This is a genomic window from Actinacidiphila sp. bgisy145 (assembly GCF_057708125.1).
In genome coordinates this window covers 1-88,189 of sequence record NZ_JBYIRL010000036.1, presented here as the reverse complement: position 1 = coordinate 88,189, position 88,189 = coordinate 1, and the positions used below count along the sequence as shown (strand labels likewise).

The window sequence follows — 88,189 nt, the reverse complement described above, 5'->3', positions numbered from 1 at the left end:
CCCCCCCCCCCCCCCCCCCCCCCCCCCCCCCCCCCCCCCCCCCCCCCCCCACCGCCGTACCCAACGGCCCCTCCGGGCGGACGCGTTCGTCCGCCCGGAGGGGCCTTCGCCGTCGAGGGCGCCGGTCGGGCGGGATGCGGGGGCGGGTTCCGCGCAGGGGCCGTGCGGGGTGCCGTGCGGGGTGCTGTGCGTCACGAAAAGCCGGGATTTGAGCGCGGCTTGGCACAATGTGTGCTCTCGGCCGGAGCGGAGGCGCAGATGAGTGCAGCAAACAGTGCCGGTGGCGGCCCGGCGCGGCGGCCCGACCTCGCCGTCCCCCGCCTGGCCGGCCGCGCGCGCGACCTGTCGCTGTTCGGGCAGGCCCTGGACGGGCGGTCCGGGCTCGTCGCCGTCGCCGGCGAGGCCGGCATCGGGAAGACCCGGCTGCTGCACGAACTGCTGGCGCGGCGGCCGGAGTCCGCGCTCGTCGCGGTGTGCCCGCCGTTCCGGGAGCCGTACACCCTCGGGCCGGTCGTGGACGCGGTGCGCCGGCTGGCCGGGAGCGTGGCGGGCCTGCCGCTGACCGGTCTGGCCGGGGCGCTGCGCCCGCTCTTCCCGGAGTGGGCCGGCCAACTGCCGCCCGCACCCGAGCCGCTGGCCGACGACTCGGCCGCCCGGCACCGCCTGCTGCGCGCGCTCGCCGAACTCGTCGACGCCCTGGGCGTCGGGCTGTTCGTGGTGGAGGACGCGCACTGGGCCGACGAAACCACCCTCGAACTGCTGCTGTTCCTGCGCTCGCGCTGGGAGCACGGCCCGCGCCTCGTCCTCACCTACCGCCCCGAGGACGTCCCCGCGCGGTCGCTGCTGCGGCGGATGGTCGCGCAGGCCGGCACCACCCGGCTCGAACCCGCGCCGCTCGACCCCGCGGCCACCGCCGACCTCATCTCCTCGATGCTCGGCGGGGAGCCGGTCTCCGCGGAGTTCGCCGAGTTCCTGCACGCCCGCACCGACGGGCTGCCGCTCGCCGTCGAGGAGTGCGTCCGGCTGCTGTACGACCGCGCCGACCTCGTCCACGAGGACGGCACATGGCTGCGGCGCGAGGTCGCCGAACTCGACGTGCCGCCCGGCATCCGCGAAGCGGTACTGGAGCGGACCTCCCGGCTGCGGCCGGCCGCGGCCGGGGCGCTGGCCGCGCTCGCCGTACTGGAGGGGGAGCGGTCCCCGGGCCTCGTCGCCGAGGTCGCCGCCATGCCCGCGGCGGACGTCGAACAGGGCCTGGCCGAGGCGCTTTCGGGCGGGCTGCTGGCCGAGGACCGCGACGGGCGGGTCGGGTTCCGCCACGTGCTGGCCGCCCGCAGCGTCTACCACGCCCTCGGCGCCCTGGAACGCGGCCGCCTGCACCACCGCGCCGGGCTGGCGCTGGAACGCGAGCCGGTGCTGCGCTCGGCCGAGCTGGCACGGCACTTCAAGGAGGCGGCCGACCCCGGGCGGTGGGCGGTGCACGCCCGCCGCGCCGCGGACGACGCGATCGCCTCCGGCGACCCGCGCACGGCCTTCGGGCTGCTGCTGGACCTGCTGGTCGGCGGCGCCGTCCGCGGCGCGGCGGTCGCCCCCGTGGTGCAGCGCATGCCGCTGTACGCCGCGCCCGGCGACGGCCCGCTGCGCGAGCTGGTCGCGGTGCTGCGCGCGACCGCCGAGGGCGAACTCACCCGCGAGGAGCGGACCGCGGCGACCTGGCAGCTGGCCCGGCTGATGTTCCACGTCGGCGACAGCGAGGCCGCGGCCGCCGCGATGGAGCAGGCCGTGCCGGGGCTGGTCCAGGACCGCCCGGTCGCCGCCGTGCACGCCATGATGATGCTCGCCCGGCCGCTGGGCACCCCGCGCCCGGCCGCACAGCACCGTGCCTGGCTGGAGCGGGCCGGACGGCTCTTCGCGACCTGCTCGGGCGCGCCGCAGGAGCGGCTGTCCTTCCTCGCGGAGCGCGCCGCCACCCTGCTGGTGCTCGGCGACCCCGCCGGCTGGGACGCGGCCCGCGACCTGCCCGCCGGCGGGGACAGCCCAGGAGAGGTGTTCCAGCGTGCCCGGGGGTACGCCAACATCGGCGAGGCCGCGATGTTGTGGGGCCGCTACGACGACGCGCGGCACCTGCTCGACGCGGCCGCCGCGCTGGCCGAGGAGCACCGGCACCTGCGGCTGCGCGACCTCGTCGCGGGGACCCTCGCCCATCTGGACTGGCTCACCGGGCGCTGGGCGGGGCTGGAACCGTGGGCGGCCGCGGCCCTCGAATCCGACGAACCCGTGCTGCGCGCCGACGCGTTGCAGATCGGCGGTCTGCTCGCCGCCGCCCGCGGCGACCACGCCCGCATGCGCGAGCAGACCCGCGCCGCCGCCGCGACCGGGCGGCCGCGCGGACCCGCCGACGGGTTCCGCGACCCGTCCGCCGCGCTCGCCCGGCTGGCGCTGGCCGACGACCGGCCCGCGGACGCGCTGGCCGCGACCGATGCGGCGTGGCGGCTGATCGAGGCCAAGGGGCTGTGGCTGTGGGCCGCGGAGATCGCGCCGCTGCGGGTCGACGCGCTGCTCCGGGACGGCCGCGCGGCCGAAGCGGCGGCCGCGGCCGAGTCCTTCGGCGCGGGGACCCGCGGGCTCGATGCCCCGACCGCCACCGCGGCCGGGCTGCTCACCGCCGCGCTCCTCACCCGCGACCGCGGCGAACCCGCCCCCGCGGCAGCCCTCTTCGACGAGGCGGCCGCCGCCTGGCAGGCCCTGCCCCGCCCCTACGACGCCCTCCTCGCCCGGGAGGCCGCCGCCGACTGCCGCAACACCGACGGCTCCGCGCTCCGCGCCCTCCTCCCCGACCTCACCGCCCTCGGCGCCACCGGCGACGCCGACCGCATCCGCCGCCGCGCCGGCGGCCGCCCCGGCCGCCCCGGCTACGGCGACCGGCTCTCCCCCCGCGAACTCGACGTCGTCCGCCTCCTCGCCCAGGGCCGCACCAGCGCGCAGATCGCCCGCGTCCTCGGGCTCTCCCCCCGCACCGTCGACAAACACGTCCAGACCGCCATGCGCAAACGCGCCGCCCCCTCCCGCACCGCCCTCGCCATCGCCGCGGTGGCCTCCGGCGACATCCCCGCCCCCTGACGACCCCGCGTCCAGCCGCCGCCGCTTCGGCGGTCCCTCGGGAGGCGGCACCCGAGGCCGCGGGGCCGGGCGCGGGGTGGCCAACCGGCCCTGGTCTGCCGCACGTTGGTGGGCTGCGCGCCCGTGGTGCCTGCCCGTAGGTTGCGGCGCGCGCCGCACCGGGTTGCCCCGGGTGGTTTCGGCGAGTCCGCCGCCTTGCGGCGGATGACCGGGCCGGTCACAGCGGCTGCGCGCCGGCCCGGCCAACCCGCGCTCAGCCGCAGTGCGTTGGCGGCCCGCCGCCGTTGCGCGTGCCGTCGGTCAGGCCGTGGGTCGGTGGTGCCGGGACGTGCCGGGGCGGCGGTAGCGCGTTGTCGGGGGCCTGCGGTGGGGGCGGGTTGGGAGGTGTCGGTGCAGGTGGGGAGGGGGGCGGGGGATTTCCCGGGTAGTTCTGCGCATTGCCGCCTGCTCGCCGCGCAGCGTTCACTGCTGGGTCTGGGACAGAACGGAGCAGCCGCGATGACTACTGGCAACGGCGCCGAACCGTCAGGCGGGGAACCTGCGGCCGGGCCCGACGACGGCTCCAGCGAGGAGGAGTCCGTCGGGGAGGCCGTCGACCCGTCTGCTGAGGCGACCGCGGAGGCACCGCCTCCGCCCCGGCGCAAGGCCGGCGTGGAGTACCGGCCGGTCTGACCCGCACCCCACCCGCACCCACGCCCGTACGCACACCACCCGCACGCACCCCGACCCGCGCCGGCCCGCCCGGCCGGCGGAACCTCCCGAGGAGTCCGATGCACAGACCCATACGCATGGGTGCCGCCGCCGTGGCGGCCGCCTGCGCGGTGGCGTTCGGCCTGACGGCCGCCGCCCCGGCACAGGCGGCGGCCGCCGCGAGCGACGGCACCGCGCCGAGCACGGCGGCCTACCGGCCCGCGGCCTGCGCCGAACCGGTGCCCGCCAGTGAGCAGAAGGGCTCCGCGCCCTACGCCACCTGCGACCTGATGGACGTGACCGACAGCCACGGCCTGGCGGCCGCCGGCTCCCCGACGCCGCCCGCCGCGGCCCTGACCCCGAGCGACCTGCGGGCCGCGTACGACATGCCGGCCGGCGGCACCGGTGAGACCGTCGCCATCGTGGACGCGGGCGGCTACGCGACCGCCGAAGCGGACCTCGCGGTGTTCCGCAAGACCTACGGCCTTTCCGCGTGTACCACGGCGAACGGCTGCTTCACCAAGCTGGACCAGGACGGCGGGCACAGCTACCCGCCGGAGGACGCCAGTTGGTCCCTGGAGACCGCGCTCGACCTGGACGCGGTCTCCGCGGCGTGTCCGGACTGCCGCATCCTGCTGGTGGAAGCCGACTCCGCCGCCATCGACGACCTCGGCCGGGCCGTGGACACCGCCGCCGCACTGCACCCGGCGGCGATCTCCAACTCCTACGGCGTGCCGGGCGAGTTGGCGGACCCGTCGGCGTACGAGCAGCACTACGACCACCCCGGTATCGCGGTCACCGCGTCCACCGGTGACTACGGCAACATCGTCAACTGGCCCGCCTCGAACCCGAACGTGGTGGCCGTCGGCGGCACGACCCTGACCCGCGACGGGTCCACCGCGCGCGGCTGGACCGAGTCGGCGTGGTCCTCGGGCGGTTCGGGCTGCTCGGGCGTGGAGCCGAAGCCGGCGTACCAGCAGACCCTGGACACCGGCTGCGCCAACCGCGCCATCGGCGACATCTCCGCCGACGCCGACCCGGCCACGGGCCTGGGCATCTACAACTCCAGTGCGGTCGGCGGCTGGGAGCAGGTGGGCGGCACCTCGCTGTCCTCGCCGCTGGTCGCCGCGATGTACGCCCTGGCGGGTACCCCGACCCCCGGCACGTACCCGGTGACGTACCCGTACGACGACACGGACAAGGCGGACCTGACCGACGTCACGGCGGGCTCCGACGGCACCTGCGGCACCCAGTTGTGCACCGCCCGCGCCGGCTGGGACGGCCCCACCGGGCTCGGCAGCCCCGCCGGGGTCGGCGCACTGCGCCAGGGCCCGCACGGCACCGTGACCGGCACCGTACGCGGCACCGGGGCGGGTACGGCCGCCGGGCCGGTGAAGGGCGCGGCGGTCACCGCCACGACCGCGGACGGCCGCACCACCACCACGACCACCGACGCGTCGGGCGCCTTCACGCTCGCCCCCGCGGTCGGCTCCGCCACGCTCACGGTGACGGAGTTCGGCTACGCGAAGGCCACCGCGAAGGTGAAGATCACCCAGGGCCGCACGCTGAAGGAGCCGTTCACGCTGCACGCGCTGCCCAGCCACACGGTCTCCGGCACCGTCACCGACGCCTCGGGCCACGGCTGGCCGCTGGCCGCGTCGATCACGGTCGACGGCTACCCGGGCGGCGCGGTCGCCACCGACCCGGCCACCGGCCGGTACTCCGTACGGCTGCCGGACGGCGCGAGCTACGCGCTGCACGTCGCCTCGGCGCTGCCCGGTTACGTCGGCGCGGACACCACCGTCGCCGTCGGCACCCGCGACGTCAGCCGCGACGTGGCGCTCACGACGGACGCCTCCCTGTGCACCGCGCCGGGCTACCGCTTCGGCTACCAGGGCACCACCACCGACTTCGAGGGCTGGTCCGCCGGCACCCCGCAGGACGGCTGGACGGTCACCGACGACAGCGGCTCCGGCGTCACCTGGCGCTTCGACGACCCGTCCGGCAGCGGCAACGACACCGGCGGCAGCGGCGCGTTCGCCGAGGTCGACTCGCTCGACGCCGGCATCTCGACCCATGAGACGACGAGCCTGGTCTCGCCGGCCCTCGACCTGAGCGGCGACGCCACCCCGATCGTCTCCTTCGCCGACTCCTTCACCTCGCCGCTGTACAACTCCAACGCCTACGTGGACGTCAGCACCGACGGCGGCGCCACCTGGACGGCGGTCTGGCACCTGTCCAGGACGATCGCCCACGGCCCGGAGACCGTCGCGCTCCCGCAGGCCGCGGGCGAGAAGGACGTACGGGTCCGCTTCCGCTACGACGCCGTGCACTCCTGGTACTGGAAGGTCGACGACGTCTTCGTGGGCGACCGCTCCTGCGACGCGACCGCGGGCGGGCTGGTGGCCGGGACCGTCTCCGACGCGCAGACCGGCAAGGCGCTGTCCGGCGCCACCGTGAGCGTCGCGGGCACGGCGGCGGCCGCGACCGCGGCGGACGGCACGTACGAGCTGTTCGCGCCCGCGTCGGCCGCCGGCCGCGACGGCCGCACCGCGCTGGGCGTCACCGACGGCGCCTACACCGCCGCGACCGCGAAGGCGGCCGTGGCGCGCGACCGGGTCACCGGCAAGGACTGGAGCCTGGGCGCGGGCCGGATCACCGTCTCCGGCGGCACGTTGAGCGCCACCCAGGCCCAAGGCCGCTCGACGACCCGTACGGTGACGCTCCGCAACACCGGCACCGCGCCGGTCCATGTGGTCCTCAACTCCGAGGAAAGTTCCTACACTCCGGCCTCGCACGCCGGAACGTCGGACACGTCGGGCACCTCCGGCACCCCCGGTAAGGGCTCGGCCGTCCGGCACGCCACCGGTGACTTCACCACCGGCCCGCTGCCGGCAGGCAGCAACAGCACCAACGGCACGGCGGCGACCGGCAGTACGGCGACCGGCACCTCGGCGGGCGCCACCGCGTGGACGACCGCCGACGCCCTCCCGTCCGAACTCCAGGACAGCGGCGCGACGGCAGTCGACGGCAAGGTCTACGTCTTCGGCGGGACCGACGGCTCCGGCCCGCTGTCCAAGGCCCTCGTCCACGACCCGGCGGCCGGCGGCTGGCAGCGGCTGGCCCCGATGCCGGCGAACCTGGAGAAGCCCGGCGTGGAGGCGCTCGGCGGGCAGATCTACGTCCTCGGCGGCTGGACCGGCAGCGGCGCCGTCTCGGCGGCGGTCTACCGCTACGACCCGCGGGCGGACACCTGGTCCTCGGCCGCGCCGCTGCCCTCGGGCGTGGTCGCCGGCGGCACCGCGGTCCTCGGCGGCCGGCTCTACGTGGTCGCGGGCTGCGGCGGCAACTGCGCCCCGGCGTCGCAGGCGACGTACGCCTACGACCCCGGGACCGACACCTGGAGCCGCGTGGCGGACTACCCGGCCACCGACTCGTGGCTGTCCTGCGCGGGCGCCGGCGGCCAGGTCGTCTGCGCGGGCGGCACCGACCCGGTCACCGGCCAGGCCACGGCGGCGACGTACGCCTTCGACCCGGGCACCGGCGCCTGGACGGCGCGGGCCGCGCTGCCGTACACGCTCTGGGGCGCGGCGGTCGCCTCCTCCGGCGGGCGGCTGCAACTGGTCGGCGGCGTCGGCGACGGCGAACTGACCAACCAGGCCGAGGAGTACGACCCGGCCACCGACTCCTGGTCGGCGCTCCCGGCGGCGGGCGCGCTCGTCTACCGGGCGGCCGGGGCCTGCGGCCTGTATGTCGCCGGCGGCTCGGACGCGGCCGGCGAACCGACCGCGGGCGTCGAGCAGTTGCCCGGCTACGCCGACTGCGGCAGTTCCGGTGCCGCCGGCTGGCTGTCGGCGCCGCACACCGTCACCGTCGCGCCCGGGGCGGCCGTGCAGGTGCGGGTGACCCTCGACGCGGGCGCGGTGGACCGGGCCGGCACGTACACCAGCGGGCTGACCGTCGCCACCGACTCGCCGTACGCCGTCCCGTCGTTGGCGGTGGCGATGAAGGTGACTGCCGGGCACTGACGGCACCGACCGCGGAACACGTCCGGCCGGCCTCGGGGGAGGCCGGCCGGACGTGCGCGGTTCAGCGGCGGTTCGCGGTGGCGGGGACCGAGGGGCTCGGCGGGGACTCGGCGGAGGGGACCGAGGTGGCGGTGGCGGCGGTGGTGGCCGCGCGCCGGTCCTGGCTCGGTCGGGCCGGGGTGGCGGTGCGGCGTGCGGGGGCCTGCCGGGTGGGGTGGGCGCTCGGGGTGGGGCGGCCGGTGGTGGGCGTGGGGACGGGCGCCGGTCCGGTGGGTCCGGTGGGTCCGGTGGTGGCGCCGCTCGCGGGCGCAGGGACGGGCGGCCCCGCGGGGGAGGCGGGGCCGGCGGGCCCGCCGGACCCGGCCAGCCGCAGCGGCAGCACCGCGAGCGCGGCGGCCGCGCCGCACAGGCCGAGGCCGAGCACGGCCCGGCGCATCCGGCGGCGGGCGGCGCCGCGGCGGACCTTCTCGTACCGGCCCGGGGGCAGGCCGAGGTAGTCCGGCCCGGGCCGCAGGATCACGGTGAGCGGGTCGTCGGGGTCGAAGTCCTGACCGTCGTCAGACTGAGTGATCAAGGCTTCTCCTCAGATGGGCGCGCAGCAGTTCCCTGGCTTTGTGCAGGTCGGACATGATCGTGCCCTCCCGGCGGCCGGTGAGTCGGGAGATCTCCCGGATCGGGAGGTCGGCGTAGTAGTGCAGCAGGATCGGTACGCGCAGCCGCTCGGGCAGCGACTGCACGAGCAGGCGCAGCGACGGGTCGGCCGGTTCGGTCTGCGGCCGGATCGCGGCCTCCACGGTGGCCCGGCGCACCGCCCGCCGTTCGCGCTCCAGCTTGCGCCAGTGGTCGCGGACGAGGTTGGTGGCGGTGACGTAGAGGAACCCGCGCGGCTCCGCCACCGCTGTCCACCGCGCCCACAGCCGCATGAACGCCTCCGAGGCGATCTCGTGGGCCGTCTCGTCGTCGTCGACCAGGCGGCGGCACCAGCCGGCGAGGCGCGGGTAGAAGGCGGTGAACAGCTCGGACGCTGCCTTCTCGCGGGACCGTTTCAACGCTCTCCATGTCGTGGGGCCACGGGTCGGACGGGCGGGTGCGGGTGGGGGCTGGGGCTCCCCGGTGGCAGGGTCCCGGGCCGCACGGGGGTGCGGCGGCCCGGGGCCCTGCGGTCGGGCGGTCGGCGGCCGGGTGTCAGGTGCCCGCCGAGGCCAGCTCGGCGAAGACGATCACGTTGTCGAGGTAGCCGGTGCCGCTGCGCGGGCCGCCGCAGGTGATCAGCCGCAGTTCGGGGCGGTCCACGTCGCCGTAGACCGCGTCCGTCGGGAACTTCGACTTGGCGACCGTGCGCACGGAGGTGACCGTGAACCGCGGTGCCGTGCCGTCCGCCCGCCGCGCCACGACACCGTCGCCCGGGCGCAGTTGGGCGAGGTGGCGGAAGACCCCGTCGCCGTAGGCGCCGAGCGTGACATGGGCGAGGATCACCGACGGGCCGGTCTGGCCGGGCGTCGGGGAGTTCCGGTACCAGCCCGCGCGGTCGTGCGGCGCGATGGGCGGCACCTGGACGGTGCCGTCGGCGGCCAGCCCCAACTGCATCAGCGGGGTGTCGACCCCGATCGCGGGGACCTGGAGCCGGACCGGGACCGAACGCCGCAGCGCGCGTACGGACTTGGCGGTGGGCGGCGGCGCGGTCGCGGAGCCGCTGCTGCCCGCCGGGCGGACGGTGGCCGCCGCACGGCCGGCGCGGTGGCCACCGCAGCCCGCGACCAGCGCGGCCGTCGCCGCCGCGGTGAACGCGCGCCGGGAGAGCGGGGTCACGCCCCGGTCGCCCGCCTGCGGCGTACGAGGAAGGTCACGCCGCCGCCGAGGACGAGTGCCGCGGCGGCGCCGCCGCCGATCAGCCCGCCGCCGGGGCCGCTGTGCGAGGACGCCACGGGCGCCAGGCCGGTGTCGGGGGCACCCTTCGGCACGGCGGCGACCTGGCCCGGCCGGGCCGCGCGGGTCGGGGCGGGGGCAGCGGTGGCGGCGCGCGTCGAGGGCACGGCGGAGGGGGCCGCCGCGCTCGCCGACGGGGTGGCGGCCTGGCTCTGCGCGGGGGCCGGGGACGGGGCGGACCCGTCGGCGAACGCGGGGACGGTGCCCGCCAGCACCGCGGTGCAGGCAAGGGCCAGGGCGCTCAGGGCAGTTCGGCGCATGGGGCGCATGGATCGCTCTCTTTCGTCGGTCCGCCCGCGCGAGGACGCGCGGGGTTCGCTTGCGGATCGACTCCATTGACGAGGCGGCACCCGGGCCGATTGTAAAGTCCCGGCAAAGTCCTGTGAGTTGCCCCAGCGCCGGCCGCCGGGCCGGCGAACCGCGTCAGCCCTGCTCGGTCTTGACCCGGCCCGAGCGGGCGGCCTTCGCCAGGGCCGCGTGGTCCCGCTCGTTCTGGTCGGCGTACGCCTCCGCGAAGTCGGCCACCGCGCGGTCGAAGACGTCACCGCTGCCCAGGTAGGCGGCGATCGCGATCCGGTCCCCGGTCCTGGCGTGGGCGCGCGCGAGGGTGGCCCCGCACAGCTCCCCGAAGACGCGCAGGCCGCGCGGCACCATCCGTGAGGGGTCCACGACGCCCTTCCAGTCGCGCAACTGGCGGACGTAGAAGTCGCGTTGCACCCCGTCGAGGCCGAGCGTGCGCTCCCAGCCGAGGAAGATGTCGCCCGCCGCCTGCATGAGCCGCTGGCCGACCGCGACCCGACGGCCCTGCAAGGCGTAGCGGCTCGCGCCCGCGTACGGCGCCAGCACCGAGGTGTCCGCCTCCTTGGCCTGGAGGAACAGCGGGTCGCCGCTGTCCCGGCCGACCAGCAGCACGATCCAGCAGCGGGTGCCGACGCTGCCGACGCCGACCACCTTCCGCGCGATGTCCACCACCCCGAACTGCTCCAGCAGATGCTGCCGGTCCGGCGCCAGGGACCGCTGGTAGCCGGTGAGGAGGCCGCGCAGCAGCTCCTCCACCCGGGCCGCGTCCGCGCCGGGCAGCAGGTCCTCCAGGCGGCGCAGCGTCGGCGGGTCGGAGATGATGCGTGTCCTGCCGCCGACGGACTCGGTGAGCTTGCGGGCGGCCTGGAGGCTGTCCCGGCCGCGCGCCTTGGCGAGTTCCGCGGCGAGCCTGCGGCGCCCGCGGGCCTGCAACCGGCCCGCGGCCAGCTCCCTGAGCAGGTCGGCGTCGGCCCGCGCGTACCAGACGTCGAGGTCGCGCATCCCGGCGAACCGCCGCATCTGCTCGCGGTAGGACCGTACGGTGGCGCGCACGGTGCTGCGGCGCTGCGCGGTGCTGAAGCCGTTCTCCCGCGCGGCGATCACCATGCTGGCCGCCAGCCGTTTCAGGTCCCACTCCCAGGGGCCGGGCAGCGTCTCGTCGAAGTCGTTGAGGTCGAAGAGCAGGTTGCGCTCGGCGGAGGCCAGCAGCCGGAAGTTCATCAGGTGGGCGTCGCCGCACAGTTGGGCGCGCAGGCCCGACACGGGGGTGCGGGAGAGGTCCTCGGCCATGATGGCGGCCGCGCCCCGGTAGAAGCGGAACGGCGACTGGAGCATCCGGCCGTAGCGCAGCGGCACCAGCTCCGGCACCCGGGTGGCCGACTGCCGCTCCAGGGTGTCCACCGGGTCGGTGCGGTCCGGGGCGGGGGCGTACTCGGCGTGGGAGGAGCGCGGTGCCCGGGCCCGGGCCGCCCGGCCCTGCCGGGCCCGCTCCTCGGGGGTGCGCATGGCCGCGCCGCTGACGGTGACGATCCGCCGGGTGTCCTCGGGCGCGTCGCCGGACGCCCCGGTCCCGGTCGCCCCGCTTGCCCCGGTCTCCTTGGTCGCCTTCATCGCCGGACCTTCCTGACCTCTGCGCGCACGGAGCCGGTGTCGCGCGGGTTCGCCGAGTTTCGCCCGATTTCGTGCCCTCTTCTGTCCGGACTCTAGGGCAAAGGGCGGCGGCCCACCTCCCGGGCACGGGGCCAGGGAGGGGCCGCGAGGGGGCCGGGCGCCGAAAAGGGCTGCCGCGCCGCCGTCACCCGTACGCCGGGTCCGGGGCGCCGCCGGGGACGGGAACCCGGGGGGAGGGCTCCTCCTCGGCGTCCACGAGGGTGCGCTCGTCGAACGGCAGGTCGCCCGCCAGCACCCGGCTGACCCGCTCGCGGTCCACCTCGCGCACCCAGGTCCCCACCAGCAGCGTGGCGACCGCGTTCCCGGCGAAGTTGGTCAGGGCCCGCGCCTCGCTCATGAAGCGGTCGATCCCCACGATCAGGCCGACGCCGTCCACCAGCGCGGGCTGGTGCGACTGGAGGCCGCTGGCCAGCACCGCGATCCCGGAGCCCGACACCCCGGCCGCGCCCTTGGAGGCGATCATCATGAACAGCAGCAGGCCGATCTGCTGGCCCAGGCCCAGCGGCCGGTCCAGCGCGTCCGCGATGAACAGTGAGGCCATGGTCAGGTAGATCATGGTGCCGTCGAGGTTGAAGGAGTAGCCGGCCGGCACCGTGACGCCGACGACCGGGCGGCTGACGCCCAGGTGCTCCATCTTGGCGATGAGCCGGGGCAGCGCGGACTCCGAGGACGACGTGGAGAGGATCAGCAGGAACTCCCGGCCGAGGTAGCGCAGCAGCCGGAAGAGGTTCACGCCGGTGACCAGCCGCAGCACCGTGCCGAGCACCACGACGACGAACAGCAGGCAGGTCGTGTAGAAGCCGATCATGATGGTGGCCAGCGCTTTCAGCGCGTCGGTGCCGGTCTCGCCGACGACCGCGGCCATCGCCCCGAACGCGCCGACCGGGGCGGCCCACAGGATCATCGACAGCACCCGGAAGACCAGCTTCTGGAGGTGGCCGATGCCGCGCAGCACCGGCTCGCCGGAGCGGCCCATCGCCTGGAGGCCGAAGCCGACCAGCAGGGCGACCAGCAGTGTCTGGAGCACCTCGCCGTCGGTGAGGGCCGACACCATGCTGGTGGGGATGATGCCCAGCAGGAAGTCGACCGCTCCGACATGGGCGTTCGCCGCCGCGGTGTGGCCGAGGTGCCGGGTCGCCTCGGTCAGGTGCAGCCCGGAGCCCGGGTGCAGGATGTTGCCGACGACCAGGCCGATGGCCAGCGCCACCGCCGACATCACCATGAAGTAGACGAGCGCGAGGCCGCCGACCCGGCCGACCTTCGCCGCCTGCCGGACCGAGCCGACGCCCAGGGCGATGGTGCAGAAGATCACCGGCGAGATCATCATCTCGATCAGCGAGACGAAGCCGGTGCCGAGCGGCTTCAGCTCCCGGGCGAAGTGCGGCCACAGGAAACCGGTGGCGACGCCGAGCAGCACCGCGACGATCACGGCGAGGTACAGGTACCGGGTACGGTCCCGCCGGGCGGCGGGCGGGGTCTGGGCGAGCGGTTCGGGCATGGCTGGCCTCCTTGACGGCAGTGCGTGCGGCTCACGTCCGGCGGTCCCCGCGACTATCGCGGGACACGTGACGTGCGTCACGGTTGTGGTCGTTGAGTTCACGCCGAGTCGAGAGGCGGCCCGTTGCCATGGCGGCGCCACGTGTCCCGTATCCCCGCAGCCTGGCGGGGCAGTTGTTCGCGGTGCAGGCGGTCCTGGTCGCGCTCGCGGTGACCGCGTGCGCGATCTTCGGCTACCTCAGCGACCGGCGGCAGGCGGAGGCGTCCGCCCGGCGGCAGGCCACCGCGGTCGCCCGGTCGGTCGCGGACACCCCCGCGGTGCGGCAGGCGGCGCTGCGCGGCGGCGACCCCACCGCGGCCCTCCAGCCGTACGCGCGGTCCGTCCAGCGCGACACCGGGGTGGACTTCGTGACGATCATGGACCCGCACGGCATCCGCTGGACGCACCCCGACCCGGCCGAGATCGGCCGCCGCTACCTGGGCCACACCGCCCCGGCGCTGCACGGCCGCACCTTCGCCGAGACCTACACCGGCACCCTCGGGCCCTCGGTGCGGGTGATCACCCCGATCCGCTCCGGCACCCGGATCACCGGGCTGGTCAGCGCGGGCATCACCGTGCAGGCGATCAGCGCCCGCTCCCGCCGCCAACTGGCCGCCCTGATCGGCGTCGCGGCCGCGGCGCTGGCCCTCGGCGGGATCGGCACCTACCTGGTCAACGCCCGGCTGCGCCGCCACACCCACGGCATGAACGCCCGCGACCTGCACCGGATGCACGACTACCACCAGGCCGCGCTGCACGCCGTACGGGAGGGGCTGCTCCTGCTCGACGGCGAGCAGCGCATCGCGCTCATCAATGACGGCGGGCGCGAACTGCTGGGCCTGGCCGGGGAGGTGGTGGGCCGGCCGGTCGCCGGGCTCGGGCTGCCCGACGCGCTGACCGCGGCGCTGCTGGACCCCGCCGCCCGCGTCGACGAACTCCACCTGACCGCCGAGCGGGTGGTCGTGGTCAACACCGCCCCGGTCTCCGGCGGCGAGCAGCGCGGCACCATGGTCACCCTGCGCGACCACACCGAACTCCAGTGCATGATCGGCGAGTTGGACTCCGAGCGCGGCTTCAGCCGGGCGCTGCGCGCGCAGGCGCACGAGGCGGCCAACCGGCTGCACACGGTCGTCTCGCTGATCGAACTGGGCCGCGGCGCGCAGGCGGTGGACTTCGCCACCGCCGAACTGCGCGCGGCGCAGGCCCTCACCGACCAGGTGGTGGCGGCGGTCGACGAACCGGTGCTGGCCGCGCTGCTGCTGGGCAAGGCGGCGCAGGCGAACGAGCAGGGGGTCGAGCTGGTGATCACCGACGACAGCCGGCTGGAGGACGGGCTGCTGCCGGCCGGGCTCGCGCCGCGGGACCTCGTCACCATCCTGGGCAACCTCATCGACAACGCCGTGGACGCCACCCGGGGCCTGCCGGCCGCGCGGATCGAGGTCACCGTCGCCGCGCGGCAGGCCCCGGGCGGGCTGCTGCTGCGGGTGGCCGACACCGGCCCCGGGATACCCTCCGGCGACACCGACGCGGTGTTCGAGAGCGGCTGGTCCACGAAGCCCGCGCCGCCCGGGGGCCGCGGACTCGGGCTGGCGCTGGCGCGGCAGGCGGTGACCCGCAACGGCGGCACCCTGACGCTGGCCGCGGGGCCGGAGGGCGGCGCGGTCTTCACCGCGCGCCTGCCGTGGCGCCCGCAGCCGGAACCCGCGGCGGCGGGCCCGGCCGCATCCGGGGCTGGGGCCGCACCCGCACCCGGGGCCGTACCTGTGCCCGTACCCGCGGCCGTACCCGCGGCCGACGGCCGCCCGGCGCGAGGAGAACAGGCATGAGCGCGGCGGCCATCCGCGTGCTCGTCGTCGAGGACGACCCGGTCGCCGCCGACGCGCACGCCCTGTACGTCGGCCGGGTGCCCGGCTTCACCGTCGTCGGCACGGCGCACAGCGCCGCCCAGGCCCGCCTGCTGCTGCTGCGCGCCGAGGTCGACCTGCTCCTGCTCGACCTCTACCTGCCCGACGGCCACGGCCTGGAGCTGGCCCGTTCGCTGCGCGCGGCCGGGCACCGGACGGACGTCATCGCGGTGACCTCCGCCCGCGACCTGGCGGTGGTCCGCGAGGGCGTCTCGCTCGGGGTCGTGCAGTACGTCCTCAAGCCCTTCGCCTTCGCCACGCTCCGCGACCGGCTGCTCAGCTACGCCACGTTCCGCGCGGCGGCCGGCGAGGCGGGCAGCCAGGACGAGGTCGACCGCGCGCTCGCCGCCCTGCGCCCGTCCCGGCCCGCGGTCCTCCCCAAGGGGCTCAGCGCCCCCACCCTGGAGGCCGTCGTCCGCACCCTGCGGGCCGCCCCCGACGGCCTGACCGCCGCCGCCACCGCCGCCTCGGCCGGGATCTCCCGCATCACCGCCCGCCGCTATCTGGAGCACCTCGTCGACGAGGCCCGCGCCGCGCGCAGCCCCCGCTACGGCCAGGTCGGCCGCCCCGAGCTCCATTACCGCTGGATCGCTCCCGACTGACCGATCTGCCGGATGAGTTGGTACAGACAAATGCTGCTGGTGTCTTGTCGAACGGCAGGCCGATCGACATGCTGTGCACATGACATTCACATCGTGTCTGTCCTGTGGAGCCGGGCCCGGCGGCCCGGCCCCGCGCACCTCGTGACACCCGCCAGCGGCGGCGTAGCGGAACTCGAGAACCACGCCTTTCCCGGAGGACGGACGTATGCGCGCACATTCGGCAGGGCCGCGCCGCGGCAGGTGGCGGAGAGCGGTGATCCTCGGCCCCGTCATCGCGGTTCTGGCGGCGGCCTCCGCCGCCCTGACCCCGACCGCCCAGGCCACGGTGCCCTCGGCACCGTCGGGCTTCACGCTCACCTGGAGCGACGACTTCAACGGTGCGTCCGGCACCGGAATCGACCAGAGCCTGTGGAAGTACGACACCGGGCCGGGCAGCAGCTTCGGCACCGGTGAGATCGAGACCATGACCAACAGCACCTCGAACGTCTACTACGACGGCCAGGGCCACCTGGTGCTCCAGGCGCAGCACTCCGGCTCCGACCCGTCGAGCGGGTGGACGTCCGGCCGGGTGGAGACGCAGGCGGCGACGTTCGGCGCGCCGGCCGGCGGCGTCGTACGGATGGAGTCCGTCCTCCAGCAGCCCAACGTCACCACCGCCAACGGCGCGGGCTACTGGCCGGCGTTCTGGATGCTCGGCTCCACGCTGCGCACCGGCACCACCTGGCCGACCTCCGGCGAGGTCGACATCATGGAGGACATCAACGGCCGCAGCTCCGACTTCAGCACCATCCACTGCGGGGTGAACCCCGGCGGCCCGTGCAACGAGTCCACCGGCATCGGCTCGGGCGAACGCGCCTGCTCGGGCTGCCAGACCGGCTTCCACGACTACGCCGTGGAGATCGACCGCTCGGTCTCGCCCGAGCAGGTCCGCTTCTACCTCGACGGGAACAACTTCTACACCGTCAGCGCCAACCAGGTGGACGCGACGACCTGGGCCAACGCGATCGACCACCCGTTCTTCATCATCTACGACCTGGCGATGGGCGGCGGCTTCCCCAACGCCTTCGGCGGCGGCCCCAACTCGGCCACGGTCTCCGGCGGCAAGCTCGTCATCGACTCCGTCGCCGTCTACAACAAGGCGCCCGGCTCCGGCTCCGGCGGCTCGGTGAGCGGCCAGACCATCACCGGCCCGGGCGGCAAGTGCGTGGACGTGGCAGGTGACGACACCGGCGGCGACGGCACCGCGGTCCAGCTGTGGGACTGCCAGTCGGCGGCGAAGGACCAGCACTGGACCTGGAGCGGCCAGACCCTCCAGACCCTGGGCCGCTGCCTGGACATCGCGGGCGGCGCCAACGCCAACGGCACGCAGCTGCAACTGGCCACCTGCAACGGCGGCGGCTACCAGAACTGGGTGCGCCGGACCGACGGTTCGCTGCTGAACCCGACCACCGGCCGCTGCATCGACTCGCCCTCGGACGCCACCGCCAACGGCACCCGGCTCCAGATCTGGGACTGCAACAGCTCCGACGCCCAGAAGTACGCCATCGGCACCCCGATCTACGGCCCCGGCGGCAAGTGCGTCGACGTGGCGGGCGACGACGTCGGCACCGACGGCACCGCGGTCCAGCTGTGGGACTGCCAGCAGGCGACCTCGCTGGACCAGAAGTGGACCTGGAACGGCCAGACCCTGCGCACGCTCGGCCGCTGCCTGGACATCGCGGGCGGCGTCAACGCCAACGGCACGAAGCTGCAACTGGCCACCTGCAACGGCGGCGGCTACCAGAACTGGGTGATCGACTCCGACGGTTCGATGTCCAACCCGACCACGGGCCGCTGCATCGACTCCCCGTCCGGCGCCACCGCGAACGGCACCCGGCTCCAGATCTACGACTGCAACGGCTCGGCCGCGCAGAAGTTCGCCCTGGCCTGACCGGCGGACGCGCGGACGCAGCGAAGCACTGGGAGGGGCCCCGCCGGTCACGGCGGGGCCCCTCTCCCACCCCGGGTCGGCGGGGGAGTTCAGCCCAGCGAGAGCGGGTCCCTGGACGGTGCGTCGCGCTGGTCGGTGAACAGCCCCTCGGGCGGCGCGAGGACGGGCAGCGGCTCGGGCGGGTCCTGGTGGCCGTCGGCGCAGCGGCCGAACGGGCCGAGGTCCGGGTCCATCAACACCCGCAGGTGCGGGTCCACATGGTGCAGCCACCAGTGCGACAGCCCCATCGCCGGGTCGAAGCGCAGGTGCTCCCAGGCCCGCCAGATCGCGTCCAGCCGGGACAGCGCCTGGGCGTGCCGGTACCACTCCGGACACCACACCCGGCCCGACCCGGGCGCCGGGCGCGGGACGAGGTGGATGAAGCGGTCGGTGACGAACTCGTTGACGTTCCCGTAGAGCAGCTCCGCCGACCGGGCCGCCCGCACCTCGTCCTGCCGGATGTCGTCGGCTGTCTCCGCGGCCTCCGCTGTCTCCGCCGGCCCCGCTGTCTCCGCCGGCCCCGCGCCCGGCTCTCCGTCCTGCGGTGCGGTCATGGCCTCATCCACTCCTCTGCTCTGCGGCGTTGTACGTCAAGGGCGTCGTCATAGCGGCCGACGCGGTGCAGCACCTCGGTGAGCCGGCGCAGCGACCGGTTCAGGCCGGCCTGGGCGTCGGTGTCGTGCGGGTCCCGGTCCACCAGCAGCCGGTAGCCGCGGACCGCGAGCCGCGCCGGCGCCACCGCGCGGGCCGCCCGGCGCACATCGTGCGCCCCGCACCGGCTCAGCGCCCCCGCCAGGCTCCCCAGCAGCGCCGCGGTCCGCCGCGGTGTCAGCTCCCCGCGGCCGGCCAGCGTGTGGCAGGCTTCCTCCGCCTCAAGGGCGGTCGTCCAGGCCGCGGCGTCCCGGCCTGTCATGGCCTGCCCCTCCGCGAGGCGCAACAGGCCGTAGCAGAGCAGCAGTTCGTGGGCCGACCGGTCCGCGCCGGCCAACTTCCGCCGCAGGCCCACCTCATGGGCCGCGACCTGCACGGCCTCGCCGAAGCGGCTGGTGAGCATCAGGGCGCGGCCCAGTTCCGTACCGGCGTCCGCCAACTGCCGTTCCGCGCCCGGGTCGTCGGCCGCCAGCCGCGCCCACAGGCCGTACGCCTCCCGCAGCGCGGGGACCGCGCGGCTCTGCGTGGCCTGGGTCGTCAGGTAGCTGGAGCCGAGGTCGTACAGGCAGTACGCCAACTGCCGCCGCGCTTGGCGGTCGGTCCGGGCCAGCCGCCGGTAGGCCGGGAGCGCCTGGCGGAGCACGATGCGGACGGCGACCTGCCGGTCGTGCTTGCGGTAGAGGTCGGACAGGTCGTGCAGGGCGCTGGCGTACTCGTACGTGTAGAGGCTGGGCGCGTACCGGCTCAGGGTGCGGCGGATGGCGAGGGCCTGGTCGTGGGCGGCGAGCGCGTCCGCGGGGCGGCCCAACGCGTCGTAGGAGCGGGCGAGTTGGAGGGCCAGTACCGACTGGTTGTGCAGGTCGCTCGCGCTGAGCGGCAGCGCGGCCTGTGCGTAGCCGGCCGCGGCCTCCTCGCCGAGTTCCACCGCCGTCCAGTGGTCCCGCTCGTCCTCGTGGAGGAAGGCGAGCATCCTCAGGGAGTCGGCCAGGCGGAGCCCGGCCGATCCGTGCCCGTCGCGGGCGAGGGCCTGGCGGTGCCCGATGGCCGCCATGACGGACGCCCGCGCCGCGGCGCGGTCCCCCTCGTAGAACTGGTTCCAGGCGAGGTTGTGCAGCACCTGCGCCAGGGTGGAGCGGTGGGCGGGCACGTCCGCGGCGAGCGGCCCGAGCAGGGCGATCGCCTCCCGCTCCAGCGCCATGCTCCCCTCGGGGGGCCGGCCCGCGGCGGCGTAGTCGACGGCCAGGCCCATCAGCGCCTGGGCGAGGTCGCCGGAGTACGCGTCGGGATTCTCCCGCGCGGCTTCGCGGAAGGTCCGGACGGCCTCCTCGCTCAGGGCCAGCGCCGGGGCGTCGGTGTTCCGCTGGAGGCGCCAGAGGTTGGCGCTGCGCGCGACCAGCGCCATCGGGAGCAGATGCGGGTCCGGGTCGGGCAGGCGCCAGGCCAGCGCGCGGGCCCGCCGGACGGCCTCGGCGGTGTGGTCGTCGGACCGCGCGACCTGGTCGAAGTCCGTGGTGGTCGGGTCGAGTTGCCAGACCACGTACGACTGGTCGACCAGCGCCCGCACCAGGCCGCTCTCGCGCTCCGCCGTGTCCTCCTCGCCGCCGCCTTCCTCGGTGAGCGCGCGGAAGAGGGCGAGGGCCCGCGTGCCGGCGCGGTGGGCCCGGGGGAGGTCACCGGTCTGGCGCAGGGTCCGGGAGAGCAGGAGCAGGGAGTCGGCCCAGCCGGCGCGGTGGGCCGGTGCGCCGGTGGCGGCGGCGAGGCGTTCGCGCAGGGCCGCGGCGGCGTCGGCGGCCTCGCCGGCCGCGGCCAAGTCGCCGGTGGCGAGGTGGCGTTCGGCGAGCTGGTGCAGGTCGGAGGCGTGCTCGCCCAGGGTGCGCGGGTCGTCGGTGGCGGTGCGCTCCAGGTCGTCCAGGTCGGCCAGGTCGGCCAGGCTGTCCGGTCGGCTCAGCTCGCTCAGCTTCCGGGCGACGTCCAGCGCGTAGCCGCGCAGCACATGCGACTGCTCCGGCAGCGTATGGGCGTGCGCCCGAAGCATCGCCGCGGTCAGGGGCGCGTCGTCCGGAGTGGCGCGCAGGGTCTGCCGCAGCCGGTCGACGACGGTGCTCGCCGCGCCGGGGCGGCCCTCGTTGGCGTGGGCGACGGCGGCGCGGGCCAGCACCGTGAGGATCTGCGCGCGCTGGTGGTCCGGGGCCCGGGAGAACAGCCGGGTGAGCAGCCCGTCGTCGCGTACGACCTGCTCGGAGGCGTGGTACTCCGCCAGCCGGTCCGGCTCCAGCCGGCCCCAGTGGCTCCCCTCGGACGAGGGGTACAGGTCGCGCAGCCAGGCCGTGAGCGCCGCCACGGTGCCGTGCGGTGCGTGGGGCAGCAGCCGCCCGACGGTGGCGCGGGCCTCGTCGGCGTCCTGCGCCGGGCACAGCACGGCGGTGGCCGCGGCCTGCGCGAGCAGGTCCTTCTCACGGCGGCTCATGCCGCGCTCGTCGGCCACCTCCAGCCAGTACCGCCGTTCGTGGCCGATGAGTTCGGCCTCCAGGGTGCCCTGGTCCTCCTCCTCGGGCGGGGCCGCCGCCGGGTCCTGCGCGGGCCGGGCCTGGCGCAGCAGCGCGGCCAGGGCCGACATCTGGACCGTCAACGCCGTCTGCCGGCCCGGGTGTTCGGACGCGAGGCGCCCGGGCGGGGCGTCGGCCAGGGCCGCCGCGGCCGCGCGCCAGTCGGGGCCCGCCGGGTCGGCGGTCTCCGCCAGGCGCCGGGAGAAGTCCGCGACCGCCCGCTCGAACGCCTCTGCCCGGTCGGCGACTTCGGGGCTCAGCGCGTGCAGCCGCACCTCGCGGACGGCGCCGGGAACCCGGTCCTGCCAGGAGCCGAGCGAGCGGGCGAGCAGCAGCAGGCGCACCGGGTGCCAGACCTCCGCGGCCTGCTCCAGCAGCTTCCGCACCACGTCGGGCCGCGACTCGGCGTAGTCCACGACCAGCAGCAGCGGGTGCTGGACCGTACGCAGCAGCCTCAGGTCGGCGGGCTCGCCCCGCACCTGGCCGACCACCCAACCCCGCCCGCGCAGACGGGACATGAGCTGCCGCGCCAGCCGGGTCTTGCCCTGGCCGCCGGGCGCGGTGACCACCCGGAGCGACGGCACGGCGCCGTGGTCGGCCAGGCACCACCGCTCCAGGTCGGCCAGCGTGTCCTGCCGGCCGTGGAAGGACACCACCTCGGCGTCGGCGCGCAGCAGCGTCGTCGGGGACGTCAACTCGCGCTTGGGCGGCGCGGGTTCCAACAGGTCGGCCAGCTCGGCCGGTTCGAGCAGCGGCTCGGTGCCGGTGGCCGCGCGGACCGCCGTACGGAAGCCCTCGCACGCGATCAGGTCCGCACTGCGGGTGTACGTCAGCCGGGTGCCGTGGCGCGGCCGCCGGTCCGCCCGCACCACGCCGAGCAGCAGCGGCTGCCCGGCCGCGAAGACCGCCGCCCCCGACATCCCCGACCACGGCGTCGCCCGCGAACCCGCCGTACCGTCGCCGTCGATCCCCAGCACCCCGGCGTCGTCCAGGATCTCGAACGTCGCGCCGCCGTGCGGCCGGACCCGGCCCACCAGCTTCTCCCAGTCCCCGCCGCGTGCCCGCTGCTGCCGCGGGAACCCCGCCGCGGTGACCGGCACCTCGCCGCCGCCCGTCACGCACCACCCCCAGCGCTGCGGGCGCCGCCCGAAGTCGCCGCGCAGCGGCCCCGGCACCGTCCACCGCGGGCTGCCCGCCGGGATCTCCAGCAGGGCGGCGTCCACCGGGCCCGCCGCGTCGTACCGCCACCACCGCACCGCGGCAGGGCAGTCGGCGTCCGTACCCGGGAGCGAGACGGCCACCTGCCCCGGGGCCGCGCCGTCGCGCGCCAGCAGGTGGGCGGCGGTCAGCACCAGCCGCGGCGCGATCAGGTAGCCGCTGCCGAAGCCCGCGGCCTGCACCTGGACGACCCGCTGGAACTGCACGTCCCGCTACTCGAAGTCACCCACGGCGACGTCCGCGCCGCCGCGCTCCGGCTTCAGCCGCAGCGTCACCCGCTGCACCGACCGGCTCGACCGCTCCCGCCGCGCCTCGGCCTCCACCACCCCGAACCGCAGCCGCCCGCCGCCGTTGCCCGCGCGCACCAACTCGACCTCGAACTCCGCGGTGATCTCCCCCAGCACGAACCTCAGCTCCGACCCCCGGGCCCGCTGCTCCGCCTCCGCGACCTGCGTCCGCAGCACCTCGATCGCATCCGCGAGGTCCAACCACTCCCCGCCGCCCTGCCCCACCTCACCCATCCCCGCCACCCCTCCCCGTTCCCCGTCCCGGCATCGTATCGGCCCACGCCCCCGAAATCCCGTACCCCGCCGGGCGACCCCCCGCCCCCCGAGACGGCAGGACCGACGCCCACCCGTGCGTGCCGAGTCATGGCGTTCGGATCACCTCGCACACCGCGATCCACCACGTCCGCACGGCTTACCCCGCGCGCTTCACCCTCGATGCCACCCAGGACCGAACAGTTAGCAGCGTGTCTCTGTAACGGGCAAGTGGCTGGCGGCTTCGGTCGAAGGGATCGGCGACAGGTCAAGCGCCGGTGGCAGCAGCAGGACCTGGTGCGGGTCGAACGCCCGGAACGTCTTGTCCACCGCCGCCGGACGACCGTGCGGCTGCTTCTTCCCGACCGGCTCGATCTCGAACAGCCCATCCCGATCACGCATACCGAGATCATCCCGGACGAATGATCACCCCACCCAGCAGGGTTGTCGCATCTGACTTCCGCTCCTAACCTGACGGAATGTTGGGTATCGGGCACTTCTGGGCTTTCCTCGCCGTGGTCGCTGTGTTGATCGCTGTTCCAGGGCCGAGCGTGGTGTTCGTGGTCGGGCGCGGGGTGGCGCTTGGACGCCGGGCGGCGCTGGCCACGGCGGTGGGCAACAACGGCGGGGTGCTCGTCCAGGCCGTCTTGGTGGCCTTCGGGTTGGGAGCCGTGGTCGCGCGGTCGATCGTGGTGTTTTCGGTGCTGAAGTTCGCGGGCGCGCTGTATCTGGTCTACCTCGGTATCCAGACGTGGCGGCATCGCGGGGAACTGGCCGTTACGGACGCGCAGCAGCGGCCACCCGCCAACATGCGGCGCGTCGTCCGGCAGGGTTTCGTTGTCGGGGTGAGCAATCCGAAGGGCTTCCTGATCTTCTCGGCGGTGCTGCCCCAGTTCGTCAACCGCTCGGCGGGGCACGTGACACTGCAACTCCTGCTTCTCGGCATCGTCTGCGCCGTTGTTGCTCTGGTTTCCGACTCAGCCTGGGGGCTCCTCGCCGGGACGGCGCGTGGCTGGTTCCGCGGGTCGCCCCGCCGCCTGTCCGCGATCGGCGCAGCGTCCGGGGCGGTGATGGTCGGTCTCGGCGTCCGTCTGGCACTCACCGGGAATGACGTGTGACAACGCACCGGACTCTCGAAACGTTGCGCGGGCGCCGGTTACTGAGACACGCTCCTAGTGCTCTGACCGGGAAGGTTCGCCGGGGCCGGACAGGCGGAACTCCGTGCGGACGCCACTGCTGGCGGATAGCGTCTTGCTCACGGTGAGGGGGGTTTGTGATCAGGGCAGAACGTTCAGTTCCACCCCGCGTGGTAGCCGCGGAGGGTGTCGCTGTCGAGGCGGGATTCAAGAAGAGTTGCCTCTCGGAGGTTGGCAGGCTGCTCAGCCTGGCCGCTACCGTGAAGCCTCACGGGGTCATCGCGGAGAGCGGCACCGGTTCGGGAGTGGGCACTGCCTGGCTGCACAGCGGCCTCGGCGCCGGTGCCCGCCTGGTCACCGTGGAGCGTGACAGGGAGCTGGCCCGTCGAGCGGCCGGCGTCTTCGCGGACGATGAGCGTGTCACCGTTCTCACCGGGGACTGGCGGCTGCTTGAGCAGCATGCCCCCTTCGACGTCTTCTTCTGCGACGGCGGAGGCAAGCGTGACGACCCCGAGGGGGTCATCGAGCTGCTTGCTCCCGGTGGTCTTCTCATCCTGGATGACTTCACCCCCTCGCCCCATTGGCCGCCTCGTTTTGGCGGCGAAGTGGATGAACTCCGCCTGTTCTACCTCACTCATCCAGCCCTGGATGCCACGGAGGTACTCACAACGCCGGTCAGTTCAGCGGTTGTTGCGGCACGCCGCCTCTAACCAGGAGGGTGGCAGCGGCTCTTGATCAAGCCGCGAGGGCCGGTCTGCCCCCCAGCGGATGCCCTTCCGCTGCCCGGCCGCGCCCGGTGGCTTCCTCACGCCGCACCGCTTGCGTCGGCTGTGGGCGGCAGAGCGGCGCCTTCTTCCGTCCTCGGGGGAGAAGGTCGTACGCCATGTCCGTCTACCGGTCGGCTCTGGTCCAGGAGGCGGTGCATGACGACCGCGGGGATGGCCGGATTCCGGGCGGCCTGGCATGCGGTGGCCGTGCGGTGCAGGAGCGCGGTGACGACGTGGACGGGCAGCCGCGGGTCGGCGGCGGCTGTGTCCCTGATGCCGTGGTCGGGATCGTCGAGCAGCCGGACCACCGCGTCGCTGGACAGGCGCGGGTCGCGCAGGGCCTGTCGGCGGACATCGGGGCGGCTGTCCTTGCTGAAGAGTTCCACCAGCTCTGCCGAGGAGCTCGGGTCCATGAGAGCCAACCGACGGGTGCGGGGATCAGGGTCGTCCGCGTATCGCAGTGTGTGCCGGCGCGGGAAGTTGGGGTGGTTGACGATGCGTACGAGCGAGTACCCGTTCCACTTGCGCGCCATCTCCAGGAGCACCTCAGGCGGTGCCTCGGAGCAGCGCTCGGCGAGGAACAGCCGTACGACCCAGTCGTCGTCGTGTGCCAGCAGCGCGACCACGTCCGGCGGCAGGTGCTCCATCCATGCGACGCTGCGGCGCAACATCGGGTGGGCGGAGGCGGCGCAGCGGCGTACCGCTGCCTCGTCGGCCGCCAGTGCCAGGACCCACGGGAGCGGGTTGCATCGGGCGCTGGGGTCGAACTCCACTGCTATACGGGAGCGTTGCGCCTCGGTCAGGTCCGGCCGGACCGAAACCAGCAGGCGGACGGCGGGGTCGGGGTCCTTGCCGAGCCGCGCCACGAGGTCGGCGTGCAGACGCACGTTCTGTGCGGCCGCCCGGCGCAGCGTGGGTCCGACGCCATAAACCAGGCTCTCGGCCAGTCCCCGTGTGAGCATGCAGTCTGCGGCGGCCCGTTCGCGGTGGCGGTCATCCGGAAGCCCCGCAAAGCAGTCCACCGGCATCGGCACACAGTGGTGGTGCCGCAGGACAGCCGCGGTGCGTACCCCCGGGTCAGGGTCGGTGCGCAGAGCGGCTTGCGCCGAGGAGTCCAGGTGCGGCCAGGCACGCGGCGCGGCAGCGCGGCGGACCTCCGGTGCCGGATCGGAGGCCAAGGCAGTGAGATGCCGTACGGGCAGGTCCCGGTGGAGAGCCAACTCGGCGCGTACCCGCGGACTGGGGTCAGCGGCGAGCCGGGCGAAGGTCTCGTCGGTGAGTTCCGATCGGTCGTCCACGGCACAGGTGAGGAACACCCAGCGGTGGGCCGGGTCAGGGTCGCGGAAGAGCCGGGCCCGGTGCCGGGCGTCAAGCATCGAGCGCTCCGCCAGCCCTTTGCGCACGTTCCAGTCCGGATGCGCGATCCAGTCCTCGACCACCTCCTCGGGAAGTTCCCGAAAGACCAGCCCGGACGGGAGACGCTCCCCGGGGCCCACGTCGAGGAGTCGCCGCAGTACGGACGCGGGCGCCGCGCGGTTCCGGGCCAGCCCGTCGCGCCACGCGCGGCCCAACTGGCTTGAGGGGGAGCACCGTTGGAGGGCGCACTGCCAGGCGGCTGCCGCGTGCGGTTCGCTCGGTGCGCGTTCCCCACCCGTATTCGTCACGGCCACCATGTTCCTCCCTTTGCCTTGTGCGGACAGGCGTTGGCCAAGGCGCGGTCTTTCGCGGTGGGGCCCGGGCGGTCACACTCGCGGGCGGCTGCTGTAGGGGACGTGCGGGAGGTGAGGGGGAGGCATGGCGAGGAAGCGCAGGCGGCGGTCGGTCGCGCGGCGGAACGCCGTACTGGGGGGCGCGGCCGTGGCGGCGCTGCTGGTCGCGGAGGCGTGGGCGCGCGTGTGGCCGTACGTGGTGGGGGTCGCGGGCATGGGGGCCGTCGGAGTGGCGGCGTGGTGGATGTGGCGCACGGACCGGTCGGCGCGCGGGGCGGACCGGCGGTGGCGGGCGGAGGAGGCGCTACGGCTGGGGCGCCGTTCGCTGGCCGAGGTGGACGCCCTGAGCTGGCAGGACTTCGAGCGCTACGTCGCCGAGCTGTGCCGCCGCGACGGCTGTACGGACGTCACCGTCACCGGCCGGTCCGGCGACCTCGGCGCGGACGTGACGGCGACGCTGCCCGACGGCCGCCGCCTGGTCGTGCAGTGCAAGCACTACGCCCCGCACCGCACCGTGCCCAGCGGCGACGTGCAGAAGTTCATCGGCACGGCCTGGCTGCACCACCGCGCGGACGCCGCGGCCTTCGTCGCCACCTGCCGTTTCAGCAACGCGGCCCTCGCGCTGGCGGTCCGCCACCGCATCCTCGCCGTCCACCGCGACCTGCTCGGCCAGTGGAACACCGGCACCCCGCTCCTCGCGCTCTACCCCCTCAACGGCACCGCCCAGGGCCCCCGCCCCACGCGCTGAGCGCCCCACCCGGCGGCAGGCGTGCTTCTCGACGCGTTGCGCGACGCCAGCGAGCGCCGTCAAGTGATCGTCACCAGCCACAGTCCCGATCTTCTCGACCGCCACGACTTCGATCTCTCCGAATTGCGTGCCGTGCGCTCCATCGGCGGGGAGACCAAGATCGGTCAACTGGACGAGGCGGGCGTTCTCGCCCTTCGCGAGCAGCTCTACACTCCCGGTGAACTCCTCCGGAACGACCAGCTGCTTCCCGACGTGACCGCGGCCCCAGGTCCGGGGGCGCAGCGATGACGTCCACCCCCACGGTGGCCCCGATCGTGGAAGGCCACGGCGAGGTCCGAGCGGTGCGCGAGCTCATCAGCCGTATCGCCGCGGAGATCTGCGGGACCTGGACGGAGGTCGCCTCCGTCCGGCCTCGTCATCCGGGCGTGGTGCGGGAGGGCTTGGAGGCGTACGAGGGTCTGGGCGGCGGTGAGGGGCGGTGTCGCGGAGGTGGTCGACGTCCTCGGGGTCGTTGGCGGTGCGCGCCCCGAAGGCGCATGTCCTTCGGGGCGCGCGGCAGGGGTTTCGGGTTCAGGCGTTGTAGCCGCCGTGGGCGTCCAGCACCGCGCCCGTGACGTACGACGCGGCGGGGCTCGCCAGGAAGGCGATCGCCGCGGCGATTTCGTCGGGGTGCCCCATGCGTTGCAGGGACAGCGAGCTGAGCAGGGCCTTGAGGGTGTCGGGGTCCGGCGGTTGCATGCCGCTGTCCATCAGCCCGGCTTCCACGACGTTGGCCGTGATGTCGCGGGGCCCGAGGTCCCGTGCGACCCCCATGGTGTACCTCTCGATGCCTGACTTGGTCGCCGAGTAGTCGGCAACGCCCGGGACACCGACCCGGGAGCCAAGTCCGGAACTCACCGTGATGATGCGGCCGCCCGTGCGCAGCACCCGGGAGGCGGCCCGGATGACGGCGATCACGCCGAGGTAGTTGGTGGCGTGCATCCGGTCCAGTGCGGCGGTGTCGGCGTCCGGGTCGTCCACTGTGCGGCCCTGCTCCACCGAGATCGCCGCGTTGTTGACGAGGATGTCCAGACCGCCGAAGTGCGCGACCACGTCGTCGATCAGCGCCGGCGCCCGGCTCGTGTCCGCCTGGTCGGACTTGAAGGCGACGGCCTTCGCTCCCTTGCCCTGCACCTCGTCGACGACGGCCTGCGCCTGCTTCTCGGAGCTGACGTAGGTGAAGGCGACGTCGGCGCCCTGCTCGGCCAGCAGCCGTACGGTCGCGGCTCCCAGGCCGCGCGACCCCCCGGTGACCAGGGCGACCTTGCCCGTGAGTGGCTTGCTCATTCTTCTCACCTCGTTGATTGGTCCGACAGTCGCAACGGTAATTGTTACGACAGTCTGTTGCAACATTCGCTGTTACGACTGACGTATCATGGAGCGTTGCGGCCGAAAGGAGGAGTCCATGAGCGCCAACAGCAGGCTGACCATCGCCGCGCACGCGCTGGCCTGGATCGGCCTCTACCAGCGCCAGGGACATGAGGTCGCCACCTCCGAGCAGATCGCGAGCAGCGCGAACACCAACCCCGTGGTGATCAGACGGCTCCTCGGCGAGCTGCGCAGGGCCGGGCTCGTGGAGTCCCGGCGGGGCGTGGGCGCGGGCTGGTCGCTGGCCCGCGATCTGGAGTCGATGACCCTGCTCGACGTGTACGAGGCAGTGGAACCCGGGCCGCTGTTCGCCATGCACCGCACCACCCCGGACCAGGGATGCGTGGTGGGTCACGGCATCCAGCCGGCGATGCAGAGCATCTACGAGGGCATCGAGGAGACCGTGAGAGCCGAGCTGGCCCGCGTCACCCTCGCGAACGTCCTCCGGGACGTACTCGCGGCATGACGTGATCTTGTTCCCGTGCCGCGCTCCGGCGTGGACACCCGACAGGAAGCGGTTGGGGCGGGCAGTCGAGCGGAGTCAGGCGACGACCCGGGGGTCGGGCCGGAGGCGGGCGGTGAGTTCGGCGACGACGTTCCTGCCTGATCGTCGTCGTAGGAACGCCCGCCGAACTCCAGCCCTTCGAAGGGGCTGGACAGCAGGAATTCCTCGAAGCCGTCCGTGGCCAACCGGACCCACCGGTTGAGCATCTCCGGTAGCGCTTCGAGCTCGGTGTCAGCGAGCTCCGCGTCGAAGTGTCCGGCCTGGTCCTCAGGCAGGGAGCCCCGAATGTCGCGGACAATTCGCAACGGATGGCCCGGCGCCGCAGACCCGGGCGCACGCGCAACGTCGCCAGTCGCACCTGTCACGGTCACCCCCCAGGCGTCTGTCACCCGCCAGGCTAAGAACTCCTGACGAAATGATCTCCAAGGTGGTTGGATTACTCCGGGACTGATGACGTCACCTCAGTGAGACCGACGTTCTGATGTGGCCGTCGACCGAAGGAGGCGGCACATGGCTGTCGTCATGGATCTGATCTGCTACCCCATCAAGGGATGCGCGGGCACTTCGATGAGCGATGCGCTCCTTACGTCGGCGGGCCTCGCGCACGACCGCAACTTCATGGTCATCAGCGAGGACGGGGTCTACCGCACCCAGCGCCGCCACCCGCGCCTCGCCCTGATCCGGCCCGCCGTCAGCGCCGACGGCGCTCGACTCACGCTCGACTCGGCCGACAAGACGGGCCGTTACGGCACAGTACGCCTCGACGTGACCACGTCCGCGCCGCGCCGCGACGTCGATCTGTTCGGCGCCGCCTTCCAGGGGATTGACCAGGGTGACGACGCCGCCGCATGGCTCTCGGAGGTCCTCGGCACCCCCAGCCGTCTGGTCCGCGTGCCACCGGAGCACGACCGGGTCGCCGACGGCCTGACCCCTGGCCCCTCCGGCTATGCCGACAGCAGCGCCGTGCACCTGCTGTCCCGCGCCTCCCTCACCCTCCTCAACCGGCGGATGGCCGAGCGTGGCGCCCCGCCCCTGTCGATGAACCGCTTTCGCCCGAACATCGTCGTCGACAGCCGCGACGGTCTCGGTCATGACAGCGACGGCGGCGACTGGGCCGCCGTACCGCACGCCGAGGACCGCGCACGCCGCATCACCACCGGCGGGGCCGAGTTGGGCTATGCCAAACTCGCGGTGCGCTGTGCGGTCACTCTGGTTGAGCAGGAGGTTGGAGCGCGGCGGGGGCGGGAGCCCCTGCGTACGCTCGCGGGCTACCGGCGAGCGGCGAGCGGGGGCGTAGTGTTCGGCGCGAAGTTCTCCGTGATACGGCCGGGGAAGCTGTCAGTCGGCGACGAGGTGGTCGTCCAGGAGTGGGGCGACGCCGAACGGTAGGAACACCTAGTGCGATGACTTCAGGCGCCGCCAGCAGATCAGTGCGCACCCAAGGGTGAGGAAGGCTTCGTGGATGTCGTCGCGGATCTCCCAGCGGATCCGCAGGCGGCGGAACCAGTGCAGGTGGGCGAACGCGCGTTCCACGACCCAGCGTTGGGTGCCCAGGCCAGAGCCGTGCTCGGTGCCGCGGCAGGCGATCAGCGGCTTCACGCCGAGATCCCAGACCAGTCGGCGGTACTTGTCGTGGTCGTAGCCGCGGTCGCCCAGCACGACGTCCGGGCGGCGGCGGGGCCGGCCGCGTTTGCCCCGCACGGGCGGCACGGCCTGGAGCAGTGGGATCAGCTGGGTGACATCGTTGCGGTTGCCACCGGTCAGGGTGGCGGCGAGCGGGATGCCGGTGGCATCGGTGATCAGGTGGTGTTTGCTGCCCGTCCGGCCCCGATCGACGGGGCTTCGTCCGGTCTTGGGCCCCCTTTAGCGCCCGGATGTGGGGGCCGTCGACGGCCGCCCGGGTGAAGTCGAGGGCGTTCACAGCACGGAGCTTGGCGAGGAGGTCTTCGTGCAGCCGGGGCCACACACCGGCTTCTGTCCACTCGGCCAGGCGACGCCAGCAGGTCATGCCCGAGCCGAAGCCGAGTTCCTGCGGCAGGTGTTCCCAGGCGATCCCGGTGTGCAGCACGAACAGGATGCCCTGGAACACCAGCCGGTCAGGATGCCGCTTGCGCCCAGGATGTCGGGTCCGACGTTCGACTGTGGGCAGCAGCGGCTCGATCACCGCCCAAAACTCGTCGTCAACTTCCCACGGCTTCAGTCGAGCCACCCCACACCTCGGATCATCAGTCCCGGAGTGATCCGACCACCTCGTGGATCATTTCGTTAGGAGTTCTAAGGCCACCCGCTGTCTCCCCGAGCAGGGATCAGCGCCCGAGCCCGCCCGTCGAGGAGCCGCCGCCCGTCGAGGAGCCCCCGCACCGCAGGGGTGCCGTACAGCGGGGGCCGTTCAGAGGGCCGGGGCGGGGCGGACCGGGTAAGCCGGGAGGCGGGCGTCCTTGAGGGAGGACGGGGAGAGCGAGAGACCGAAGCGCTGCTCCACGACCCCGAGGGTGCGGCGGCGGACCTCGGTGTACGGCTCGTCCTCCGCGGCGAGCAGCGCGGCACCGTCCGGCCGCAGCACCTGCCCGCGTACGAGGTCGGGAACGAGCAGGTCCGGCTCCTGACCCCAGCGCCAGATCTCCTCGCCCAGCCCGAAACCGCACAGCGTCACCCCGTCCCGCGCGTAGAAGACGGTGGCCGGCGGGTGCTCCCGCATCGGCGCGTAGCGGACGGCCTCGGCGCCGAGGCGGGACACCTCCGCCAGCCGCGCCGCACCGCCGGTGTCCCCGTACTCCACGGCGAACGACCAGCCCTCCTGCTCGCCGACCCGGACGACGCCGTCGCCGTCCCCGTCCGCCTCGTACGCCTCGCCGAGGTCCCAGGCTTCGGCGTCCGTGATCGGCTCGGTCACCGCGCCCGGGTCGCCGCCCATGCGTACGGCCAGCTCGTGCGGCGATATCCCCCGCGCGAACACCACCCCGGACATCCAGTGCTCCAGACCGACCAGCCAGCGAATCCCGTCGCCCATGCAACCCGCTCCCTCACCCTGCGGCTGTGTCACCCGGCACGCACCCTACGCAGTGCCACCGACAACGCGGCTTCAGCGGTGCTCGGCGGAGGCCGCTCGCAGGGCGGCCGCCGCACCGTGCGGAACCGGTTCACCGTGCCCGAAGACCGCGGTGTCGACGTCCAGTTCGGCGAGGCGGTGGAGCGACGCGATCGCCCGGGCGCGGTCGGTGTTGAAGACGCCGAGGGCGGTCCGGCCGACGTTGGCGACGGCGTCCCCGGTGAACAGGGCCCGCGGCCCGGGCAGATGGAGAGCGATCGACCCGTCCGTGTGCCCGGGCACCGCCACCACGACGGCCCCGCCGCCGAACTCCAGTACGTCGCCGTCCGCCACCTCGCGGTCCACCGCGCACGGCGGGGCCGGGGGCAGCGCCGGAAGGGCCGCCATCAACGGCACCTCGAACTCCGCGAGGACCGGCGGCGCCCCGGCCGCCTCGCCCCGGATCACCGGTGCCTCCAGGCGGTGGGCCACCACCTCCGCGCCGTGCCGGGCGGCCAGTTCGGCGGCCGAGCCCGTGTGGTCCTCGTGCCAGTGCGTCAGGACGATCCGCCGCAGTACGCCGTCCAGCACCTCGTCGATCGGCGCGGCGCTGCCCACCGCTCCGGTGTCGATCAGGGTCAACTCGTCGCCGTCACGCCACAGATAGGCCGCGCCCACCTCGAAGCGGAGCATGCGCAGGCTCGGCAGTACCTCGATCACGTCCATGCCGTCAGTCTGCGCGGCTGCCCGGACGGGCGTACGGCCGTTCGCTGACGGCTCACCGTCCGCTGACGGCTCACCGCGGTTCGCTGACGGCTCACCGTTCGCGGTCAGCTCACCGTTCGCCGGCGGCTCGCCCTCCGCTGACGGCTCACCGCCGCCCGTCGGGCCCGGGCAGCACCGCCAGCGCGGTCTCCGCGACGTGCCGCACCGTCTCCGGGTCCAGCCCGGCCTTGCCGACCGCCTCGACACCGCGGACCACCGTCAGCAGCAGCGCCGCCAACCGCTCGGGGTCCGCGGCGCTGTCGATGTCGCCGTGGCGCTGGGCGGCGCTGATCTCGGTCCGCAGCAGGGCCAGCAGCGCCGTCATGGTCTCGGCCGAGCGCGCGGCGACCGTCGGATCGTGCTGGGCGAGTTCCGCCGCGCCCTTGGCGAGCAGGCACCCGCGGCGCTCGGCGTCGGAGGCGGTGTTCTCCGCCATGAGGTGCACGTATGCCGACAGCCGGGCCCAGGCTTCCGCGTCCGGGCCGCCGGCCAGCTGCCCTTCGGCCACTTCTACGACCGCGGCGCACCAGTCGCCGAACACCCGGTGGAACAGCTTGCCCTTGTCGCCGAACGCGCCGTACAGGCTGCCCTTGCCCAGGCCGGTCACCTGGGCGATGTCGTCCATCCGGGTCCCCGCGTAGCCGGTCGCCCAGAACTGCTCCCGGGCCCGCTCCAGGACGTGGCGTTCGTCGAACGCGCGTGGTCTCGCCATGGTCCCAGGCTAACCGTTCTTGACTCGATCGTCCATTACTGCCTACGTTGTGGACGATCCATTCCACAACCGAAGGGGTTCGACATGGCAGGCGCGTTGCGGGAGAAGGTGGCCGTGGTCACCGGGGGGAGCAGCGGGATCGGGCTGGCCATCGCCCACCGCTTCGTCCGGGAGGGCGCGCGGGTCTTCGTGACCGGCCGGGACGCCGACCGCCTCGAAGCGGCGGTCGGGGAGATGGGCCCCGCGGCCACCGGCATACGGTCCGACGTCTCGGTCCTGGCCGACCTGGACGCGCTCTACGCGCAGGTCCGCGAGCAGGCCGGACGTATCGACGTACTGGTGGCGAACGCCGGAATCGTCGCGGACGCCGCACTCGGCGCCCACACCGAGGCGAACGTCGACCTGACGCTCGCCGTCAACGTCAAGGGCACGCTGTTCACCGTGCAGAAGGCGCTGCCGCTGCTGGCGGAGAACGCCTCCGTCCTGGTCGTCGGTTCGAGCAACAGCGTGCGGCCCAACGAGCACCTCGAGGTCTACAGCGCCTCGAAGGCGGCGGTCGCCAACCTCGTGCACAACTGGGCCCGGCAGTCGCGGGAGCGCCGGTTCCGGGTCAACGTCCTCAGCCCCGGGCCGACACGGACCCCCGGCCTGCTGAACGCCGCGGGGCCGGACGCCGACCGGTTCGCCGAGGCCGTCGTGCCGCTGGGGCGGCTGGCCGACGCCGAGGAGATCGCGGAAGCCGCCCTCTTCCTGGCCTCGGACGCCTCGTCGTTCGTCACCGGCGCCGAACTCTTCGCCGACGGCGGCTACACCCGGGCCTGAACGACGGCCGGCGGTGCGCCCCCTTCCGGAGCGACGGGGCGCACCTCCGCCCGCGCGGGCGCGCCGTACGAGGGCCGGCGCGCCGCGGTCGCCCGCACCGCCCCAACTCCCGCCCGACACACGCGAATCCGCCCGCCGCCACCTGCGTCCGCCATGGACGCGACAACCGTTCCCCGCTACTCTCACTGCTGTTCCGCCGCCCCACGCACCCCACTGCCCCCACCCGACGTGTGACAACGTTGTCGGGTACATGGCGGCGGAACGGCCCGCGAGAACTCCCCTTACCCCCACAAGGACCAGGAGCCACCGCCATGAAACGTACTGCCGCCTACCTCGGCGCCCTCACCCTGGCCGCCACCGCGTGGACGGTGGGCACGGCCCACGCCGCCCCGTCCTCATCCGGCACGACCACCTCTTCCGGCTCCGTCGAGCGGACCACCTTCTCAACCGCCCAGCAGGACAAGGCGATCGGCTTCTGGACGCCCGAACGGCTGCGCGCCGCCAAGGACGTGTCCAGCCTGACGCCGGCGCAGGCGGCGGGCACGGCCGCGAACACCGGCAGCGCGAGGGCGGGTTCGGCCGCCGACCCGGCCGGACCGGAGGTGAGCGTGCCCCCGGCGGCCGCCCCCGCCTCGCCCACCCGGACCTCCTCCGGCGCGGTCTCCCCGCTGTCGTCGCCCACCGCCTGGACCGGGGGCGGCCTGATCGCCACCACCGCCGGGAAGGTCTTCTTCCAGAACGCGGCGGGCGGCACCTACGCCTGCTCGGCCACCGTCGCCAACAGCGACAACAAGTCCGTGGTCCTCACCGCCGGGCACTGCGTCGTCGACGCCTCGACCGGCGAGGTCTACCAGAACTGGGTGTTCATCCCGGGCTACGCCAACGGCAACCGCCCCTACGGCACGTTCGCCGCGCGCAGCCTCTTCCACGACGGCCAGTACGTGTCCACCGGCGGCAACGCCAACTGGGACTACGGCTTCGCCGCGGTCGGCACCGTCAACGGCAGCACCCTCGTGGACACCGTGGGCGCGCAGGGCATCGCGTTCAACTCGGCGACCGGCCAGCACGTCCACTCGTTCGGCTACGGCGGCTCGGACGCCGAGGGCAACGGCGAGCGGCTGAACCACTGCGAGGGCGACGAGTTCGCCGACGCGGGCCGCGCCGACTCCACGATGTGGGGCATCGACTGCGTGCAGACCGGCGGTTCGAGCGGCGGCGGGTTCCTGGCGTCCTTCGACAGCTCGGCCGGCAGCGGTTACCTGGTCGGCAACATCAGCGTCAGCTCCGGCAGCAATGAGTACCACCCGGTGCTGGGCAACAGCGCGCTCAGCGTCTACCAGCAGGCGGGCGCGGCCTGATGCGTGCGGGCGCGGTCTGAGCCGCCGCTGTGCCCGCGCGCGTTTGTGCGCCGCACCGTGTCCCCGCGGTGCGGCGCACGGCCGACTGCCCCCATGCTGCGGCTACTTGCCCGCGCCGACCGGGTCCACGGTGATCGAGGAGGTGGTGCTGTCGGTCACCGGGACGTTGATCGAGACCGGGACCGTGTGCGAGTGCGTCTCGTTGGGCGGGGTGACGACCATGGACGTGAAGGTGACGCCGCTGCCGCCGCTGGTGTTCTCCGGGTAGTGCAGGGTGAAGCGGGTCTCCTCGCCGGAGGCCAGCGTGACGTCCGGCGCGCTCACCGAGCTGCGGTCGACACTCTGCGTACCGTAGTTGCTCTTGAGGTCGACCCCGGGGAAGCCGTGCATGGTGCAGGTGCCGGCGCCGGTGTTCTTCATGTTGACCAGGATCTCGCCCTCGCCCATCCCGCCGGAGACGCTGAAGGAGAGGTTCGCGGTCTTGCACATGCCGCCGTCTGCGGTGCCCGAGCCGCCGGAGCTGCCGGAGCTGCCGGAGCCCGAAGTGGCCGACGTGCCGGTGCCGTTCGCGGTGCTGGAGGAGGTGCCGCCGGCGGTCGTGCCGGAGGAACCGGAGGAGGAGCCGGAGGAGCCGCCGTCGTCCAGGGTCGAGCCCACCGCGGTGGAGGGCGCCGTGCCGGACGCGCTGTCGGTGTCGTCGTTGCAGGCGGTGAGCGACAGCCCCGCGGCCACCGCGACGAGGGCGACGATCGAGAGCTTCCCAAGACGCATTGCTTCTCCTCCGACATGGTGCCCGCCCCTGCCGAGCGGACCCTTCTGATCTTCCAGGACACCGCCGCCACCAGCGGAGTTCCGCGCCGGACCGCATCAAGACCGCGCTGTGACACACGAGTGGGGTCCCTGTGACGTACGCGGCCGGCGGCTGGGGGAGCACGCCGCCGACTACGGCAGGGCGGCCGCGATCTCGGCCTCGGGCCGGCCGGTGTGCAGGGCGAGCAACTCCGTGATCAGGTCGTCGAGGGGCGGCCAGGGGATCGTGCCGTGGTCGTTGTAGAGGCTGATCAGGCCGTGCATCGCGGTCCAGAGCAGCAGCCCGGCCTGCCACCGCTGCTCCTGTGTGGCCCGGACCCGGTCCGGTGCGGCGGCCGCCGCCAGTGCGTCGATGACGGCCCCGAGCATCTCCGCGCCGGCGCCGTGCTCGGACCGCGGGACGAGGTCGGCCGGCATCCGCCCGCCGAAGAGCGTGCGGTAGGGGCCGGGTTGGCCGACGCCCCAGCGCACATAGGCCGCGCAGCGGGCGACCAGCTCGGCGAGCGGGTCGCGGGCTGGGCGGGCGGCCTCCTCCATCAGCCGGGCCAACTCGTCGTAGCGCAGCCGCAGGACATACTGGACCAGCGCGCCGAGGTCCGGGAAGTGGCCGTAGATGCTCGCCGGCGCCACGCCGACCTCGCGCGCGACCTGCCGGAGGGTGAGGGTCTCCGGCTGGTCGAGGGTCGCCAGCAGCTTCGCGGCCGCGTCCACCAGCTGGGCCCTGAGCACCTGCCCCTGGCCGCGCGGATTGCGGCGACGGGCCGCGGGCGCGGCCTTCTCCTCGGGCTCGGCTTTCTCCTCGGGTGCCACCTCGCCCCCTTCCGACCAGCGTGAACCGGTGAGCAACGACGGTCCAGCCTACCGCTCGGCCGCCTTGACAGCCGTAACCAACACTTGTTTACTCATGTAGCCAACAGTTGTTCAGTAAAGGCGGACGATCATGCGTATCGCAGTACTCGGAGCGACCGGCCGGACCGGTCGCCTGCTCGTCGAGCAGGCGGCGGAGCGGGGCCACGACGTGGTGGCCCTCGTCCGCGCGCCGGACCGCTACACCCCGCCCGCCCCGGCGGGGCGCAGCCGGGTGGAGGCCCGGCGCGCCGACGTCACCGACCCCGGCGCCTTCCCCGCGCTCGACGACATCGACGTGGTCCTCTCGGCGATCGGCATCGCCAAGGGCGACGGCCCCGGCGCGCTGGTGGCCGGTGCCCGGCGGCTCGCCGAGTCCGGGGTCCGCACGGTGTGGCTCGGCGCGCTCGGCGCGGGGCCGTCGAAGGGGGCCGGCGGGCTGCTCTACTCGGTCGTGATGCGGGTGTTCGTCGGCGGCGAGCTGGCCGAGAAGGCGGCGGCCGACCAGGTCGCGCTCGACGCGGGCGCCACCGTGTTCCACGCCCCCGACCTCGCCGACGGCCCGGTCGCTCCGGCCTGCCGCGTCCTTCCGCTGGCGGACTACCCGCGCCCGTTGCTGCCGCCGCGGATGTCGCGGGCGAGTGTGGCATCCCTCATGCTCGCCGAGGCGGAGAAGCCGACCCCGACTCCGGGGATCGTCGTCCCCCTCGTATGACCCGGGTCGCGCTGGGAACGGGGGAGCCACGCACGGTCGGAGCGCCCCGCCCCCTCTCCACGCGACGTCGACCGTACGTCGTCCCCGGCGGCCGCCCCTCCGCCGCCGGGCGCCGGCCCCCACGCGGCGGCCCTCGGCACGGCGACCTCCCACAAGGCCCGGTCCTCCGACAACCGCGCGCCCCGGCGACCTCGGGGCGCCCGAAGTCAGCGGGCGGCGTCGGCTGGGCGCTTCAGTCGGCGGGTCGAGCTTCTCGCTCAGAAGCCATGGCCGGGAGCGGCCGCCAACTGGCGGCGACATCGCGCATGATCAGAGCGCAGTCCAGGGTCGCGCTCCCCGACGGGAAGGAGGCCGGGTCGTCGAAGAAGGACGACGCGGCCGAGCGAACCCGGCCGGCCTCTACGTGCCATGTGCCGGCCCGCAGTTCCATGCCCTCCAGGTGAGGGCCAGAAGTGGTGGCCGAGAAGCCTTTTGTCCCGCCTCGGAAGAAACGGGAAGCCTCGGCCAGATCGGCGAAGAGCTCGCTGCCTCGGAGCTCGTCGGACGGCTCGACGGTGACGTCCACCCGGGTGTCGCCGTCCCATGTCGCCAGCGCGACGCGCAGCTGACCAGGTGTCTCGTGCACCTCGAAGTGCGCTCGGCCGTGTTCGCCGGGGAAGAGGCGGCCTCCGGCCCAGACGTTGAGCCGCGAGGCGGTGTCGCGTCGTGGGATGTAGACGCCTGACTCGACGCCGTCCTGACCGTCCCACTCGACGGCGATCCGATGTGCCGCGTTCTCGCTCCGCAGGCCGAACGCCTTTGGTGCCCATGCCGGGCGGACATGTCCCAGGCGCAGCAGGCAGATCCCCGCAACCGCGTAGCCGTGCACGAGTTGCGGGCGCAGGGGCCCAGGAAGGAGGCGTGCTGCGGCGTCCGGGGCGACTCGATAGTTCACCAGGAGCCGTCGTTCGATGACGCTGGACAATCGCGGCTGCCTCATGATCCCTCGCTCTGCGCCCCGGCGCGTCATTTGGTGTGGCGACACACGATCTGCTCGGGGCAGACGGTGCTGAGGAACCGGTCGGCACCGGCGACCGCGTCAGAGGTGAGCCGCCTGCCGGAAGTCGCGCGGAGTGATGCCGTAGGCGGCGCGGAAGGAGCGGGTGAAGGTGGCATGGTCCTTGAAGCCGCAGCGGGCGGCGATGGCGTGGATCGGCTCGGCGGGCGTGGAGGCGTCGGCCAGGGCGCGGCGGGCGGCGGCCAGCCGCTGGGCGCGGATGTAGGCGGATACGGTCGCGCCTTCGGTTTGGAAGAGGCGGTGCAGATGGCTTCGGGATATGTGGTGCTGGGCGGCGACGGCACCCGGCGTCAGGTGAATGTCCCCCAAGTTGCGCCGGATGAAGGCTTGCATTTCCAGAATCTTGGTACGTGTGCGGGTTTCCGGAGAGAGGCGGTCGTCGGCGTCGAGGGCGCGCGCGAACAGTCCGGTGACGAGGTCGGTGAGCACCTGGCCGAGTCGGGGGGCCTCGGCGGGAGCGTAGTTGTCGGTGTCGTGCGACACCTGGATGAGGAACTGCGCCAGCAGTAGGCCGATGCCGTCGCGGGCCGACAGGCCCTGTCCAATCACCTGCTGCACCCGGCTCCAGGGGAGGCCGAGCGACGTCCTGGGCAGTTCGACGCCGATGATCTCGTGCTGCCCGGGGTGGCAGTGGATGACGTAGGGCACGGAGGTGTGGTTGGTGTGGAAGTCGTACGGGCCGAGGGCCCTCTCGGAGCGGTCCCACTGGGCCACGCCGCCACCGCGCAGGACGAGGGTGAGATGGCAGCTCTCCGGGTCGGACTGCCGCACGAGCCTGACGGGCCGGTGCCAGGTCAGATGCGGGTAGGCCGCGGGCCACAGCATGGCAGCGCCCAGCGAGAACTGGCGCAGCGTCGCACGGTAGTCGTCGGCGGATTCGCTGGTCAGGTGTACCGGCGCGTGCGTCTGGCCCAAGAGCTGCTGCCATGCGTCGAACCGGTCGGCCGCCGGTAAATCGATGCTGTTGAAGATTTTTACGTCGAGCATCCGGCCCCCCGATGCCTTATGTCTGGAGATACGCCCACCTCGCGAGGTGGAAGGTTCTCTCCCCCCGACCACTACACACCGCGACTCGACGCCCGACAAGAAGCGGTTTCAGCCTGCCTCGCCACTCTGGTGAAGAGGGAACGACGGGCAAGGTCCATGCGCCACCACCGCGGGGCTGCGATCGTGATCGCTGCGTGAAGATCCGAGCCTTGCCGGGATGGTGCGCGGAGGGCCTGCTGGGGACGCAGAGACAAGAAGAAGGCCACTGTGTGCCAAGGCGCAAACCGTTCTGACGGCGATATTTTCATGCGGCGGGAACATATACCGCGAGGAATGCGAATGCGCCGCCGGGAGGGATCTCGGGGGCGCAGATGGGGGAAATGATGAAATTCGCTCGTAGGGCGGCCATCGCCCTGACCGGTGTCGTGATGGCCGGCGGCCTCGCCACGGCGACGGCCGGGTCGGCTTCCGCCACGACCCAGCAGACGGCCATGGCCGGGCGGGTGGCACCGGCCGACTGCGTCATCAACTACGTTCCGGTCTACAACGGCTCCACCTTCGCCGGTGATGCCTTGTGGAACGCCAACCCCGACGATTGCGCGAACGGGGACAACCTCGGGGCCTTCGACGACCTCACCGACGGGTACAGCGTCGTCGCCCACCTGAGCACGGGCCGTCGGGTGGCCACTTCCGGATACACCGCCCCGTCGCCGATCATCTGGAAGGGCGGTGATCTGCCCGAGGGCCACCTGTACCACATGTGGGGGTGCCTGTCGAAGAACGGCGTCGAATCGCAGTGCACTCGGGAATACGACGTGTATTCCTGACAGTTCGCGGATTCTTCTGCTCCCGGGTGACGTCACAGGCGTGAGCTCCGATCCCGAACGACCAGTGCCGATCCCCTCACTCACTAGGCATGAGGGGATCGGCACTGTCGTGGTCGAGCTGTTGTTGCCGTTCAGATGACGCCGAAGTCCACGTCTCCCGAACGGACCAGGTCCAGGAGCGCTCCCCAGCCCTCGTGCGTCACGTGCAAGGCCGGACCGCTCTTGTCCTTCGAGTCGCGGATGAGGATGTCCGCGTGCACCGAGAGCCGGTTGGCCACCTCGACGCAGCTGTTGCCGGTGCCGTCGCTGTACGACGACTTGAACCAGGCGTCCTCAGCGGCCAATTGGCTTGCAGGAACGTACGTGCTCATGGCTCTACTACCTTCGGGCTAGTTCTTGCAGGAACTTGATGGTGTCTTCGAGGCCGAGGGCCAGACCCACCATGGCGTTGAACCGGCGGGTGAACCGGTCCACTTCACGGGGTTTGTCACTGGTCGACACGGCTCCCCAGGCGTTGTCGGTCTGCACACGGGCGGGCAGCCCTCCCAGACCGAGGATGGCGAAGTCGTTCGTGGCGCGGTACCCCCGCTTGAAGGGAAGCACCTGGACCGAGATGTGCTCCTCCTTCGCCAACTCGATAATCTCTTCGTACTGCTCACGCATCACGTCCTCGTCGCCCACCGGGGTTCTCAGCGCTGCCTCGCCGAGGACGATGCGGATGCGGACAGAACCTGCCCGCTCCAGGACCCGCCGCTTCCGCTCAATACGCAACTCCACATTGCGGTGGATGAACTCGCTGGTGTTGTCCTCGATGGGACGCTGTACCTCGAAGAGTGCTCGCGCGTAAGCCTCGGTCTGGAGCAGCCCGTGGATCACCGTGGGGTGGTAGGCACTGATCACCGAGGCCTCGGCTTCAAGGCCCACGTAGTGCGGCATCCCCGCTGGCATGAAGGTCCGGTACTGAGTGATCCACTCATCGCCCGTACCCTCCCGGTTCAGCTCGACCAGCTGCTCGATCAGTGTCTCATCCGTGACGCCGTAGCGCTTCAGGAGTGCGCGTAGATCCCCGGGGTTCCGGCGGAAGTTGAGCTCGCCGTGCTCGATCCTGGCGAGCGACGGTTCCGAGAGGGCCTTGAGGCCCTTGACCGCCGACCTGCGCGTCATGCCGCGCACCCGGCCCTCTTCGACGGGCGGGCAGTTCTCACGCAACTGCCTCAACTGGATGCCCAGCTCCAGCCGTTGCCCGGTCGCCCCACGTTTCGCTGCCATCTGCGCACTGCCCCCATGTCCTGTGTGTGCCGTTCGCCAACCCGTGCACAGTGGCACAGTCACTGCGCACCGTCCACTCGTCCGTGGGCAGGCCTCCGCATAGTCCGTTTCGCTGCTCTCAGAAATTTCTGGAGCGATCCGCTTGCACCATGGAGAGCCTACGCGGCACGGTAGACGAGCCACCGAGAACCGCGGGCTTCAGGCTTCTGACCTGTTCGAATCCGAGCCTGCACCGTTCTGCACGGCGACCCGCACCAGCCCCCGTACCGGCAGCCGGGATAGGAAAAACGCGAGCATGCCAATCACCTCCGCATCAGGGCCGAGCCCCGTCTCCGAGTTGCGCGCAGTGCGCGCGCTCTTCGACGTATCCACCGTCGTCGACGAACTGTCGGTGAGCATCAAGTGCTCTGGGAAAAAGCGGAGTTGTGACAACGGGCCGTCCTTCGCCGAGTGGGTGGGGCGCCTCCGCCGGGTCGGGGCGTACCGGCTCAGCTCGTGCGGTTTGTCTTTTCTTGTGGACGATGCGCAGCTTCTGATCAGTGAGTTGGTGACCAACGGGTTCGAGCACGGCAGCGGCCATCGGATCGTGTTCCGTCTCGTGGTCACCACGGACGTGGTCGTGATCGAGGTGGACGACGGCTCGCCGAACCGGCCCGAGGTTCGTACGGCCGGCGACCTTGAGGAGAGCGGCCGCGGCATGCTGCTGGTCAGCGCGCTCGCCGACTCCTGGGGGATCAGCCCCGACGGGACGCGGACGTGGTGCACCCTCGCGGTTCCGGCTCCGGCTCCGACGCGGCCACGTTCCCGCGCCTGTCTCGAACGGACGCCCAAGCCGCCGTAGCCACTCCAGCCCCGCTCCGGCGGTCCGCCAGCAGACGTCACTGACCGACCACGAACGAACAGGAACCCAGCACCATGAAGCCCGCGGTCCCCGCGCCCACTGCTTTACCCGCCACCGAGCCCGACGCCACGCCCGCCGTGGACACCGAGACCACCGGCGCCCCTCAACTCGCCCGCGCGAACGCGTTGTTCGCGGCCGGTCAGGTCAGCGCCCGGGCCCTGTACGCCCACCACCTCGCGTTCCTCCGCGAGAAAGCCGGCCTCTCCCTCCAGGGACTGGCCGACCAGTGCCACTACGAGCAGTCCTACCTCCACCGCCTGGAAACCGGCGGCCGCCTCGGCACCCTCACCGTCGCCCAAGCCCTCGACCGCTACTACGGCACCGGCACCCTCCTCGCCACCCTCTGGCGCCTGGCCAAACGCGAAGCCAAACACGCCGCAAACGGACTCACCGCCCTCGAAGCCGCCGCGACGAGCATCCAGGAATACGCCCTCACCACCATCCCGGCTCTGCTCCAGACGCCCGCCTACGCCGAAGAGCAGTTCGCCACCACCAGCCCGCAGTCGGCGGAGGCCCTGACCGCGCAGATCGAGGCGCTCCGTGAACGCCAAGCCCGCCTCACCGAGCCCACACCGCATCCGGTCCGCTACCGCGCTGTCCTCGACGAGTTGGTCCTCCACCGCGCCGCCCGCAACCCCGCCACCTGGGACGGCCAACTCGACCACCTCATCACCACCGCCCACCACCCCAACATCACCCTCCAACTCCTCCCCCTCCACGCCGGCCCCCACGACCTACGCGGCCCCCTCCACCTCCTCACCTTCCGCGCCCGCAACCCCCTCGCCTACGCACACGGCACCCTCACCGACCACACCACCGACGACCCCGACGACATCGAGGAACTCACCCGCCAGTACGACCAACTCCGCGACCTCGCCCTCACCCCCGCCCAGACCATCGAACACCTCCACACCCTCCGCACCGCCCACGCCGGCACCACCTGATGGGAGCCGCCGGGGATTGCCGTTCCCCCCACATGGCCCGGTTCGGGAGATTGACATGTTCATAGCCAATCGCGATCCTGTGGAAATGTGGGCGCCCGGCTGTTGACCTCTGTGCGGACGCGGTGGAGGAACGGGGAGCCCGCACGGTCGGAGCGCCCCGCCCCCCTCCACGCGACTTCGACCGGGCGTCGTCCCCGGGCGGCGCCCCTCCGCCGCCGGGAGCCGGCGTCCACGCGGAGGCCCGACCCTGGAACGGGACGATGAAACTGCTGCGAAGTCTCCACAGCGGGCTGGCGTTCGCCCTGTGCGGTGCGCTGGCCACGGTGCTGTCGCTGTTGTCCCCCGCACCCGCGCACGCCGCCCAGACCACCATCCACAACGCCGACCCGAGCGTCATCCGGGTCGGCAGCACCTACATCTCCGCGGAGTCCTCCGGCGGCGGCATCGCGGTGCGCGAGGCGTCCTCCCCGGACGCCCTCGGCGCGGCGACCTCCCACAAGGTCTGGTCCGACACCGCGGGCCGCGGCGAGGTCTGGGCGCCGGAGATCGTGGTGGACAGCGGCCGCTACTACATCTACTTCACGTCCGGCACCGGGGCGGCCCACCGGATGTACGTGATCAGCTCCGCCACCGCCGACAGCGGCTACGGCACCGAGACCGAACTCGCCCTGCCCGACGACAAGTGGGCCATCGACGGCAACATGTTCACCTTCAACGGGCAGCGCTGGTTCGTCTGGTCCGGCTGGGCGGGCGACACCAACGTCGAGCAGAACCTCTACATCGTGAAGATGAGCAGCCCGACCACGCCCACCGGCGCGCGCTACATCATCTCCCAGCCGCGCGAGAGCTGGGAGCGGGTGGTCGGCAACCCGTACATCAACGAGGCGCCCGCGGCCATCAAGGACCCCAACGGCCAGCTGCACATCGTCTACTCCGCCAACGGCAGCTGGAGCGACCAGTACTGCATGGCCGACCTGCGGCTGCGGGCCGGCGGCGACCCGACGTACGTCTGGGACTGGTACAAGTCCAACGGCTGCCTCTTCGGCTCCCACGCGGCCACCATGATGTCCGGCTGGGACCCGACGCTCTACGTGGACGGGCCCGGCAGCCACAGCTTCGTGCTGCTCAACGGCGACATCGGCACCAGCCCGCCGGCCGGCCCGAAGTTCCCGCTGATGTTCACCGCGGTCCCCAAGGGCACCGCCTACTCCTGGTCCAACCGCTACTGGTTCAGCGGTTCCTTCTGCTGGTGGGGCAACACCACCTACACCCGGGCCAACGTCCCCGGGGCGACCAGCGACACCGGCTTCAGCCTGAAGTTCTTCGAGTAGCCGCACCGCCGTACGACCCGGCCGCCGTACGACCCCGCCGCCGGTGCGGCCCCGACTCGGGCCGCCCGGCGACGGGTTGCGTCTCCAGGCCGCGCGCGTCCGCGATCACCGCACCTGCACGGTCACCGCACGTGCACGGTCACCGTGACGGTCTTGAGCACCGCCGGCAGCTTTGCCGTGTCGACCTTGAGGATCTCGCCGTTGTCGGTCGCGCCGGTGGACGGGATCGTCTTCTGGTGCACGGTCCACTTGCCATCGGCGTCGACGGAGATGGTGTCGATGCCGAAGTCGTCGTCGTTGGACAGGTAGAGCGTCCGGCCCCCGTCCGTGGTGGCCACGCCCTCGACCTTGTCGTGCGCGAAGAAGGCGCCGGTCGGGTCGAGTTGGCTGACCAGGGTGCCGACGTTCAGGTAGAGCTGCTTCTGCGCGACCCGCACGCCCGCGCCGGTCAGCGCGGTGAGCGCGTCGTTCGTGCCGTCCTTGCCGACGAACGCCTCGGGCGACTTGCCGTCGATGGTCAGGCCGCTGACGTCGGTCGCGCCGTTGAGGTCGACCTCGTACAGCTTCTTCTGCGCGAACGGCTCGAAGTCGCCGTCCCGCTCGTCGACCAGGAACTTCGTGCTGGACAGCGCGGTGATCTCGCTGCTGGCGTCGCCGGTGTCGTCCGGGTCGTCCAGCAGGTAGAGATACTGCTTCGTCTGGTACGTGTGCAGGTCGACCGTGAGGATGCGGGTCGCCGCGACCTTGCTCGCCTTGGTGCTGCCGAGGTCCGGCTGCTGGAGCGCGGCCTGCATCACGCCGACCAGGGTGGAGCCGTCGGGGGTGATCGTCAGCCCCTCCATGCCCTTGTTCTTCAGGCGGTCGGCGAACTCGGCCGGCAGGTAGCCGAGGATCTTGTGGTACGCGTTGTCCGGGCTGTCCTTGTACGGCGTGAGCCGGCCCAGTTCGTAGCCGTTCGCGTCGAAGTGCGTGAGGTAGGGGCCGTACTCGTCGGAGACCCAGAAGGTGCCGTCGGCCATCGCGACCAGGCCCTCGGAGTCGTAGCCGTACGGGTCGTTCGCGACGGGCTGCGGGGTGCCGCCGGCCGCGTTCGTCGCGTCGACGTCGTCGATGACCTCATTGGTGTCGTGCGGCGGGCGGCCGCTGTAGGCGACGCCGCCCAGGGCCTTCGGACCCTTCAGGGTGACCTTCCTGACCAGCTCCGCCTTGCCGTCCACGAGCTTGAACTCGCCGATCTGCGGCGTGAAGTCGGGCAGCACCTCCGACTTGTTGCCGTCGGGGGCGTCCGCGTTCGGGCCGCGGTCGGTCAGGCCGTAGAAGTAGCCGGACCTGCCGGGCACCGGCGCCAGCGAGGAGCCGTAGCCCTCACCGGAGATCTTCGTGGTGGTGCCGTCGGGGCCCGCGACCGTCGCCAGCGGCGCGAGCGCCTTGCCGTTCGCCTGCGTGTCCTTGAACAGCTGCACCGCGTCGCTCGCGGTGTACGTGAAGGTGTCCGTTCCGGTGAAGCCGGCCTTCGGGGTGTACGTGAAGGAGCCGTCCGCGTTCACCGTCGCGGTGCCGTGCGACGGGTCGGTGTGGCGGACGACCGCGGTCGCACCGGAGTCGTTCCGCAGCACGTTGCCGGTCACCGCGCCATGGCCGGAAAACGTGTCCGCGGTCGCGTCGAAGTCGTGCGACGGCGCCGAGAGCCAGCCGTGCGCCTGAGCGGTGAGGGTGCCCGCACCCACCACGGCGGCGGTGGCGGCGAGCGCCACGGCAACCCGGGCGCGCCTGCGGGAGAAGGGTCGCGAAGTCATGTGCCGAACCTGTCGGCCCGCGGTGAACTGCCCGTGGACACCTGGTGAACCCTGCGACCGAAAAGATCCGGCCACCGCGGGCCGCCCTGGCCGGGCGTACGCGCCCGCGAACGCCGCGCCCGCGCACCGCCGTTAAGGGTTCGCGGCGGCCGGTCCGCCGACCAGCAGGACGATCTTGCCGCGGACGCCGTTCTCCCCGGCGCGGTGCGCGTCGGCGATCCGCTCCAGCGGGAAGGTCCGCACCGCCGGCGGCGTGAAGCGGCCGGCCTCGACCAACTCCCCGATGCCGTCGAGCGCGTGGAGCGCGCGTCCGCCGTCGCCGCTGCTGAACACCACGCCGTGCTGCCGGGCGCCCGCGAAGTCGGCGACCGTGACCACGTGTTCGGGGCCGCCGGTGAGGGCGACGAGTTCGGCCAGCACCCCGCTGCCGGCCACGTCGAGCGCCAGGTCGACGCCGCCGGGCGCCAGCGCGCGGACCCGTTCGACCAGACCGGCGCCGTACGCGACGGGTTCCGCGCCCAGCGCGCGCAGGCGGTCGTGGCCGGCCGGGCTCGCGGTGCCGATCACGCGCGCGCCGCGCGCCGCCGCGTACTGCACCGCGGCGCTGCCGACGTTGCCGGAGGCGCCGTTGACCAGCAGCGTGTCGCCGCTGCCGACGCCGAGCCGGTCGAGCGCGCGCACCGCCGTCTCGACGGCCGCCGGCAGCGCGGCGGCGCCGGCGAAGTCCAGCGACGGCGGGATCGGCGCGTAGGCGGACAGCACCGCGGACTGCGCCTGCGCGGCGCCGGCGGTGCAGAAGCCGAACACCCGGTCGCCGACGGCCGTGTCGCGCACACCCTCGCCCAACGCGTCGACGACGCCCGCCGCTTCGTAGCCCAGGGTCTGCGGCAGCTCCTGGTCCATCCCGCCCGCGCGCTTCTTCCAGTCGCTCGCGTTGACACCCGCGGCGCGTACCGCGATCCGGACCTCGCCGGGCCCCGGGTGCGGCTCCGGCAGGTCCACCAGCTCCAGGACCTCCGGGCCGCCGAACCGGCTGAAACGGGCCGCCTTCATCATGTGCTCCGATCCCGGCACCGTCCGCACGGCGCCGCTTGACCCGGTGGGCGGGCCACCCACTACATTAGGTGACTACATTGAGTCGCACAAGGAAGACGGGAGCCAGGCCATGCCCAGGACCGGAGCGCGCGGCGGGCCGCAGACCCGCGCGAGGATCGCGGAGGCCGCGGCCGGGCTCTTCCTCGAGCGCGGATACGACAATGTGACGGTCGCCGAGGTGGCCCGCGCGGCCGGCGTCTCCAGCGTGACCGTCTTCAACCACTTCCCGCGCAAGGAGGACCTCTTCCTCGACCGCGGGGAGGAGGCCGCGCGGCTGCTGCGGGCGGCGGTCCGCGACCGCGCCCCGGGGGTGGACGTGCGCACCTCCCTGCGCGACACGGTCGGGCGGCTGGCCGCCGCCCGCCACCCGCTCTCCGGCCTGGACGACCGCTCCATCCCGTTCTTCCGCACGGTCGCGGGCTCGCCCGCGCTGATCGCCCGCGCCCGTGAGATCGCCGCCGGCCTCCAGCGGGACCTCGAGGACGAACTCGACCGGGACCCCGCCTTCGCGGGCGACGCGGCCCTGCTCGCGGCCTTCTTCGTCGCCGGCTACGGCGCCGTCCTCACCCGCGCCGCCCGCCGTCTGACCGCCGGCGAGCCGCCCGCCGAGGTGATCCCCGACCACCGCGCGCACCTCGCCCGGCTCTTCGACGCGCTCGACCACGGCCTCACCCCGCGCGCCTGAGCCGCCGGCGGTACGGGGGCTTCAGCGGCGGTGCAGGGGCTTCAGCGGCGGTGCAGGCGCCAGCGGCGGTTGCGCGGGTCGTCGCGGTAGTAGGGGCCGCCCATCATGAACAGCAGCAGGGCGACGCAGATCGCCATGATCAGCAGCGAGACGCCGATCGTCTCCAGAGCGCGCATGAGGCACCTCCTTCGGGCCTTCGCCTGCCCGGGGGCAGACCCCGGGCCGTACGGGCCCGCCTCTCCACGCTCCCACGGTCCCGGCCCGCCCGCAGATCGCGGCCCGCGGCAGACGCCCGGGTCCCACCGCCCCCGTCCGTAGGCCGCGGGCCCGCGGCTCCCGGCCCCGCGGCTCCCGGCCCCGCGGTCCGGAACGGCGCGTTCCGGACAACCTTCCGGCGCCCTGCGCGGTCGAAACCCACATGCGCAAGCGATTCGCCGCCGTTGCCGCGGCCACGGTCTGCACGGCGCTCGCCGCCTCGACGGGCTGCTCGGGCGGCGGGGGCGGCCGCGCGGCACACCACGCCGGGCCGTACGACCTGGACGGCGACGGCCGGGCCGCCCTCGTCGTGACCAACGCGGCAGCCACCGTCGACGGGCTGCGCGACGGCGGGTACGCCGTGGTGCTGCCCGGCGGTCCCCAGGGGCCCGACACCAAGCGGGCGGGGGTACTGACGCAGAACGGCATCGGCGCCGGACCCGCGGGCCAGGGCGCCTACTTCGGGGCCCACGTCGCCTCGGCCGACCTCGACGGCGACGGGCGCGCCGACCTCGTCGTCCAGGCCGGCTACAGCACCCTGTTCGTGGTGTGGGGCGGCACCGTGCACAGCGGCGGCGCGAAGGACGCCGGGAAGAACGCGCACCCCGGGCGGCTGCACGGCGTGCGCCCGTTCACCGGCGACTTCGACGGCGACGGCCACCCCGACATCGCCTCCGTGGGCAGCCGCCCGGACAGCGAGACGATCTCCTACGGGCCGTTCAGCCGCAGCGGCGCGCCCGCCCGTACCGCGACCGTCCAGCTGCCGGTCGACACAGGCGACCCGGACTCCGACTTCCTGGACGAGGACGTGGTGGCCGTCGGCGACGTCAACGGCGACGGCCGCGACGACCTGATCACCTCCTGGGACGTCCAGTACACCGACATCGCCGACACCCCGCGCGCCACCGTCGTCTGGTACGGCACGCCCACCGGCTTCCGGCCGGGCCCGCGCCTCAAGGACGCCCAGGGCCGGGACGTGTACGGCAGCAGCTACGACGCGCCCTACACGGTCGGCGACTTCGACGGCGACGGCTGCGCCGACATCGCCGTCGGCCTGCCCGACGAACTCGGCCCCGAACAGGAGGAGCCCGGCCCGCCGGAGGGCGGCACCCGGCTCACCGTCTGGTACGGCGGCCGGCACGGCAGCTCCCACCCGCCCCTCACCCTGACCGCCGCCACCCCGGGGCTGCCCGGAACCCCCGCTGCCACGGCCTTCGGCGCCTTCCCCGCGGCCGGGGACGTCGACGGCGACGGGCGCGCCGACCTCGCGTTCCTCGCCGAGGAACAGGGCGGCACGGCCGCCGAACTGCTGGTGCTGCGCGGCGGACCGGACGGCCTGACCACGGCCGCGGCCCAACGCGTCACCGGCCACGACATCTCGGCCACCGCGATGCTCGACACCGACGGCGACGGGCGGGCGGACCTGGCCATCGGCGGCGCGGGCGTGCAGTACCCGGGCGTCACAGTGCTGCGCGGCACCGCCGCCGGACTCGACCTGGCCCACCCGGTCACGGTCAGGGCCGACGCCCTCGGCACCGCGATCCCGCCCGGCGGCAACGGCTTCGGCTCGGCCTTCGGCAAGTGACGCGCCGCCGGTACTCCGCCGCGAGCCCGGCGGTCACGCCTCCGCCAGCCGGTCCGCGAGCCGGTCCAGGAACCGCGCCTGCGCGGTGACGACCACCTCGCGCGCCGCCGCCAGGCCGAACCACGCCACCCGGTCCAGCTCCGGGAACCGCGCGGTGCGGCCCGAGCCGCGCGGCCACTCCATGGTGAACGTGCCCGGCACCACCAGTGCCGGATCGAGGTCGCCCTCCACCGCCCACACCGTCACGTGCTTCCCGCCGGACTGCACCACCTCGCCCAGCGGCAGCGGCGGGCCCGGCGGCGCGGGCAGCCCCAACTCCTCGCGGAACTCCCGCCGCGCCGCGTCCCACGGCGCCTCGCCTTCGCCGTACTCGCCCTTCGGCACCGTCCACGCGCCCGCGTTCCGGCGGGCCCAGAACGGCCCGCCCATGTGGCCGAGCAGCACCTCGGTCCCGGTGCCGGTACGGCGGAAGAGCAGCAGGCCCGCGCTGCGCCGGATCTCGGCCATGGGTCAAGTCTGGCCGGGCCGCCCGGCCGGGGCGGGTACGGACACGCGCGGCCGGCTCATCCGGCGGCCTGCGGGCGGGCCGTGTCCCAGTCGGCCCGCGGCGCCTCCGCGACCTCCATGCCGTACGTCGCCGCGAGGCCGGCCATCGTCTCGTCCAGCGCCGCCAGTTCGCGCAGCGAGCGCAGCAGGGCGTCCGCGCGCGGCCCGGTGGCCAGGTGCAGTTCGGAGCGCAGCTCGCGCAGCAGCGGGTCGACGCGCACCCACACCGCGCCGTCGCCGTTGCCGGCCACGGTCCGGTCGAGCGCCGCCAGCGAACTGGCCATGGTGTCCACCACGGCGCGCACCCGCGTCCGCAGCGGCGGCGAGAGGTCGATGTCGATGTCCGCGGCGGTGGCCAGCGCCTTGGCGTGGCCGGTGGCGGTCGAGGCCAGGCCCAGCAGGTTGTCCGCGGCCCGGCCGCGCCGCCCGACCGGCAGCCGCAGCACCGGGCGGTGCACGGCTTGCAGCTGGTGCATGGCGTTGCTGACGCCCAGCGCGGCGCCGCGCAGCCGGATCGGGGTCTCCGGGTCCGCCCAGCGCTCGCCGACCTGGTGGACCAGGTCCGTCACGGCCGTCAGGTAGACGCGGGCGGACTCGCGCGCCACCCGGCGGGTCGGGGCGGGGAAGATCGCGGACGCGCACAGGGTGGCGACCAGGATGCCCAGGCCGTTGTCCTCGACGCGCTCGGTCAGCAGGTGGTCCAGCTGCCCGGTGGGCGTGCTCAGCGCGTACATCTGCACCAGCGCGGTGACCAGGCCGACCGCCCAGTAGCCGTACTGGCGCTTCATGCCCCAGGTGCCGAGCGTGATGGCGACCACGATGACGGTGAGGGTCCAGTAGATGTGGCCCGGGCCGATCAGGTGGACCAGGGCGACACCGATGACGGCGCCCACCACGGTGCCCGCGATGCGGTGCACCAGCTTGCGCAGCCGCTCGGAGAGGGTGTTGTTGCCGAGCAGGGTGATCATGATGCCGACCAGGCCCCAGTAGAAGCGCGCCGGGTTGACGGCGTCGGCCAGCGGCACGGTGATCGCCACCGCGGCCGCGGCCTGGAGGGGCGCGCGGACGTACGGGACCGCGCGCCGCCAGCCGGGCCCGTTGTAGCCGGCCAGCACGCGGCGGGCGCTGGGCCCGCTGCCGGGCAGGGCGCCGGCCTCGAGGATCACCGTCGGCCGGAAGGACGCCTTGGTGCGGTCGTGCGAGGAGGCGCGGCCCAGGCTGAGCCAGGCGGTCAGCGAGTCGGCCAGCTCGTCCAGCAGCGTGGCGATCCGCCGGGCGAGCAGCTGCTCGTACGACGGGGAGCCGTCGGCGGACGGGAAGGCCGCGTCGGCCTCGGTGCGGATGCGGTCGGCGGCCGGGCGCAGGGCGCCGGTGCGGTTCAGCGGGATGTCCCGGGCGGTGGCCAGGCCCGCGCCGACGGCCTCGCGCAGCGCCGGCGCCATCGTGGTGCCCGCGATCCGGCGGGCGGCGCCGCCGATGCCCTGGAGTGCCAACTCGCAGTCGAACAGGTGCTGGTGGAGGAGTTCGGCGGTGTGCGGGTCGGCCGCGACCTCGGGCTGCGCGAGCTGGGCGTCGATCGTCAGGGTGCGGGTGTTCAGCCGCCGCAGCGCGCGGTCCATCCGCCGCAGCGCCGCCGCCTGGTCGGAGGAGGCGCCGACGGCCGCGACGACCTCGGCGGCCGAGCCGGCCACCCGCCGCGCCTCCACGACGAACGCGCGCTGGGTGCGCAGCAGGTCCTCGTACGGCGTCGGGTAGCACAGCACGATCCGGCCGGCCAGGCAGGCCACCGCGACGACCAGGGCGACCACCAGCAGCCGGCCGCACTGGGCGCGGGTGAGCGGCATGAGAGCGCCCATCAGCAGGCTGACGAAGAGCAGCAGGCCGTAGCGCAGCGCGACCGGGCCGAACTTCAGGCAGGCGAAGACCACGACGAGGGCGGCCGAGACGATCCACACCGCGAGGGTCCGGTGCGGCTGGGTCCAGGTGCTGGCGGTCAGGCCCGCGAGCATCGGCAGGGGCATCGGCAGGATGCCGGCGGCGAGCTTGGTGAGGGTGTTCTCGGCGACGAGGTTGGCGCTGAGCTGGCCGATCATGGCGCCGATCATCATGCCCAGCATCGCCGGCAGGTTCAGCGCGTGGGCCATTCCGTAGCCCACCGCGAGCCCGGCGACCAGGGAGATCAGGGTGCGCCAGGCGCTTTGCAGGTCGGCCAGGCCGGGGTCGGCGGCGAGCACCCAGTCCCACCAGCGGCGCGGGCCGCCGACGCGGCGCGGCATCAGCGCGCGGTGGCGGCGCGGGCGCGGTTCGGGTCCGTCCGGTGGCGGTGCGGCGCCCGGGGCGGGTATCGGGTCCTGCGCCGCCGGCGGGACCTTCTGCTCGGGCTGCTCGGGCTGTTGGGGTTCGTGAACGGACCGCGGTAGGGGGGCGGTGCTCAACTGACCTCCGATTCCAGTGCGTCGAGAACGGTGACGACGGCCTGCCGGGCGGCGGCCACGGCCTGCCCGGGGTCGTCCACGTGCGAGCGGAGCGCGTCGAGCAGCACCACCGCGGTCTTCTCCCGGCTGTGCCGCAGCAGGTCCTGCCCGGCCGTGGTCAGCTGGACCCGGACCACCCGCCGGTCGTCGGTGCTGCGCTGCTTCTCGACGAGCCCGCGCTCGTGCAGCTCGCTCAGCACCGTGGTCACCCGCGGCTGGGTCAGCCCCACCAGCGGCGGCAGGTCGGTGACGCGCAGCGGCTCGTCCTCCAGTGCGGCGAGCACCCCCACCGAGCTGCGGGCCAGACCGAAGTCGCCGATCTCGAAGAGGGTGCGGGACAGCCGCCCGACGCTCGCCAGCAGCCCGTGCAGGGCCTGGAGCATCTGCTCGTCGCCGGGGGTGACGGAAGCGTCGGATGGGTTCATATGGAAATTATATATCCTACGAATACAACCGCTGCCCGTCCCCGAACCCGCGGCGTCCGCCACGCGCTGCGCAAGAGGGCCGGACGTGCCGTCCGCCACACGTACGGCGCACCACTCGTCCCACCGGCCCCCGTACCCACTCCGGGTGCCCGGAGTCCCGGCCCCTATGATCAAGTGGGGGACTGACGTTCGGTCACAAGCGTGATGACCGTTGGCACATCGCAAGCGGCGGAGGGTGACAGACGGTGGGACAGAGGCGGAGATCGAGGAAGAAGCTCACGGCGTACGTCGTGGGCGCGACGCTGGTCGTCGCGGCGGGCGTGTCCACGCCGGTGGCGCTGGCCAGCCAGAACAGCGGCGGCAAGGGGGCGGGCGCCTCGGGTGAGCAGCAGGACTTCGCCTACGCCGCTCACGAGTCCAAGGTGCCGGAGTCGGTGCTGATGGCGGTCGCCTACCAGGAGTCCCAGTGGGACGTCCACCAGGGGCACAACACCAGCGGCGGCTACGGGCCGATGAGCCTGACCGACGTCACCGCGTCGATGCTCGCCGACGGCGGCTCCGGCGCGGCCGGCCGCTCGGACCTGTCGGCGATGGCGGCCGACCCGTCGCTGCACACGCTGACCGCGGCCGCCAAGCTGATCGACGCGCCCGCGGCGGACGTACGGACCGACCGGCGCACCAACATCCGCGCCGCGGCCGCGCTGCTCGCCTCGTACGAGAAGAAGCTCCAGGGCGACACCCCGGCCGACCCGGCGAAGTGGTATGCCGCGGTGGCCCGTTACAGCGGCTCCACCGACCAGGCGGCCGCCTCCGCCTTCGCGGACCGGGTCTTCACCACCATGAAGTCGGGCGCCCACCGCACCACCACCCAGGGCCAGCAGGTCGAGCTGGCGTCCCAGCCGTCGCTGCGCGGCGACACCGGCGGCCTGTCGGCCCTGCACCTGAAGCACACGTCGACCTCGGACAGCGACTGCCCGGCGCAGCTGGACTGCCAGTCGGCGCCCGCGGCCACGGCCAACTACCAGATCGCCAACCGCCCGGCCGACGGGATGAAGATCGACTACATCGTCATCCACGACACCGAGACGTCCTACCAGACCGCGATCGACGGCTTCCAGAACCCAGCGAGCGGCAGCGCGGCCAACTATGTGATGCGCGCCTCCGACGGCGCGGTCACCCAGTCCGTGGCGGACAAGGACATCGCCTTCCACGCGGGCAACTACTGGCTCAACATGCACTCGATCGGCATCGAGCACGAGGGCTACGCCGCCCACGGCGCCACCTGGTACACCCAGGTCCAGTACGAGAACACCGCCGAACTGGTCACGTACCTCGCGGCGAAATACCACATCAAGCTCGACCGCGAGCACATCATCGGCCACGACAACGTGCCCGGCCCGATCGACTCCCTCGTCTCCGGCATGCACTGGGACCCGGGACCGTACTGGGACTGGAACCAGTTCATGGACCTGCTCGGCGCGCCGACCGACGAGGGCACGCACGGCGTGGGCCCGGTCGGCACCGCGGTGACCATCGCCCCGGACTTCGCGTCCAACCAGCAGACGGCCAAGGTCTGCCCGGCCGACGACCCGACCGGCGCGACCACCGCGTGCACCGACCAGACCGCGCCCGCCAACTCCCTGTACGTGCGCACCGCGCCCAGCGCGACCGCGCCCCTGGTGAGCGACCCCTACGTGCACGCCGACGGCGCGGCCGGCACCGACGAGATCAACGACTGGAGCACCACGGTCTCGGCCGGCCAGCAGTTCGTCGTCGCCGATCAGCAGGGTGACTGGACCGCGATCTGGTACGGCGGCCAGAAGGTGTGGTTCGACAACCCCGACGGCGCCAACACCGTCCGCGCCCGCCACGTGAAGATCCTCACCACGTCCGGCGACACCGCCGCCCCGCTCTACGGCGAGGCGTACCCGGACGCGTCCGAGTACCCCGCGGGCCTGTCGGCGGACTCCGCGCCCGCCTTCACGAAGTACGCCTTCCCGGCCGGGCAGGCGTACGTCGCCACGGCCGCGCCGGCCAACCGGGACGACTTCTACCCGGCCAACGGCACCACCCGCCCCACGGAGACCTACATCCAGGGCGCCGGGACCGTCTACACCATCCAGTACAACCACCGGCTCGCCCTGGTCGACTCCTCGACGGTCACCCAGAGCTGACCCACCCCGCACCACCTCCAGGGCCCCCGCGCGCACCCAGCGCCCGGGGGCCCTGCCACGCCCGGGCCTGCCCCGTTTGCGCGCCGGTCACCGGTGGGCCAGGACCGACTTGGCGAGGGGTACCAGCGCCGCCGGCGCGAGCCGCGGCAGCAGCGGAACAACCGACTCCCATGCGCCATCCGCCAGGAGCCCTTCGACGACGACCCGTGCCGTGGAGCTGTCGGGAGCGGTGCCGTCGCCCGCGGCATGGGCGAGCGCGAGGCAGAGCCGGACCGTGCCGTCGCCGGCCGCGTGGTCGACGGCGAGGGCGGCGGGGGCGCCCGCGAGGTACCCCGCCACGGCGCAACGGGCGACCACCTGCCCCTTCCGCGTGACCGCCGCTGCCGCCACGGCCAGGGCCGCGGCGGTGTCGCCCGCCACCGCCTTCAAAACCGCCAACTCCGCGTAGGGGACCTGGTTCGGGGGCTGCGTGCCCCGCAGGGCGTACACGGCGTCCGCGACTCCGGCCGTGCCCTCCTGGTACGGAGGGCAGCCGAGTTGCTCCAGCAGGCCGGCGACGGCTGCCGTGGACGGCCGCCAGAGGCCGATCTCCTTGGTGTGCAGAGCACCGACCGCCTCCGTGAGCGCGTCGCGCAGGTACGCCTTCGGCAGCCGCACGTCGGGGAACGCGAGCAGGAGCGAGGCCAGTTGCGGCAGGGGGACGTACGGGCTTCCGTTGCCGATCCGCCGCCTGAAGAGGGCGACCGCTTCTTCGACGTGGCCCGCTGCTTCCGGGGCGCGCTGGGCAAGGCCGGCCGCGACCGCCGTGAGCGACTGGAGCCGCTGGGGGCGGTTCCTCCTCGCCGCCCTCGCGTCGGAATCCGTGCGTGCCGCCAACTCCACCGCCTCGCCCACCAGTCCGGCGTGCGCCAGGGCCTGGGCGACCTCGCCGAGGAGCACTGGGTCCGGCACCTCGGCCGCGTGCCGGGCGGCCTCCCGCGCGTACCGGCCCGCCGGGCCGTCGTGGCAGCCCTGCGCGCAGCCCAGGGACAGCGCGGCCAGCCGGCGGGACCTGCTCTCGGGCTCGTCCGCGGACGGTAGCAGCCGCTCCGCCCAGCCGAACTCCCCGGTCGCGCCCAGCGCTTGGACCAGCGCCGGCAGCCAACCGCCCCCGGGCGCCGACGGCACCGCGCGCACCGGCGACCGCCGCACCGCCTCCCACACCTGCTCCCGGGCGAGCACCACGTTGCCCTCGCCGAGCAGCCGCTCGGCCCGCCGGAACAGGGCGAGGTGCGGGGAAGCCGACCCGTCGGCCGCCGCCGGGTCGGCTTCGGGCACGCGCGGGGCACCGGGCGGGGGCGGCAGGCCCAACGTAGCCGCAGCGCGTTCCGCGAGGTCGTCGCCGAGCACGCCCGCACGGAACGTCTCACGGTGGGTGTCGATCAAGTCGCCGACACTTTTGGGGTCACGTCGGGCCGAACCGGCGTCGCGTACCGCCTCGGCGATGTGGTTCAGCGTGGTGGAGAGCTCGCGGCGCAAGTGGGCCCGGTCATCGAGAGACAACTCGTCGGGGTCGGCAAGCGCGGCGGACACCGTCGCCATCGCCTGGTTCAGCAGAACTCGCGCCGGCGCCGGGTAGTTCACCCGGGACAGCCCGGAGGCGGCGAGGGCGCGGATGTTCGCCGCGGCCAGCCCGTCCGATGCGTCCAGGTCGGAACAGAGCCGGGTGGCGCTCTCCCGGAAGCGACGACGGCGGGACGGAAACCGGCCGGCGATGGTGGCCCAGATGTCGACGGCCGCGGCCTTCGCCCGGGCACCGCCCATGCTGAGGTCGTCCGCGCGCGCCTCCAAAGCGGCCACCCACCCGCTGTCGCCGGCAACGGGCAGCATGCCCACCGCCGTCATCAGCGTCTCCACGTCGGCCGCACCGGTGGCGATCACGGCTTCCAGCAGCTCGCGCGCTGCCTCCTGCTCGTTGTACGCGTAAAGGTCACGGGCCGCCGCGGCGATTTCCGCGTGGTGGGCCGCGACCTCGACCGGCAGGGGGAAGATCCGCTCAGCACGGGCCATCCACCAGACCGCCTCCTTGGCGATCTGGGCGGCGCCGGTGACCTTCGCGCGGCGGGCCTTCGCAGCGATGCGCGCCAGAGCGGTGGCCGTGGTCAGCGGGTCTGTTCCGGCGCAGGCGAAGGCCCGGGCGCGGTCCACGTCGTCGAGCCGTACGAGGAGGGCCGCCGCCTCGTGCGGTACGTGGCGGGACTTGGCCGACAGGAAAGCGCGTGACGCGGCGAGGCGAGCCGCTGCGCCGAGGCGTTCGGGGCCCGGAACACCCGTCGCGGACTTCCGCGTTTCCGCTTCTAAGGCGTCCAGTTGCGCCACCGCGACCTCCGGACCCGCCACCGCGGCGAACCGTGCCTGGCGGTGAGTGTCGAGGATGTACTCCGTGCGCTGGTCGGTGTCGTCCAGCAGGCGGAGGCAGCCCTCCAGCGCGTAACGGGGAGTCTCCTCCGGCCAGCCGGCGTCGCGCCAGGACGCGTTCCACGCCCGTAGCCGGTCGGCGTAGCGCGTGACGCCTGCCGCGCCGAGCTCGGACCGTACCGAGCACACGATGGCCGGGTGGCTCAGCACGTACGTGTCCGCAGCGAGGTCGTCATGGACGATGCAGCGTCCGGCCGGGCCGCGGAGCAGCCGCTCGATCTGGTCGACGGGTGTCCCGGCCAGCTGCGCCAGGTCCGAGACGCGCAGGCCCCCGCCCGCAACGGCCAATAGCGCTGCGATCGTCGCACCCGGTTCGCTCTCGCGCAGGCGGACAGCCGCCACCTGGCATGCCTCCTCGACCTGTGCCGCCCGCTGTCCTGGGCCGAGTTGGCGTAGACAGGTGCGCAGCCGGAGCGGGTGGTCCGCGGGGATGTCGTCGGGAAGCGAGGTGGTGCGCCGGACAGAGACGATGATCCGCAGGTTGGCGGGGGGAGCTGGAGGAAGCATCGCGGCGATGCTTCCGGTGCTGCGCGCACGGTCGTCGCCGGCCCATGCCGCGTCCTCGTCGAGCCCGTCCACCACCAGTAGAAGCCTCCGGCCCTGCTTGGCGCTCAGGGCGGCGGCCTCCTTGAAGAGGCGGACCCACTCACGTACGGTCCGGGGCTCTTGAGCGAGGACACGGCCCTGGTAGTGATTGAAGAAGGCCCGGAGCTGTCGGGTCATCTCCGCTGTGAACGCTGCCAAGTTGTTGGTTTCCTCGGCTTCGGAGACGACGAAGCTCAGCAGGTCCACCGGGCGCTCGGGCGGTCTGCTCGCGTAGTCGGCCAGCAAAACGGTCTTGCCGACCGGGAGTTCGGCATGCCAGCAGAGATAGGACGGCGCCTCCGGTCCGCTCGCCTGCACAAAGGCGTCCATCGCGGCCCGTTCGTCGTGTCGTCCGAGGTCCCCTCGAACTCGCAGGTGAGATAGGTGCCTTCGGATGAAACGGTGGCTGGGGTCCTGGCAACGCGAGCCGTCGCTCCGGCCCCGGCTCGCGGCGCTGTAACACCGCGCTGCCAATAAGGCAGACATCCACTCGTCCTCGCTGGGCTCCTTGTAGTCGGAGGCACCGTTCTCACCCTCACCGGTGGACTCCCTCAACAACTGCTGGAACCAGGCGTTGTGCAGGCAGCCGAGCACCTCCCGGAACACCTCATCGTCCGCCGGAGCCGCCGTCCCCTTCCACCAGCCCTTCAACGCCCGGTCGCTCACCTCTCCGCCGAGGGTCCTGGAGACGTCGCCCAAGCTCAGCCCTGAGGCTTCGCGCAGTTCCTCCAACATCGCGGCCAACCGCTCGCGCGGATTACGTACGGCACCAGGTATGGCGGCCACCCCCTGCGCGGTGCACGCACGAACTGAACTTCTGCGCGCTGCGGTCCCTCTGAACTGTGCTTATGACGATGTACAGACAGCACTGACATCGACCCGCGCAGCCCGCCTGCTGGATGCTCCCCTCATCGGCCGCGGGTCACCCGGCCTCCGATGAAAGGGAGTTCCGCACCCATGCTGCCCGCCCTGCTGCTCCACGACACCGCCACCGTGGCAGCCGCGATCATCATCAGCCTGCTCGGCGCCGTCGTCCTCGCCACGGTCGTCCTCGCCTCCGTACTGGCCCGCACCCCCAGCCGCCGCCGCGACGCCCGCGCCACCCTCACCATCCTCCTCCGGCACCGCCGTTTGCACTGAAGTCCGGCGTTGTTGCGCGTATCCGCAGTAGCGCCACGTGAGGCTGTCAAGTTGGAAGGCGAGATAACTTGACCGCCTCCCTGTGGCCCTACTTGGAGCCCATCCGAATCAAGTGGCCGTGTGGGTCCACGAGTTGTGATTGACTTGGTGCCGTGGAGAGCGCGGGCCGTCTGCGTCGGTGTCTCCCTTCCCGGTCTCCTGCCGGGCTGGGGGTCGTCGACACGGAAGGAATGCGTCGTGCTCCATGCATTATGTGCCTGGCTGAGGTGTCATCGTGACGAGTTGCTGCTCATCACGATTGCCACCGTCTTCTCTGCCCTGGTGACTTGGGTGGTGGGGGCACTGTTGTAGCTGTGGCGGCCGTTCTTGGCGCATGTACCGCCAAGAACGGCCCCCCGGCTGACCTGTCGGGTTCCGTCCCGCCTCTACGGGGCGGAGCTCGCACAGGGACTCCGTGGTACAGCGGAGCCCACCAAGGGCACCGAAAGCCATCGGTGCCCTATTAGTGTAGGCGGCCGTTCGTGCCTGGTCACGGCTCGTTCCGTGGCTCTCGTCGGCTTCGGAAGAAGGCGAAATCTCTCCCGCGTGGGCGGGAATGGCCCGTTGACAGCCTTCGTGGCGCTACTTGGGTTCGGTCCCGCGTGCGCGGGAATGTCGCCCGTCGCCCCCGAGTTGGGGGCGACGGGCGGATTCGGGAAACCTGCACCTGGGTTGGGCGCGACTGTTAGCGTTCGAGTCGTGCCGCAATGTAACTGCCGACGGCTGTCGGCCTGAGCAGGAAGCGATACGCAGGCGTGCCCGAAGCGCGTGTTGACGGCCCGGTCGAGCAGCGTCTCAGCTGGGACCCGAGGCATCAGCCCTGCATACCTGCTGTTGCCCTGGACGGGACCTCCGCGTCGTACTCGCTGTGCGGCCTGCTCGCCGACGCCGACGAGCTCTGCACGATCAAGGGCACGACGCCGGGCGAAACCGTGGCCGTCATCGAGTACTTGCTCGCGGTGTGTTTCGCCTCGACCACGTGTCCGTCCTCGCCGGAGGAGTGGCGTGACTGGATCGAGCGGAAGCACAGTCTGCACCCCGCGTCGGAGTGGCTGGCCCGGCTACCGGACCGGGAGTGGGACCTGTTCAGCCCCACGGAACCGCTCGGGCAGAACATCAAGCTCGCACCGGACCTGGTGAGGAGCGGCACGGGACCTGCCCAGTTGGTCATCGAGCACGTGGGCGACTACAGCCAGCACTTCGACCACCACCACCTGGAACACAGCGACCCCCTTCCTGTCGCCGACGCCTTCCGCGCGATGCTCACCCAGCATGTGTACGGTCCCTACGGCCGCGCCCGCATCTCGGGCAGTGAACTCGGCCCGACCCTCACCAACTTGGCCGCCGGCCGGCTCCAGGCGAGGATTCGGGTGGTCGCGCTCGGGCAGAGCCTGGGGGAGACCCTTCGGCTGAACCTTCACCCGCCGGAGGGCGAGGTCGGGGCGCTCAACCTGTCCTGGACGAACGGCGCGGTGGAACGCCGCGGCTTCCGGCAGAAGGCCACCCCCCGGATGCCCACCGGCTTCGCCGATCTGCACAGCACGCTCGGCCGTTCCGTGCTGCTGCACCCGAGCCGGGGCAGCGACGGCGGGATCGTCGTCGACCGCGTCGTCATCGGGGCAGGGGAAGTACTGGAGTTGGACCCGCAGCGGCACCTCCAGGACGCGGTCTTCGCGGAGACACTGAACGGCCAGTCGAAGCCCATGTGGCCCTCGCCCACCCGGGCGCAGTGGCGGGACGCCCACGCGCTGTACGGCGCCGTGCAGAAGTCGAGGACAGGGCTGTTCGCCCGGCTCCGCTCCTTGCCGAGGCTGTCCCGTGACCCGGCGGACCGCGGCGCCCCGTACCAGATCTGGGCCGTGGGCATGCTTGCCAACAAGACGCTCCCGGTCGCGTGGACGCAAGGGGCCTACCCGTACGCCCCGGCCATGGCCCGGCACCTGCACCACGCCTCCTACCGCGGATCGAGGATCGCCGAGTACATCGCGTCGAGCCTCAAGCGCGCCGCGGTCGTGGCCTGCGAGACCGTCTACCCGGCCGCACACGCCGCCGACGAGGCACGCCAGTTGGCACGGTTCGACGGGCGCTGGAAGTTCTGGCCGGATGCCGAGCCGTCGTTCCACCACCTGCTGGACGAGGTGATCGACGCCGGGTTCGAGGACGACGACGATCCCGTGTCCGAGCCGCTGATCAACTACGCGGACGCCCTCGTCACCTCGGCCCGTACACATCTCGCCCGTCGGCTCGACTCGCTGCCGCCCAACAACGTCGGCCACCGCGCCCGTGCCCGGGCCGAACAGCGCTTCGAGGTGGACATGGCCAGCGGCAAGGCCCCCGCCGAGATCCGAGGGGAGATCGCCCATGACTGAGGACCGCCCGCTCGCTCCACCCGCCCCGCCCCACGACGCGGCCCCGACCGCGTTCCCGCACGACAGCGCGGCCCTCACCAACTGGCTGACCACCCTGGTCCGCAACCGCGAGTACGGCATCCTCGCCGACCTGCGCCGGGCCAGGACCCCGACCCGCGCCCATATCCGCGCCGGCTGGTACGGCGGCGACGCCCACCGCGAGATCTTCGAACGCGTCGCGTTCCTCTTCGCCGTCTACCACCAGGGCCGCTCCGTACCGTCGTTCGGGCACGGCAGCCTCGGTACCGCAGCCCGACGGATCGGGGACGGCGCCGGCCGTGGCCCGGACAACCCCGGTGCGCAGCGGTTGCTGGACCGGGTGGTCGCCAGCCGCCGCATCCCGTGGCGCCACCTCCAACACGCGGTCATCCGCATGCGGTCATGCGATGTGCCGCCGCCGTCCTGGAGCCAACTCGCGGAGGACCTGATCCTCTGGCACGACCGCAAGGCGCGCATCGCCTACTACTGGGCCGTCGAGTTCCACACTCCGGTACCGCGGAGCCGGACGGCACCAGGCGGCCGAACGACACGGAAGGACACGCCCGCGTGACCGACACCTCCCCCGCCCAGTTCCTCTCGCTGCACCTGCTGGAGACACTCGTCGCAGTCCTCCCCGTAAGGGATGAAAACGGTCAGCCCAAGTCCCTCGTCTACGGCGGGGCCGAGCGCCACATGATCACCAGCCAGGCGCGCCGGCGTGCCGAGCGCGTCCACGCGCGCAACCGCGCCAACGCCGGCGTCGGCGCGCTCGCGGGCCGGAGCATGGGCGTGCGCACCCGGGAGTGGGCCCTGCTGACCGGCCGCGTGCTGGAGAACGAGCACGGGTGGGAACGTGAGGAGGCCGTCGTGACCGCGCGGGCGATCATCGAGGCGAGCGGCCTGAAGTTCGGCGATCCGAAGAAGAGGACGGTCGCGAACCTCACGAAGGTGCTGGTCTTCGCGCCCGCGGACGCCGACGCGAAAATCGCCGCGCACATCGCCGAGCACGCCGACGAACTCCGGCCCTGGCGTGACAGCTACGTCGCGGCGCAGGCGCGTGCGGCCAAACCCGCCCGGCGCGGCGCCAAGCAGCAGGCCGCCCCCGGCGCCAAGCAGCAGACGGACCCGGAGCCCTCGGAACAGGAGGAGCCGCCGGAGACCGCGGCGGGCAAGCTGCCGCCTGTGCCCAAGGCCACCCGCGATGCCGTGCTGCTCGCGCTGGCTCCCCGCGACGCCGTGGACATCGCGCTCTACGGACGGTTCCTCGCCGAGATCGCCGACTCGCCGAACGTGGACGGAGCCGTGCAGAGCAGCCACGCGTTCACCGTCCACGAGTCGGAGCAGATCGACGACTTCTACGCGGCGGCGGACGATGCCAAGCTCGACCGCAAACAGAACGCCCTGAGCTTCCTCGACGCGGCCGACGACGCGGGCGCCGGCATGACGGGGTACCAGTCCCTGATCTCCGGGACGTTCTACCGGCACGCCGTCCTGGACCGGGCCCGACTGCGCACCAACCTGCGGGCGGCCGGCATGACCGCGCCGGAGGCCGAAGAGGCCGCGGCCGACGCCGAGAAGGAGTTCGTGAACGCCTTCGTGGAGGCGTTCCCCGAGGCCAAGAAGAACTCCACGGCCTCCACCGGCTCGCTCCCCGTGCTGGTCCTCGCCTTCGAGGGCGACCGCCCGTACAACTACGCGGCCGCCTTCCAGCGACCGGTCGACGAGTCACCCGAGAGCGCGGGGGGCGAGGGGCCCGCCGGTCCCGCGGCGGTCCTGCGGCTGCTGCGCCACCACGACTTCGTGAGCAGGCGGCGTACGGACCTGCGGACCACCCGGTTCCTCACGTACGACCCGCAGATCGACGACCTGTTGACGGCGTCAGAGGCGGCCGCGCGGGGGACCGTCGTGGTCAGGCCCGAGGATCTCACCCCATGACCGAGGAGAACGTCCTGCTCATCCGGCTGGCCGCGCCCTTGCAATCCTGGGGTGTGGCCAGCAGGTTCGCTCTGCGTGACTCGCATCCGCGGCCGACCAAGTCCGGGGTGGTCGGGCTGTGCGCCGCGGCCCTCGGGCTCGAACGCGACGAGCCGCTCGGTGAACTCGCCGCCGTCCGCTTCGGGGTGCGGGCGGACCACCCGGGCACACCGCTGCGCGACTACCACACCGTCGGCGGCGGGAAGTTCCCGCTCCGGCCCCGCGACCTGATCACCGACCACCGCCGGGCCCAGGCGCTCGAGGCGGCCTCGGACGCGGCCGAGGAAGCCGGGCAAGCGGCCCAGGAAGCCGAGCAAGCGGGGGAGGCCGGCGGCGCCGAACCACGGCGGCGGCCGGTCGAGCCCTTCGGGAGCCGGCGGCTGGACAGCTGGTACGGGGCGCCCAAGAAGATCGCCGCCGACCCGCACTCAGGGTCCCTCGTGTCCGGTGAAGTCCGCCGCAACTCCATGATCACCGATCGCTGGTACCTCTCCGACGCGGCCTTCCTCGTCGGCCTCCAGCACCCGGACGCCGGATTCCTCGAAGGGGTGGCCCACGCCCTGGAGCACCCGAAGCGCCTGCTCTGGCTCGGCCGTAAGTCCTGCCCGCCCTCGGGCCAGTTGGCGTTGGACGTCAGGCCTGGCACGCTCATCGACGTGTTCCAGGCGTGTGCGCTCCTCCCCGCCCCCGGCGCCGCTCCGACTGCTGCGGCCGACCGCCCCTGGGCGTGGATCGAGAGTGCCCGGCCGCTGCCGGGCGTCGCGCCGATCCAGGACCAGCCTGTGCGGTTCTCGGCCGACGGCCCCACCCACGACCTGCGGTGGGAGACCCGGCGCCGTCTCACCCTCGCCCCGCACGCCAGCGAATGGGACATCATCTGGTGAACACGACACCCGGGGCGCCCGAGGTGCCCGGCACGACCAGGCGTACGGCCAGGTTCGTCGCCAGTCAGACCATGCTCACCCTCGACGCGCGTCACCCCTTCACGGCCAAGTGCCTGGTCGACGCCCAGGACATGCACCGGACCGTCATGAGCGGTTTCCGGGGATGGGCCGACGACGGCAGCGCCGACGCCCGTTCCCAGATGGGCGTCCTGTCGACCTGGACCCTCGACCTGCGCAAGGCCCAACTCCTCCTGGTGGTGCAGGCGGGCCTTCCCGGCGACTGGTCGCGCGTCCCGCGGGCCGCGCTCGTGGAGGAGCCGAGGGCCGTCACCGTCGACCGGACCTTCCGCGCGGGCGAGGAGGTGTCGTTCCGCACCGTCGTCAACCCCGTCCGCAGCCTCCGGTCCGGAGGCGACACATCGGAGCGGACCCGCGGCAAACGCGTCGCGCACAATCGGCCGGAGCACGTGAAGGCATGGTTTGAGCGCCGCCTGCAACCCGCCGGCCAACCGGCCGTCGCGCCCGACGGCGTCGTACGGATCGGTGCGGACGCGGACACCGAACGGCTCGCCCTGCGCATCCTCCCGAAGGTCTCCAGCACGGTGGCCCACAAGGGGCTCCGCATCGCCCGCGCGGAGATCAAGGGGACCTTCGCCGTCACCGACCCGCCGACGTTCGTCGCCGCCCTCACCCAAGGCATCGGCCACGCCCGCGCGTACGGCTGCGGGCTGATCCTCGTGCGCTGACCGCCCCGCGGGCCGGGGCGGTTTTGGGGGTTGTGTGGGGGCGGGGTGAGGGCCGGGGACAGGTTTTGCGGGGACTTTCCTTGACGGCATTGGTCCAGTCCAATACCGTCTCGTCCACCCAGCACGCTCGCACAGCGCATCGCCCCCACCCGTCGCGCTACTGACGGAACGTCACCCCCCCAGGGAGCATCTGTGGTTTCCCGACGTTCGTTTCTCGCCGCCGCCGGTGTCACCGGCGCCGCGGCCGCCCTCACGCCGCTGACACCGCTGTCGTCACTGCTTCCGCAGGCGTCCGCCGCCGGCGTCTCGCTGCCGCTGAAGTTGGCGAACAACTCCGGCCAGGGCACCGTCTACGCCTACGTCTCCGGTTCGGACAGCAGCGGTTGGCCGGTCTTCGTCTCGTCGGACGGCACCGCGCACCGCCTGCCGAACCCGTCCTCGACGGTCACCCCGATCGCCGACTACTCCATCGCGCTCGGCGCCTCCGGCTCCTCGGTCACGGTCAACCTCACCGACTACGTCATCGGCGGCCGGGTCTGGTTCTCGATCGGCCAGAAACTCCAGTTCTTCGTCAACCCCGGCACTCCCCCCGGGCTCGTCCAGCCCGCGCTGGTCAGCTCGGACCCGAACTGGAACACCAACTGGACGTTCTGCGAGTTCACCTTCAACAGCGCCAACCTCTACGCCAACATCTCCTACGTCGACATGGTCGCGCTGCCGATCTCCATGGCCAGCACCGGCGCGAGCGGCAACCAGTCGGTCAGCCCGCTGCCCACCGGCGCGCTGGCGTCCATCGCCTCCGGCCTCCAGTCCCAGCACGCCGCCGACGGCGCCCCGTGGGACCACCTGGTGGTCACCGACTCCTCCGGCGGAGTGCTGCGGGTGCTGTCGCCCTCGCACGCGCCGGTCGACTTCGGCGGCTACTGGGACGACTACCTCAACCGGGTGTGGACCCACTACGCGAGCACCCCGCTCACCGTCAACGGCCAGGGCAGCATCGGCTCGTACAGCGGCACCGTCTCCGGCGGCGCGATCGTGTTCTCCGGACTGAATGACAACGGTGTCGCCTTCACCAAGCCCAGCGCCGTGGACATCTTCGGCTGCGCCTCGGGCCCGCTCTACAACTCCGGCGCGGACGCGCGCGGCGCGGTGGCCGCCCGGCTCGCCGCCGCGATCAACCGCAGCAGCCTGCTGGTCTCCGGCGGCAACAACCAGCCCGACGGCGTGAGCGCGTCGCAGTACTACCAGGACTCGGTCACCAACCACTACGCGCGCCTGGTGCACCAGTACGCGAACATCGGCTACGCCTTCCCGTACGACGACGTCGGCCCCACCGGCCAGGCGCCGGTCGACGGCCACATCCAGGACGGCGCCCCCACGTCGTGGACGGTCTCGCTCGGCGCGGGCGCCGGCTCGGGTACGGGCGGCGGCGGTGGTACGGGCACCGGCACCAGCGCCTACAGCACCATCCAGGCGGAGTCGTACTCCGCGCAGAGCGGCACCCAGACCGAGTCCACCACCGACTCCGGCGGCGGGCAGGACGTCGGCTACATCGCCAACGGCGACTGGCTGAAGTTCTCCTCGGTGAACTTCGGCTCCTCCTCGCCGAAGCAGTTCGTGGCCCGGCTGGCGTCCGGCGCGGACGCGGGCGTCAGCGGCGCGATCCAGGTACGGCTGGACAGCACCGGCGGCACCAAGGTCGCCGAGATCGACTTCGCCAACAACGGGGGCTGGCAGAACTGGCAGACCGTGCCCGCCAACGTGGTCGCCTCGGCGACCGGCGTGCACGACGTCTACCTGGTGTTCTCGGGCAGCAGTTCGGACTTCGTCAACATCAACTGGTTCACGTTCACCAGCTGAGCGCTGTCACCGCCGGTCGATGATGTGCGGCCGCCGCCGGGGCAACCGGCGGCGGCCGTAGGCGGCTTCGCAACGTGGCTATGCAACGTGGCTTCGCAACACGTATCGCGCAGCGCTCAGTTGCCGCTGCCGCGCACCATGCGCAGCTCGGCGATCTCCAGTAGACCGTCCAACTCGACCTTGGCGCGCGTCTGGTGGGGGCTGACGCGCAGACCGCTCTCCCGGACGATCGTGAGCAGCCGCTCGGCGAGTGGCAGCACCATGTGCCGGCCCCAGCAGCGTTCCGAGGCCGGGCCGAAGGGCAGGTATCCCGGGTGGGTCTCGCTGTCGAGTCCGTCCCAGCGTTCGGGTGCGAACTCGGCCGGGTCCTCCCACAGTCCGGGGTCCCGGTGGCTGAGCAGCGGCAGCAGCAGGACGTCGTCGTCGGCGCGGATGCGGGGGTCGACCGCGGCGAACTCCGGTGAGGCGACGCGGAGGATGTTCCACGACGGCGGCAGCAGCCGCAGCGCCTCCAGGATGACGTTGCGGTCCGGCACGTCGTCGGCGAACGGCGCCCCGAGCCACAGCGCGTTGGTGACCAGGGCGGAGACGGTGAAGCACACCGGCGCCGCCACCCGCCGGTACAGGTACATCGCGTAGCGCCGGTCGGCGTACGACGTCGAGCCGAGCACCAGCGCGGCCAGCCGCGACAGGGGTACGTCCCGGCGCGGCGGGCGCAGGAACGCGGCGCCCGAGGCGACGGCGGACCAGGTGATCTTCGGGGTGAGTTCGAGGCGCCGGTCGACCAGCACGCGGAAGCGCAGGCTCTCGTCGCCGAAGACGAGGTCCCGCAGGTAGGTGTGGGCGACGTGCGGCCAGGTGCCGCTGAGGTCCGGCACGGGCCCGCGGGTCCGTTGCAGCGCGGCCCGTACGTCGCCGCCGACGGCCTGCATGAAGGCGGCGGCGTCGGTACGGTCGACGAGGCGGCCGCGGACGGGTTTGAACGTCGGGCGCTCGGCGGCGTTCGCGGGCCGGGCGGCGAGGACGCCGTTCATCAGGTCGGGGCCCGCCAGGCCGACGGTGTCGGGCTCCAGGCGGAACAGCGGGCTGCCGAGGTGGCGGTCGAGCAGTGCCTGGATTCTCGGGGCGAACTCCACCGGCCGGGTGCGGCCACCGGCACGTAGTTCGGGCATGCGCGGACTCCCTGGAGGCGGGTTGGCGGGCGGCGGGGCTCTCCGGTCGCCGGCCGGCACGGGCCTGCTCGGACGGGCTGCGGAACGCCGGACCCGGGCCCGTGCAGGCGGGCCCGGGTCCGGCGCGGCCGCCGCCGTCAGACCCAGCCGTACCAGGCGTACGCCTTCAGGCTCTTCTCCGGACGGAACCTCTTGACCAACCGCACCAGCTTCATGGACACCTCCACACAGCGCGCAGACGCGAACGGGCGATTCGGACGTTCGAAGAGAGCCCGCTGCGCTCCGGCATCGATCCCCGGGGCCCAGAAAGCTCACCGCGAAAGGTGAACCCCGGTGGGAACAAAGGTGCTTGCGGGGCTCACGTGGCAAGTATTCCGTGCCCGCGGCCGGTCGAAACGGAATGGGCCGGACCGGGCGGCAGGAGCGCGTGCCGGACCGGGCCCGGGTGTCCGCGACCGGCCGCGGGCGGTACGTCCCGACCGGATACGGTCCGAGAGGGTACGTCCTGGCGGTTCGCTGCCTGCGGAATCGGGTTGTCCGGCGGGCCGCCGTGGGACAGCATGCGGGCATGCCAGCCCTGCTCCGTGACGAAGCCCAGGTCCGCGCCCAGCTGCTCGACGTCCGCTCGTACGCCGTCGCCCTGGACATCACCCGCGGTGCGGACACCTTCCGCAGCACCACCGTGATCCGGTTCGACTGCGCCGAGCCCGGCGCGGCGTCCTTCGTGGACATCGAACCCTCGGTGCTGCTGCGCGCCGAGCTGAACGGCCGCCTGCTCGACCCCGCCACGCTCGACGGCAACCGCCTCCCGCTGCCCGGACTCGCCGCCGCCAACGAGCTGTTGGTCGAGGCCGACCTGCCCTACTCGCACACCGCCGAGGGCCTGCACCGCTTCACCGACCCGGCCGACGGCGAGACGTACGTGTACACCGCCTGCGCGCCCGACCTCGCCCCGAAGGTCTTCGCCTGCTTCGACCAGCCGGACCTGAAGGCGCCCTTCACCTTCACCGTGACCGCCCCCGAGGGGTGGACGGTGATCGGCAACGGCGCCACCACGGCGCTGCCCGACGGCAGGTGGCAGGTCGGCGCGATCGGCCCGATCTCCACCTACCTGACCGCGGTCGTCGCCGGCCCCCTGCACCAGGTGCGCGCCGAACACGACGGCATCCCGCTCGGCCTGTACGCGCGCCGCTCGCTCGCCGCCGAACTCGACCGCGAAGCGCCGGAGTTGTTTGCTCTGATGGGCGCCTCCTTCGACCGCCTGCACCAGCTCTTCGACGTGCGCTACCCCTTCGACGGCGGCTACTACCAGGCGTTCCTGCCCGAGTTGAACTGGGCGGCGATGGAGAGCCCGGGCTGTGTCACCTTCGAGGACAAGATGCTGTTCCGCTCCGCGCCGACCGACGCGCAGCGGGCCCAGCGGGCCATGGTGGTGTGCCACGAGATGGCGCACATGTGGTTCGGCAACCTCGTCACCCTCCGCTGGTGGGACGACGTGTGGCTGAACGAGTCCTTCGCCGAGGTGCTCGGCTACCGGATCGCGGCCGAGGCCACCGGCTACACCAGCTCCTGGACGCTCTTCTCCGCCCGCAAGGGCTGGGGCTACGACGCCGACCAGCGCGCCACCACGCACCCGGTCGCAGCCACCGGCGCCGGTTCCGCCGCCGAGGCGCTCGCCAACTTCGACGGCATCTCGTACGCGAAGGGCGCGGCCGCGCTCCACCAGCTCATGCACCGGCTCGGCGACGAGGCGTTCTTCGCCGGGCTCAACACGTACTTCGCGCGGCACAGTTGGGGCAACGCCGAGCTGGCCGACTTCATCGACGCGCTCGCCGACGCGGCAGGGCCGGAGGTGCCGGGGTGGGCCGACGCATGGCTGCGGACCACCGGCGTGGACATGCTGCGGGTCGAGGTCGAGGTCGAGGTCGAGGTCGGGGCCGCGGCCGAGGTGGGGGCTGCGGCTGGGAGCGGGCCGGAAGCCGATGCGCCGGAAGGAGCCGTCGCCTCGGCCGTCCTGGTCAACGACGGCACCCGCCCGCACCGGCTGCGTCTGGGCGTGTACGAACGGGACGGCGGCGCGCTCGTGGCGCACCGGCGGCTGGACGTGGACGCCGCGCCCGGCAGCCGTACCCCGCTGCCCGAGCTGACCGGCGGCCCGCGCCCGGCCCTGATCCTGCCCAACGACGGCGACCTGACGTGGGCCCGCATCCGGCTCGACGCCCGTTCGGCGCAGACCGTTGCCGCTGAACTGTCATCCATCGAGGACGAGTTGAGCCGCGCGGTGCTGTGGGAGCACCTCCGCGACCTGACCCGCGACGCCGAACTCCCGGCCGCCGCCTACCTCGACCTCGTCGCCGCCCATCTGCCGGCCGAGCGCTCGGACAGCATCGTGACGGGCGTACTCGACTTCACCCGGGGCCACGTCGTCGCCCGTTACCTCGGCCCCGCCGATCGGCCCGCCGCCCGACTGCGGGTCGGCGCCGCCGCCCGCGCCCTGCTGGCCGCACCTGACGCCGGACACGGGCTGCGCATCGCCGCCCTGCACGGCGTGATCGCCCACGCGACGGGGGAGGCACAACTCGCCGAGCTCACCGCCTGGTTGGAAGGCCGCGACCTGCCCGACGGCCTCACCCTGGACACCGACCTGCGCTGGGCCGCGCTGGTCCGGCTCGCCGCGACCGGGACCGTCGACGAGGACCGGATCGCCGCCGAACTCACCGCCGACCCCAGCGACGCCGCCGCACTGGGCGCCGCCCGCGCCCGCGCCGCCCTCCCGGAAGACGCCGCCAAAGCCCGCGCCTGGCAGCAACTGTTCACCCCCGGCGCCCTCACCGGCCCCCTCCTCGCCGCCACCGCCGACGGCTTCTGGCACTCCGGTTCACTCACCACCCAACACGCCTACGCCCAGCGCTACTTCGACGAACTCCCCACCGCCGCCGACCGCGGCCCCGCCGTCACCACCGCCCTCGCCCGCCGCCTCTTCCCCACCACCCCCCACCCCGACACCCTCCGCGCCGCCCACCACCTCCTCACCCGCACCGACCTCCCCCCGTCCCTCCACCGCCACCTCTCCGACAGCCTCGACGACCTCCACCGCACCCTCCTCCACCACCCCTGACCCCCGCGAGGGGCGGGCCTCCCGGCCGGGGGGAGGCCCATCTCTTCCGAAGGGCCGCGAAAGCCGTATGCGGGCGATATGGTCCCCAGTGCGCACGCCGCGGACCGGCGTGATGTACCTGACTGGGGGGTCGCATGTTCGAAATGACCAAGGGCGCCAACGTCGGCATGGCCTCGCTGGGTGAGGACACCGGTTCGGTGGTCGTGAGCCTGTCCTGGAGCAGCGCTGCCGGAGACGGGGACGCGGACGTGTCCGTCCTGCTGCTGGGGGACAACGGGAAAGTCCGCAGCGACGCGGACTTCTTCTTCTACAACAACCCCGCCGCCGAGGACGGCAGTGTGCAGCTCCTCGGCAAGCAGCCGACGGAGAACGGCAGCGAGGACCGCATCAGCCTCGACCTGACCGCCGTTCCCACGGAGGTGGCGCGGATCGTGATCGCCGCGAGCCGCTACGAAGAGGCGCGGTTCGGCGAACTGGACGACCTGCGCGTGGAGTTGGCCGACCGCGTCGGTGAACCGCTGCTCGGCTACTCCATCGCCGGTGCCGGGCCGGAAACGGCGTTCCTGTTTGGGGAGCTCTACCGGCGTGCGGGCGAGTGGAAGTTCCGCGCGATCGGCCAGGGCTACGACTCCGGACTGGCCGGTCTGGCAACGGACTTCGGCATCGACGTCGAGGACGATGCCGCGGCGGACGCCGACCAGCCCGAACCATTGGAGCCATCGCGCGCGATACCGGACCAGGCGGCCGCACCGGAGACGGCCGGGGGAGCCGTGTCGGCGGGAGACGGGCCTGCGACCAAGGAGACCGTGGTCAAGCGGCGCCCGCGCACCGCCAAGAAGAAGGTGACGCTGCCGGCCACGCAGAAGAAGTCGCTTGCGGAGAGCGATGTTTGGCGGCGAGCCCGGCTGTTTCCGGCGTCGTCCCTCAAGAGCGATCGGGAGCGGGAGACGCGGGCGACGTCCCTGCTGCTGTCGGTGATGGCCCAGGTACCTGAGTTCGGCCGCAGGCTGACCGCTGCCTTCGGCGCCCCCGCCGGACGGATGGAGACGTTCACCGAGGTGCAGTTCCCGCACAAGGAGACGCCGCGGCGCCCGGACGGTGTGATCCGGGTCGAACGCGCCGGCAAACTGTGGACCGCCCTTGTCGAGACCAAGACGAACGGCAACCAACTCAAGGCCGACCAGGTCCGGGACTACCTGGACATAGCGGCCCGGCGCGGCTACGAGGCTGTGATCACGCTCTCCAACGACGTGGCCTTGGACGGCAGGCCGCTGGTGGACGCGAAGGTCGACGGCCGCCGTAAGCACAAGGTCGCCCTCTGGCACCTGTCCTGGGCCGAGGTCGTACACCAGGCGCAGATGCTGATCCGCCACGAGGGCGTCGGCGACGCCACCCGCGTCTGGCTCCTCCAGGAACTCCTGCACTACCTGCAGCACGAGAACTCCGGGTGCCACGGCTTCCAGAACATGGGACCCGCCTGGGTTCCCGTACGCAACGGCATCGACGACGAGACGCTCTGCCAGGGTGACGAGCGGGCCGTCGAGGTCGTCGAGAGCTGGGAGCGCCTCATCCGCCAGGTCTGCCTGCGGCTCGGCGGTGAACTCGGGGTGAAAGTGCTCCCCGCGCAGAGCACCCGCCGCGGCGCCGATCCGCAAGCGCGCCGCGCCGCGTCCGCGGACCGGCTGTGCGCGGACGGCCGGCTCTTCGCGGAGATCAGGGTCGACGGCACGGTGGGTGTCCTCAGCGTCACCGCCGACCTGCGCACCGGCCGCCTGCGGACCTCGGTCGACATCCCCGTCCCCGAGCAGGGCTACCCCTTGTCGTGGGTCAAGCGCTTGGTGCGCCAACTCGCCGAGGCACCGGCCGACCTCCACATCGAGACGCTCACCGAGAGCGGAACCGGCGGTCCGCGCGGCACCCTGGAGCGGCTCCGCCCCGAACCCGGCGACCTCCTTCCCAAGGGCGGCTCCGCCATCACCGGTTTCCGGCTCACGCTCATGAGGAGCATGGGCAGCACCCGCGGCAACGCGGAATCGGGCTTCATCCGCAGCGTCGACGAGGCCGTGGACCGCTTCTACACCAGCGTCATCACCTGCCTGGAGCGGCAGCCGGCTGCTCGGAGGCCGCAGCCGGTGGCCTGACCCGGCGCCCGGCTCCCGCCGCTGTTCGCGGCGGGAGCCGCGGTCAGGCCGGGACCCCGTCGGGGCGTTCCGCGGCGGCGCGGTCCGCGTCGTCCGGGTCCTCCGGGTCCTCGTCGTGGTGCTCCTCGACGCTGTGGGAGTTCGTCAGGCTCAGCGAGCCGCCCGCGGCGATCAGGCCGACGGCGACGGCGATCACGCCGTAGGTGATCCGCTCGCCGTGGAAGAAGGACTCGACGAGGCTCCGGCTCCAGGTGCCTGCCGGGAGCTGGGTGGTGACCAGCGCGGCGATGAGGGTGCCGACCACGGCGGTGCCGATGCTGGAGCCGACCTCCTGGGCGGTGTCGTTGAGGGCCGCGCCGATGGACGTGCGGTTGGCCGGCATCGCGTCGACGAGCGCGACCGCGCAGATCGTCATGATGGTGCGCAGCCCCACCGTCATGACCACCATGCAGACGGCGATGACGGCGTACCCGTGGTAGACGCCCCAGGACATCCCGCCCAGCGCCGCCGCGAGGCAGACCGAGCCGACCAGGCAGGCGACGCGGTGGCCGAACCGGCGCGCGAGCCACTCCGACAGGGGGGTGGCGCCGAGCAACGTCACGATGATCGGCAGGTTCGCCAGGCCCGCCCGCACCGGGCTCCACCCGTAGGCGTACTGGAAGTGCAGGATCAGCCCGAACATCACGCTGGCCATCGCGATCGCCATGCCGATCTGCGCTATGGCGGCGCCGCGGACGGTGCCGTTGGAGAACAGCCGCAGGTCGAGCATGGGCTCCTTGCTGCGCCGCTCGTGCCAGACGAACGCGATCCCGGCCACGAGGGCGCCGGCGATCGACCCGACGGTGGCCGCGGACTGCCAGCCGTTGTCGACGCCGCTGGTCAGGGCGTAGCAGGCGAGCCCGATGGTGCTGATGCTCAGAACGGCGCCGGGCAGGTCGAGCGCGTCGCGGGTCAGGCCCTCCGGACGGTCGGCCGGGACGCCGAGCCGGACGCCGATGCACGCGATCAGCGCGATCGGGGCGTTGACGACGAGCAGCCACTCCCACCGCACATGAGCGAGCGCGGTGCCGCCGAGCAGCGGGCCGAGGACGAAGCCGGACATGCCGACGATGATCATCACGGTCATGGCGCGCATCCGCAGCGCCTTGTCGTCGAACAGCCGGAAGACCAGCGAGTTCGTGATGGGGGCCATCGCGGCGGCCGCGACACCGAGCGCGGCCCGCAGCGCGATCAGCTCGCCCGCGGTGGTGACGGCGATCACGCACAGGCTCAGCGCGCCGAACACGGCGAGGCCGACCAGCAGCACCCGGCGGCGGCCGAGCCGGTCGGCCATCGACCCGGCGGTGAGCAGCAGGCCGCCGAAGGTCAGTGAGTACGCGCCGGTGACCCACTGGAGCGCGGTGGTGCCGCTGCCGAGGTCGCGGCCGATGGTGGGCAGCGCGATCGACAGCAGCGTGTTGTCGACCATCTCGACGAAGAAGGCCAGGCAGAGGGCGGCCAGCGGAATCCAGGCCGCCCGCAGGGACGGATAGGTGGCGGATGGCGCGGTCTGGGGAGGCGGGGCGGTGGTCATGGCGGCCCTCCTATCGAACGAGGTTCGGCTATCGAACGGGGTTTGAATATCGAACGGCGTACGATGAGCTAAGATAGAACAACGTTCGATCGAGAGCAAGTCGCGTGGGGATGTGAGCCATGGCAGAGGTGAGGAGCCGCCCGGGGGCAGGGCGCCGGCGTGCGTCGCATTCGATGGAGTCCGTACTCACCGAGGCGGTGGCCCTGCTCGACGAGGCGGGGGAACCCGCGCTGACCTTCCGGGCGCTCGCGCAGCGGCTCGGCGGCGGCGTCGCCAGCATCTACTGGTACGTCGCGAACAAGGAGGAACTGCTCGACCGCGCCACCGACCACGTCATTGGCTCGGTGCTCGCCGACCTCGAGGCGCTCCCCGAGCGCGACGACCCGATCGACGCCCTCCGCGACATGGCGCTGACGCTCTTCGACGCGATCGTGGCCCGGCCCTGGCTGGGCTCGTACTTCATGCGCAATGTCGGCGTCCAGGGCAACTCCCTGCGCCTGTACGAACGGCTCGGCCGGCAGACCCTCCGCCTCGACCTCGACGCCCTCCAGCGCTTCCACGCGGTGTCCGCGGTCATCGGTGTCGTCGTCGGCTCCGCGGTCGACCTCGGGCAGGAGCCGCCCCAGGAGGTCCTCGGCGGCGCCGTGAGCCGTGAGGAGTACCTAGGCCGCTACGCCCAGGCGTGGCGCGAACTCGACCCCGAGGAGTTCCCCTTCGTCCTCGAGATCGTCGACGAGTTCGACGGCCACGACGACGTCGACCAGTTCCGCTCCGCCCTGGAGCTCACCCTCGCCGGCCTCCGCCTCCAGGCCACCACCTGACCGTCCGGGCCCGCCGCGCCGGCATCAGGGCCGACACCCGCGTTCCGACGGCCGGCGTCGGGTCATGCGGCAATGATAGTTAGTAGGTATCATTGGACGCATGCTCTATGCGACGCCGACCCTGACCCCCGACGACGAGCGCGTTCTGGCAGAGGTCGTCGGGATGCGCTCGGAGCTGCGGCACGCGGTGAGCCAGGCGCCGTCGAAGTGGACGCAGGACCTGCGCCGTGCGCTGACGGCCTCGGCGATCGCCGCGTCCAACACGATCGAGGGCTTCCAGGTCGACGTGCGCGACGTCGCCGACCTGATGGACGGTGAACGGGAGGGCATCGACGCCAGCGAGGCCGACAAGGCGGAGACCCTGGCCTATCAGCAGATGATGACCTACATCCAGTCGCTGTACGACGTCGCGGATTTCACCTACAGCAAGGGGCTCCTCAACGCCCTGCACTGGATGCTGCAAGGCCATCACCACAGCCGCCGCAGGCCGGCCGGGCAATGGCGTCCGATGCCCATCTTCATCAGTGCCGCGGGCGATCCGCTCAGCGTCGAGTACGAAGGTCCGCACGAGGACCGCCTGCCCGCACTCGTCGGCGAGCTGGTGGACTGGCTCAACGAGGGCGACCTCGATGTGGACCCCCTGATCCGTGCCGCCATGGCCCACCTCAACCTCGTGAAGATCCACCCGTGGGTCGACGGCAACGGCCGGATGTCGCGCAGCCTGCAAACCCTCGTCATCGCCAGGGAGCATGTTCTGGCACCCGAGTTCTCCTCGGTCGAGGAATGGCTGGGGATGCCCGGGCACACCTGGGACTACTACAAGGTGCTCCGTGACGTCGGCGGCCCCGTGTACTCGCCGGAGCGCGACACAGGGCCGTGGATCTCCTTCAACCTGCGCGCCTATCACGAGCAGGCGCAGCGCGTACGCCATCGCGTGGAACGTTCGACGGATGTGTGGGTCCTGCTCGACGGCTACTCCGCGGCGCTCGGCGTCAGCGAACGGCAGGTCTCCGCGTTGCACGAGGTGGCCATCACCGGGCGGGTGCGCCGCTCGCGCTACGAGAAGAGCGAAGGACTCAACTCCCAGCAGGCCACGCGGGACATGCAGGCCCTCGTCAGGTCGGGAATCCTCGCCGCCGTCGGGCAGACCAAGGGGCGCCACTACGTGGCCGGCGACCGCTTCCCCCCGGACGTCCTCGAGGCCGCCCACCGCCGCCACACGATCCGCGACCCGTACGATCCTCACTGACCGCCGGTGGCCTGGTCCCGTACCCCGGGCGGCGGAGGAGGGTCATGCGCATCGGCATCGTCGGCACCGAGAGCAGCCATGTCGACCACATCGTGCACCACCTCAACGTCGAGGCCCTGGGCGGCGGCGCCCGCGTGGTCGCGCTGAGCGGAGGCGCCTCGGAGCGCAACGAACTCCTGTACGCGAAGGGCGGGTTGGATCGGATCGTCGAGGCGCCTACCGATCTGCTGGGCCTGGTCGACGCCGTGATGGTCGCCGACCGCGACGGCGCCCTGCACCGCGCCCACGCCGTGCCGTTCCTCGAACAGGGCCTGCCGGTCTTCGTGGACAAGCCGCTGGCCTGCGACATCGCGGACGCGGAGGCGATCATCGCCGCCGCCCGCGCCCACGACGCGCCGCTCACCTCGTACTCGGCGCTGCGCGCACTGCCCGACACCGACGCCCTCGCCGCCGAGACCGCGGCCCACGGCGGGGCGGAGGTCGTCGCCGTGTCCGGCCCCGCCGACCCGCAAGGCCCGTACGGCGGTGTCTTCTTCTACGGCATCCACGCCGTCGACACAGCCCTGCGCCTGGCCCCCGGCCCCCTCGGCGACATCCACGTGGCCCGCACCGCCACGACCCTCACCGCGACCACCACCGCCGGCACCACCCGCGTCGTCGTCACCCTCGTACGCCCCACCGAGACCGCGCAGATCCCCTTCCACGCCATGGCCGCCACCCGCACCCACCTCACCCAGCGCACCCTCACCCTCGGCGACCACTACCTCCTGCCGGGCCTGCGCACCTTCCTCCACATGGCCCGAACCCGCCAACCACCCCTGCCCTACGACGCGTTGCTCCGCCCGATCCACCTCCTCCACGAGCTCGCCCGCACCCCCGGCACCCCGACCCCACGGCTGCCGAAATGACACCCCGCGAGGACCGCGCCGCCGGCGCGGTGGTCGGTTCGGCCGTGGGAGACGCGCTGGGCGCGCCGTTCGAGTTCGGCCCGGCGGGCGCCTTCTCGGCCCGCTTCCCCCGCCCCGGTGGCGGCGGGGAGATGTGCGGTGGCGGCGGCTGGGAGCCCGGCGAGGCCACGGACGACACGCAGATGGCGGTGCACGTCGGCGAATCGCTCCTGGAACGGGGCGGGTTGGACCTGCCGGACGTGTTCGCGCGCTTCCGGCGGTGGGCTGCGGCCGACCCGAAGGACATCGGCCTGCAGACCGAGGACGTCCTGACCAACGGCCTGCCCTGGGACAGCGCCGCCGCGGAGCACTTCCGCACCAACCAACGCGCCGCCGGCAACGGCGCGTTGATGCGCGCGGCCACCTCCGCGGTCTACTTCGCCGCACACGGCCGCAGCGCCACGATGGAGGCCGGACGCCGGCTGTCCGCCCTCACGCACGGGGACCCGGCGGCGTGGGAGGGCACCGCGATCCTCCACGAACTGCTGCGCGTCGCGCTGTCCGGCGGCGACCCGCTCACCGCGATCCCCGCCACCCTCGCCGCCGCCCACGACGACCACCGCGACCGCTACGCGACTGTCCTGGCCCCCGACTGGCACCCTTCCCGGGCCTCCGAGTTCAACGGCGCCGTCTGGCCCTGCCTCGGCTCCGCGGTCTGGGCGGTGCGCACCACCACCTCGTACGAGCACGCGGTCCGCGCAGCGATCGACCTCGGCGGCGACACCGACACCGTCGCGGCGGTCACCGGCGCCCTGGCCGGCGCACTCCACGGCATCACCGCCGTCCCCGCCCGCTGGACCACCCCGCTCCACGTCCCCCTCCCGGCAACGCCGACCCCCCACCGAACCCTCCGACTCCCGCACCTCACCCACCTCGCCCACCGCCTGGCGACCGCCTGACGCGACGCTTCCGGGCAGCCGTGTCACCTGACTGCTGCCAGGGTGTTGCCCGTCCGCTGCGGTGGGTCCCGTTGCGGGCCGCAACGGTGTTGCGTGCCGCCAGTCTGGATGCCGTCGGGCCGATCGGCCGGGCAGGGCGTGCGGCGGCACCCGCCGCGGAAAGAGGTCTTCAGTGCGTACACCGTTACTGACCGTCAGAGCGGCGCTGGTCTTCACTCTGGCCGTGCTGGCGGGACTCGGCGCCGGAGTGGTGTCCGCAGTGGGCGGCGTCGAGCCCACCCAGTGTGTTCTGTGCGGAGCAGGGACTTTCGGTGTGGCGGTTCCCTTCTTCGATCGGCTCATCGGCGGTACCGGGCCCGAGTGAGAGGAGCCGACGCCATGCTTGGCATCGGACCAGAACCGCCCGGTGCGGAGACCTGTGGACAGGAGGGCACGGAGGGATGGGCGAATTAAGGCCGCTGGCCGAAGAGTTGGACGACGACTGCCGAGCGTTCGCGCAGGCGCTGCGTACGCTCTTCGCCGGCTTGGGGGTATCGGTGCGTCGGTACGCTGCCCGGCGCTACCGCGACGCGGGGACGGTCTCCCGCTACCTGGGTGGCACGCGGGTGCCGCCCTGGGAGTTCGTGGTCGAACTCTTCGCCGACCTCGCCGCGGATCACGGCGCTCCGGCGACGCCGCTGACCCTGGAACGCGTCCGTGAACTGCACCGCCTCGCGGTCCAGGGCGGTGTCCCCCCGGCGGACGGGGTGCAGGTCCTCCAGCAGCAACTGGCCGACGCCGACCGTGAGGCACGCCGCGCCACCGCGCAGGAGGATGTGCTCGGCGATGCGTTGCTGGACCGCCAGCACCGCATCGCCGACCTCGAAGTGCGTTTCAGTCTGCTGGAGTCGCAGTGGTTGGCCGAACGCACATCGACCCAGCTGCCGCCGGACGGGTCGGGCAGCGTGGACGACCTGCTCGCCGAGCGCCGGCGACTGGAGAGCCAGGTCAGGACACTGGAGACGGAGCTCGAGGAGACCCGGCTGCGGGTCATGCTCGCGGAGTCCCGGTGCGACGTCCTGGAACGGCAACTTGCCATCGCCGAAGGACCGTTGCCCGCACTCGGCACGGTCGAGCAGGCCCCTGCCGCTGTCCTGGACCCCCCGGCCGAGGCGATGTTGCGGAACCCGGCGCGCATCCTGATCGTGGACGACAAGCAGCCCAACCTTCTCGCACTCGAGGCGGTGCTGGCCGGTCTGGGGCACGAGGTCGTGACCGCGGACTCGGGCCAAGCCGCGCTCAAGGCCCTGCTGGACAGCGAAGGGTTCGCCGTCATCCTGCTCGACGTGCAGATGCCGGACATGGACGGCTACGAAACGGCCCTCCACATCAAACGCCGCGCCCGCACCCGCAACATCCCCATCGTCTTCCTGACCGCCATGGACCACGACCCGGCGCACATCTTCCGCGGTTACACCGCGGGCGCCGTCGACTACCTGGTCAAGCCGTTCGATCCCTGGATCATCCGTGCCAAGGTCGAAGCCTTCGTCCAGATGCACCTGGAGGCCCGCGCCACGCCGTGACGACGGCGGGCCGCGCACGGGGGTGCCGTGCGCGGCCCGTTCGCGGCGGGGGCGGTCAGTGCCCGAGGTCGCTCAGGAACTTCTTCGTGTACTCCAGCGCAGTCGTGCTGGGGACGGAGTTGCACGTGGGGGAGGCGTACGTGTACGAGCAGGGCGTGTCCCGGTCCAGCGACCAGTAGTGCAGCCCGGCCAGGCCGTTGCTGACCGCGTACGACGACAGCGTGTCCACGTCCGCGGCGGTGAAGGTCTCGCTGGTGGCGTCGTTCATGCCGATCATCGGGGTGACGGCGATCTTGCTCGCCGGGACCCCGTAGGTGTGCTCCAGGTTCTTCACGGCCTGGATCGCCGACTGCGCCATCTCGCAGGTGCCGCCGGAGACGACGCACACGCTGCTGGAGGCGTTGCCGTAGTCCATGGTCATCAGGTTGATGACGTACTTCTGGAGGTTGGAGGCGAGGACCGCCTTGACGACCGTGTCGCCGAGCGAGTTCACGCCGCCGTAGCCGCCGTCGGACGCGCCCAACGTGGCGAGGGTGAAGGAGAACTGGAGGTTCGGGTACTGCGCCTGCGCGCCGGCCGCCGCGGCGACCAGGTTCTGGATGTCCGACGCGCTCTGGCCGCCTTCGATGTCGAAGTCGATGCCGACCAGGTTGGGGCTGGCGTAGCGGGCGATGAACGACTCCATGCCCGCCGTCGAGCCGCAGGTGAAGCTTCCGGCCGCGCCGCCGGTGGACACGACGTAGTTCAGCCCGGCGGACTTCAGCTGCGGCACGTTCTCGGCGGCCCAGGAGGCACCCGGGACGCCGCCCCAGTTCTCGCTGCCGCAGGCACCGGTGGCGAACGAGACGGTGAGCGCGGGCAGGTTCGGCACGTACTGCGACACCAGGCTGCCGGAGCCCACCACCGGCAGCGCGGACCCGGTCACGGCCGACTGCATCTGGTAGGTGTTCCAGTTCATGTTGATGGTGACGTCCTTGTACGGGCTGAAGAGCAGCCCGCTGGCCGAACCGGTGCCGGTCCCGCCGCTGCCGCCGGTGGAGCCGCCCGTGGACCCGCCGGTGGTCCCGCCCGTGGACCCGCCGGTACACGCGCCGGCCGATGTCCAGGGCTGTCCGCTGCCGGCGCCGCCGTTGCTGGTCGCGGGGTCGTTGCCCTGAGTCCAGTAGTTGGCCGTGTAGTTGGTCCCGTTCTCGCTCGCCTGCTGGCCGGCGGTGTAGACCGTGCTGGAACTCCACGCCGCGGCGCAGGTGGAGGCCGCCTGCGCGGCGGGCGCCGAGGCCATCGCGAAGGCCGCGCCGCCGATGGTCAGCCCGAGTGCCGAGCCGGTGATGAGTGCCTTGCGCAGAACGTGTCTTCCGACGCGCATGGGAATCCTCCAGGAGTGAGGGGCGCTCTTGCGTCGCGGCGCCTCGCCCCGCTGACCCGGTGGGTGGGCGAGGCGGCCGCTTCGCACGTGGGGGTGAACGAAGTGGTCCTGAAACGTCGAGCAGATTGGTCAAGACCAATATGTAGGGGCGGCGCGCGGGCCGGTCAACCCTTCAACAAAGTTGCATAATTACTTTGGCCGGATCGGGCGGCAGCCCGTACGGGGCCGACGGGGGTGGAGACGCGATCTCCACCCCGAGCTCAACCCGTGGGTTGAGGGAACGGAGCCCGCCGCAGCGGATGCTCGATGCCATGACCACCACCGACTGGATCATCGACATCGTCCTCGTGCTCATCGTCTTCCGGCAGATGCGCGAGGAGCGGCTCACCGTCCGGACCGTGCTGCTGCCGCTGGCCATCATCAGCTGGGCGGCGGCCACCTACCTGCACCACATCCCCACCGCCGGCAACGACCTGCTGCTGGCGGGCATCTTCGTCGCCGTGGGCATCGCCTTCGGCCTCGTCGGTGGTCTGCTCACCCGCGTCCGGCTGGCCGACGGCCACGTACGGATACGCGCCTCCGTGGGCGCGGCTGCCCTGTGGGTGGTCAGCATGGGCTTCCGGCTCGGTTTCGCCGTGTGGTCCTCGCACCCCTCCGGCGAGGTCCACGTCGCGCACTTCTCCGCCGCACACGACATCACCAGCGCCCAGGCGTGGGTGGTGGCGCTCATCCTGATGGCGTTCGGCGAGGTCGTGGTCCGGCTGGGCACCATCGTCCTGCGCGGGCAGCTGCTGCTCGGCCGCGCGAAGCGCGACGGAACGGCCGCCTCGGAGCAGCGGCCCCGGCCCGCCGAGTACGTCTGACCGCCGCGGCGGCCACCCCACCCCACCCCACCCTTGCCCGGCCCGGGACTCCGACCCGCGGTCGGGCGCAGCGCACCCGGTGGACGCTCCGCGTCAGATGGCGACGACGGTCAGGGAGCCGTCCAGCCCCTTGAATCCGGCGGCGTCGCGGGTGAACCGGGGGAGGCCCTGGACGGAGGCGATGGCGGGGATCACGAGGTCCGTTCGTCACCTGGCAGCACCATGTGGCCACCGCGTGCCGCTGCTCGCTGCTCGCTGGACGCCGCCACCGCCACCGGCCCGCCTCGTCGGTGGCGTCAAGCCGTGGCGGGAGCCGTCATCCGTCTGACTCGAGGATGCCGAGCAGGAGGTGCGCGAAACGGTCGGGCTCGCGGATGGGCAGTGCGTGGCCGGAGCCGGGAACGTGGACGGTCCGGACCCCCACCTGCTCCCAGACCGCCTGGCTGGCGGCGGCGTCGAAGATCTGGTCGCCGTCGGCGATGACGGCGGTGACCCGCGCGCGTGTCGATGCGCTGAGCTTCGACAGGAAGGGCCGGAAGTCGACGACGTGCCGCAGTACCCCGGCGACCGACTCGGCCGGCGTGGCCTCGGCGATGGTGGCGACGCACTTGATGGCGTCGGCGTCGGCGGAGGTGTCGTCCGCGCGGTTGGCCAGGATGCGGCGGGCGAACGTCGTGCCGTCGTGCGCGGCACCGACAAGGGCCCCGACCGCCTCGGGCGTGATGAGCCCTGCGGCCGGATCGTCCAGCGGTACCGGACCGTTGACGTTGGGCCCGCAGGCCAGGACGGCGGCTTCCGCCGGCCCGAGCCCGCCATGGGTCTGAAGCCAGGACTGGATGACGCCGGCGCCGAAGGACCAGCCGACCAGGATCGGCGAGACGGTCCCGGCCAGCACCGCGTCCAGGTCGCGTGACCAGAGTTCCGCGCCGGCCACCGGACCGTCGGCCGTGAGCAGTTCGGGCGCGAGATCGGTGTCGGAGCGGCCGTGGCCGCGCAGATCGAACGCGAGCAGGCGGTAGCGGTCGGCAAGTTCCGGTACGGACATCACGCCTTCCCACATACGGCTCGAACCGCCGAGGCCGTGGACGAAGACGAGGGGGCGTCCGTCCGCCCGGCCCTTCTCGACGACATTGATGCGAACGCCGTCCTCGGTGGTCACGTCAGGCATTCAGATCTCCGAACACAGGATGAGCGGGGGTGCGACGGCCTGAAGGCCGCGGGACCGGTTCCGGGCCGACCCGCACCGTGGCGTCAGCGGCGAACCACGACAGCAACTCCTCGAGCGCCGAGTCGTCGTGCACCGCACGGTCCGACAGCCTGACGTACCGGTCGATCACGGTGTCGACCGCGGTCTCGATCTCGGTGCCGGTCACTGCGCCGCAGCTCCCTCGGTGGCGGCTGCCGCCTTCGCCAGGATCACCGGATCGAACAGCGTGCCGGGGTGGCGCAGCATGTAGGACACGTTGTTGAACGCTTTTGACACCTCCGGGTCGACGAGGGCGGCACCGACGATCTGTGCCATGGCCAGGCGCTGCTGCCGCACTTCCTCCGGCACCTCGGTCCCGTTCTCGGCGTCGAGGCGGGCAGCGTCTCCGCCCGCGGACACGGCCCAGGCCGCGTCGACGACCACCTGCTGGAGGCGGAAGAACTCGGTGGCCGCCTCGTCGAGGTCGGCGCCGCTGCCGAGGTAGGAGGCCAGGCAGGAGGCGTGCAGCGCGGCGGAACTCATGCCCTGGCCGTAGACCGGGTTGAAGGACGCCACGGCGTCCCCCACGCTGACCAGGCGCGCCGGCAGGCGTTCGGCCTCGGCGAAGTGGCGCCGCCGGCTCTCCGCCTGGTGGTACGTCACCACGTCGCGGGTGACGACGCCGCTGGTGGCGTCGTTGAAGACCGGGGGCAGCGCGGCACAGTGCGCGCGGAACGCGTCGATCGTCCTGCCGGGCCGGTTGTCGCCGTAGCCCATCAGCATGACGAGCCACTGCTGCCCTTCGACCGCGGTCGCCGCGGCGACGGACACCCCGCCCGACGGGTACTGCGGCGTGAACAGTTGCAGCACCGTCGCCACTTCCAACTCCGGGAACTTCGCCCGGCGCTCGAACAGGGCGGTGGCGTAGTTGACCGGGGCTTCCAGCCGTTCCAGCCGGGGCTGGTCGTAACCGTCCTGCCCGAGCCAGTGCGAGAGCCTGCTGGAGCGCCCCATGGCGTCCACGACGAAGTCCGCCGCGAGGACTCCCTCCGCCCGCTCGCCCTGACCGCCGGTTCCGGCCCCGGCGAAGCGCACACCGGTGACGGCGCCGCCGCCGTAGCGCAACCCGGTCGCCTGCGCCCGCAGGACCGAGACGTTGGGCAGGGCGGTGACCCGGTCACGGACGAGGGTCTCCAGCAGCGGACGCCCGATGGCGAGGAACTGGTGGTCCACGCCGTCCGGCGCCTGCCGGGCGTCGTCGTAGCCGACGAACTGCTTGTCCGGTCCGGCCAGCGACGCGCCGCGGTCCCGCGCCTCCTGCGAGACGCCGGGAAGCCACCGCTCGATCCACCGGCGGCCGGCGGGCAGCAGCGTGTGCACCTGCTGGTCCTGGGGCACTCCGGGGCGCGAGTGGGCCTGCGCCGATATGTCGTCGGGCTCGACGATGACGACCTCGCGCGCGTGGTCGGAGAGCACCCGTGCCGCGAGGAGTCCCGCGATGCTCCCGCCCATCACGCACGCGGTGTCGAACAGGACGGGTGCGTCGTGCGGCGGCTCAGCGCCGACGAGGCTCTCGAAAAGAGCCACTGCGGATTCGGACACCGAGAACTCCAGCCGGTGAGTGGAACGGACCTGGACCGGCGGATCAGCGCCCAGGCAGTCGGAACCAGGACCCGCGAGGGTCCGGCGAGACCCGCTCCGTCCCGGGGGAGGGCGGGAAGCGCCTGCTCATGCTCACAAGGCCCGCACGCCGGAGGCCAGTACCGGCCTGCCGAGTGCGTGGTACTTCCGTGCCACCCGAGACGGCGCCGTGCGCCGGGCCTGGGGTGGTGGGCCGGGTGTGGCGGCCGGTGCGGAGTAACGTTGCGCGGGATGAGCACCGAAGTGAGCGTGTCTCCATGGCGGATCGGGGACCCCTCGACGCCTGTGGTCGACATCACCGTGCCGTACGCGAACGAGAACCGGAACCGCGTGCTGCTCGGGGAGTGGCGGCGTCAGGGCGGCGAGCGGGTGCCGGCGCCGCCCATGCGGCTGCCGCGGCACGGCGCGGGGACGTACCGCGCGCGCATCTGGAAGCAGAACCTGCTCGACCTCTTCCTCGAGGACCAGTACAGCGACGCGGTCGCGGGCAGCACCGGGGGCCCGGGCGGGCACCTGGAGGACCGGATCGTGACGAGCGTGACGCTCAGCGGGGAGTGGCGCTTCGCCACGGAGAGCCAGCGGACCACGGCGGCGGCCGGAATGGTGTGCGTGCGCAGGAACGAGGACCCGTGGGACTTCGAGGTCGCCCGCGGCACCCGGGCGATCACCCTGGTCCTCCCCGCGAGCGAGATCCGCTTCCCGGCGAACACGCGGGCGGTCACCGCGGAACAGACCTCACCCGCCGCGGCCCTGCTGCTCGCCCAGCTCCGGCTCTGGACGGAACTGGCGGACGGACTCGGCGCCGCCGCCGGCGGCGCGGCCCGCAACGCCACCCTGGAACTGTTCAGAGGCCTGATGAACGACCAGGTCATCGACGACGCCGAGTTCGCCCCCGCGCTCCTCAGGGCGGCGATGGACCACATCGAGACCCGGCTGCTCGCCGACCCCGACCTCAGTCCCCGCGGGATCGCGGCGGCCCTGAACGTGTCCGTCCGCACCCTCTACCGCGCGTTCGGCCAAGCGGCCACGCCGCCGGTCATGGGATACGTGCGCGAACGCCGCCTCGAACGCGCCAGGGCGGAGCTGGCCTCGACGCGGCTGACCGTGTCCGAGATCGCCGCTCGCTGGCACTTCGCCGACAGCAGCCACTTCGTCAAGGCGTACAGGAAACGATTCGCCGAGCCCCCCACCGCGGCCCG

The 88,189-nt window shown here is 72.9% G+C and carries 74 protein-coding genes; 39 read left to right on the top strand and 35 right to left on the bottom strand.

The window, feature by feature from the left end:
- Positions 1-258: 258 nt before the first annotated feature.
- From AC3ERT_RS28145 to AC3ERT_RS28135, 3 genes are all read left to right on the top strand, one after another.
- Positions 259-3,120 (top strand): ATP-binding protein, encoded by a 2,862-nt coding sequence (locus AC3ERT_RS28145; protein ID WP_435177516.1) that lies wholly within the window; start codon positions 259-261, stop codon positions 3,118-3,120.
- 498 nt (positions 3,121-3,618) lie between these two features.
- On the top strand, positions 3,619-3,792 hold the full coding sequence (locus AC3ERT_RS28140; protein WP_435177514.1) for a hypothetical protein: 174 nt from the start codon (positions 3,619-3,621) through the stop codon (positions 3,790-3,792).
- A 98-nt stretch (positions 3,793-3,890) separates the two neighbouring features.
- Positions 3,891-7,838 (top strand): Kelch repeat-containing protein, encoded by a 3,948-nt coding sequence (locus AC3ERT_RS28135; protein ID WP_435177512.1) that lies wholly within the window; start codon positions 3,891-3,893, stop codon positions 7,836-7,838.
- Positions 7,839-7,899: 61 nt separating this feature from the next.
- Here the strand turns inward: AC3ERT_RS28135 and AC3ERT_RS28130 are convergent, their stop codons facing one another.
- The 6 genes from AC3ERT_RS28130 to AC3ERT_RS28105 form a co-directional block, all read right to left on the bottom strand.
- A complete protein-coding gene (locus AC3ERT_RS28130) occupies positions 7,900-8,412 on the bottom strand; it encodes a hypothetical protein (protein WP_435177510.1) in 513 nt (170 codons plus the stop codon).
- Positions 8,396-8,887: an RNA polymerase sigma factor gene (locus AC3ERT_RS28125; RefSeq protein ID WP_335983770.1), complete on the bottom strand. Its 492-nt coding sequence runs from the start codon at positions 8,885-8,887 to the stop codon at positions 8,396-8,398. Before AC3ERT_RS28125 ends, AC3ERT_RS28130 begins: the two co-directional genes overlap by 17 nt.
- 136 nt (positions 8,888-9,023) lie before the next feature.
- Positions 9,024-9,647 carry a class F sortase gene (locus AC3ERT_RS28120; RefSeq protein WP_435177508.1) on the bottom strand — a complete coding sequence of 208 codons (624 nt, stop codon included), beginning with the start codon at positions 9,645-9,647 and terminating at the stop codon, positions 9,024-9,026.
- The gene (locus tag AC3ERT_RS28115; protein WP_435131539.1) at positions 9,644-10,024 is read right to left on the bottom strand and encodes a sortase-dependent protein; all 381 of its coding nucleotides are present in this window, start codon (positions 10,022-10,024) and stop codon (positions 9,644-9,646) included. The genes AC3ERT_RS28120 and AC3ERT_RS28115 overlap by 4 nt, the downstream gene beginning before the upstream one ends.
- A gap of 163 nt (positions 10,025-10,187) precedes the next feature.
- Positions 10,188-11,570, bottom strand: coding sequence for a DUF2252 domain-containing protein (locus AC3ERT_RS28110; protein WP_335983829.1), 1,383 nt, complete (start codon positions 11,568-11,570; stop codon positions 10,188-10,190).
- A gap of 289 nt (positions 11,571-11,859) precedes the next feature.
- Positions 11,860-13,233, bottom strand: coding sequence for a cation:dicarboxylate symporter family transporter (locus AC3ERT_RS28105; protein WP_335983775.1), 1,374 nt, complete (start codon positions 13,231-13,233; stop codon positions 11,860-11,862).
- A 128-nt stretch (positions 13,234-13,361) separates the two neighbouring features.
- Between AC3ERT_RS28105 and AC3ERT_RS28100 the strand changes: the two genes are divergently transcribed.
- The 3 genes from AC3ERT_RS28100 (at position 13,362) to AC3ERT_RS28090 (ending at position 17,708) form a co-directional block, all read left to right on the top strand.
- Positions 13,362-15,098 (top strand): sensor histidine kinase, encoded by a 1,737-nt coding sequence (locus AC3ERT_RS28100; protein WP_435177506.1) that lies wholly within the window; start codon positions 13,362-13,364, stop codon positions 15,096-15,098.
- Positions 15,095-15,778: a response regulator gene (locus AC3ERT_RS28095; RefSeq protein ID WP_335983779.1), complete on the top strand. Its 684-nt coding sequence runs from the start codon at positions 15,095-15,097 to the stop codon at positions 15,776-15,778. The genes AC3ERT_RS28100 and AC3ERT_RS28095 overlap by 4 nt, the downstream gene beginning before the upstream one ends.
- A gap of 253 nt (positions 15,779-16,031) precedes the next feature.
- Positions 16,032-17,708: a ricin-type beta-trefoil lectin domain protein gene (locus tag AC3ERT_RS28090; protein ID WP_435131534.1), complete on the top strand. Its 1,677-nt coding sequence runs from the start codon at positions 16,032-16,034 to the stop codon at positions 17,706-17,708.
- A gap of 89 nt (positions 17,709-17,797) precedes the next feature.
- Here AC3ERT_RS28090 and AC3ERT_RS28085 read toward each other — a convergent pair whose 3' ends face one another.
- The 3 genes from AC3ERT_RS28085 to AC3ERT_RS28075 are packed head-to-tail and all read right to left on the bottom strand — an operon-like array spanning position 17,798 to position 22,683.
- The gene (locus AC3ERT_RS28085; protein WP_335983783.1) at positions 17,798-18,301 is read right to left on the bottom strand and encodes a DUF4913 domain-containing protein; all 504 of its coding nucleotides are present in this window, start codon (positions 18,299-18,301) and stop codon (positions 17,798-17,800) included.
- Complete coding sequence (locus AC3ERT_RS28080; protein ID WP_435177504.1) at positions 18,298-22,368, bottom strand: hypothetical protein; 4,071 nt, start codon at positions 22,366-22,368, stop codon at positions 18,298-18,300. Before AC3ERT_RS28080 ends, AC3ERT_RS28085 begins: the two co-directional genes overlap by 4 nt.
- A 6-nt stretch (positions 22,369-22,374) precedes the next feature.
- Positions 22,375-22,683, bottom strand: coding sequence for a trypco2 family protein (locus tag AC3ERT_RS28075; RefSeq protein ID WP_435131531.1), 309 nt, complete (start codon positions 22,681-22,683; stop codon positions 22,375-22,377).
- A 249-nt stretch (positions 22,684-22,932) separates the two neighbouring features.
- Here AC3ERT_RS28075 and AC3ERT_RS28070 point away from each other — a divergent pair, with 249 nt between their 5' ends.
- The 3 genes from AC3ERT_RS28070 to AC3ERT_RS28060 all read left to right on the top strand — a co-directional run bounded on the left by AC3ERT_RS28070 (position 22,933) and on the right by AC3ERT_RS28060 (position 24,547).
- Positions 22,933-23,127 carry a hypothetical protein gene (locus AC3ERT_RS28070; RefSeq protein ID WP_435177502.1) on the top strand — a complete coding sequence of 65 codons (195 nt, stop codon included), beginning with the start codon at positions 22,933-22,935 and terminating at the stop codon, positions 23,125-23,127.
- A 53-nt stretch (positions 23,128-23,180) separates the two neighbouring features.
- Positions 23,181-23,819: a LysE family translocator gene (locus AC3ERT_RS28065; RefSeq protein ID WP_435177500.1), complete on the top strand. Its 639-nt coding sequence runs from the start codon at positions 23,181-23,183 to the stop codon at positions 23,817-23,819.
- 188 nt (positions 23,820-24,007) lie between these two features.
- Positions 24,008-24,547: an O-methyltransferase gene (locus AC3ERT_RS28060; protein WP_435177498.1), complete on the top strand. Its 540-nt coding sequence runs from the start codon at positions 24,008-24,010 to the stop codon at positions 24,545-24,547.
- A gap of 95 nt (positions 24,548-24,642) precedes the next feature.
- Here the strand turns inward: AC3ERT_RS28060 and AC3ERT_RS28055 are convergent, their stop codons facing one another.
- Entirely contained in the window at positions 24,643-26,268 is a 1,626-nt protein-coding gene (locus AC3ERT_RS28055; RefSeq protein WP_435177496.1) for a PE-PGRS family protein, read from the bottom strand.
- Positions 26,269-26,398: 130 nt separating this feature from the next.
- Here AC3ERT_RS28055 and AC3ERT_RS28050 point away from each other — a divergent pair, with 130 nt between their 5' ends.
- Both AC3ERT_RS28050 and AC3ERT_RS28045 read left to right on the top strand, forming a co-directional pair.
- Positions 26,399-27,061, top strand: coding sequence for a restriction endonuclease (locus AC3ERT_RS28050; RefSeq protein WP_435177494.1), 663 nt, complete (start codon positions 26,399-26,401; stop codon positions 27,059-27,061).
- 21 nt (positions 27,062-27,082) lie between these two features.
- Complete coding sequence (locus AC3ERT_RS28045; protein ID WP_435177492.1) at positions 27,083-27,349, top strand: hypothetical protein; 267 nt, start codon at positions 27,083-27,085, stop codon at positions 27,347-27,349.
- 282 nt (positions 27,350-27,631) lie between these two features.
- Here AC3ERT_RS28045 and AC3ERT_RS28040 read toward each other — a convergent pair whose 3' ends face one another.
- A complete protein-coding gene (locus tag AC3ERT_RS28040; protein WP_335983794.1) occupies positions 27,632-28,387 on the bottom strand; it encodes an SDR family NAD(P)-dependent oxidoreductase in 756 nt (251 codons plus the stop codon).
- A gap of 118 nt (positions 28,388-28,505) precedes the next feature.
- Between AC3ERT_RS28040 and AC3ERT_RS28035 the strand changes: the two genes are divergently transcribed.
- Positions 28,506-28,934, top strand: a complete 429-nt coding sequence (locus AC3ERT_RS28035; protein WP_335983796.1) for an Rrf2 family transcriptional regulator — start codon at positions 28,506-28,508, stop codon at positions 28,932-28,934.
- Between the two features lie 549 nt (positions 28,935-29,483).
- Positions 29,484-30,362 carry an MOSC domain-containing protein gene (locus AC3ERT_RS28030; protein ID WP_435131522.1) on the top strand — a complete coding sequence of 293 codons (879 nt, stop codon included), beginning with the start codon at positions 29,484-29,486 and terminating at the stop codon, positions 30,360-30,362.
- Between the two features lie 6 nt (positions 30,363-30,368).
- Here the strand turns inward: AC3ERT_RS28030 and AC3ERT_RS28025 are convergent.
- The 4 genes from AC3ERT_RS28025 to AC3ERT_RS28010 all read right to left on the bottom strand — a co-directional run bounded on the left by AC3ERT_RS28025 (position 30,369) and on the right by AC3ERT_RS28010 (position 33,478).
- Positions 30,369-31,182 (bottom strand): IS5 family transposase gene (locus tag AC3ERT_RS28025; RefSeq protein ID WP_435177490.1). Its coding sequence is split into 2 segments (ribosomal slippage): positions 30,369-30,825 and positions 30,824-31,182, totalling 816 coding nucleotides; the frame shifts between segments, so codons are not numbered across the junction.
- A gap of 180 nt (positions 31,183-31,362) precedes the next feature.
- Positions 31,363-31,983: a DUF6461 domain-containing protein gene (locus AC3ERT_RS28020; RefSeq protein WP_435177488.1), complete on the bottom strand. Its 621-nt coding sequence runs from the start codon at positions 31,981-31,983 to the stop codon at positions 31,363-31,365.
- A gap of 72 nt (positions 31,984-32,055) precedes the next feature.
- A complete protein-coding gene (locus AC3ERT_RS28015) occupies positions 32,056-32,727 on the bottom strand; it encodes an MBL fold metallo-hydrolase (RefSeq protein ID WP_435177486.1) in 672 nt (223 codons plus the stop codon).
- A 145-nt stretch (positions 32,728-32,872) separates the two neighbouring features.
- The gene (locus AC3ERT_RS28010) at positions 32,873-33,478 is read right to left on the bottom strand and encodes a TetR/AcrR family transcriptional regulator (protein WP_435131517.1); all 606 of its coding nucleotides are present in this window, start codon (positions 33,476-33,478) and stop codon (positions 32,873-32,875) included.
- Between the two features lie 84 nt (positions 33,479-33,562).
- Here AC3ERT_RS28010 and AC3ERT_RS28005 point away from each other — a divergent pair, with 84 nt between their 5' ends.
- On the top strand, positions 33,563-34,300 hold the full coding sequence (locus AC3ERT_RS28005; protein WP_435177484.1) for an SDR family NAD(P)-dependent oxidoreductase: 738 nt from the start codon (positions 33,563-33,565) through the stop codon (positions 34,298-34,300).
- Positions 34,301-34,611: 311 nt separating this feature from the next.
- Entirely contained in the window at positions 34,612-35,658 is a 1,047-nt protein-coding gene (locus AC3ERT_RS28000; RefSeq protein WP_435131515.1) for a trypsin-like serine peptidase, read from the top strand.
- A 102-nt stretch (positions 35,659-35,760) separates the two neighbouring features.
- Here AC3ERT_RS28000 and AC3ERT_RS27995 read toward each other — a convergent pair whose 3' ends face one another.
- On the bottom strand, positions 35,761-36,429 hold the full coding sequence (locus AC3ERT_RS27995; protein WP_435131513.1) for a DUF4232 domain-containing protein: 669 nt from the start codon (positions 36,427-36,429) through the stop codon (positions 35,761-35,763).
- Between the two features lie 171 nt (positions 36,430-36,600).
- Positions 36,601-37,278, bottom strand: coding sequence for a TetR/AcrR family transcriptional regulator (locus AC3ERT_RS27990; RefSeq protein WP_435177482.1), 678 nt, complete (start codon positions 37,276-37,278; stop codon positions 36,601-36,603).
- A gap of 130 nt (positions 37,279-37,408) precedes the next feature.
- Between AC3ERT_RS27990 and AC3ERT_RS27985 the strand changes: the two genes are divergently transcribed.
- On the top strand, positions 37,409-38,029 hold the full coding sequence (locus tag AC3ERT_RS27985; protein WP_435131510.1) for an NAD(P)-dependent oxidoreductase: 621 nt from the start codon (positions 37,409-37,411) through the stop codon (positions 38,027-38,029).
- A gap of 232 nt (positions 38,030-38,261) precedes the next feature.
- Here the strand turns inward: AC3ERT_RS27985 and AC3ERT_RS27980 are convergent, their stop codons facing one another.
- Together AC3ERT_RS27980 and AC3ERT_RS27975 are read right to left on the bottom strand one after the other, a co-directional pair.
- Positions 38,262-39,008: a DUF2071 domain-containing protein gene (locus tag AC3ERT_RS27980; RefSeq protein WP_435131509.1), complete on the bottom strand. Its 747-nt coding sequence runs from the start codon at positions 39,006-39,008 to the stop codon at positions 38,262-38,264.
- 99 nt (positions 39,009-39,107) lie between these two features.
- Complete coding sequence (locus tag AC3ERT_RS27975; RefSeq protein WP_435131507.1) at positions 39,108-40,073, bottom strand: helix-turn-helix transcriptional regulator; 966 nt, start codon at positions 40,071-40,073, stop codon at positions 39,108-39,110.
- A 380-nt stretch (positions 40,074-40,453) separates the two neighbouring features.
- Here AC3ERT_RS27975 and AC3ERT_RS27970 point away from each other — a divergent pair, with 380 nt between their 5' ends.
- Entirely contained in the window at positions 40,454-40,900 is a 447-nt protein-coding gene (locus AC3ERT_RS27970) for a hypothetical protein (protein ID WP_435131506.1), read from the top strand.
- A gap of 131 nt (positions 40,901-41,031) precedes the next feature.
- Here the strand turns inward: AC3ERT_RS27970 and AC3ERT_RS27965 are convergent, their stop codons facing one another.
- Both AC3ERT_RS27965 and AC3ERT_RS27960 read right to left on the bottom strand, forming a co-directional pair.
- Positions 41,032-41,271, bottom strand: coding sequence for a DUF397 domain-containing protein (locus AC3ERT_RS27965; RefSeq protein WP_435131505.1), 240 nt, complete (start codon positions 41,269-41,271; stop codon positions 41,032-41,034).
- Between the two features lie 7 nt (positions 41,272-41,278).
- A complete protein-coding gene (locus tag AC3ERT_RS27960; RefSeq protein WP_435131503.1) occupies positions 41,279-42,169 on the bottom strand; it encodes a helix-turn-helix domain-containing protein in 891 nt (296 codons plus the stop codon).
- A gap of 295 nt (positions 42,170-42,464) precedes the next feature.
- Here AC3ERT_RS27960 and AC3ERT_RS27955 point away from each other — a divergent pair, with 295 nt between their 5' ends.
- The 3 genes from AC3ERT_RS27955 to AC3ERT_RS27945 all read left to right on the top strand — a co-directional run bounded on the left by AC3ERT_RS27955 (position 42,465) and on the right by AC3ERT_RS27945 (position 45,345).
- Positions 42,465-43,010, top strand: coding sequence for an ATP-binding protein (locus tag AC3ERT_RS27955; RefSeq protein WP_435131501.1), 546 nt, complete (start codon positions 42,465-42,467; stop codon positions 43,008-43,010).
- 74 nt (positions 43,011-43,084) lie between these two features.
- Positions 43,085-44,014: a helix-turn-helix domain-containing protein gene (locus AC3ERT_RS27950; RefSeq protein WP_435177480.1), complete on the top strand. Its 930-nt coding sequence runs from the start codon at positions 43,085-43,087 to the stop codon at positions 44,012-44,014.
- Positions 44,015-44,274: 260 nt separating this feature from the next.
- Positions 44,275-45,345 (top strand): glycoside hydrolase family 43 protein, encoded by a 1,071-nt coding sequence (locus AC3ERT_RS27945; protein ID WP_335981051.1) that lies wholly within the window; start codon positions 44,275-44,277, stop codon positions 45,343-45,345.
- Positions 45,346-45,467: 122 nt separating this feature from the next.
- On the opposite strand, the gene AC3ERT_RS27940 is transcribed toward AC3ERT_RS27945, so the two are convergent.
- Together AC3ERT_RS27940 and AC3ERT_RS27935 are read right to left on the bottom strand one after the other, a co-directional pair.
- Positions 45,468-47,141: an esterase-like activity of phytase family protein gene (locus tag AC3ERT_RS27940; RefSeq protein WP_435131497.1), complete on the bottom strand. Its 1,674-nt coding sequence runs from the start codon at positions 47,139-47,141 to the stop codon at positions 45,468-45,470.
- Between the two features lie 132 nt (positions 47,142-47,273).
- Positions 47,274-48,194 carry an NADP-dependent oxidoreductase gene (locus AC3ERT_RS27935; protein WP_435131550.1) on the bottom strand — a complete coding sequence of 307 codons (921 nt, stop codon included), beginning with the start codon at positions 48,192-48,194 and terminating at the stop codon, positions 47,274-47,276.
- Positions 48,195-48,306: 112 nt separating this feature from the next.
- On the opposite strand from AC3ERT_RS27935, the gene AC3ERT_RS27930 reads away from it, so the two are divergent.
- Positions 48,307-48,921 carry a TetR/AcrR family transcriptional regulator gene (locus tag AC3ERT_RS27930; RefSeq protein WP_335981049.1) on the top strand — a complete coding sequence of 205 codons (615 nt, stop codon included), beginning with the start codon at positions 48,307-48,309 and terminating at the stop codon, positions 48,919-48,921.
- A gap of 41 nt (positions 48,922-48,962) precedes the next feature.
- Here AC3ERT_RS27930 and AC3ERT_RS27925 read toward each other — a convergent pair whose 3' ends face one another.
- The gene (locus AC3ERT_RS27925; protein ID WP_335981048.1) at positions 48,963-49,097 is read right to left on the bottom strand and encodes a hypothetical protein; all 135 of its coding nucleotides are present in this window, start codon (positions 49,095-49,097) and stop codon (positions 48,963-48,965) included.
- 242 nt (positions 49,098-49,339) lie between these two features.
- Between AC3ERT_RS27925 and AC3ERT_RS27920 the strand changes: the two genes are divergently transcribed.
- Positions 49,340-50,761 carry an FG-GAP repeat domain-containing protein gene (locus AC3ERT_RS27920; protein WP_435177478.1) on the top strand — a complete coding sequence of 474 codons (1,422 nt, stop codon included), beginning with the start codon at positions 49,340-49,342 and terminating at the stop codon, positions 50,759-50,761.
- A gap of 33 nt (positions 50,762-50,794) precedes the next feature.
- On the opposite strand, the gene AC3ERT_RS27915 is transcribed toward AC3ERT_RS27920, so the two are convergent.
- Genes AC3ERT_RS27915 through AC3ERT_RS27905 form a run of 3 tightly spaced genes read right to left on the bottom strand, consistent with a single transcriptional unit; the run spans position 50,795 to position 54,206 of the window.
- Positions 50,795-51,268 (bottom strand): NUDIX hydrolase, encoded by a 474-nt coding sequence (locus AC3ERT_RS27915; protein ID WP_435131493.1) that lies wholly within the window; start codon positions 51,266-51,268, stop codon positions 50,795-50,797.
- A 56-nt stretch (positions 51,269-51,324) separates the two neighbouring features.
- Positions 51,325-53,742 (bottom strand): FUSC family protein, encoded by a 2,418-nt coding sequence (locus tag AC3ERT_RS27910; RefSeq protein ID WP_435177476.1) that lies wholly within the window; start codon positions 53,740-53,742, stop codon positions 51,325-51,327.
- Entirely contained in the window at positions 53,739-54,206 is a 468-nt protein-coding gene (locus AC3ERT_RS27905) for a MarR family winged helix-turn-helix transcriptional regulator (RefSeq protein WP_335981044.1), read from the bottom strand. The genes AC3ERT_RS27910 and AC3ERT_RS27905 overlap by 4 nt, the downstream gene beginning before the upstream one ends.
- 245 nt (positions 54,207-54,451) lie before the next feature.
- Between AC3ERT_RS27905 and AC3ERT_RS27900 the strand changes: the two genes are divergently transcribed.
- Positions 54,452-56,380: an N-acetylmuramoyl-L-alanine amidase gene (locus tag AC3ERT_RS27900; RefSeq protein WP_435177474.1), complete on the top strand. Its 1,929-nt coding sequence runs from the start codon at positions 54,452-54,454 to the stop codon at positions 56,378-56,380.
- Between the two features lie 87 nt (positions 56,381-56,467).
- Here the strand turns inward: AC3ERT_RS27900 and AC3ERT_RS27895 are convergent, their stop codons facing one another.
- Positions 56,468-60,208, bottom strand: a complete 3,741-nt coding sequence (locus AC3ERT_RS27895) for a hypothetical protein (protein WP_435177472.1) — start codon at positions 60,206-60,208, stop codon at positions 56,468-56,470.
- A gap of 171 nt (positions 60,209-60,379) precedes the next feature.
- Here AC3ERT_RS27895 and AC3ERT_RS27890 point away from each other — a divergent pair, with 171 nt between their 5' ends.
- The 7 genes from AC3ERT_RS27890 to AC3ERT_RS27860 all read left to right on the top strand — a co-directional run bounded on the left by AC3ERT_RS27890 (position 60,380) and on the right by AC3ERT_RS27860 (position 68,452).
- A complete protein-coding gene (locus tag AC3ERT_RS27890; protein WP_435177470.1) occupies positions 60,380-60,562 on the top strand; it encodes a hypothetical protein in 183 nt (60 codons plus the stop codon).
- Between the two features lie 794 nt (positions 60,563-61,356).
- Complete coding sequence (locus AC3ERT_RS27885; protein ID WP_435177468.1) at positions 61,357-62,970, top strand: type I-E CRISPR-associated protein Cse1/CasA; 1,614 nt, start codon at positions 61,357-61,359, stop codon at positions 62,968-62,970.
- Positions 62,963-63,559, top strand: a complete 597-nt coding sequence (casB, locus tag AC3ERT_RS27880; RefSeq protein ID WP_435177466.1) for a type I-E CRISPR-associated protein Cse2/CasB — start codon at positions 62,963-62,965, stop codon at positions 63,557-63,559. Before AC3ERT_RS27885 ends, casB begins: the two co-directional genes overlap by 8 nt.
- On the top strand, positions 63,556-64,923 hold the full coding sequence (locus AC3ERT_RS27875; RefSeq protein ID WP_435177464.1) for a type I-E CRISPR-associated protein Cas7/Cse4/CasC: 1,368 nt from the start codon (positions 63,556-63,558) through the stop codon (positions 64,921-64,923). The genes casB and AC3ERT_RS27875 overlap by 4 nt, the downstream gene beginning before the upstream one ends.
- A complete protein-coding gene (cas5e, locus tag AC3ERT_RS27870) occupies positions 64,920-65,846 on the top strand; it encodes a type I-E CRISPR-associated protein Cas5/CasD (protein WP_435177462.1) in 927 nt (308 codons plus the stop codon). The genes AC3ERT_RS27875 and cas5e overlap by 4 nt, the downstream gene beginning before the upstream one ends.
- On the top strand, positions 65,843-66,592 hold the full coding sequence (gene cas6e, locus AC3ERT_RS27865) for a type I-E CRISPR-associated protein Cas6/Cse3/CasE (protein WP_435177460.1): 750 nt from the start codon (positions 65,843-65,845) through the stop codon (positions 66,590-66,592). The genes cas5e and cas6e overlap by 4 nt, the downstream gene beginning before the upstream one ends.
- A 192-nt stretch (positions 66,593-66,784) precedes the next feature.
- Positions 66,785-68,452, top strand: coding sequence for a beta-1,3-glucanase family protein (locus AC3ERT_RS27860; RefSeq protein ID WP_435177458.1), 1,668 nt, complete (start codon positions 66,785-66,787; stop codon positions 68,450-68,452).
- Positions 68,453-68,568: 116 nt separating this feature from the next.
- Here the strand turns inward: AC3ERT_RS27860 and AC3ERT_RS27855 are convergent, their stop codons facing one another.
- Entirely contained in the window at positions 68,569-69,624 is a 1,056-nt protein-coding gene (locus AC3ERT_RS27855) for a cytochrome P450 (RefSeq protein ID WP_435177456.1), read from the bottom strand.
- Between the two features lie 137 nt (positions 69,625-69,761).
- Complete coding sequence (locus AC3ERT_RS27850) at positions 69,762-69,851, bottom strand: tryptorubin family RiPP precursor (protein ID WP_335981040.1); 90 nt, start codon at positions 69,849-69,851, stop codon at positions 69,762-69,764.
- A gap of 341 nt (positions 69,852-70,192) precedes the next feature.
- Between AC3ERT_RS27850 and pepN the strand changes: the two genes are divergently transcribed.
- Together pepN and AC3ERT_RS27840 are read left to right on the top strand one after the other, a co-directional pair.
- Complete coding sequence (gene pepN / locus AC3ERT_RS27845) at positions 70,193-72,742, top strand: aminopeptidase N (RefSeq protein WP_435177454.1); 2,550 nt, start codon at positions 70,193-70,195, stop codon at positions 72,740-72,742.
- A 143-nt stretch (positions 72,743-72,885) separates the two neighbouring features.
- Positions 72,886-74,883 (top strand): TerD family protein, encoded by a 1,998-nt coding sequence (locus tag AC3ERT_RS27840; RefSeq protein WP_435177518.1) that lies wholly within the window; start codon positions 72,886-72,888, stop codon positions 74,881-74,883.
- A 43-nt stretch (positions 74,884-74,926) separates the two neighbouring features.
- Here AC3ERT_RS27840 and AC3ERT_RS27835 read toward each other — a convergent pair whose 3' ends face one another.
- The gene (locus AC3ERT_RS27835) at positions 74,927-76,456 is read right to left on the bottom strand and encodes an MFS transporter (RefSeq protein ID WP_435131483.1); all 1,530 of its coding nucleotides are present in this window, start codon (positions 76,454-76,456) and stop codon (positions 74,927-74,929) included.
- A gap of 173 nt (positions 76,457-76,629) precedes the next feature.
- On the opposite strand from AC3ERT_RS27835, the gene AC3ERT_RS27830 reads away from it, so the two are divergent.
- The 5 genes from AC3ERT_RS27830 to AC3ERT_RS27810 all read left to right on the top strand — a co-directional run bounded on the left by AC3ERT_RS27830 (position 76,630) and on the right by AC3ERT_RS27810 (position 81,934).
- The gene (locus AC3ERT_RS27830; RefSeq protein ID WP_435131482.1) at positions 76,630-77,277 is read left to right on the top strand and encodes a TetR/AcrR family transcriptional regulator; all 648 of its coding nucleotides are present in this window, start codon (positions 76,630-76,632) and stop codon (positions 77,275-77,277) included.
- A gap of 100 nt (positions 77,278-77,377) precedes the next feature.
- Entirely contained in the window at positions 77,378-78,526 is a 1,149-nt protein-coding gene (locus tag AC3ERT_RS27825) for a Fic family protein (RefSeq protein ID WP_435177452.1), read from the top strand.
- 44 nt (positions 78,527-78,570) lie between these two features.
- Positions 78,571-79,434, top strand: a complete 864-nt coding sequence (locus AC3ERT_RS27820) for a Gfo/Idh/MocA family oxidoreductase (protein ID WP_435177450.1) — start codon at positions 78,571-78,573, stop codon at positions 79,432-79,434.
- Positions 79,431-80,372: an ADP-ribosylglycohydrolase family protein gene (locus AC3ERT_RS27815; protein ID WP_435177448.1), complete on the top strand. Its 942-nt coding sequence runs from the start codon at positions 79,431-79,433 to the stop codon at positions 80,370-80,372. The genes AC3ERT_RS27820 and AC3ERT_RS27815 overlap by 4 nt, the downstream gene beginning before the upstream one ends.
- A gap of 440 nt (positions 80,373-80,812) precedes the next feature.
- The gene (locus AC3ERT_RS27810) at positions 80,813-81,934 is read left to right on the top strand and encodes a response regulator (protein WP_435177446.1); all 1,122 of its coding nucleotides are present in this window, start codon (positions 80,813-80,815) and stop codon (positions 81,932-81,934) included.
- Between the two features lie 55 nt (positions 81,935-81,989).
- Here the strand turns inward: AC3ERT_RS27810 and AC3ERT_RS27805 are convergent, their stop codons facing one another.
- Positions 81,990-83,300, bottom strand: coding sequence for a carbohydrate-binding protein (locus tag AC3ERT_RS27805; protein ID WP_335981030.1), 1,311 nt, complete (start codon positions 83,298-83,300; stop codon positions 81,990-81,992).
- A gap of 311 nt (positions 83,301-83,611) precedes the next feature.
- Between AC3ERT_RS27805 and AC3ERT_RS27800 the strand changes: the two genes are divergently transcribed.
- Positions 83,612-84,163 (top strand): hypothetical protein, encoded by a 552-nt coding sequence (locus tag AC3ERT_RS27800; RefSeq protein WP_435177444.1) that lies wholly within the window; start codon positions 83,612-83,614, stop codon positions 84,161-84,163.
- A 316-nt stretch (positions 84,164-84,479) separates the two neighbouring features.
- On the opposite strand, the gene AC3ERT_RS27795 is transcribed toward AC3ERT_RS27800, so the two are convergent.
- From AC3ERT_RS27795 to AC3ERT_RS27785, 3 genes are read right to left on the bottom strand one after another with little or no spacing between them, the layout of a single operon-like run.
- Entirely contained in the window at positions 84,480-85,331 is an 852-nt protein-coding gene (locus AC3ERT_RS27795; RefSeq protein WP_435177442.1) for an alpha/beta fold hydrolase, read from the bottom strand.
- Positions 85,324-85,536 carry a hypothetical protein gene (locus AC3ERT_RS27790; protein WP_435131477.1) on the bottom strand — a complete coding sequence of 71 codons (213 nt, stop codon included), beginning with the start codon at positions 85,534-85,536 and terminating at the stop codon, positions 85,324-85,326. The genes AC3ERT_RS27795 and AC3ERT_RS27790 overlap by 8 nt, the downstream gene beginning before the upstream one ends.
- Complete coding sequence (locus tag AC3ERT_RS27785) at positions 85,533-86,951, bottom strand: FAD-dependent oxidoreductase (protein ID WP_435177440.1); 1,419 nt, start codon at positions 86,949-86,951, stop codon at positions 85,533-85,535. Before AC3ERT_RS27785 ends, AC3ERT_RS27790 begins: the two co-directional genes overlap by 4 nt.
- A gap of 270 nt (positions 86,952-87,221) precedes the next feature.
- On the opposite strand from AC3ERT_RS27785, the gene AC3ERT_RS27780 reads away from it, so the two are divergent.
- Positions 87,222-88,189 (top strand): helix-turn-helix domain-containing protein (locus AC3ERT_RS27780; RefSeq protein ID WP_335981025.1); only part of this gene is annotated, 968 nt, incomplete at its 3' end.

Bases quoted from the DNA above. Each gene is read 5' to 3' on its own strand.
- AC3ERT_RS27935 (WP_435131550.1), bottom strand. From the start codon at position 48,194: ATGAAGGCGGCCCGTTTCAGCCGGTTCGGCGGCCCGGAGGTCCTGGAG.
- AC3ERT_RS27905 (WP_335981044.1), bottom strand. From the start codon at position 54,206: ATGAACCCATCCGACGCTTCCGTCACCCCCGGCGACGAGCAGATGCTC.
- AC3ERT_RS28100 (WP_435177506.1), top strand. From the start codon at position 13,362: ATGGCGGCGCCACGTGTCCCGTATCCCCGCAGCCTGGCGGGGCAGTTG.
- AC3ERT_RS27955 (WP_435131501.1), top strand. From the start codon at position 42,465: ATGCCAATCACCTCCGCATCAGGGCCGAGCCCCGTCTCCGAGTTGCGC.
- AC3ERT_RS28050 (WP_435177494.1), top strand. From the start codon at position 26,399: ATGGCGAGGAAGCGCAGGCGGCGGTCGGTCGCGCGGCGGAACGCCGTA.
- AC3ERT_RS27855 (WP_435177456.1), bottom strand. From the start codon at position 69,624: ATGCCCGAACTACGTGCCGGTGGCCGCACCCGGCCGGTGGAGTTCGCC.
- AC3ERT_RS27805 (WP_335981030.1), bottom strand. From the start codon at position 83,300: ATGCGCGTCGGAAGACACGTTCTGCGCAAGGCACTCATCACCGGCTCG.
- AC3ERT_RS27835 (WP_435131483.1), bottom strand. From the start codon at position 76,456: ATGACCACCGCCCCGCCTCCCCAGACCGCGCCATCCGCCACCTATCCG.
- AC3ERT_RS27890 (WP_435177470.1), top strand. From the start codon at position 60,380: ATGCTGCCCGCCCTGCTGCTCCACGACACCGCCACCGTGGCAGCCGCG.
- AC3ERT_RS27985 (WP_435131510.1), top strand. From the start codon at position 37,409: ATGCGTATCGCAGTACTCGGAGCGACCGGCCGGACCGGTCGCCTGCTC.
- AC3ERT_RS28010 (WP_435131517.1), bottom strand. From the start codon at position 33,478: ATGGCGAGACCACGCGCGTTCGACGAACGCCACGTCCTGGAGCGGGCC.
- AC3ERT_RS27960 (WP_435131503.1), bottom strand. From the start codon at position 42,169: ATGGCAGCGAAACGTGGGGCGACCGGGCAACGGCTGGAGCTGGGCATC.
- AC3ERT_RS27840 (WP_435177518.1), top strand. From the start codon at position 72,886: ATGACCAAGGGCGCCAACGTCGGCATGGCCTCGCTGGGTGAGGACACC.
- AC3ERT_RS27925 (WP_335981048.1), bottom strand. From the start codon at position 49,097: ATGCGCGCTCTGGAGACGATCGGCGTCTCGCTGCTGATCATGGCGATC.
- AC3ERT_RS27795 (WP_435177442.1), bottom strand. From the start codon at position 85,331: ATGCCTGACGTGACCACCGAGGACGGCGTTCGCATCAATGTCGTCGAG.
- AC3ERT_RS28105 (WP_335983775.1), bottom strand. From the start codon at position 13,233: ATGCCCGAACCGCTCGCCCAGACCCCGCCCGCCGCCCGGCGGGACCGT.
- AC3ERT_RS28135 (WP_435177512.1), top strand. From the start codon at position 3,891: ATGCACAGACCCATACGCATGGGTGCCGCCGCCGTGGCGGCCGCCTGC.
- AC3ERT_RS27915 (WP_435131493.1), bottom strand. From the start codon at position 51,268: ATGGCCGAGATCCGGCGCAGCGCGGGCCTGCTGCTCTTCCGCCGTACC.
- AC3ERT_RS27800 (WP_435177444.1), top strand. From the start codon at position 83,612: ATGACCACCACCGACTGGATCATCGACATCGTCCTCGTGCTCATCGTC.
- AC3ERT_RS27995 (WP_435131513.1), bottom strand. From the start codon at position 36,429: ATGCGTCTTGGGAAGCTCTCGATCGTCGCCCTCGTCGCGGTGGCCGCG.
- AC3ERT_RS28085 (WP_335983783.1), bottom strand. From the start codon at position 18,301: ATGACCGCACCGCAGGACGGAGAGCCGGGCGCGGGGCCGGCGGAGACA.
- AC3ERT_RS28015 (WP_435177486.1), bottom strand. From the start codon at position 32,727: ATGGACGTGATCGAGGTACTGCCGAGCCTGCGCATGCTCCGCTTCGAG.
- AC3ERT_RS27945 (WP_335981051.1), top strand. From the start codon at position 44,275: ATGAAACTGCTGCGAAGTCTCCACAGCGGGCTGGCGTTCGCCCTGTGC.
- pepN (WP_435177454.1), top strand. From the start codon at position 70,193: ATGCCAGCCCTGCTCCGTGACGAAGCCCAGGTCCGCGCCCAGCTGCTC.
- AC3ERT_RS28030 (WP_435131522.1), top strand. From the start codon at position 29,484: ATGGCTGTCGTCATGGATCTGATCTGCTACCCCATCAAGGGATGCGCG.
- AC3ERT_RS27815 (WP_435177448.1), top strand. From the start codon at position 79,431: ATGACACCCCGCGAGGACCGCGCCGCCGGCGCGGTGGTCGGTTCGGCC.
- AC3ERT_RS28110 (WP_335983829.1), bottom strand. From the start codon at position 11,570: ATGCGCACCCCCGAGGAGCGGGCCCGGCAGGGCCGGGCGGCCCGGGCC.
- AC3ERT_RS27930 (WP_335981049.1), top strand. From the start codon at position 48,307: ATGCCCAGGACCGGAGCGCGCGGCGGGCCGCAGACCCGCGCGAGGATC.
- AC3ERT_RS28020 (WP_435177488.1), bottom strand. From the start codon at position 31,983: ATGGGCGACGGGATTCGCTGGCTGGTCGGTCTGGAGCACTGGATGTCC.
- AC3ERT_RS27940 (WP_435131497.1), bottom strand. From the start codon at position 47,141: ATGACTTCGCGACCCTTCTCCCGCAGGCGCGCCCGGGTTGCCGTGGCG.
- AC3ERT_RS28140 (WP_435177514.1), top strand. From the start codon at position 3,619: ATGACTACTGGCAACGGCGCCGAACCGTCAGGCGGGGAACCTGCGGCC.
- AC3ERT_RS28065 (WP_435177500.1), top strand. From the start codon at position 23,181: ATGTTGGGTATCGGGCACTTCTGGGCTTTCCTCGCCGTGGTCGCTGTG.
- cas5e (WP_435177462.1), top strand. From the start codon at position 64,920: ATGACCGAGGAGAACGTCCTGCTCATCCGGCTGGCCGCGCCCTTGCAA.
- AC3ERT_RS28115 (WP_435131539.1), bottom strand. From the start codon at position 10,024: ATGCGCCGAACTGCCCTGAGCGCCCTGGCCCTTGCCTGCACCGCGGTG.
- AC3ERT_RS27920 (WP_435177478.1), top strand. From the start codon at position 49,340: ATGCGCAAGCGATTCGCCGCCGTTGCCGCGGCCACGGTCTGCACGGCG.
- AC3ERT_RS28040 (WP_335983794.1), bottom strand. From the start codon at position 28,387: ATGAGCAAGCCACTCACGGGCAAGGTCGCCCTGGTCACCGGGGGGTCG.
- AC3ERT_RS27965 (WP_435131505.1), bottom strand. From the start codon at position 41,271: ATGAGCACGTACGTTCCTGCAAGCCAATTGGCCGCTGAGGACGCCTGG.
- AC3ERT_RS27825 (WP_435177452.1), top strand. From the start codon at position 77,378: ATGCTCTATGCGACGCCGACCCTGACCCCCGACGACGAGCGCGTTCTG.
- AC3ERT_RS27830 (WP_435131482.1), top strand. From the start codon at position 76,630: ATGGAGTCCGTACTCACCGAGGCGGTGGCCCTGCTCGACGAGGCGGGG.
- AC3ERT_RS28035 (WP_335983796.1), top strand. From the start codon at position 28,506: ATGAGCGCCAACAGCAGGCTGACCATCGCCGCGCACGCGCTGGCCTGG.
- AC3ERT_RS28075 (WP_435131531.1), bottom strand. From the start codon at position 22,683: ATGGGTGAGGTGGGGCAGGGCGGCGGGGAGTGGTTGGACCTCGCGGAT.
- AC3ERT_RS27810 (WP_435177446.1), top strand. From the start codon at position 80,813: ATGGGCGAATTAAGGCCGCTGGCCGAAGAGTTGGACGACGACTGCCGA.
- AC3ERT_RS27820 (WP_435177450.1), top strand. From the start codon at position 78,571: ATGCGCATCGGCATCGTCGGCACCGAGAGCAGCCATGTCGACCACATC.
- AC3ERT_RS28095 (WP_335983779.1), top strand. From the start codon at position 15,095: ATGAGCGCGGCGGCCATCCGCGTGCTCGTCGTCGAGGACGACCCGGTC.
- AC3ERT_RS28005 (WP_435177484.1), top strand. From the start codon at position 33,563: ATGGCAGGCGCGTTGCGGGAGAAGGTGGCCGTGGTCACCGGGGGGAGC.
- casB (WP_435177466.1), top strand. From the start codon at position 62,963: ATGACTGAGGACCGCCCGCTCGCTCCACCCGCCCCGCCCCACGACGCG.
- AC3ERT_RS28000 (WP_435131515.1), top strand. From the start codon at position 34,612: ATGAAACGTACTGCCGCCTACCTCGGCGCCCTCACCCTGGCCGCCACC.
- AC3ERT_RS27970 (WP_435131506.1), top strand. From the start codon at position 40,454: ATGATGAAATTCGCTCGTAGGGCGGCCATCGCCCTGACCGGTGTCGTG.
- AC3ERT_RS27975 (WP_435131507.1), bottom strand. From the start codon at position 40,073: ATGCTCGACGTAAAAATCTTCAACAGCATCGATTTACCGGCGGCCGAC.
- AC3ERT_RS27950 (WP_435177480.1), top strand. From the start codon at position 43,085: ATGAAGCCCGCGGTCCCCGCGCCCACTGCTTTACCCGCCACCGAGCCC.
- AC3ERT_RS28145 (WP_435177516.1), top strand. From the start codon at position 259: ATGAGTGCAGCAAACAGTGCCGGTGGCGGCCCGGCGCGGCGGCCCGAC.
- AC3ERT_RS27980 (WP_435131509.1), bottom strand. From the start codon at position 39,008: ATGAGGCAGCCGCGATTGTCCAGCGTCATCGAACGACGGCTCCTGGTG.